Genomic DNA, 82,541 nt, shown 5'->3' on the forward strand with positions numbered 1-82,541 from the left:
AACCCGCGCTCACCGCACAGCGCTTCACCCCCGACCCCTATGGCCCACCCGGCTCACGCATGTACCGCACCGGCGACCTCGCCCGCATGGACACCGACGGCGACCTGATCTACCTCGGCCGCACCGACCACCAGGTCAAGATCCGGGGCCACCGCATCGAGCCGGCGGAGATCGAGCGCGCTCTCGCCGAACACCCGCAGGTCCGCCAGGCCGTCGTCCTCGCCCGGCACCGCCCGACCGGCGGTCCCGAACGGGCCGGCCACCCCGGACAGGCCGACGACCAGCGGCTCGTCGCCTATGTCGTGCCCGAGGGGCGGGAGGCCGGGCCGGAGGAGACGGCGACGGACGAGCAGGTGGCGGAGTGGCGGCAGGTCTACGACCAGGCGTATGCCGCGTCCGCGGAGGTGGAGTGGGGCGAGGACTTCGGGATCTGGAAGTCCACGTACACGGGCGAGCCGATCCCGTTGGCGGAGATGCGCGCCTGGCGGGACGCGGCGGTGGACCGGGTGCGCGGCCTCGCGCCTCGCCGGGTGCTGGAACTGGGCGTCGGTACCGGGCTGTTGCTGGCCCACCTCGCCGGTGAGGCGGAGGAGTACTGGGGGACGGACTTCTCCCCCTCGGTGATCGACCGGCTGCGCCGCCAGGTCGCGGACGCGGGTCTGGCCGACCGGGTACGGCTCCGCTGCCAGGCCGCCGACGTCACCGACGGGCTGCCGCGCGGCCACTTCGACGCCGTGGTGCTGAACTCGGTGGTGCAGTACTTCCCGCACGCCCGCTATCTGGCGCAGGTGCTCGACGCGGCCTGGGAGGCGCTGGCGCCGGGCGGGGCGATCGTGGTCGGTGACGTACGGCGGGCCGGTACGCTGCGGCTGCTCCAGGGTGCCGTGCAGCGGGCCCGGCAGCCCCAGGCGCCGCCCTCCGTACTGCGGGCGGCGGTGGAGCAGGCGGTCCTGCTGGAGAAGGAACTGGTGGTCGAGCCGGAGTGGTTCGCCCGCTGGGCCGCCGAGCGGGGTGTGGGTGAGGTGGACGTACGGCTGAAGTCCGGCCGCGCCCACAATGAACTCACCCGGCATCGCTACGAGGTGGTCCTCCGCAAGGCGCCCCCCGCAACCACGTGGGAAGCTCCGGTGGAGCTCGTCTGGGGGCGGGACTTCGCCCCGGCCGGGGACACCGCCGCCGGAACGACCGTCCCGGCCAGGCTGGCCGGTCCGCTGCGCGCCCATGGCGACGGTCCGCTGCGGCTCTCCGGCATCCCCAACGCGCGGCTGGCCGGTGAGACCGCCCTCGCGGTGGAGTTGGGCTTTCTGGCCGGTGACCCGGCCGCGGCGGTGGACCCGGAGGAGCTGCGGGAGTGGGCCGCCGGGCAGGGCAGGACGGCGGTGCTGAGCTGGTCGTCGTACGGGGTCGACCGGTTCGACGCGCTGCTCCTCCCGGCCGGCTCCGAACCGGGCCGGTTCGTCCCCTGGTCACCCGCCTCGGTCCGTACCGGAGGCCATGTCCCGGAGCGCGCCGGAGGCTCGGCCCCCGCCCGTACCGGAACACGTACCGGCACACCGGACGGGCTCTCGCCGCTGGTGAACGACCCGGCCGCCGCCCGCCGGGTGGCCGCCCTGCCCGCCGCGCTGCGGGAGCATCTGCGCGAGCGGCTGCCCGAGTACATGCTGCCGTCCGCCGTGGTGCCCCTCGGGGAGGTGCCGCTGACCCCGAACGGCAAGCTGGACCGCCGGGCGCTGCCCGCCCCGGACACCGCCGCCACCAGTGGTACCGGGCGCGCCCCGGCGACACCGCGCGAAAAGGCGCTCTGCGAGCTGTTCGCCGAGGTACTGGGCGTGGACCGGGTCGGTGCCGACGACGGCTTCTTCGCGCTCGGCGGGCACTCGCTGCTGGCCACCCGGCTGGTGAGCCGGATCAGGACCGTGCTCGGCGCGGAGCTGCCGCTGCGGCTCGTCTTCCAGGCGCCCACCCCCGCCGCGCTCGCCGCCCGGCTGACGGCCGCCGCCGACGGGCGTCCCGCGCTGGAGCCCGCCGAGCGGCCGGAGACGGTGCCGCTCTCCTTCGCCCAGCGCCGGATGTGGTTCTCGTACCAGCTGGAGGGCCCGTCGGCCACCTACAACTGGCCGCTGGCGCTGCGGCTTTCCGGGCGGCTCGACGCCCCGGCGCTGCGCCGGGCGCTGGCGGACGTGGTCGCCCGGCACGAGTCGCTGCGCACCGTCTTCGAGGAGCGGGACGGGCAGCCGTGCCAGCGGGTGCTGCCGCCCGGGGCGGCCCCGGTACCGTGGGAGGACCGGCGGCTGAGCGAGGCGGAGCTGCCGGAGGCGATGCGCCGGGCCGCCCGGCACACCTTCGATCTGTCGGCCGAACCTCCCCTGCGGGTCTGGCTGTTCGTCACCGGACCGGAAGAACACGTCCTGCTGGTGCTGCTGCACCACATCGCCGGTGACGGCTGGTCGCTGGAGCCGTTCGCCCGCGATCTGGTCACCGCCTACGCGGCCCGGTGCGCGGGCGGGGCGCCCGACTGGCCGCCGCTGCCGGTGCAGTACGTGGACTACACCCTGTGGCAGCGGCGGTTGCTCGGCGACCGGGACGACCCCGGGAGCGCGTACAGCCGCCAACTCGCCTACTGGCGCGAGCAGCTGGCCGGCGCCCCGGAGGTGCTGCGGCTGCCCGCCGCCCGGCCCCGGCCGCCGGTCACCAGCCACGCCGGCGACCTGGCGGGCTTCCACTTGGCCGCCGGACTGGTGGGCAGACTCGCTCGGTTGGCGAGCGCGGCCGGGGCGACCATGGCGATGGTGCTGCAAGCCGGTCTGGCCGCGCTGCTGACCCGGCTGGGCGCGGGCGAGGACATCCCCGTCGGTTCACCGATCGCCGGGCGCACCGACGAGGCACTGCACGAGCTGGTCGGCTTCTTCGTCAACACCTGGGTGCTGCGCGCCGACACCTCCGGCGATCCGTCCTTCACCGAGCTGCTGCGGCGGGTCCGGGAGACCAGCCTGGCCGCCTACGAGCACCAGGATCTCCCCTTCGACCTGCTGGTGGAGGCGCTTAACCCGGCGCGCTCGACCGCCCACCACTCGTTGTTCCAGGTGGCGTTGGCGCTCCAGAACAACGCCCGGCCGGACTTCGGGTTGCCGGGCCTGCGGGTGCGGCCCGAGTCCGCGCCGACCGGTACGGCACGCTTCGACCTGTTCCTCAGCCTGACCGAGCGGTACGACGCCGAGGGGCGCCCGGCCGGGATCGAGGGGGTGGCCGAGTACGCCACCGACCTGTTCGACCGGGCCGGTGTCGAGGCGCTGCTCGACCGCTGGCGGCGGCTGCTCGAACAGGTCGCCGCCGATCCCGGGGCGCCCGTCGGCCGGGCGGATCTGCTCACCGCCGAGGAGCGGGACCGGCTGCTGCGCTGGGCCGGGGCCGGGCGGGAGCCGGTACGAGCCGGGGTGCCCGAGCTGTTCGCCCGGCGGGTCGCGGAGACCCCCGGCGCGCCCGCGCTCGTCCAGGGCGGGCGGCACTGGTCGTACGCCGGACTCGACGCCTGGGCCAACCGGTTCGCCCACCGGCTCATCGCGCTCGGCGCCGGCCCGGAGCGCCGGGTCGCCCTGCGGATGCGGCGCTCCCCGGCCCTGGTCGCGGCGGTCCTCGGGGTGCTCAAGGCGGGCGCCGCCTATGTCCCGGTGGACCCGGACCACCCGGCGGAGCGTGTCGCCTGGCTGCTGGAGGACAGCGCGCCGGTCGCCGTCGTCGACGACACCTGGGCCGAGGAGGACGCGGCGGAGCTGCGCGGTGTGCCGTCGACCGACCCCGGGGTGCGGGTGACCGGCGACCACGCCGCGTACCTCCTCTACACCTCCGGTTCCACCGGCCGCCCCAAGGGTGTGATCACCACCCACCGCAATGTGACCGACCTGGCGACCGATCCCTGCTTCGGCGGCGACGCCCACCGCGGCACGCTGCTGCACTCGCCGCACACCTTCGACGCGTCCACCTACGAGCTGTGGGTGCCGCTCCTCGCCGGCGGCACGGTGGTGGTGGCGCCGCCGGGGCGGCTCACCCCGGCCTCCCTCGCCCGGGCCGTCACCGAGGACGGGGTGACCGCGCTGTGGCTGACGGCGGGCCTGTTCGCGGTGATCGCGGACGAGCACCCGGAGTGCCTGGCCGGGGCGCGCGAGGTGTGGGCGGGCGGGGACGTACTGCCGCCGGACGCCGTGCGCCGGGTGCTGCGCGCCAACCCCGGGCTGACCGTCGTCAACGGCTACGGCCCGACCGAGACCACCACCTTCGCCACCTGCCACGCCGTCCGGACGCCGGGCGACCTGGGCCCGGAGTCGGTGCCGATCGGCACCCCGCTGCACGGTGGTCGCGCCTTCGTCCTCGACCGGTGGCTCGCCCCGGTGCCGCCGGGGGTGGCGGGTGAGCTGTACGTGGCGGGCGAGGGTCTGGCGCGCGGCTACGCGGGACGGCCCGCGCTCACCGCCGAGCGGTTCGTGCCCTGCCCGTACGGGCCGCCCGGGACCCGGATGTACCGCACCGGGGACCTGGTGCGCTGGGACACCGAGGGACGGCTGGTCTTCCTGGGGCGGGCCGACGAGCAGCTGAAGCTGCGCGGCTTCCGGGTCGAGCCGGGCGAGATCGAGGCCGTCCTGCGCGAGCAGCCCGGGGTCGCCCGGGCGGTGGTGGTGGCCCGCGAGGACCGGCTGCGCGACCGGAGCCTGATCGCCTATGTGGTGCCCGACGGGCGCGCCGCATCCGCCGCCGAGGCCGCCGAACAGGTCGGGGAGTGGCGGGAGATCTACGACGAGATGTACGGCACCGGGCCGGGCGGCGACGGCGGTACGGGCGCCGATCAGGCCGGACCGAGTGCCGGTACGGGCGACGGCGCGAGTGGCGGCCCGGGTGGTGATCCGGGTGCCCGCACGGGCAGTGGCGCGGAAAGTGGTCCGGGCGCCGGAGCGGCGGGCGGCCCGGGCGGCGAACCGGCAAGCGGTACGGGTGCCGGCCGGGGCAGCGGTACGGGCGGCGCCGGGCGCCTGGGCGAGGACTTCACCGGCTGGAACAGCTCGTACACCGGGCGGCCGATCCCGGTGGCGGAGATGCGCGCCTGGCGGGACGCGGCGGTGGCCCGGGTCTCCGAGGGGCGGCCGCGCCGGGTGCTGGAGCTCGGCGTCGGCTCCGGTCTGCTGCTGGGCCCGCTGGCGCCCGCCACCGAGGCGTACTGGGGCACCGACTTCTCGGCCCCGGTGATCGACCGGCTCCGCCGTCAGGTCGCCGCCGACCCGGAGCTGCGCGACCGGGTGACCCTGCGCTGCCAGGCCGCCGAGGACACCGAGGGTCTGCCGCGCGCCTTCTTCGACACCGTGGTCCTCAACTCGGTCGTGCAGTACTTCCCGGACGCGGACTATCTGCGCCGGGTGCTCGACCGGGCCATGGAGCTGCTGGTGCCGGGCGGGCGGATCGTCGTCGGAGACGTACGCAATCTCGGCACCCTGCGGGCCTTCCACACCGCCGTCCACCGCGCCCAGCGGCCGGGTGATCCGGCCGCCGCCGTGCACGCCGCCGTGGAGCGCGCGGTGCTGGGCGAGAAGGAACTCGTCCTGGATTCGGGCTTCTTCACCGCCTGGGCGGCCGAACGCCCCGAGGCGGGTGCGGTGGACATCCGGCTCAAGTGTGGCGCCCCGCACAATGAACTGACCCGGCACCGCTATGAAGTCGTGCTGCGCAAGCACCCCGTGGAGCCCGTCCCGCTCGGCCGGGCGCCGGAGCTGGCCTGGGACCGGGAGTTCGGCGGAACCGGCGGCCGGTCCGGCGCGTTGCTCGACGCCCTGTCCGGTGCGGTGGCCGCCGCCGGTGGCCCGCTCCGGGTCACCGGCATCCCCAACGCCCGGCTGACCGGCGAGGCGGCGGAGGCCCGCCCGGACGCGGTGGACCCCGAGGAACTGCGGGCCCGGTGCGCCGAGCGGGGCCTGACGGCGCTGTGCACCTGGTCGCCGGAGGCGCCGGACCGGTTCGAGGCGGTGGTGACGGCGACCGGCCGGGCGGCCGTACCGACCACGCGGCCCGCCACCGGACCGGAGGGCGTACCGGCAGTGGGGCCCGCCACCGGACCGGAGGGCATACCCGGGGCCGTACCGACCACGCGGCCCGCCACCGGACCGGAGGGCGTACCGACAGCGGGGCCCGCCGCCGGACCGGAGGGCGCGGGCGGGGTGTGCTGGGACGGGGTGTACCGCGCGGACCCGGCGCGGACCCGGCTGTCCAACGCGCCGGCCGTCTCCCGCAGCGTCGCCCGGCTGCCGTCGTTGCTCCGGGAGCGGCTCGCCGAGCGGCTGCCGGAATTCATGGTGCCGGCCGCCGTCGTGGTGCTGGACCGGCTGCCGCTGACCGTCAACGGCAAGCTGGACCGGGCCGCCCTGCCGGAACCCGGCCGCGCCGGCACCGCCGCCCACCGGCCCCCGCGCACCGAACCCGAGCGGGTGCTCGCGGCGCTCTTCGCGGAGGTGCTGGGCGTCGACCGGGTCGGTCTGGACGACGACTTCTTCGACCTCGGCGGCCACTCGCTGCGCGTCATCCGGCTGATCTGGCGCATCCGGGAGCGGCTCGGCGCCGAGATCCCGATCCGGGTGGTCTTCCAGTCGCCCACGGTCGCCGGGCTCGTCCCGCACCTCACCCCGGACGAGGGCCGGGAGGTGATGCCCTCCGATCCGTACGCCGTGCTGCTCCCGATCCGCACCGAGGGCGAGCGGCTCCCGCTGTGGTGGGTCCATCCCGGCGGCGGGCTCTGCTGGCCCTATCTGGGCTTCGCGCCCCATCTGGCGCCCGGCCGGCCGGTGTACGGAGTGCAGGCGCGCGGCTTCCACCGGGGCTCGGCCCGCCCCGAGTCGATCGAGGAGATGGTGGACGACTACCTCGCTCAGGTACGGGCGGTCCAGCCCGAGGGGCCGTACCACCTGCTGGGCTGGTCCTTCGGCGGCACCGTGGCACACGCCATGGCGGCCGAACTCCAGTCCCGGGGTGAGGAAGTGGCGCTGCTGGCCCTCCTCGACTGCGTGCCCGCGAGCCACTTCACCCGCTTCGACGCCCCGGACGAGGCCCAGGTCCGGGAGTTCCTCGGCCACTACATGGGCCATCTGGACGGCATGGAGGAGTATCCGTTCCTGGTGGAGACCGCGGCCTCGATCCTGGTCGAACACACGGTGCTGATGCAGAAGTTCGGCCAGCCCGTCTTCCGCGGCGACGCGCACTTCTTCAACGCCCTGCTGGATCCGGACGGCCGGGGCGAGCGGCGGCTGGAGACGCCGTTCCACGCGTTGTGGCGGCCCCATGTGGCGGGTGCCGTCCGGACGTACGACATCGCCTGCACCCACCAGGAGATGTACTGGCCCGAGAACGCCGCCGAGATCGGCGCGATCATCAACCGGCTGGCCGGACCCGGACCCGGACTCGGACCGGGGCCCCATCCCGGTCCCGGATCCGGTCTCGCATCCGCATACGCCCACGAACCCGAGAACACGCCCGAGAACAAGCCCGCGAGCACGCGCGGACACAACGGGAGGAACGCATGAGCACCAACCCCTTCGACGACGAGGACGGCAGCTTCCGGGTGGTCGTCAACGACGAGGAACAGTACGCGCTGTGGCCGGCCTTCGCGGACGTACCGGCCGGCTGGCGGGTGGTGTTCGGCGAGGACAGCCGCGCCGCCTGTCTGCGCCATATCGAGGAGAACTGGACCGACATGCGGCCGCGCAGCCTCCGCGAGGCGATGGCCGCCGACCAGCCCTGACGACCCGTCCGGGCGAACACCGGGCGGTCACCGGCCAACCGTACGGACAGCGACACGGAGAGGACCGGGCGGCGGGGGCACGCGGACGGCGCGCGCCCCCGCCGTCCGCCGTGCGCCCCGGAACACGCCGGTCCACGCCCGATTCCGCACCTTGTAGTGCACCTAGGACCATCTGTAGCATCGGTACTACATCCCAGCCGCGTCCGTCGCCCGTGGTGTCCGCGATGACGGGCCGTCACCAAGACTTGTGGACCCTGTGAAAGGGGAAGGATGGTCCTGAACGCAGCATCGGGCGACGCCCCGTCGGGCAGCGCCGTGCCGCACACCGTCTCCCGTGGCGCCATCGAGCCGCCGGGTCCTGAAGCCGCCATCTCCATCAGCGACTTGAGGATGCGCTACGGCTCCAGGGACGTGCTCAAGGGCGTGAACCTGACCGTGCGACGGGGCGAGGTGCTGGCTCTGCTGGGCCCCAATGGGGCCGGGAAGACCACCACCATCGAGATCCTCGAAGGGTTCCGCCGGCGCTCCGCCGGTGAGGTGCGGGTCCTGGGCACCGACCCGGACCACGGCGACGAGGCGTGGCGGGCCCGGCTGGGCATCGTGCTGCAGTCCTGGCGCGACCACGGCAAGTGGCGGGTCCGGGAGCTCCTGGACCACCTGGGCCGCTACTACGCCCCCTACGCCACCGCCGACCGCCCGCGCCCCTACGACGCCGACGAGGTGGTCTCGCTGGTGGGTCTCACCGAGCAGGCCAACCTCCGGGTGGGCACCCTCTCCGGCGGCCAGCGGCGCCGGCTGGACGTGGCCGTCGGCATCGTCGGCCGTCCCGATCTGCTCTTCCTGGACGAGCCGACCGCCGGTTTCGACCCGCAGGCCCGGCAGGAGTTCCACGACCTGGTGCACCGGCTCTCCGATCTGGAGGAGACCACCATCCTGCTCACCACCCACGATCTGGACGAGGCCGAGAAGCTCGCGGACCGCATCGTGATGCTGGCCGGCGGCCGGATCGTGGCCGACGGCAGCGCCGCCGAGCTCGCCCGCGAGGTCGCCGGCAAGGCCGAGGTGCGCTACAGCCGGGACGGCGAGTCGTTCGTCCACGCCACCGAGGACGCCACCGCCTATGTGCGCCGGCTCTTCGAGCAGTACGGCGACGCCGTGGGCGATCTGGAGGTGCGCCGGGCCAGTCTGGAGGACGTCTACATGGCGCTGGTGCTGGAGTACGAGTCCGGACAGCGCACGGGGCTGCGGACCACGCTGACGGAGGTGGCCTCATGAGCGCCCAGACGGTCGCCCTCGGTGCCGGGGTGCACCGCGGCTGGATCGAGTTCCGGCAGAGCGTCGCCAACGCCCAGGACGTCTGGGGCGCGATCTTCCCGCCGGCCGTCTCGCTGGTCGTGATGTACCTGCTCAGGGACAACACCGTGCCCGGCACCGACGCCTCCCTCGGCTCCCAGGCGGTCCCCGGCATCCTCGCCATGAACGCCGTGCTCACCGGGCTGATGGGGCTGGCCGTGACCCTCACCATGGACCGGGAGGACGGCACCCTGCTGCGGGCCAAGGCCACCCCCAACGGCATGCTGGGCTATCTCACCGGCAAGGTGATCAGCCGGGCCGCGGTCACCGTGGCGAGCCTGCTCATCGTGCTGGTCCCGGCCGCGTTCCTGTTCGGCGGCATGGAGCTGGGCCGGGTCACGACCTGGGCCACCCTGGTCTGGGTGCTGGTGCTCGGACTGTTCGCCACCCTGCCGATCGGGGCGGTCCTCGGCTCGCTCTTCAGCAGCGCGCAGAGCATGAGCTTCACCACCCTGCCGCTGATGGGGCTGGTGGCGGTCTCCGGGATCTTCTATCCGATCAACGGTTATCCCGAGTGGCTACAGTGGATCGCACAAGTCTTCCCCGTCTACTGGCTCGCCCTGGGGCTGCGTTCGGCGCTGCTGCCGGACCAGCTGGCGGCGGCGGAGCTGACCGAGTCCTGGCGGCACCTGGAAACGGTGCTCGTCCTGGGCGTCTGGGCGGTCGCCGGCTTCCTGGTGGCACCGGTCGTGCTGCGCCGGATGGCCCGGCGCGAGTCCGGCTCCAGTGTGGCGGCCCGGCGGGAGAAGGCGCTCCAGCGACCGATGTGAAGCGATGGTGAAAATGAGCGAGACGATCCACAACCGGATCGCCATGCTGCGGAGCGAGCGGCGCATCTCCCGCCGCGAACTCGCGGACGCTCTCGGAGTCCACTACCAGACGATCGGCTACCTCGAACGGGGCGAGTACAGCCCGAGCCTGCACCTCGCGCTGCGCATCGCCGAATACTTCGAGGTACCCGTCGAGGCCGTCTTCTCCATCACACCGTTTCCCCGGCTGGGCAGCCGCGCGGTGTGACCCGCCCGGCCGGGTCCGGCCGAACCCGGCCCGCACCGGCCTCGTACCGGCTCCGGCTCCGCACCGGGCTCGTGCCGGCCGCGCCCCGGCCTCCCGGCGGCCCGGCACCGCCCTCGTACCGGGCGCGCACCGACCTCGCACCGACCTCGTACCGACCTCCTACCGACCCCTGGGGAACGAACCGGAATGTCGCTGGACAAGCAGGATCACACCAGGCTCACCCTGTGGGCCGTCGACTGCGCCGAGCACGTACTGGCGCACTTCGAGGCCGCCCGCCCCGACGACGACCGGCCGCGCAAGGCGCTGGCCGCGGGGCGGGCGTGGGCGCGCGGCGAGATCACCATGAGCGAGGCGCGTACCGCCGCCTTCGCCTCGCACGCCGCCGCCCGCGAGGCCGGCCAGGCGGCCGCCCGGGCCGCCGCCCGCGCCGCCGGACACGCGGCCGCCACCGCCCATGTGCCCAGCCACGCCCAGCACGCGGCCGGGTACGCGGTGACCGCCGCGACCCACGCCGGTTCCATCGCGTCCGCGCCCGCCGGGAAGGCCGCCGTGTACGCCGTCGAGCACACCGACGCCGGGGCCGCCGAGCGCGCCTGGCAGCGCGAGCACCTGCCGGAGCACCTGCGGACGGTGGCGTTCCCCGAGAAGCCCGAGAAAACCGAGAAGCCCGGGAAGGGCGAGAACGGCACCCCCCGGGGCTAGGGCGCCGAGGTCCGGGGCAGCGGGCCCGGTGCCGTACCGCTCACCGCCGTACGGCGCCGGGACCGACCGCTCAGGCCGGGTCCCCCGGGACCTCGGTCTCCCCCGGCCCCTCGGCCTCCCCCGGTACCCCGGGCTCCCCGGGCCGCGGGGGCCGCGCGGCCTGCGCGGTCTCCCCGTGTGCGGGCTCCCCGGTCTCCAGGTGCAGCCGTCCGCGCGCCTCGCGCAGCTCCGGGAACGGCAGGGTGATTCGGGAGGCGAGGTACGGCGCTCCGCTGGTGCCACCCGTGCCGGGCCGGCTGCCCAGGACCCGGGTCATCAGCGCCAGATGGCCCACCTTCCAGCGCCAGTAGGCGTTCGCCACGTCCAGCAGCGCCTCCGCGACCCGGTGGTACGCCCCCGCTCCCGGGCCGCGCCGGCACAGTTCGGCCGCCGGCAGCTCCGCCCGGTCCAGCGCCGTGGTGAACGCCTCGTAGAGCCGGCCGGCCCGCCGCTCGTCGCCCAGCAGCTTGTCCAGCTGCCGGAACTGGGCCGAATCGGCGCCACTGGCACTGCCCAGGTACGGGCGGAACGCCGCGAAGTGCCGCAGCGGCAGCTTCTCCAGGGCGGTCAGCTGGTGGTAGAGCACCACCAGCAGCTCGGCCGCCCGCGCCAGATACTCGGCACCGAGCTCCACCGCCTCCGGCCCGGCCCGGGTGCCCAGGGTGTCGGCGGCGGCCTCCAGGTCGCTGATGATCTGCTTCAGCCACAGTTCGCAGGACTGGTGGGCGACGATGAAGAACTGCTCCGACAGCAGTACCGCGCGCTCCGCCGAGTCGGGGCTGCGCGGCGTCTGGAGCGACAGCAGGGTGTTCAGCTCCAGATAGTCGGTGTACGTCGGACCGCCCATGACCTCACCCCACCGCCCGCCCGCCGCCGGCCCGGGCCCCGGCGGACCGCTCGGCCCCCGAGGGCGCCCCGGCACCGGCACCCGAGAATCCCCCGTCCCCGGCGGCCTCCCCGTACTCCTCCGGCTTCCCGTACTCCCCCGACTCCACGAACTCGACCAGCCGCCGCACCCCGGTCCGCAGCGCCTCCGGGGCGACGCAGAACGCGATCCGCACCAGGTGGCGCGACCAGGGCGCGAACGCGGTGGAGCGGATCCGGCCGGCCTCGTCCAGCCGGGGCTGGGTCGCGAATCCGGTACCGGCCACCACCGCGACCGAACGGCTCGCCAACAGCCGGGCGGTGAACTCCTCCGCGTCGAGACCGGTCCTGGAGATGTCCGCCATGGCGTACCAGCCGCCGGCCGGCAGCTCGCTCAGCAGCCCCGCCGCCACCAGCGGCGCCAGCGCGGTGTCCCGGTTCCGCCGGACCAGCTCGCGGTGCGCGTCCGTGGCGCCGGCCAGCCGCAACGCGGCGATCCCGGCGTACTGCACCGGGGTGGACGGGCCGATGATGCTCGCCTCCTGCACGACCCGCAGCGCGTGCGCGGTGCGGTCGTCGGCGGCGGCCACGTACCCCAGCCGGTAGCCGGTCATGGCCAGGCTCTTGGAGAAGCTGAAGGTGCTGTGCACGATCCGCTCGGCGACCGGCACGTCCCGCTCCAGCGAGGCGAAGGAGACGTGACCGCCGTCGTACACGTAGTGCTCGTACGCCTCGTCGCTGATGATCCCCCAGCCGTGTTCCCTGGCCAGCTCCAGCAGTTCGGTGAGCTGCCCGGCGTCCAGCACCGCCCCGGTCGGATTGGCCGGGGAGTTGACCAGCAGCACCCGGGTACGCGGCCCCGCCTTCGCCCGGATTCCCTCGGGGTCGGGGCGGAAGCCCGCGTCCAGCGGGTAGAACACCGGCCGGAACCCGGCCAGCAGGGCCTGCTGGAGATGGACCGGCCAGTGCAGCTCGGGCAGCAGGATCTCGGCGCCCGGCTCCGCCAGGGTGTGCAACAGCGCGGACAATCCCTGGCAGGAGCCGGGAGTGATGACCACCCGGGACGGGTCGCTGTCCACACCGTTGGCCGTGGCGAGCTTCTCCACCACCGCCTCACGCAGTTCCAGCAGCCCCTCCACCTCGGAGTAGGCGGTACGACCCTGCCGCACGGCCGCCGCCAGCGCCTCCGCGACCTCCTCGGGTGGCCCGAAGTAGGGCTCACCGACGTGGAGTTTGACCACCTCGCCGCCGAGCCGCTCCTTGCGGTCCGCCGCGCGGAAGATGTCGTGCAGGCACGACGAGGGGATCGTCGCGGCGACGGACATGAGGCCCGGCTCGCCGGTACCTCGGATGTGCGTGGTCATGCCACCTCCAGTCACGGGGTTCAACACGGGTCACGGGGTCAGCACGGGCTGCGGGGTCAGCACGGGTCACGGGGTCGGCACGGACCGTGGGGCCGACACGGGTCACGGGGTCGGCACGGGTCGCCGGATCAGCGCGGGTCACGGGGCCGGTCCGGCCTGTGGGATCGACACAGGTCACGGGCTGCGGGGTCGACATGGATCACGGACCTCGGGGTCGACACAGGTCACGGGCCCGGCACGGGCCGCAGGAGTCCACCCGGATCACGGACCGCGGGATCGACACGGACCGCGGGCCGGTCATGCGGTCCGGCCGCCGTCGACCGGCAGCAGCGCGCCGGTGATCCAGCCCGACCGCTCCGGATCCAGCAGGAAACACACCGACCGCGCCACCTCGTCGCCGGTGCCGAACCGGCCCATCGGGGTCGCGGCCAGCAGAGTCGTACGCAGGTTCTCGATCTGGTCCCCGGTGAGGCCGGCGTCCTGCCACATCGGGGTGTCCACCGGGCCGGGCAGTACGGCGTTCACCCGTACCTCCGGGGCCAGTTCACGGGCGAGCGACCGGGTGAGGCTGTTCAGCGCCGCCTTGCTCGCTCCGTAGTACGCCCGTCCCGGCATGGCCAGCGTCCCGCCCACCGAGGAGACGTTCACCACCGAGCCCCGCCGCTCGCGCAGGTGCGGCAGCGCGCGGCGCACCAGCTCGGCCGGGGCCCGGACATGGACCGCGACCATGGCGTCCAGGTCGGCGGGCTCGGCGTCCTCCAGGGGCGCGAAGCGGGCGAGCCCCGCGTTGTTCACCAGGGCGTCCAGCCGTCCGTACCGCTCCACGGCCGCGTCGACGATCCGCCGTGCGGCCCCCGGTGCCGTGACGTCCACGGCGACCACCCGCACCGGCCCTTCCAGCCGGTCCGCCAGCTCCTTGAGCGGGGCTTCCCGGCGCCCGGCCACCGTGAGCAGGGCGCCCTCCCGGGAGAGCCGCTCGGCGATGCCCCGCCCGATGCCCGACCCGGCACCCGTCACTGTCACCGACCTGCCGACCAGACTCACCGCGGCTCCTCCCGAAGCTGTCGGACCGGCCCGTTCACCGCGCCCGCCCCCACGCCCGTCACTTCCGCTCAGCGCGCCCGTACCCGGCCGGCCGTCTCCGGCAGCACGCCCGCCGGTCCGTCCGCCACCCACCCCGTGAGGTCCGCGGTGCCGTCCCGGTAGAAGTGGCCGCCGGGCCGGGCGGTCACCGCGCAGCCGCCGGTGGTGACCGCCGCCCAGCCGGCCATCGCCGCCCCGTCGACCAGGGGGTCGTCGGCGCCGTGGAAGCAGCGGACCGGGCAGTCCAGCGGAGCCGTCCCCGGCCGGGGGCGGTAGGTCTCATGGGCGGTGATGTCGGCCCGCAGGGCGGGCAGCAGCAGCTCCCGCAACTCGGCGTCCTCGATCACCTCACGATCCAGTCCGCCGAGCCCGGCCACCGCCGACCAGAGCGCGTCGTCCGGGGCGCGGTGGGTCAGACCGCCGGCCACCTGCCCGGGCGCGGCGCACCCGGACACATCGAGGCGGCGCACGGGCCGGCCGGCGTCCCGCAGGGCCAGCGCCGTCTCGTACGCCGCCAGTGCCCCCAGGCTGTGGCCGAACAGCGTGTACGGCAGCTCCGGTTCGGGTGCGACGGCGAGCAACTCCGCCGCCACTGCGGCCCCGATGGCGGCCACATCCGTGACCGGCTCCTCCGCGACGCGGTCGGCGCGGCCGGGATACTGCACGGCCAGCAGCCGTACTCCGTCAGGCAGATGGGCCACCCATGGCCGGAATCCGGACGCCGATCCCCCGGAGTGCGGGAAGCAGACCAGCCGGCCGGCCGGCTCACCGGCGGTCCCGGTCAGCGCCCTGAGCCACGTGCTCCGAGGCATGGTCGCAGTCCCCCATCTCCACCGTCTCCACCGTCTCAGCCGTCTCTTCGGCCCTCGGCCCTCGGCCGGCGCGGCCGACGCGGTGGGCCGGTCCGAGCCTGGCACGGCCCGTCCGGACGGCGCGGCCAATCTTTCGGGTGTCAGTCAGCGCCCCCGCCGCGCCGGAGCGCGTCCCCGTCCCCGCGCCCGCGCCCGGCCGTCCACGAAAGACCTCGGCCACCCGCGCAAGTCCCCGGCCACCCATGAGAGTCCCCGGCCACCCGTGAAAAGCCCCCGGTTCACCCGTGAAAGACCCTGGCAAGGATCGGCGTCCGGACCGGGTCCGGCTGTGACCATCCGGAGGAAAGGCCCGCGAGGGCCACCGGCGCCAAGGACGGTCAGGAGACGCGCACATGGGCCTGCCACTGTCGCTCGTCCGCTCGCTCGACCTCACCGACCCGGCCACCTTCGCCGCCCACGACCCGCGCGACATCTGGCCGGAGGCGCGCCGGCACGAGCCCGTCTTCTGGCACGAGGCCAGGGACGGCAAACCGGGCTTCTGGGTGGTCACCCGCCACGCCGATGTGCTGGCCGCCTACCAGGACGCCGACCGGCTCGGGTCCGCGCGCGGCACCGTACTGGACGTGCTGCTGCGCGGCGACGACCCGGCCGGCGGCAAGATGCTGGCCGTCACCGACCGGCCCCGCCACCGGCAGCTGCGGCAACTGCTGCTGCGCGCCTTCTCGCCCCGGGTGCTCGGGCCGGTGACCGAGCGGATCGCCGCGCGCACCCTCGATCTGGTGCGCTCCGTGACCGGGCGGGGCTCCTTCGACTTCGCCACCGAGGTCGCGGACGAGCTCCCCATGAACACCATCTGCGACCTGCTGTCCGTCCCGGACGGGGACCGCAAGGAACTGCTCCGCTGGAACAAGATGGCGCTCTCCTCCGAGGACCCCGACAGCGGCGAACTCGACGCGCTGGGCGCCCGCAACGAGATCGTGCTCTACTTCATGGACCTCGCCCTGGAGCGCCGGGCCTCCCCCGGCGACGATGTGATCAGCATGATCGCGACCGCCGAGGTGGGCGGGGCCCGGCTCACCCCCGAGGAGGTCGCGCTCAACTGCTACAGCCTGATCCTCGGCGGCGACGAGTCCTCCCGGATGTCCGCCCTGGTCGCGGTGTACGAGCTGGCCCGCCACCCGGAGCAGTGGGACGCCCTGCGGGCCGGCGAGGTGGCGCTCGACACCGCCGTGGAGGAGGTGCTGCGCTGGGCCACCCCGGCGATGCACTTCGCCCGTACCGCCACCCAGGAGCTGGAGATCGCCGGCCGGCGGATCCGCGCCGGGGACATCGTCACCCTGTGGAACACGTCCGCCAACGACGACGAGACGGTCTTCGCCTCACCGCGCGCCTTCGACCTGGCCCGGACGCCGAACAAGCACCTCAGCTTCGGCCACGGCCCGCACTTCTGCGTCGGCGCCCACCTCGGCCGGGCGGGGTTGCGCTCGCTGCTCTCGGCGCTCGTGGCGACGGTCGGGCGGATCGAACCCCACGGTGAGCCCGAACGCGTCCACTCCACCTTCCTCTTCGGCTACCGCAGCCTCCGCGTGGGCTTCCGGCCCCGCTGAACGACCCGCTGCGGTACGGGCGTCCCGCTCAACGGCCCCGCAACGGTACGGGCGCCCCCGCCGAACGACCTGCTGCGGTACGGCCCTCCCGCCCAACGACCCGCTACGGTACGGCCCTCCCGCCCAACGACCCGCTACGGTACGGGCGCCCCCGCCGACCCGGCCCGCTCGCCATCCGCACCGGTGCCGGCGCTCGCTCCCACCCGGTCCGCCAGCTCGCCCAGGGTCTCCGCCTCCAGGATCGTCCGCATCGGCACCGTGATGTCGAACTCCTTGCGGATGCGCCGCGCCAGGTGGGCCGCCAGCACCGAATGGCCGCCCAGGTCGAAGAAGTTGTCGCTCGGCCGGGCCGCCGGCACGTCCAGGATCTCGGCCACCAGCGCGCACAGGGTGCCCTCCACCCCGTTCGCGGCGGGCGGTGCCTCCGGTGCGGGTGATACGGGCGGGGACACCGGCCGCGCCCCGGCCAGCGCGGCCCGGTCGATCTTGCCGTTGACGTTCGTGGGCAGCCGGTCGAGCGGCACCACCGAGGACGGGACCATGTGCTCCGGCAGGGTGCCGGCGACGTACCGGCGCAGTTCGCCGGGATCCACCGTGGCCCCGTCGTCGCCTCCGGTGAGCGAGACATACGCCACGATCCGGGCGTCGCCGAGGCCGCCCGCCACCACCACCGCCGCCAGGTCCACGGCCGGGTGGGTGGTCAAGCACGCCTCGATCTCGCCCAGTTCGATCCGGAAGCCGCGCACCTTCACCTGCCCGTCGGCGCGCCCCCGGAAGAACAGCTCGCCGTCCGCCCGGCGCAGCCCCCGGTCACCGGAGCGGTACATCAGGCTCCCGGGCGGCCCGTACGGATCCGGTACGAACCTGCCGGCGGTGGCACCGGGACGGCCGAGGTAGCCGCGCGCCAGTCCGCTGCCGGCCAGGTACAACTCGCCCTCCTCGCCGTCCGGTACCCGGCGCAGCCGCTCGTCCAGCACATGGACCCGGTTGCCGATCCAGGGGGTGCCGATGCCGACCTCGCCGTCCCCGGTGACCGGGCCGGCGACGGTCGCGCCGACGGTCACCTCGGTGGGGCCGTAGCCGTTGAACATCCGCCGGCCCCGGGACCACTGGCGTACCAGGGCCTCGGTGCACGCGTCACCGGTGGACATCACCGTGCCGCCCACCAGTACCTCGTCGCTGTCCGTCACACTCAGCGCCACCGGTGGCAGCACCGCGTGGGTGACGGCGTGCCTCAGCAGGGTGGCCTTCAGCGGGTCGCCGGGCAGCAGGTCCTCCGCCCGGGCCAGCACCAGGGTGGCACCCGAGAGCAGCCCCAGGGTCAGGTCCCAGAAGGCCGCGTCAAAGCTGATCGACGCCCACTGGAGCACCCGGTCACCGGGACCGGCGCCGACCGTCGCGGCCTGGGTGGCCACCATGTCGGCCACTCCGGCGTGCGGCACGGCGACGCCCTTCGGCGTACCGGACGAGCCGGAGGTGTAGATCACGTACATCAGATGCTCCGGCCGCAGCGGGGCGAGCCGCTCGGCATCACCGACATCGTCCGCCCCCGGCCCGGGACCGGCGGAGTCCGCCTCCCCCAGCACGAGTTCGGCCACCTCATGGGGCGGCAGCCGTACGTCCCCGGTGCGCAGCACCAGCAACGGCCGGGCGTCCCGCACCATATGGCCGAGCCGCTCCTCCGGATAGGCGGGATCCAACGGCAGATAGGCGCCCCCGGCCTTCAGTACGGCGAGTACGGCGGTGACCAGCTCCACCGACCTCGGCACGGCGACGGCCACCAGCACATCGGGGCCCACGCCCCGGGCGATCAGCCGGCGCGCCAGCCTGTTGGCGCGCGCGTTCAACTCCGCGTAACCGACGGTGGTGTGCTCGAAGACGACGGCCGGGGCATCGCCCGATCGTGCGACGACGGACTCGAAAAGCCGGGGAACCGTGGACAACGCTCTTCACGTCCCTTCTGCTCCGCGCGCACCGGTCCCGTCCGGCGCGGAGCGATCGAAGCGCGGGTCGAAGTCACGGTCGGGACCGAGCGCGGGCAGACCGGTCGGCCGGGACCGGTGCCGGGACCGGGCAGGCCGGTTGGTCGGTCGGTCGGGACCGGTTCAGGCGGCTCCGGAGGGTGCGCCGGCCCCACCGTAGGACCGCCGATGTCCCCCCGGCGGCCCCCTGAAAGACCGCCGAAAGCAGCAGCCGACAGCAGGCCCGGCACCACGCTTCTCCGACGGCCACCCACCCCCGTCCACCGACGGCCACCCACCGGCGAAAGAGGAGCGAAAGGACGGCCGGACAACTCCCTTCCCCCACCGACAATCACCGTGGCGGCCCTCCCGGCCCGGCACCCGCCCACCTCCTGCCTCCCGGCCCGGCGCCCATCCACCCCCTGCCTCGCGCCCCGATCGCCCCTCAACCGACCTGAACGGGAGTGAGTCATGCTCGAAGGCTGTGTCCCCTGGCCCGACGACCTGGCGGAGCGGTACCGGCGCGCCGGCTACTGGCTCGGGCGGCCGCTCGGTGAGCTGCTCGCGGAGTCCTGCGCCGCCCACGCCGACCGGGTGGCCCTCGTCCACGGCAGCACCCGGCTGACCTACCGGCAGGTCGAGCAGGAGGCCCGGCGGCTGGCCGGCGGGCTGCTCGGGCTCGGTGTGCGCCCGCTCGACCGGGTGGTGGTGCAGCTGCCCAACACACCGGAGTTCGTCGTCATGGTGTTCGCGCTGTTCCTCGTCGGGGCCGTCCCCGTCCTGGCGCTGCCGGGGCACCGCAAGCACGAGATCGTCCATCTCTGCGCCCACTCCGGAGCGGTCGCCTATGTGGTGCGGGACGAGCACCGGGGTTACGACTACCGCGAATTGGCCCGCGAGGTCACCGCCGAGGTGCCCGGTGTGCGGCAGGTGCTGGTCGCCGGGGACGCGGCCGAGTTCACGTCCCTGGACGCGGTACGGGCCGGGGGCACCGAGCACACGGGCCTGCCCCGGGTGGACCCCGCCGAGCCGGCCCTGTTCCTGCTGTCCGGCGGCACCACCGGGCTGCCCAAGCTCATACCGAGGACGCACGACGACTACGCCTACAACATGCGCGCCTGCGCCGAGGCCCTCGGTGTCGACGGGACCGGAGTGTATCTGGCCGTCAACCCGGTGGCGCACAACGCGGCGCTCGGCTGCCCCGGTGTGCTCGGCACCCTGCTCGTCGGCGGCAGGGCCGTACTGGCCGGCGGGGTCCGGCCCGACGAGGCGTTCGAGCTGATCCGGCGGGAGGGGGTCACTCTCACCACACTGGTCCCACCACTGGTCCGGATGTGGGTGGAGGCGGCGCTCAGGGCGGGCACGGAACTTCCCGGCCTCCTCCTCCAGGTCGGCAGTTCCAAGTTCAACCCCTCGGAGGCCGAGCGGGCCCGCAAGGCCCTGGGCTGCCGGCTCAGCCAGTGGTTCGGGGTGGGCGAGGGACTGCTGACGTACACCCGGCTCACCGACCCCGACGAGGTGGTACTGAACACCGAGGGGCGCCCGCTGGCCGACGAGGACGAGATCCGGATCGCGGACGAGTCGGGGGCGGCCCTGCCGGACGGCCGGGAGGGCGAACTGCTGGTGCGGGGCCCGTACACGATCCGCGGCTACTACCGGGCGCCCGGGCAGAACGCCGGTTCCTTCACCGGGAACGGTTTCTTCCGCACGGGCGATCTGGCCGTACGGCGCCCTGACGGCAACCTGGTGATCACCGGCAGGCTCAAGGACGTCATCAACCGGGTCGGTGACAAGGTGCCGGCCGAGGAGGTCGAGCGGGCTCTGCTGGCCCACCCGGAGGTGCGGGACGCGGCCGTGGTCGGGGTGGCCGATCCCGTACTCGGCGAGCGCTGCCACGCGTTCGTCGTGGTCCGCGAGAACGGCCCCCAGGCGCCCGCGCTCAAGGCGTTCCTGCGCGCAGGCGGGCTGGCCACCTACAAGATCCCGGACCGGATCGTGCTCGTGGACGCCCTGCCGCAGACGGCGGTGGGCAAGGTCGACAAGGGCGCGCTGCGCGCCTCCGTGGCACCGAGATGATCGCTGCGCACTGGCTGCTGGAGAACCCCGGGCGCGGCCCCCGCCCACCCGGTACGGCTCCTCGATCCGCCGCTCGGTCCGCCGCCGGCGCTCAGCCCAGCGAGGTCGCCGGCCCCGGAGTCCGCGCCGGGGACCGGGCCGGCACCGGCGGGCGCGGCGGGCACGCCTCGCCCTCCGCCGGGAACCGCTCCGGCTGCGGCGCCGGCTCCAGCGGCTCCAGCACATAACCCCGGCCCCAGGCCGTACGGATGGCCAGACCGGCCGGGGAGAGCCGGCGGCGCAGCCGCATGATGTGCAGGTCGAGCGCGTTCCTGGACGGGTTGGGCACCGCCGACCTGGTCAGCCGCTGCCGCAGTTCATGGCGGTGGACGACTCCCTCGAAGCGCTCGACGAAGAGTTCCATCAGCTCGGTCTGGGTGGTGGAGATGCTCACGGACCGGCCGTCGTAGTGCAGCATCCCCGACACGTCCAGCACCGGTGTCTTCCGGCTGTCCGCCCGGTGCCGCAGCGCGGCCACCCGGGCTTCCAGATCCACCCGGGACATGGGGGCACGCACCCAGTCCTCCCGGGGATCACTGCACAACGGGGGCTCCGCGCCGCCCTCCACCACGAGCAGGCAGGGAATTCCCTCTCGCCTGCAATACTCACGCACATTGGCCTGAGCGGGCCATCGCACGAACCGGACACCACTATTGGAGTTCCTGTACACATGCGCTCCCGGGCTTCATTGCCGACAAAGCACCGGGCACCCTAGCAAGCGCCCAAACCCCTCACAACAACGGTGAATTGCCGCTACCGGCCGCCCTGACCGTCCCGGCTGCCCCGGCTGCCCTGACCGTCCCGGCCGTCCTGTTGACGGGACAACGCGGGACGCGCGGCATAACGCGCCCGCATGGCCTCCCCGGCCGCCGGTCCCGGGACGAAGACATGGTCGGAGGTGTCCACCCGGCGCCCCGTCGCCCGGTCCACCAGGACCGGCTCCACCTCCGCACCGGTCCGCGCGTCCACCAGGATCAGACTCCGGCGCTCCGGCGCCAGCCGCTCATTGCTCCAGGCCGCCATGGTGAGCAGCAGTGGCCGCAGCGAACGCCCCAGCGCGGTGAGCGCGTACGCGTCCCCGGTCCGCTCCATGATTCCGTTCCGCACCAGCACGTCGAGCCGTTCGGCCAGCACCCCGGAATCCAGGCGCAGATTCTCCCGGAAATCCTCGAACCGTTCCCACCCGTCGAACGCGTCGTGCAGCAACTCCAGTGTCCACCACCCCCCGATGTGCTCGACAACCGCGGCCAGCGGACAGTCCTCGATACGCGCCACCAGTCCGTTTCCCTTCAAAGAAAGAAAGCCTCCGGTACACCCGCGAAAGAATCCCCACCCTCCCGCCCCGAAAAACCCCGTCCACCCCTCGCCCGCCCCCCTTTCCCCTCCCCCCTCCCGGCATCGCTCGCCCTGCATCCACCCCGAGGCGGGTCCACCATGACCCCTATACCCCATTCCTCCGATTAATCGGCTTTACCGAGATGGTCCAGGAGGGACACGCCCGTGCGCTACGCCTGTGTCCTGCTGACGGAAAGCAGCTTCCACGCCAGCTGTCTGATCTCCCAGTGGCTCGCCGCGTTCCCCGGCTCGACCGCCTCCGGCTCCGGCTCCGACGCCGAAGAGGTGTGCCTGCGGGACACACCGGACCGCCTCCCCCTCTACCGGAAGCGCTTCGCCTTCCACCGCCAGCACGGCGGGCTGCGCCGGCTCTCCGCCGCCCAGTGGGCCGAACTCGACGCCCTCTACGGCGGCCTGAGCGACACCGAGCGGGCCATGGTCCGGGCCTTCGGGGTAACTCCGCTGCCCGAAGTCCCCGAGAGCCGCGTACGGTTGACCGGCCGACGGCTCAACTCACCGGAGGCCAGGCAGTGGCTGGAGGTACGCTGTCACCGCGCTCCCCCGCCGTTCCTCTGCGTCTTCCTGGACCGGCTCCTCGCCCCCTGGTGGATCGACCTCACCGGCGGGCGCATCGTCAACGCGCACTCGGCCGTCCTTCCGTACGCCCGCGGCATGTACGCCACCGAGCAGGTCGCGGCCGAGCAGGACCGGGACCGCTTCCGGCAGTGCGCGGGAGCGACCGTCCACTACATCGACAACGGGGTGGACACCGGCCCGGTCATCCGCGCCCAGCACCTCCGCGACCCCTTCGCCTTCGACTCCCTGTGGGAGTGCAAGGCCCACTGCTTCGACGCCGCCTTTCACCTGCTGGTCACCACCGCCCGCGAGGTGCACGACCGACCCGGGCGCCGAGCAGCGGCAGCGCGCCTTCCGCGTTGAGCCGGTTCCGGATGCGTTCGAGCGCGTCCCACAAGCGGCGGGGACCGCCCTGGTGTACCTCGGGCGGGTCGGTCCACTCGGCGGTCGCGCGGGCCCATGAACCGTCCGGGTGGACGAGACAGGCGGTGCGGGTCCGGCCGCTGGTCTCGTACGCGAGCTCCACACCCGGGGTCGTGACCTCCAGCATGGAACGGAGTTCCCACGCGTTCGCCACGTCCACCAACGGACAGGGCACTTCACGGGGAGGTGCGATCACCCAGGAATGCTCGGTGGCGCTGGTACAGAGTGCCGCCCGCGAAGGCCGCGTAACCGGGCGCGGGAGCCGCCTGGTCGATCACGTCCTGCGCCCGGGCCTTCAACACCGCACCCCACGCCAGCACATGCTGCTGAGCGGACCGCCCGCACTCCTGGGGCTCGCCCGGAAGACAGAGCGGAAGCGCCGGACCCAGCTTGTTCGCCGCGTGGCGTACGTACCCCGCGACAGTGGCCCACTCCTCTTCGCCGCGCCGCACGGCGGCGGCACTGCCGATGTCGCCGCACCAGGCGTCGAAGTCGTCACCGTGATCGAGGTCGGTCATGAGTTCTCCCGTGCTGTCGGACGGTCCGCATGCGGGTGCGCCGATGCTACGGGGTCGCCGGCGGCGCGTCCGCCTCCTTCGGATCACAGTGCCCGATGGTGGGAACGCACGGCTGGCATGGCCCGCACATGGGGAGGAATTGCGGCGGGGTGCACGACTGGACACCTCCTCCATGCACCGCCGCGATGTCCGTGGCGACCGCCGCCGCCCGGGCGCTGTACCAGCAGTCGGCAACCGGTTCGGCCCGTACATTGCCCATGGTGAGGAACCGCCCGAGGACACACGGCCACATGTCACCCGTGGGGCCGATGGCGCACTTTTCGTGCGCGCAGTGCCCACAGAGGTCCGCGATGACCGGAACGGCTCCGTCGCTCCCCCGCCCGAAGGCCCGAGCACGGTCGCCTCCAACCTGTGGCACACCGAGCGACAGCAGGTCTCGGGCCGCCTCCCCCACCCGCTGGCCGCTGTGCACCGCGACGACGCCGCCCCGAAGGGGGATGCCGAGGCCCCGGGCCTTCCGAATGTTCGCTCGGGTCTTCCTGTGCGAGCCCCGGAGCCGGGTCACCTGGTCGTGCTCCTCGGCGGTATCGGAGTAGTACGACGTGGCGAGCCTGACGCCGTGATTCCGGAACGAGTCCCACAGTTCGTCCCGTACGTGGGTCAGGTTCGAGAACACCTCAATGCCGAGACCCCGCTCATGAGCGCGCTGGATCAGCTCGGACAGATGCGGGTAGAGCGTCGGTTCACCGCCGATGAACTGAACGTCCAGCGTGCCCATGTCCGCGAGCTGGTCGATCACACTCGCCCAGTCCTGCACAGTCATGGTGCCGTGGTCGCCCTTGGGCCCGCTGTCCGCGTAGCAGTGATCACAGAACTCGTTACAGAGCCCCGTCACCTCCAGCCAAGCGAACTTGAGTAACGTGGATGCTGCCATTGGTGACACTTCCTGGCTGTAGGGGTTTCCGATGGACCGGCGGGGAAGGTGCTGACTTCCCCGCCGGACAGTGGGTTGGGCCGATGAGCGCTACGCGTCGATCAGCGCGTCCTCCGAGTCGAGCGGCTCGGCGGCGTCCTCGTCACCCTCGTTCTCGCTCGCCTCCTCGTTCTGGTGCTCGACGGTGTCGGGCTCGGTGTCGCCGGGGAGGCCGGTCGGCCGCTCCTCGGTGGTTTCCGGCTCGATGGGCTCGGTCACGGCGGTTGTCCCTTCTCTCGGTGATCCCCGGGCCCGGCGTGGGCACGGGGGTGGTGCCCCCTCCGGGCGGCGGGATCCGTTGTCGCTGCCCGGAGGGGTGTCAGTGGGGCCGTCGCTGCCACCAGTGGCGCCGGCCGGGGGCGGGGGCGGGGAGGTGGAGGGGGCGGATGGTGAGGGTGTAGCGGCAGTCGGTGTCGGGGACCGTGACGGTCAGGGGTACGCCGGCCTTGAGGTGGGCGCGGGCGGCGCGCTGGTCGGCCGGGTCGGCGGCCCAGACGCGGAGTTCGGCGGGGCAGTCGGGGACCGGGGTGACCGGTTGGCGCATGGCCTCGGTGATCCAGCGGGAGGTGGCGGGGTCGGGGTCGAGGCGGTCGGCTATGCGGCGGGCCTCGCCTCGGAGCCAGCGCAGGGCCAGGACCGGGGAGAGGGTCTGCCAGGTGCCGAGGACGTACCGGACGACCCGGCCCGTGCTGTACACCGGGCCCTCGGCGGCCACCTCGCACCAGTAGACCGCCGGCTCCGCACTCGTCGTGTCCGTGTCCGGGCTCATGTGAGTGGCAGCCGGGACAGCATCGCCGCCGCCGCGCGCTCGATCTCCCGCCGTCTGGCGGGCGGGGTGCACCACCAGCGGACCGCCATCCGCAACCGCGCCCGGTAGTAATGGAGGTGGCTGCGAAGATCGTCCGCCCGGAACCGCAGGGTCTCCCAACGGCCGGGCGGGGGACCGGAGTCCGGGTCCGCGAAGATCCGCGCCAGGAGATCGATGTCGTTCTCCTGGCAGTACGCGGCGAGGTTCGCGGCCAGCACGGCGCGGACGCGCGCCCGGCCCAGTAGCGGCCGCGAACGAATGCGGAGCCGCCTCACAGCCGGTACGCCGAGCGGGTGCGGTTCTCCTCCACCACCAGGGCGCGGACATGCTCCATAGTGCCGGCGGGCCGGACACGGGACGGGTCCGCCTCCCACTCCGTGCCGCCACCGACCGGACGGAGGTACCACCTGCCTCCCTGGGCACCCTCGAAGGTGCCCACCCTCTCCGTGGCGGTGTCGAGTAACACCGCCCCCACAACGGGCTGGGCCGGTACCAGTACATCACGCAGCCTGTGACACCGCTCGGGTTCGGCCGCCGCTGTCCCAGCGGGATCGCCGCCCCTCTCAATACCTGAGTTCACCGCTCCTCCTCAGCGCGCTCTGTGCACGCTTAGACAACCGGTCGACTACGCACAGCGCTACGCTGGTTACAGCGGCGGGACTTAAAAGCCCTTAAACGAACTCACACCGTGGGAAGTTGAGGATTGATGGCCGAACGAAAACCGAACATCAGGCTCGAACTACTGTTTAGGGAAAGCGGCTGGACACAACGGCAGTTCGCGCAAGCGGTCAACCGGCTCGGTACCGAGCGAGGCACGCCCCTCAAGTACCGCGAACCATCCGTACATCAGTGGCTCAAGGGGTACATGCCGAAGGAGGGTGTGCGTCCACTGATCCTGGAAGCGCTCGCGCGCAGGTTGCTGCGCCCGGTGACCTACAGCGAAGCCGGGTTCCCTCCGCCCTCCGCAGACCAACGGCGCGAAGAGTCAAGCATGGTCGAAGGGCTACTAGATCTGGGGAGGCAGGACATGGATCCGTCCCGTCGCAGGATACTCGGAGCCGGGCTGTTCTCGGTCGCGGTGACCATTCCTGGGTGGCAGGATGTTGTTGACCGGATGGAAGCATTCACTGAAAACCCACACCAGCGAATCGGGCATGCGGAAGTTGAAGCGGTCTCCGCGATGACGGATCGCCTGAGCGACCTGGATGACGAGTTCGGTGGGCGCCATACCCGGCCGATGGCGGCGGCATTTCTTGTGAACACCGTAGTCCCGTACCTTCGGGCCAGCTCTTCAGAGGGGACGAAGAAGTCTTTGCTGTCCGCCTCCGCGTTTCTCTGCTACGCCATCGGATGGATGGCAGTGGATGAGACGTCGCATGGCCTGGCCCAGCAGTACTACGTCAAGGCCCTTGAGCTCGCCGGTGGGGGTACGGACCACCTTGCCTACTGTCATGTACTCCGGGGCATGTCGGTCCAGGCCGCCGGCCTGGGGCACGGCGTGGCCGCTGTGCGGCTCGCGGACGCCGCTGCGGCGGTGACCCCGGACTCCAGTCCTCGAATGCGCGCATTCATCGCCGGGCAGCAGGCTCACGCGTATGCATTGGCGGGCGAGAAGCACAACGCGCTGACGAGCCTCCGGGTGGCAGAACGCGCGGTCAATCAGGCAGAGAGTCCGCTCGGGAATTTCGGAGGGTTCAGCTCTGCGACGCTGGCTTACGCCACCGCGGAGGTGCGACACGCACTCGGTGACACCGAAGGCAGTATCGAATCTCTCCACGACCACTTCCGTCTGCGCGATTCGACCGACTCGCAACGGAGCAAGCTGCGCTTCACCTCCATGATCGCCGAGAGGAGTCTTCAAGTCGGCCACTTGGAGGCCGCCTGCGCGGCCTGGAACTCGGTTCTCGACGAGTACCCGGCCATGCACTCCGGCCGAGTGGACCAGCAAGTGGCCAGGATTCCCAGGCTGCTTGGGCCCCACCGGTCCAACGCGGCGGCACGGTACACGGCCGAGCGCAGCCGCGCCCTGCTCACCCGGTGAAGACCTCTGCCCGCCTCACCGCCGCGCTTGTTCCCGGAGCGGTGGCGGCTTCTTCCCCGGGGTTGTCAGTGCGGGGGCGTAGAAAGGGGGTGTGACGACGATGCACTGGAAGCTTGTGATCGACTGCGCCGAGCCGCATGCCCTGGCGGGGTTCTGGGCCGAGGCGCTGGGTTATGTGGTGGAGGACAACAGCGCCTTCATCGAGGGGCTGCTCGCGGCCGAGCGGGCGCCGGCCGAGCTGACCGTGGAGGTGGGCGGGAAGCGGGCGTGGCGGCATCTGGTGGGGGTGCGGCACCCGGAGGATCCGTACGAGGAGGAGACCGGGATCGGGAAGGGGCGGCGGCTGCTGTTCATTCAGGTGCCCGAGCCCAAGACGGTGAAGAACCGGCTCCACATGGACCTGCACCCGGGGGCGGGGAAGCGGGAGGCGGAGGTGGCGCGGCTGGTGGCGCTGGGGGCGAGCGTGCTGCGGGAGGTGGACGAGCCGGGCGGGCGGTGGACCGTCCTGTCGGACATTGAGCGGAATGAATTCTGTGTTTCGTGAGGGGGTGCGGTAGGGGGGTGATTGCGGGGGAATTCCGGGTTCGTGTCCGGATCGGACCCTTGACGGCGGGTCGAACTCTCGCTGAACATTCAGCACGCACAGCGCACGAGTAGCTCCACGCTCCATGCTTCATGCCCCGCGCCCGACGGCGCGGGGTTTCCCGCACGTTCCGTCCCATCCCCCACACGGAATCCCGGAGCCCCCCACATGAGCCAGACCGACCGTCGCATACGCATACCCAGACGCACCGCCGCCGTCGCCGCGCTCGCCCTGGCGGGCCTGGTCGCCACCGCGGCGCCCGCCGCCACCGCCGCCCCGGCCACCGGCACCGCCGCCTCCGCCGCGGCGCCCGACATACCCGTCGCCAACGTCAAGGCGCACCTCAACCAGCTCCAGTCGATCGCCACCGCCAATGGCGGCAACCGGGCCCACGGGCGCGCCGGTTACAAGGCGTCCATCGACTATGTGAAGGGCAAGCTGGACGCGGCCGGATTCACCACCACCGTCCAGCAGTTCACCTCCAGCGGCGCCACCGGCTACAACCTGATAGCCGACTGGCCCGGCGGCGACCCCAACCAGGTGCTGTTCGCCGGCGCCCACCTCGACTCGGTGACCTCCGGTCCCGGGATCAATGACAACGGCTCCGGCTCGGCCGGCATCCTGGAGACCGCGCTCGCCGTCTCCCGGGCCCAGTTCAAGCCGACCAAGCACCTGCGCTTCGGCTGGTGGGGCGCGGAGGAGCTGGGCATCGTCGGCTCCAAGTACTACGTCAACAACCTGCCGGCGGCCGAGCGTTCGAAGATCTCCGGCTATCTGAACTTCGACATGATCGGGTCGCCCAACCCGGGCTACTTCGTCTACGACGACGACCCGGCCCTGGAGAAGGTCTTCAAGGACTACTTCGCGGGCCTCAATGTGCCCACCGAGATCGAGACCGAGGGCGACGGCCGCTCCGACCACGCCTCGTTCAAGAACGTGGGCATCAAGGTCGGCGGCCTCTTCACCGGCGCGGGCCGGACCAAGACCGCCGCCCAGGTCCAGAAGTGGGGCGGCACCTCCGGCCAGGCCTTCGACCGGTGCTACCACTCGTCCTGCGACACCACGGCGAACATCAACGACACCGCGCTGGACCGGAACAGCGACGCCATCGCGCACGCCATCTGGACGCTGGGCGCGGGCGGTTCGACCGAGCCGCCGTCGGGTGACACGTACGAGAACACCGCCGACGTCACCATCCCGGACAACGGCACCGCCGTCACCTCGACGGTCAATGTCACCGGCCGCACCGGCAACGCCCCGGCCGCGCTCAAGGTCGGCGTGGACATCGTCCACACCTACCGGGGCGACCTGGTCGTCGACCTGCTGGCGCCGGACGGCACGGCGTACCGGCTGAAGAGCGCCAGCAGCGGCGACTCGGCCGACAATGTGCAGACGACGTACACCGTGGACGCGTCCAGCGAGGCGGCGAACGGGGCCTGGAAGCTGCGGGTGCAGGACACCGCCGCCCAGGACACGGGGTACATCAACGCCTTCCGGCTGACCTTCTGAGAGCCTGACCCCTCTTGCTGAGGCGGACGGCCCCGCGGCCGAGCCGCCGATATGCAGAGATGTCAGAGACACTCGCGGTACGCGAAAGGGTGCCCTCCCGAAGCCGGGAGGGCACCCTTTCGTATGAGCCGTGAGGCAGCCGGTCAGCGGGTGGCGCCGTTGGCGACGGCGACCAGGCGGTCCTGGGTGACGGCGCCGACGTAGATCTTGCCGTCGTCGGTCAGCAGGGCGTTGACCAGACGGGTCTTGAAGATCGTGCCGGAGCCGAACTTCCCGGTCACCTTGTCGCCCAGCGAGTCCAGCAGGCCGCCGAGCTCGGCGGGGGCGTCCTTGGGCGCGCCGGTCCCGGCGGGGCCGCCGCCGAACCGGGCCACGGAGGTCCAGCCCGCACCGACGACGTTCAGGTCGTCACCGAAGGGTGAGTCCGAAGCGCCGGACGACTGCGGGGACTTGGGGACCTTGAGGCCGTGCGGGGGCTCGGACGCCTTCGGGGCGTCCTTCGCCGCGTCCTCCTCGGTGACCTCGGTGCCCTTCGGCGGGGTGAAGGCGAACTCCGAGGCGTCCGGCGCCCCGAAGTCGACCTTGGTGAAGCCCGCGTCCACCGCCGCCTTGCCGCCCGAGCTCGGGGTGAGGGTGAACTTCAGCGGGACACCCTGCTCGGCGTCGACCGCGATGGTGACGGAGCCGATCGTGGAGCCGGCCTGCTTGGGCCTGATGACCAGCTGATAGGCGTCCCGCCCGGCGATCCGCGCGGTGCCGTCCACGGTCACCGAGGTGGTGTCGTCCACCGCCTTCAGCGCCTCGGCCGCGAAGCCCTTCGGCGTGGTGAACCGCTGCTCCTCGCCCTTCTCACCGGCCGGGACGCGGGAGTGGACGGCCTCCCCGGCCGCGCTGTCGTACGCCCAGGCGTCGGTGCCGTTGTGGATGACGCTGTACTCCTCGGCGCCGTCCTGGTAGGTGAGACGCTGCTTCTCGGGGCCGTCCGCCGCTATCCGGAAGGTGTGGGTGCCGGAGGCCAGCTCCATGAGCTTGGCGACCGGGTCGGCGGAACCGCCCTTTGCGGAGCCGCCCTTGCCGGCGTCCGGCTCGCCCGTGAGCTTGCCGAGGTCCAGGCCGGCGAGGGACGGCAGGCCGAGGTCGGTGGTGACCTTGACCGTGCCGGAGACGCGCTGGGTGTCGGAGGCGGCGATCTTCTCGATCAGCTGCTCGGCGGTGATGGCCGGCAGATCCGGGTCACCGGCGGCCGCGAGCGCCGGGACCAGCCCGATGGTGGCGGCGGCCACGCCGATGACGGCCGCCGGGACCGCGTACCGGGCGGCCTTACGGGCCCTCCCCGGCTCGGCGGCCTCGACGTGCTCGGGGTGCTGGGCCGGCTGCTCGGGGAAGTGGTCGGTGTCCGTGGGCGCCATCGCTGCCTACCTCCGTGGTCGGTGCCGGTGGCCTCGTCTCCACCGTCCCCTCCATAGTGGCCCGGCGCGGCGCCCCCGGCGTCAGCCGACGGACGCAACTCGGCGTACTGCTGCGGTATGACACCGCCCCCGAGAACCCTGGTCCGGGGGGCCGGGAAAAGCCTCCCGGAACGGCCCCGGAGTCCGCGGAGGTGACCCTCAGCCGGCCCGGTGCACCACCAGGTCGCAGAGCTCCTCCAGGGCGGTGCGGGCGTACCCCTCGGGCAGCGGGGTCAGCATGGCGCGGGCCTCCTGGGCGTACCGCACGGTGTCCCGCCGGGCCTGCTCCAGCGCGGGGTGGGCGCGCAGCAGGCGGAGGGCCTCGGCGTGCCGGGCGTCGTCGCTGAGGTCGCCGTCCAGCAGCTCGACCAGGGCCCGGTCCTCGGCCAGCCCGGAGGCGGCGGCCCGCTCCCGGAGCCGGAGCACCGGAAGCGTCGGGATGCCCTCGCGGAGGTCGGTCCCGGGGGTCTTGCCCGACTCGTGGGAGTCCGAGGCCACGTCCAGCACGTCGTCGGCCAGCTGGAAGGCGACGCCCAGCCGCTCGCCGTACTGGGTCAGGATCTCCACGGTCCGCTCGTCGGCGCCGGACATCAGCGCGCCGAACCGGGCCGAGACGGCGACCAGCGAGCCGGTCTTCCCGGAGAGCACCTCCAGGTAGTGGGCGACCGGGTCGCGGCCGTCGCCGGGGCCGGCGGTCTCCAGGATCTGGCCGGTGACCAGCCGCTCGAACGCCTCGGCCTGGACGCGTACGGCCTCCGGACCCAGATCGGCCAGGATGTGCGAGGCGCGGGCGAAGAGGAAGTCACCCGTGAGGACGGCGACGGAGTTGCCCCAGCGGCTGTTGGCGCTGTCCACCCCCCGGCGCACTTCCGCCTCGTCCATGACGTCGTCGTGGTACAGGGTCGCCAGGTGGGTGAGCTCCACGACCACCGCGGCGGGCACGATGCCGGGCGCGTACGGGTCCCCGAACCGGGCGGCGAGCATCACCAGCAGCGGGCGGAACCGCTTGCCCCCGGCTTTGACCAGGTGCTGCGCGGCATCGGTGATGAACGGCACGTCGCTCTTGGTGGCCGCGAGCAGTCCTGCCTCGACGGCCGCCAATCCGGTCTGGACATCGGCTTCCAGAGCCTGGTCCCGCACGCTCAGCCCGAACGGCCCGACGACGGTCACGAGGGGATCTCCTGTCTGCTGACGATCACACGGATTGTCGATGTGTCGCTGGATTCACTCAAGTCAGCGTATCCGGTCGCCTTTCGATCACCATGGGCGCCTTCCCGCCTCCCCCGGTATGTTCATGAACAGCTGATACGACCAGGAGTGAGGCCTTTGTCCGGAACGGCCGCGCGTACCGAGGAGACCGGCGACACGGGGCGGCCGGGCGCCGCCCCGGGACGATCATGCCTCCTCCGGGACGGCCGGCGGTCCCGCCCCCGCAGCACCCGCCACATCGCCCCCGGCACCGCTCCCCCACCGCCCCGACCGCACGTCCCCGAGGTCGCCGTCATGCGCATCCGCACCACCTTCCCGTACGAGACCCGCCACGAGGACATCCGCATCCCGCTCCCCGACGGCACCCTTCTCTACGCCCGGGTCTGGCGCCCGCTCGGCGGCGAGCCGGTACCGGTGCTGCTGGAGTACCTGCCGTACCGGCTCACCGACTGGACCGCGCCCCGCGACTGGCAGCGCCACCCCTGGTACGCCGGGCACGGCTACGCCTCGGTACGGGTGGACGTACGGGGACACGGCAACAGCGAGGGGCTGCCCGGCGGCGAGGACTCCCCCGCCGGAGCGACCACCACACCCGCCACCGGACCCGCCGCCGGACCGGCCGCCGGGGGCTCCGGGGCCGCCACCGGACCGGGCGCCGGACCGGCCGGCGGCACGACCACCCGACCGGCCGACCGGAGGACCACCGGCGCGGACACCGAGGTCGCCGACGGGGTCGCCGTGGTGGAGTGGCTGGCCGCCCAGCCCTGGTGCGACGGCCGGGTCGGCATGTTCGGGCTCGCCTGGGGCGGCTTCACCGCGCTCCGGATCGCCGCCCTCGCCCCCGAGGCGCTCAAGGCCGTCGTCACCGTCTGCTCCACCGACGACCGCTACGACAACGACGTCCACTATCTCGGCGGCTCCGTCCTCGCCGTGGACATGCACGCCTGGGCCGCCACCACGCTGGCCTTCGTCTGCCGCCCGCCCGACCCCCTCTACGCGGGCGAGCAGTGGCGCGAGCTCTGGCTGCGGCGGCTGGAGGCGGTCGAACCGGCCATCCACACCTGGCTCGCCCACCAGACCCGGGACGCCTACTGGGAGCGCGGCAGCCTGCGGGCGGCGTACGGCGCGATCGACGCGGCCGTCCTCGCGGTGGGCGGCTGGCACGACCCGTACCGGGACACCGTCCTCCGGCTGGTCGAGCACCTGCCGCCGGACCGGGTGCGCGGGATCATCGGCCCCTGGTCGCACCAGTACCCCGACCGGGGGCAGCCGCCCGGACCGGCGATCGGCTTCCTCCAGGAGACGCTGCGCTGGTGGGACCACCACCTCAAGGGCGTCGACACCGGGATCATGGCCGAGCCGCCGCTGCGCTGCTGGATCAGCGAGTCGCACCGGCCCGCCACCGTCTACCCGGAGCTGCCCGGACGCTGGGTGGGCGAGCCCGGCTGGCCGTCCCCGCACGTGACCCCGGTGGCGTACGCCCTCCAGGGCGAGCCGGTGCTGGTCCGCTCGCCGCAGTCGACCGGGCTGGACGCCGGGCGCTTCTTCCCCGCCGGCGACGACGCCGACCTGCCGCCGGACCAGCGCGCCGAGGACGCCCACTCGGCCTGCTTCGACTTCCCGGTGCCGGCGGGCGCCGACCCGATCGAGATCCTGGGCCGCCCCTCGGTGGAACTGGCGCTCCGCCCGGACGCCCCGACCGGCCAGGTGATCGCCCGGCTCTGTGACGTGGCCCCGGACGGCTCCTCCACCCTGGTCACCCGGGGCGCCCTCAACCTGGGTGCCCGGGAGGGGCGGGACCGGTCGGTGCCGTGCCGGATCGGGGAGACCGAGCGGTACGCCTTCCCGCTGGGCGGCATCGGCCACACCTTCCCGCCCGGCCACCGGGTCCGGCTCGCCGTCTCCTCCTCCTACTGGCCCTGGATCTGGCCGCGCCCGGACGGGGCCGGGTTCACCCTGGCGCCCGAGGGCAGCGCGCTGACCCTCCCGGTCCGTACCGCGCCCGCCACCGAGCCCCCGGCACCGGTACGCGGCGGGGCGTACGGCTCCGGGGACCCGGCCGACCCCGCCGGGACCGCGCCCGCGCCCGACCCCGCCACCGCCCGGGCGGCCGGGGCGGCGGCGACCTCCGGGGCCGACCCCCGGATCACCTTCGCCGAGCCCGAGCAGGCCGAGCCGCTCGGCGTCAGCGTGCCCGCCACCCTCGACGAGGAGCGGCCCGAGCGGCTGGTGGTACGGGACGTGGCGGCGGGGCTCTGGCGCCTTGAGGTGGCCCCCCGGCACGGCGACCCGGCGGGCACCCGGGTCTACCCGGACGGCCTGGAGCTCACCGAGGAGGTCCTGGACACGTACACCGTCCAGGAGGACGACCCGCTCTCCGCCCGCACCTGCTCCGAGTGGACCATCCGGCTGCACCGGCCGGACCTGTTCTGGAGCGCCACGGTACGCACCCGCTCGGAGATCGGCTGCGACGCCGAGTCCTTCCTCACCACCGACGAGGTGATCTGCGAGGACGGCGACGAGATCCTCTTCCACCGCACCTGGGAGAAACGCATCCCCCGCACGGCGGGCTGACCCCGGACGCCACCGGGCGCCACCGGCCGGACGCCACCGGCCGCCCCCGGGTACGGGCCGGGGGCTGCCCCGGATCCAGATCCAGATCCGGATCCGGCCCGGACCGCACGGTCCCGCGCGACGGGCCGCGCCCCGGCCCCGGCACGCGCGTACGGCGGCGCGGCACACCGGCCCGTGGCGCCGATGCGGCGTACCGCCGTCCGGCCGCCGGAGCCCCGTCGTAACGTGTCCCCCACACACGTGGAAAGCGAGGCAAGCACCGATGTCCGAGCAGAGCCCGCTCGACCTGGCCGAGGGGCACCCCTTCGGCCCGCACAACCTCCCGTACGGCGTCTTCTCCACCGCCGACGAGCCCGGACGCCGCCGGGTCGGCGTCCGCGTCGGTGACCATGTGCTCGACGCGGGCGCGGCGGCCCACGCCCTGGGCTCGCCGTACGCGGCGCTGCTGAGCCTGCCCAGCCTCAACGCCCTCCTCGCGGCGGGCCGCACCACCTGGCGTGATGTGCGCCGGGCGATCACCTCCTGGGTGACCGTCCCCGCCCACCGGCCCGACATAGAGCCGCTGTTCCACCCGCTGAGCGCGGTCACCCTGCATCTGCCGTACGACGTCGCGGACTACGTGGACTTCTACGCCTCCGAGCACCACGCCACCAACGTGGGCCGGATCTTCCGCCCGGACGGCGAGCCGCTCACCCCCAACTGGAAGCATCTGCCCATCGGTTACCACGGCCGCTCCGGCACCGTCGTGGTCTCCGGTACGGACATCACGCGCCCGTCCGGCCAGCGCAAGGCCCCGGCCGACCCGGCGCCGGTCTTCGGGCCCTCGGTGAAGCTGGACATCGAGGCGGAGGTCGGCTTCGTCGTCGGCACCCCCTCGCGGCTGGGCCACCCGGTCGGGATTGCCGGCTTCCGCGACCATGTCTTCGGGCTCTCGCTGCTCAACGACTGGTCGGCGCGGGACATCCAGGCGTGGGAGTACGTGCCGCTGGGCCCGTTCCTCGGCAAGTCGTTCGCGACCTCGGTGTCGGCCTGGGTGACCCCGCTGGAGGCGCTGGACCAGGCCCGGGTCGCCCCGCCCGCCCGGGACTTCCCGCTCCTGCCGTACCTGGACGACGGCGCGGCCGACGAGCCGGGCGGCTTCGACCTGCGGATCACCGTGCGGATCAACGGCGAGGTGGTCGCGGAGCCGCCGTTCTCCTCCATGTACTGGACGGCCGCCCAGCAGCTCGCGCACATGACGGTCAACGGCGCCTCGCTGCGCACCGGTGACCTGTACGGCTCCGGCACGGTGAGCGGACCCGAGGCCCACCAGCGCGGCTCGCTCCTCGAACTGACCTGGAACGGCCAGGAGCCGGTCGGGGCCGGCGGCGGGAAGCGCACCTTCCTGGAGGACGGCGACGAGGTCACCCTGACCGCCTGGGCACCCGGCCCGGACGGCCTCAGGGTCGGCCTGGGCGAGGTCACCGGCCGCATCCTCCCGGCGGACGCCCGCTAGCCGCCCGGCCCGACGCCCCGGCCCGGCCGGCCGGCCGGGAAGACGGGTGCCCGGACCGGGCGCGTACCGGTCCGGGCACCGAGCCCCGCGCGGCGGGCTCAGCCGCGCGTCACCATGGCCGTACGGCGGTCAGGCGCCGGCCGGTCACGCCGCCCGCCAGAGCGTCGGCGTCCTCGGCGGCTCCCAGCCGGTGATCGCGGTGTGGGTGATCAGGCAGACATAGGCACGGCCCGCGTAGGTGACCCGGGCCCCGGCCTGGTAGCGGGTGCCGGCCTTCCAGGTGGTGGTGGGCGGGTCGGTGGGGCCCGGTCCGCCCCGGACGTCCAGCACGAAGTCGAACGCCGCCTCCTTGGCGCTGCCCACGTCCCGGATCGTCATCAGCAGCCGGGCGTCGAAGATCGGGTCGGTGTTGTTGCGCGGCTCGCCCGGGAAGTACAACTGGCTGGTCAGGATCGGCTGGTTGGGCGCCTGTGCCTTGACGTGGATGTGCCGGGTGCGGCCCGGGTAGAGCCCCGGCACGATGGTGGTGAGGGTGTACGCGCCGTTGGCGTCGGTGAACTGGTGGCCCCGGAAGCGGAATCCGGTGTTGTCGTAGGCGCCGTTGTTGTCGGCCTGCCAGAAGTCCAGCAGCACATGGGCGAGCGGCCGGCAGTCGAGCCCGAAGACATAGCCGGTCACGGTGAGCCGGGTACCGACCGTGTTCGGCTCCAGCAGCGAGGCGCGCTCCGGCGAGTTGGGCTTGAAGTACGGCCCCTCGGTCTGCGGCGGCGTCGGCTCGTCGCCGTCGTCGCAGGAGGGGGTGGGCTCCAGCGTCCCGCCGGTCGCGGTGACCGCGCGGGCCAGCGCCGGTACGCCCATCAGCGCGGCGGGCGCGGCCAGTCCCGCCGCCACGGCCGCGCGCAGCACGGACTTGCGGCTGGGGTGCCGGGCCGGGGGCGGCTCCGGGGTGGTGGGGGAGTCGTACGGGTGGTCCGAGGTGCCCGGGGTGCTGGGGGTGTCGGGGATGTCACCGGCCATGCCTGCTCCTCGTGAGATGCGTCGGGGTCGGCAACGAACCTACGGTCGGCGCCAGTTGGCGGCGATGGACGGGATCCGGTGGTCGTGGTGGATTTCTCCGCCGCGCCGGAAGTCGCCGGGACTCACCCCGGTCTCGCGCCGGAAGAAGCGGCAGAAGTACGCCGGATCGGCCAGACCGACCCGTACCGCCACCTGTCGTACGGTGAGGTCGGTACGGGCCAGCAGCCGCTTGGCCTCGGCGGTGCGGGCCTCCCGGATCAGCCGGCCCGGGGTGCGGCCGGTGGCCGTCTTGACCGCCTCGGTGAGATGGCCGGGGCTCACCCCGATCCGCTCGGCGCAGGCCGCCACCGACCAGAGCGCCGGATCGGCGTCCGCGATCAGCCGGGCGAACTCCACCGCCACCACGTCGGCCCGGGTGCGGACAGGGGCCGGCAGCGGGGACCCGGAGAGCCGCGCGGCCCGGGCGGCCCGGACGACCAGCACATGGAGCAGCGACCGCAGCACGGTGTCGAAGCCGTCGGCGCCCCGCCGGTACTCCTCGTGGAGGTCGTCCATGAGCCGGGTGGTGGAGCTCTGGGCGACCGGGTCCAGGCTCAGCCAGGGCCGCCCGCCGAGCCGCCGCAGCAGCTCCCGGTCCTCCGGGTGGTCCACCAGGAAGTGGTCGGTGAAGAGCAGCAGGCTCCCCTCAAGGTCCCGGGCGTCCTCCCAGTGGTGCACCTGCCCCGGGACGATGACACAGAGGTGCGGCGGGCGCAGCGGCCAGCGGGCCAGATCCACCACATGGCTGCCGGTGCCGCCGGTGACATGGACGATCTCGTAGAAGGTGTGCCGGTGCGGGAAGTCGGCACGCGCCTCCGGCCCGAAGGTGTCGAAGGTGCCGACCGCCAGCGGCAGCAGATTGGGTGTCGGCACGTGCAGCCGGTGCATGGGCGGCGCTTCGGCCACCTCCGCGCGCGCCGGCCGGGTCAGTACCGTGGCTCCTCGCACCGCCATTGCCGCCACATCCTTCTCAAGGTCCAGACCATGAGCGGAGTTCCACCATGGCATCCGGGCGGCCCGCTTGACCGCGCCTTGACCCCACACGGCGAAAACCGGCCCCTCCCCCGGCGCCCGGACCCGTCCTGGACAACGGCGAACCTGCGGCCCTCCGCAGTGCCCCCGGCGCCCGGGCCCGCACACGCGAAAGGCGTCCGGCCCGGCACCTCCCGCCTGCGAGCACGGGAAGTACCGGCCGGACGCCTCCGCTCGGCGGACGGACAGGCGACAGGCGGCGGGCCCGGAGGCCCGCCGCCTCACCGCCTCACCCCCTCACCCCCTCACCGCACGAACACCCCCGCCTGCCCCGCCAGATCGAGGAAGTACTGCGGCGCCAGCCCCAGCACCAGGGTCACCGCCACCCCCACCCCGATCGTGGTCATGGTGAGCGGCGAGGGCACCGCCACGGTCGGGCCGTCGGCCTGCGGCTCGCTGAAGAACATCAGCACGATGACCCGGATGTAGAAGAAGGCGGCGATCGCGGAGGAGATCACACCGACCACCACCAGCACCCCGGCGCCACCCTCCGCCGCCGCCTTGAAGACCGCGAACTTCCCGGTGAAGCCCGAGGTCAGCGGGATGCCCGCGAAGGCCAGCAGAAAGACCCCGAAGACCGCCGCCACCAGCGGCGAACGGCGGCCCAGACCGGCCCACTTGGCGAGATGGGTCGCCTCGCCGCCCGCGTCCCGGACCAGGGTGACCACGGCGAAGGCGCCGATGGTCACGAAGGAGTAGGCCGCCAGATAGAAGAGGACCGAGGAGACCCCGGACGGGGTGGCCGCCACCACACCGGCCAGGATGAAGCCGGCGTGGGCGATCGAGGAGTAGGCCAGCAGCCGCTTGATGTCGGTCTGGGTGATGGCCACGACCGCGCCCGCCAGCATGGTCACGATGGCCACGCCCCACATCACCGGCCGCCAGTCCCAGCGCAGCCCCGGCAGCACCACGTACAGCAGCCGCAGCAGCGCGCCGAAGGCGGCCACCTTGGTCGCGGCGGCCATGAAGCCGGTGACCGGGGTCGGCGCGCCCTGGTAGACGTCCGGGGTCCACATGTGGAACGGCACCGCGCCCACCTTGAAGAGCAGCCCCATCAGCACCAGCGCGAAGCCGATGAGCAGCAGGGCGTCATTGCCCATGGTGGAGGCGAGCGCCGGATCGACCGGGGCGGCCGAGCCGTCCACCACGTCCGCGATCCGGCCGTACGAGACGGAGCCCGCGTAGCCGTAGAGCAGGGCGATCCCGAAGAGCAGGAAGGCCGAGGAGAAGGCGCCCAGCAGGAAGTACTTGACCGCCGCCTCCTGGGACATCAGCCGCTTCCGCCGGGCCACCGCGCAGAGCAGATAGAGGGGCAGCGAGAAGACCTCCAGCGCGATGAAGAGCGTCAGCAGGTCATTGGCGGCCGGGAAGACCAGCATCCCGGCGACCGCGAAGAGGGCCAGCGGGAAGACCTCGGTGGTGGTGAATCCGGCCCGGACCGCGGCCTTCTCCTGCTCGCTGCCGGGCACGGCCGCCGCCTCGGCGGCGAAGGAGTCCACCCGGTGGCCGTGGTCGGCCGGGTCGAGCCGGCGCTCGGCGAAGGTGAACACCGCCACCAGCGAGGCGAGCAGAATCGTCCCCTGGAGGAAGAGCGCCGGACCGTCCACGGCGACGGCCCCCATGGCGGCGATCCCCGCCCGGGTGGTGGCGTGCCCCCCGGCGGCCAGCCCGACCACCGCCGCGAAGGCGGCGGCGAGCGCGACCACGGTGAGGAAGAGCTGCGCGTAGTGGCGGAACCGGCGCGGCACGAACGCCTCCAGCAGGACGGCGATCACCGCCGCGCCCAGCACGATCAGCACCGGCGCCAGCTGGGCGTACTCGATCTTCGGCGTGGGGATCCGCTCGACCGGCCGGGCGGCGGCCAGCGTCATCCTCGCCACCGCGTGCGCCGCCTCGTGCGCCGCGCCGGACGCCGCCCCGTGCGCCGCGGCATCCGCCGTGCCGCCCGGCGCCGACTCCGTCCACAGGCTGTGGACACCTGGAGCGCTCAGGGCGCTCCCACTCCATGCGCTCACTTGGCCGCCTCCACCTCGGGCCGGGGGTCCTGCTGCTTGACGTCGGACATGGTGTGCCGGACGGCCGGGTCGACGATCTCGGTCAGCGGCTTGGGAAAGACGCCGAGGAAGAACAGCAGCGCGATCAGCGGCGCGACCACCAGCAGCTCACGCGGCCGGAGGTCCTTCACCGCCCGGACGTCCTCCTTCACCGGGCCGGTCATGGTCCGCTGGTAGAGCACCAGCGTGTAGAGCGCGGCGAGCACGATGCCGGTGGTGGCGACGATCCCGGCCGCCGGATAGCGGGCGAAGGTGCCCACCAGCACCAGGAACTCGCTGACGAACGGGGCGAGTCCGGGGAGCGAGAGGGTGGCCAGGGAGCCGATCAGGAAGGTGCCGGCGAGCACCGGCGCCACCTTCTGCACCCCGCCGTAGTCCGCGATCAGCCGGGAACCGCGCCGGGAGATCAGGAAACCGGCCACCAGCATCAGCACGGCCGTCGAGATCCCGTGGTTGACCATGTAGAGCGTGGCCCCGCTCTGGCCCTGGCTGGTCATCGCGAAGATGCCCAGCACGATGAAGCCGAAGTGCGAGATCGAGGCGTACGCCACCAGCCGCTTGATGTCCCGCTGGCCGACCGCGAGCAGCGCCCCGTAGACGATGCTGACCAGGGCCAGCACCACGATCACCGGGGTGGCCCACCGGGACGCCTCCGGGAAGAGCTGGAGGCAGAACCGCAGCATGGCGAAGGTGCCGACCTTGTCCACCACGGCGGTGATCAGCACCGCGACCGGGGCGGTGGCCTCGCCCATGGCGTTGGGCAGCCAGGTGTGCAGCGGCCAGAGCGGCGCCTTCACCGCGAAGGCGAAGAAGAAGCCGAGGAACAGCAGCCGTTCGGTGCTGGTCGCCATGGTCAGGTCACCGCTCGCCCGGGCTTCCACGATCCCGGGGAGCGAGAAGTTCCCCGCCACCGCGTAGAGCCCGACGACGGCGGCCAGCATGATCAGCCCGCCGATCAGGTTGTAGAGGAGGAACTTCACCGCCGCGTACGACCGCTGGGCGGCGGCGTGCTCGTCGCTCCCGGCGTGCGCCCGGTCCCCGAAGCCGCCGATGAGGAAGTACATCGGGATGAGCATGGCCTCGAAGAGCAGATAGAAGAGGAAGACGTCGGTGGCCTCGAAGGAGAGGATCACCATCGCCTCGACCATCAGGATCAGCGCGAAGAACCCCTGGGTCGGCCGCCACCGCCTGGTCGCGGTCGCCGCGGGTTCGTCGGCGTCGTTCCACCCCGCCGCCACGATGAACGGGATCAGCAGCGCGGTGAGCGCGATCAGCGCCACCCCGATGCCGTCCACGCCCAGTTCGTAGCGGACGCCGAAGTCCGCGATCCAGGCGTGCGACTCGGTGAGCTGGTAGCGGGCGCCGCCGGGCTCGAAGCGGACGGTCACCACGGCGGCGAGCACCAGGGTGCCGAGCGAGACCAGCAGCGCCAGCCACTTGGCGGCGGTGCGCCGGCCGGCCGGGACGGCGGCGGTGAGCACCGCGCCGGCGGCGGGCAGGACCGCGGTGGCGGTCAGCAGCGGAAAGGACATCCCGTCACACCGCCCTCATCAGCAGGGTCGCGGCGATCAGCACCGCCGTACCTCCGAACATCGAGACCGCGTAGGAGCGGGCGTAGCCGTTCTGGAGCTTGCGCAGCCGGCCGGAGAGTCCGCCGACCGAGGCGGCGGTGCCGTTGACCACGCCGTCGACCAGGGTGTGGTCCACATAGACCAGCGAGCGGGTGAGGTGCTCGCCACCCCGGACCAGCACCACATGGTTGAAGTCGTCCTGGAGCAGATCGCGGCGGGCGGCCCGGGTGAGCAGCGAGCCGCGCGGGGCGGTGACCGGTACCGGCCGGCGGCCGTACTGCGCGTACGCCAGCCCGGCTCCCGCCAGCAGCACCACCAGGGTGGCGGTGGTGATCACGGCGGCGGACACCGGTGGATGGCCGTGCTCGAACCGGGTCACCGGCTCCAGCCAGTGGACGAAGGCGCTGTTGATCGAGAAGAGCCCGCCCGCGAAGACCGAGCCGAAGGCCAGCACGATCATCGGCACGGTCATCGACCTCGGGGACTCGTGCGGGTCCGGCAGCTCGCCGGCCGGGTGGCCCGCCGGGCCCTCCGCCGCCGGACTTCCCACCGGTCCGGCTGCCAGGTGCCTCCCGTCGTCTGCGGCGGCCGGTTCCACGTCGGGGGCCCGGTGCGGGTCCGGCGCCGGCTGCCAGCGCTTCTCGCCGAAGAAGGTCATGATCATCACCCGGGTCATGTAGTACGCGGTGATGCCCGCGCCCAGCAGGGTGACCGCGCCCAGGATCCAGCCCTCGGTGCCGCCCTTGGCGAAGGCCGCCTCGATGATCTTGTCCTTGGACCAGAAGCCGGAGAGCCCCGGGAAGCCGATGATCGCCAGATAGCCGAGCCCGAAGGTGACGAAGGTGACCGGCATGTACGCGCGCAGGCCGCCGTACTTGCGCATGTCGACCTCGTCGTTCATCCCGTGCATCACCGAGCCGGCGCCGAGGAAGAGCCCGGCCTTGAAGAAGCCGTGAGTGACCAGGTGCATGATGGCGAAGGCGTACCCGATCGGGCCGAGCCCGGCGGCCAGCACCATGTAGCCGATCTGCGACATGGTCGAACCGGCCAGCGCCTTCTTGATGTCGTCCTTGGCGCAACCGACGATCGCACCGAAGAGCAGCGTCACCGCGCCGACCGTCACCACCGCCGTCTGCGCGGTGGGCGCCGCGTCGAAGATCGCCCCGGACCGGGTGATCAGATAGACGCCCGCGGTGACCATGGTGGCCGCGTGGATCAGCGCGGAGACCGGGGTCGGGCCCTCCATCGCGTCCCCCAGCCAGGACTGGAGCGGCACCTGTGCCGACTTGCCGCAGGCGGCGAGGAGCAGCATCAGCCCGATGGCGGTGAGCGTCCCCTCGGACGCCTTGTCCGCCGTCGCCAGCACCGGTCCGAAGGCGAAGGTCCCGAAGGTGGTGAACATCAGCATGATGGCGATCGACAGGCCGATGTCCCCGACCCGGTTGACCAGGAACGCCTTCTTCGCCGCCGTCGCCGCGCTCGGCTTGTGCTGCCAGAAGCCGATCAGCAGATACGAGGCGAGGCCGACGCCCTCCCAGCCGAAGTACAGCAGCAGGTAGTTGTCGGCCAGCACCAGCAGCAGCATCGCCGCCAGGAACAGATTGAGGTAGCCGAAGAAGCGGCGCCGGCGCTCGTCGTGCTCCATGTAGCCGATCGAGTAGACATGGATGAGCGTGCCGACGCCGGTGATCAGCAGGACGAAGGTCATCGACAACTGGTCGAGCTGGAAGGCGAGATCGGCCCGGAAGCTCTCCACCGGCACCCAGGTGTACAGGGTCTGGTGCAGCGCCCGGTCCTCGGCGCCCCGGCCCAGCATGCCGAAGAAGAGCACCGCGGCGACGACGAACGAGGCCGCCGCGAGCAGGGTGCCGAGCCAGTGGCCGGCCGCGTCGAGCCGGCGGCCGCCGCAGAGCAGCACCGCCGCTCCCAGCAGGGGCGCCGCGACGAGCAGCGCGATCAGGTTCTCCACGGATTCAGCCCCTCACAGCTTCATCAGGCTGGCGTCGTCGACCGAGGCCGAGTGGCGGGAACGGAACAGCGACACGATGATCGCCAGCCCGACCACGACCTCCGCTGCGGCGACGACCATCGTGAAGAACGCGATGATCTGGCCGTCGAGGTTGCCGTGCAGCCGGGAGAAGGCGACGAACGCGAGGTTGCAGGCGTTGAGCATCAGCTCCACGCACATGAAGACCACGATCGCGTTCCGCCGGATCAGCACCCCGGCCGCGCCGATGGTGAACAACAGGGCGGCGAGATAGAGGTAGTTGACGGGATTCACTGGGCGTTCTCCTCCTCACGCCGGTTCGCGGGCCGGTCACCGGGACGGTCGCCGGGAGGATCATCGGCACGGTCGCCGGCCCGGGGGTCCCCGGAGTCGCGGGGCCGGGGCGGCTCGTACGGCCGGCGGCCGAGCCGCTCCTCGGAGCGCCGCTCCAGCGCCCGCAGGTCGGCCATCGCCTCGGGGGACACATCGCGGATCTGGCCGCGCGCCCGCAGGGTGCGGCTCACGGTCAGCTCCGAGGGGGTGCCGTCGGGCAGCAGCCCGGCGACGTCCACCGCGTTGTGCCGGGCGTAGACCCCGGGCGCGGGCAGCGGCGGCAGCTGCCTGCCCTCCCGGACCCGCTGCTCGGCCAGCTCCCGCTGGGTGCGGGCGCGTTCGGTGCGCTCCCGGTGGGTGAGGACCATGGCACCGACGGCCGCGGTGATCAGCAGGGCGCCGGTGATCTCGAAGGCGAAGACGTACCGGGTGAAGATCAGAGCCGCCAGACCCTCCACATTGCCGCCGGAGTTGGCCGCGCCCAGACCGGTGAAGGTGTCCAGCGAGGCATGGCCGATCCCGGCGGCGAGCAGCACCCCGAAGCCGAGACCGCAGGCCACCGCCCACCAGCGCTGGCCCTTGATGGTCTCCTTCAGCGAGTCGGCGGCGGTGACCCCGACCAGCATCACCACGAAGAGGAAGAGCATCATGATCGCGCCGGTGTAGACGACGATCTGGACGATGCCCAGGAAGTACGCCCCGTTGGCGAGGTAGAAGACGGCCAGGATGATCATCGTCCCGGCCAGGCAGAGGGCGCTGTGCACCGCCTTGCGCATCAGAATGGTGCAGAGCGCCCCGGCGACGGCGACCGTGCCGAGGATCCAGAACTGCACGGCCTCACCGGTGGAGGTGAGCGAGGCGGCGGTGGTCACCCCGTGGAGTGCGGCGCTCATGCCCCCGCCTCCTTCCCCGGCGTCCCGGACGAGGCCGGCCCGGCCGTCGGTCCGGGGCCCGGAGCCGGCCGGGCCGCCGGTCCGGCGGACGGCGCGGCCCCGGCCCCGGCGGCCGGAGCGGACCCGGTTCCGGCGGCCGATGCCGGCCCGGCCGCCAGGCCGGAGGCCGAGGGCGCGGCCGGCTCCTCCTCGCCGAAGACCGACTCGCCCTCCTGCGGCTTCTGGTCGCCGCCCGCCCCCTTGCTCCGGGCCGGCTGCGGGACCGTGCCGGGGGCGGCCCCGGTGACCCGGCCCCGGTAGTAGTCGCCCTCGTCCATACCGGGGTAGATGGCGTGCGGCGAGTCGACCATGCCCTCGTCCAGACCGGCGAGGAGCTGCTCCTTGGTGTAGATCAGGTTCTCCCGGGAGCTGTCCGCGAGCTCGAACTCATTGGTCATGGTGAGGGCGCGGGTGGGGCACGCCTCGATGCAGAGCCCGCAGAGAATGCAGCGGGCGTAGTTGATCTGGTAGACCCGGCCGTACCGCTCACCGGGCGAGTACCGCTCCTCGTCGGTGTTGTCCGCGCCCTCCACATAGATGGCGTCGGCCGGGCAGGCCCAGGCGCACAGCTCGCAGCCCACGCACTTCTCCAGCCCGTCCGGATGGCGGTTGAGCTGGTGCCGGCCGTGGAAGCGCGGCGCCGTGGTCTTCGGCTGCTCCGGATACTGCTCGGTCAGGCGCTTCTTGAACATGGCCTTGAAGGTCACGCCGAAGCCCGCGACCGGGTTCTGGAAGTCAGACACCGCCGGTCTCCTTTCCATCACTCTCGGTAGCAGTATCGGGGCCGCCACTGACAATCAGCTCCCGCTCGTGGCGGGGCCGCCTGCGGGGCACCGGGGGCAGGGTCTGGCCGGGCAGCGGCGGCACCGGGAATCCGCCGGCCATCGGGTCGAACTCCCCGCCCGGCGGCGCGGCCTCGGCCTCCTCCCCGGCCCGCCGGTCCCGGAAGGCGTCGGCGGCGAAGGAGAGCAGCAGCACCACCAGCACCGCGCCCGCGACGTACAGCACGATCTGCTGGAAGTCGTAGTTCTCGTTGCGCAGCGCCCGGACGGTGGCCACCAGCATCAGCCAGACCACCGAGACCGGGATCAGCACCTTCCAGCCCAACTTCATCAGCTGGTCGTACCGGACCCGGGGCAGGGTGCCGCGCAGCCAGATGAAGAAGAACAGCAGCAGCTGCACCTTGACGGTGAACCAGAGCAGCGGCCACCAGCCGTGGTTGGCGCCCTCCCAGAACGCCGAGACGGGGTACGGCACCCGCCAGCCGCCCAGGAAGAGCGTCGCCGACACCGCCGAGACGGTGACCATGTTGACGTACTCGGCCAGCATGAACATCGCGAACTTGATGGAGCTGTACTCGGTGTTGAAGCCGCCCACCAGGTCGCCCTCGGACTCCGGCATGTCGAACGGCGCCCGGTTGGTCTCGCCCACCATGGTGATCACATAGATCACGAAGGACACCGGCAGCAGCACGATGTACCAGCGGTCCGCCTGCGCCTCCACGATCGCGGAGGTGGACATCGAGCCGGAGTAGAGGAAGACCGAGGCGAACGCGGCACCCATGGCGATCTCGTAACTGATCATCTGGGCGCACGAGCGGAGCCCGCCGAGCAGCGGATAGGTCGAGCCGGACGACCAGCCCGCCAGCACGATGCCGTAGATCCCGACCGAGGCCACCGCGAGGATGTAGAGCATCGCGATCGGCAGATCGGTGAGCTGCATGGTGGTGCGGTGCCCGAAGACCGACACCTCGTTGCCGGCCGGTCCGAAGGGGATGACCGCGATCGCCATGAAGGCGGGGATGGCGGCGACCACCGGCGCGAGGACGTACACCACCTTGTCGGCCCGCTTGACGATCACGTCCTCCTTGAGCATCAGCTTGACGCCGTCCGCGAGGGACTGGAGGAGACCCCAGGGGCCGTGCCGGTTGGGCCCGATGCGCAGCTGCATCCAGGCCACCACCTTGCGCTCCCACACGATGGAGAAGAGCACGGTGACCATGAGGAAGGCGAAGCAGAACACCGCCTTGACCACCACCAGCCACCACGGGTCGCGGCCGAACAGCGAGAGGTCCTCGGCCGCGAGGAGACTTCCCGGCTGCGCCGCGAGCGGTACGAGCGCGGTCATGCGCACACCTCCGGTACGGAAGCGGGGACGGGAGCGGTCCGGCCCGGGCGGGGCCGTACGGGGAAGGGCGAGACGGCGTACGGGAGGTACGAGCCGGACGGCGGTCCGGACGGTCCGTACGGGTATGCGGCCAAGCGCTTGGAAGGCGCCTGCTCCGTGCCCCGGGTATCCGCCGGCCGCCCGGGGGCCCGGGTCCGGTTCGTCACGGCCGCACCTCCGGTCCCCGGTCGCCGGGAGCGGACGCCGGGCCGCCGGAAACCGGACCCGGACGTGAGGACGCCGGGCCGCCGGAGACCGAGCCCGGACCCGGGGCCGCCGGGCCGCCAGGAGCGGCGCCCGAACCCGCCGGCCCACCGGAAGCGGAGCCCGCGCCCGGACCGGGACCCGGCCCCGCCACCGGCGCTCCGCCCCCCGGGCCGCCCGGCCCGATCCGCACCGGTCGGCCCGGCGCGGCGCCCGTGTCGGAGAGGACGCCGCCGCCCGTGGAGTTGAGCGGCAGCCACACCACCCGGTCGGGCATCTCGGTGACCCGCAGCGGCAGCCGCACCGTCCCGGCGGGCCCGGTGACGGCCAGCGGCTCGCCGTCCCGGACCCCGGCACCCGCCGCCGTGGCCGCCGACAGCCGGGCGACCGGGGCGTGCCGGGTGCCGGCCAGCGCCTCGTCGCCCTGCTGCAACAGCCCCTGGTCCAGCAGCAGCCGGTGACCGGCCAGCACCGCCTCGCCCGCACCGGGGCGGGGCAGCGGCCGGGTGGGTTCGGCCGGGTCGGCGGCGCGCGGCCCGTCCCAGGCGTCCAGCCGGTGCAGCTCGCGGCGGGCCGCGCTCACGTCCGGCAGCGCGAAGTGCACGTCCATGGCGTCGGCCAGCATGTGCAGCACCCGGCCGTCGGAGGGTGCCAGCCGCCGGGTCATCTGCTCCGGCTTCAGCGCGGCCTCGAACGGGCGGAGCCGGCCCTCCCAGTTGAGGAAGGCCCCGGACTTCTCGGCGACCGCCGCCACCGGCAGCACCACGTCGGCCCGCTCGGTCACCTCGCCCGGCCGCAGCTCCAGCGAGACCACGAAGGCCGCGTCCAGCGCCTCCCGGGCCCGGGCCGGGTCCGGCAGGTCGGCCACCTCCACGCCGCCGACCAGCAGCGCGCCCAGCTCACCGGTGGCCGCGGCCGCCAGCATCTGTCCGGTGTCCCGGCCGTACCGGTGCGGCAGCTCCCGGACGCCCCAGACGGTCGCCGTCTCCGCGCGGGCCCGGGGATCGGTGGCGGGCCGGCCGCCGGGCAGCAGCGAGGGCAGGGCGCCCACCTCGACGGCGCCCCGCTCCCCCGCCCGGCGCGGGATCCAGACCAGCCGGGCGCCGGTCGCGGTGGCGGTGCGCACGGCGGCGGTCAGCCCGCCCGCCACGGCCGCCAGCCGTTCGCCGACCACCAGCACGGCGCCCGGTTCGCGCAGCGCCCGTACCGCCTCGGCGCCGTCGCCCTCCAGGGTGCCGCCGGCCCCGATCCCGGTGGCCAGCGCGTCCAGCCACTCGGGCTCGGTACCGGGCGCGGCCGGCAGCAGGGTGCCGCCCGCCCTGGTGAGCCCCCGGGTGGCGTACGGGGCCAGGGCGAAGAGCCGCAGGCCGCGCTTGCGCCAGCCCTTGCGCAGCCGCAGGAAGACCCCGGGGGCCTCCTCCTCCGCCTCGAACCCGGCCAGCAGCACCACCGGGGCGGCCTCCAGGGCGGAGTGGTCGACACCGGCCCCGTCCAGATCGCGGCCGTGCCCCGCCACCCGGGCGGCCAGGAAGTCGGCCTCCTCGCCGCTGTGCGGCCGGGCGCGGAAGTCCACGTCGTTGGTGTCAAGCGCCACCCGGGCGAACTTCGCGTAGGCGTAGGCGTCCTCGACGGTCAGCCGGCCGCCGGTGAGCACTCCGGTGCGCCCCCGGATCAGTCCGCGCGCCGCCGCCTCCAGCGCCTCCGGCCAGGAGGCGGGCTCCAGCGCACCGGTGGCCGGGTCGCGGACCAGCGGGGTGGTGAGCCGGTCGCGCTGCTGGGCGTACCGGAACGCGAACCGCCCCTTGTCGCACATCCACTCCTCGTTGACCTCCGGGTCCTCGGCCGCCATCCGGCGCATCACCTTGCCGCGCCGGTGGTCGGTCCGGGAGGCGCAGCCGCCCGCGCAGTGCTCGCAGACGCTGGGCGAGGAGACCAGGTCGAAGGGGCGGGAGCGGAACCGGTACGCCGCCGAGGTGAGCGCGCCGACCGGGCAGATCTGGATGGTGTTGCCGGAGAAGTAGGACTGGAAGGGGTCGCCCTCGCCGGTGCCGACCTGCTGGAGGGCGCCCCGCTCGACCAGTTCGATCATCGGGTCGCCGGCGATCTGGTTGGAGAACCGGGTGCAGCGGGCGCAGAGCACGCACCGCTCCCGGTCCAGCAGCACCTGGGTGGAGATCGGCACCGGCTTCTCGTAGGTCCGCTTCCGGCCCTCGAAGCGGGAGTCCGCCCGGCCGTGCGACATCGCCTGGTTCTGGAGCGGGCACTCGCCGCCCTTGTCGCAGACCGGGCAGTCCAGCGGGTGGTTGATGAGCAGCAGCTCCATCACCCCGACCTGCGCCTTCTCCGCGACCGGCGAGGAGAGCTGGGACTTCACCACCATCCCGTCGGTGCAGGTGATGGTGCAGGAGGCCATCGGCTTGCGCTGGCCCTCCACCTCCACGATGCACTGGCGGCAGGCGCCCGCCGGGTCGAGCAGCGGGTGGTCGCAGAAGCGCGGGATCTCGATGCCGAGCTGTTCGGCGGCGCGGATCACCAGGGTGCCCTTGGGCACCGAGATCTCGATGCCGTCGATGGTCAGGGTGACCAGGTCCTCCGGCGGGGTCGCCGCGGCCCCGCCGGGGGGGTTGGCCGTGGTGACGGTCATGCCCGCACCTCCAGATGAGTGTCCGCCCAGGCGGTCGACCTGGCCGGGTCGAAGGGGCAGCCGCGGCCGGTGATGTGCTCCTCGTACTCGGCCCGGAAGTACTTCAGCGAGGAGAAGATCGGTGAGGCGGCGCCGTCCCCGAGCGCGCAGAACGACTTGCCGTTGATGTTGTCCGCGATGTCCGCGAGCTTCTCCAGGTCGGCCGTCGCGCCCTTGCCGGCCTCGATGTCCCGGAGCAGCTGGACGAGCCAGTAGGTGCCCTCCCGGCAGGGGGTGCACTTGCCGCAGGACTCATGGGCGTAGAACTCGGTCCACCGGGTGACCGCCCGCACCACGCAGGTGGTCTCGTCGAAGCACTGGAGCGCCTTGGTGCCGAGCATCGACCCGGCGGCGCCCACGCCCTCGTAGTCCAGCGGCACGTCCAGGTGCTCGTCGGTGAACATCGGCGTGGACGAGCCGCCCGGGGTCCAGAACTTCAGCCGGTGGCCCGGCCGCATCCCGCCGCTCAGATCGAGCAGCTGGCGCAGGGTGATGCCGAGCGGCGCCTCGTACTGGCCGGGCGCGGCGACATGGCCGCTGAGCGAGTAGAGGGTGAAGCCGGGCGACTTCTCGGTGCCCAGCGAGGTGAACCACTCCTTGCCCCGGTGCAGGATCGCCGGGACCGAGGCGATGGACTCGACGTTGTTCACCACCGTGGGACAGGCGTAGAGGCCGGCGACCGCCGGGAACGGGGGCCGCAGCCGGGGCTGGCCGCGCCGGCCCTCCAGCGAGTCCAGCAGCGCGGTCTCCTCGCCGCAGATGTACGCGCCGGCCCCGGCGTGCACGGTGAGTTCGAGGTCCAGGCCGCTGCCGAGGATGTCGCGGCCGAGGTAGCCGGCCTCGTACGCCTCGCGCACCGCCTCGTGCAGCCGGCGCAGCACCGGGACGACCTCGCCGCGCAGATAGACGAAGGCGTGCGAGGAGCGGATCGCGTAGCAGGCGATCACGATGCCCTCGATCAGCGAGTGCGGGTTGGCGAAGAGCAGCGGGATGTCCTTGCAGGTGCCCGGCTCGGACTCGTCGGCGTTGACCACGAGGTAGTGCGGCTTGCCGTCGCCCTGCGGGATGAACTGCCACTTCATCCCGGTGGGGAAGCCGGCGCCGCCGCGTCCGCGCAGCCCGGCGTCCTTGACGTACGCGATCAGGTCGTCGGGGGTCATGGCGAGGGCCTTCTTCAGCCCCTCGTACCCCTCGTGGCGCTTGTAGGTCTCCAGCGTCCAGGACTCGGGCTGGTCCCAGAACGCCGACAGCACGGGTGCGAGCAGCTTGTCCGGACTGCGGTCCTGGCCGGTGGTCGCGGCTGCCACGGTCATCACTCCCCCTCCTCGGCGGTGGGTCCGGCCGGGTGGTGCGGGTCGGAGGCCGAGGTGTCCTGCGGTGCGTCGTGCGAGCTGAGGTGCTCGGAGTTGGGCGAGGTCTTCTCGGGGTCCGGGGCCTTGCCCGCGCCCCGGGCCTTCCCGGCGCCCGGGGTCTTCCGGGGTCCCCCGGTGCCCGGGGTCTTCCCAGCGCCGGCGGCCTTACGGGCCTCCCCGGCCTCCGGGGCGCCCGGCCGGGAGTCCGGAGCCTCCGGTACGTCCCCGGGTGCGGCCCCGGCCTCGTCGGCGTCACGCGGGTGGACGATCCGGGCGGGTGCGATCTCGCCCTTGGCGAGCCGGAGTCCGGCGAGCGAGGCGGGTCCCGCGCCGCCGGTCGCCGCCACCGCGCCCGGCCGCGGGTCCGGGAAGCCGGCCAGGATGCGGGCGGTCTCCTTGTACGTGCAGAGCGGGGCGCCCCGGGTGGGGGCGACCGGGCGGCCGGCCCGGAGGTCGTCCACCAGCCGCTTGGCGGAGTCCGGCGTCTGGTTGTCGAAGAACTCCCAGTTGACCATCACCACCGGGGCGAAGTCGCAGGCCGCGTTGCACTCGATGTGCTCCAGCGTGACCGCGCCGTCCCCGGTCGTCTCGCCGTTGCCGACGCCCAGGTGCTCCTGGAGCTCGGCGAAGATGGCGTCGCCGCCCAGGACCGCGCAGAGCGTGTTGGTGCAGACGCCGACCTGGTAGTCGCCGGAGGGCTTGCGCCGGTACATGGAGTAGAAGGTGGCGACGGCCGTCACCTCGGCGGTGGTCAGCCCGAGCGTCTCGGCGCAGAACCGCATTCCGGTCGGGGTGACGTACCCCTCCTCGGACTGCACCAGGTGCAGCAGCGGCAGCAGCGCGGACCGGGAGTCCGGGTAGCGGGCGACGATCTCCTCGGCGTCCGCCGCCAGCCGGGCGCGTACCTCGGCCGGGTAGTCGGGGGCGGGGAGCTGGGGCATCCCCAGTGATACGTCCGTCATTACCGGTCGACGCCTCCCATCACGGGGTCGATGGACGCGACGGCGACGATGACGTCGGCCACCTGGCCGCCCTCGCACATCGCCGCCATGGCCTGGAGGTTGGTGAACGAGGGGTCGCGGAAGTGCACCCGGAAGGGGCGGGTGCCGCCGTCCGACACCACGTGCACGCCCAGCTCGCCCTTGGGCGACTCGACCGCCGTGTACGCCTGTCCCGGCGGCACCCGGAAGCCCTCGGTGACCAGCTTGAAGTGGTGGATCAGGGCCTCCATCGAGGTGCCCATGATCTTCTTGATGTGGTCCAGCGAGTTGCCCAGGCCGTCCGGGCCGAGGGCGAGCTGCGCGGGCCAGGCGATCTTCTTGTCGTCCACCATCACCGGGCCCGGCTCCAGCCGCTCCAGGCACTGTTCGACGATCCGCAGCGACTGCCGCATCTCTTCGAGGCGGACCAGGAAGCGCCCGTACGCGTCGCAGCTGTCGGCGGTCGGGACGTCGAACTCGTACGTCTCGTAGCCGCAGTACGGGTCGGTCTTGCGCAGGTCGTGCGGGAGCCCGGCGGAGCGCAGGATCGGCCCGGTGGCACCCAGCGCCACGCAGCCGGTGAGGTCCAGGTGGCCGATGCCCCGCATCCGGCCCTTGAAGATCGGGTTGCCGGTGGCGAGCTTGTCGTACTCCGGCAGGTTCCGCTTCATGGTGCGGACGAACTCGCGCAGCCGCTCCACCGCGCCGGGCGGCAGGTCCTGGGCGAGCCCGCCGGGCCGGATGTAGGCGTGGTTCATCCGCAGCCCGGTGATCAGCTCGTACAGGTCCAGGATCAGTTCCCGGTCCCGGAAGCCGTAGATCATGATGGTGGTGGCGCCCAGCTCCATGCCGCCGGTGGCGATGCACACCAGGTGCGAGGAGAGCCGGTTGAGCTCCATCAGCAGCACCCGGATCACCGACGCCCGGTCGGGGATGCGGTCCTCGATGCCGAGCAGCTTCTCCACGCCCAGGCAGTACGCCGTCTCGTTGAAGAACGAGGTCAGGTAGTCCATGCGCGTGACGAAGGTGGTGCCCTGCGTCCAGTTGCGGAATTCGAGGTTCTTCTCGATGCCGGTGTGGAGGTAGCCGATGCCGCAGCGGGCCTCGGTGACGGTCTCGCCGTCGATCTCCAGGATCAGCCGGAGCACTCCGTGGGTGGAGGGGTGCTGGGGCCCCATGTTGACGACGATCCGCTCGTCGTCGGCCCGGGCGGCGGACTGGACGACCTCGTCCCAGTCGCCGCCGGTGACCGTGTAGACGGTGCCCTCGGTGGTCTCCCGGGAGCCGGCGCCCGCGGCCCCGTACTCCTCGGCCGCCCGGGGCGCGTGCGACGTGCTCATGAGTAGGACCTCCGCTGGTCCGGGGCCGGGATCCGGGCGCCCTTGTACTCGACCGCGATGCCGCCGAGGGGGTAGTCCTTGCGCTGCGGGAAGCCCTGCCAGTCGTCCGGCATCATGATCCGGGTGAGGGCCGGATGGCCGTCGAAGACCAGACCGAAGAAGTCGTAGGTCTCCCGCTCGTGCCAGTCGTTGGTCGGATAGACGCCGACCAGTGAGGGGACGTGCGGATCGCTGTCCGGGGCGGAGACCTCCAGCCGGATCAGCCGGCCGTGGGTGAGCGAGCGCAGATGGTGGACCGCGTGCAGCTCCCGCCCCTTGTCACCGGGGTAGTGGACGCCGCTGACGCCGGTGCACAGCTCGAACCGGAGCGCCGGGTCGTCCCGGAGCGTCCGGGCCACCCGCACCAGGTGCTCGCGGGCGATGTGGAAGGTCAGCTCGCCGCGGTCGACCACGGTCTTCTCGATCGCGTTCGCCGGGAGCAGGTCCTGCTCCTCCAGGGCCCCTTCCAGCTCGTCCGCGACCTCGTCGAACCAGCCGCCGTACGGTCGGACGGCTGGTCCCGGAAGTCGCACCGAGCGGACGAGGCCGCCGTATCCGGAGGTGTCGCCGCCGTTGTCGGCGCCGAACATCCCGCGCTGGACGCGGACCTCCTCGCCCCGGTCGCCGCGCTGCCCGGGCAGGTTCTGCGCGGACAGGTCCTTCTCGGGGTTGGGCCGGTCCGCCCCGGGCCGGTCCGGGGCGGGAGCGGGCCCCTTCGCCGGGTCCCCGGCGGGCGCCGTGGCCGGGTCCTTCTCCGGGGTGCCGGCCGGGCCCTTCTCCGGGCCTTGCCCCGGGGCGCTCCCCGGGACATTCGCCGGGCCCTTCCCCGGGTCCTCTCCGGCAGCCTCCGCCGGAGCGGGCCCCTTCGCCGGGCTCTCCGAGCTCTTCGGGTTCTCCGGGCTCTTCGGGTTCTCCGGATGCGCCGGACTCGCCGGCTTCTCCGGGCCGGTTCGGTCACTCACGGACCCCACCCCCTCACGGAACGCGCCCGACAACGGGCGTACGCCGTCGCCGTCATCGCAGCAACCCCTTCATCTCGATCACCGGCAGCGCCTTCAGCGCCGCCTCCTCCGCCTCGCGGGCCGCCTCGCGCGCGTTGACGCCGAGCTTGGAGCCCTGGATCTTCTGGTGGAGCTTGAGAATCGCGTCCATCAGCATCTCGGGCCGGGGCGGGCAGCCCGGCAGATAGATGTCGACCGGGACGACATGGTCGACGCCCTGCACGATCGCGTAGTTGTTGAACATCCCGCCCGACGAGGCGCAGACGCCCATGGAGATCACCCACTTGGGGCTGGGCATCTGGTCGTAGACCTGGCGCAGGACGGGCGCCATCTTCTGGCTCACCCGGCCCGCCACGATCATCAGGTCGGCCTGGCGCGGCGAGCCGCGGAAGACCTCCATGCCGAACCGCGCCAGGTCGTACCGGCCGGCGCCGGTGGTCATCATCTCGATGGCGCAGCAGGCGAGCCCGAAGGTCGCGGGGAAGACCGACGCCTTGCGCACCCAGCCCGCCGCCTGCTCGACCGTCGTCAGCAGAAACCCGCTGGGCAGTTTCTCTTCGAGTCCCATTGGTGGCCCCTCAGCCCCTCAGTCCCATTCCAGGCCGCCGCGCCGCCAGACGTACGCGTAGGCGACGAAGACGGTGAGCACGAAGAGCAACATCTCCACGAGCCCGAAAAGCCCCAGGGCGTCGAAGCTGACCGCCCAGGGGTAGAGGAAGACGATCTCGATGTCGAAGACGATGAAGAGCATCGCCGTCAGGTAGTACTTGATGGGGAAGCGGCCGCCGCCGCGCGGCGTGGGAGTGGGCTCGATGCCGCACTCGTACGCCTCAAGCTTCGCCCGGTTGTACCGTTTTGGGCCGATCAATGTGGCCATGACCACGGAGAAGATCGCGAACCCTGCCCCGAGGGCGCCGAGCACGAGGATGGGCGCGTAGGCATTCACGCTCCTCGCTCCTTCCAGTCGTCCTTGACCGTTGGACCGCGCCGGGCCGCCGGCTCACCGCCCACGAAGATCGCGCTCATGTGAGGCAGTTCACAAGCCCCGGCTGCTGGCATCCTAAGCCCGTCACTCTGTGATCTGCGACACGGGGTACGGCAACGAGTTTGTGATCTCCACCACCAGACGAAGGATCATGAACACCCCGGAAAGGCGATCTTCGTACGGCACGTGGTCAAGTGGCCACCAGAGGTGACATTCGACCACCCCGGCGCAGGTCAGGGCCGCCGTCCACTATCAAGTGCTGCCCATGACAAGCAAATTCGCCATGGACTCGACCGGGTGATAAAGGGCCGATTTCTCACCCTGCCGCCTGAACCGGTGGGAGCGAAGTGGACACGTGCACGCGTTCACGAACTACCGGACAGGGCTGCGGCTTGGCCCTCTGTGAGCTGCGACACCTTTCCACGCACCGTCAAAAACCGGGCTTGGCCAATGGTGTGAAGGGATGGTAAGCGCATGGCAATTCGGACGTTTCGCGGAAAAGCCGTGATCATGGGCCTGATCGCCCACGTCCGCATTGTCCGGTGTGGCGTCAATAAGGGGCCACGCGAAGCGGATTCACAGGTTCCGCCCGCAACTGTGGCGCACCCCACGTTTCTTGAAGGGAACCGCCCGCCCCTGATAGCGGTTGTCCCATGTCCCACTCCGCTCACATACCCAGCCACCGGAAGCCCCGCCGCAGCGCTTCCAAGCTCGCGCTTCGCGCCGGAGTTGCCGGTGGCGTCCTCAGCACCATCGCGGTGGCCGGTGCCGCCGGCCCGGCGAGCGCCGAGCCGGTGACCGAGACCATCGAGATGCCCACGCTCAACGCGGACCTGGTCCAGGACGTGTCGAGCGCCGTCGCCGCCTCCGCCGAGGCCACCCAGCGCGCCGCCCTCGACTCCGAGCTCCAGGCCCAGGAGAACGCGGCGGCCACCAAGGCGTTCGCCGAGGCCAAGAAGGCCAAGGCGGAGGCCGACCGCAAGGCCGAGGCCGAGCGCAAGGCCAAGGAGGCCGAGGAGAAGGCACGGGCCGAGGCCAAGGAGCGCGCCAACCGCTCCACCGAGCGCACCACCCTCAGCGCCTCGTCGGGCTCCTCCGACTCCGGCTCGGGCTCCTCCGCCTCGGACGACGGCGGCTCCTCCAGCTCCTCGCACGCGACCGGTTCGGCCGCCTCCATCGTGGACTTCGTGCGCGCCCAGGTCGGCGACGCCTACATCTCCGGTGGCACCGGCCCGAGCTCGTGGGACTGCTCGGGTCTCGTGCAGGCCGCGTACCGGCAGATCGGAGTGGACCTGCCGCGCGTCTCCCAGGACCAGTCGACCGCCGGCACCCAGGTCTCCCTGGACAACCTCCAGCCCGGCGACATCCTCTACTGGGGCGGCGCGGGCAGCGCGTACCACGTGGGCGTCTACGTCGGCGGCGGCAAGTTCGTCGGCGCGCAGAACCCGAGCACGGGTGTGGTGGAGCGGTCGCTCGACTACGACATGCCGTCCGGCGCGGTCCGGGTGCTCTGACCCCGGCCGTGGTCCGAAGGTCCTGAAGACGGCGAAGGGCCGTCGCTCCCCCGCTCGGGGCGGGAGCGACGGCCCTTCGCCGTACGGGCGCCGCACCAGCCCGTGGTGGGCCCTTCGCCGCACCGGCCTGTCGTGGAACCCCTCGCCGTACTGCCTTTCCCGGGCTGGGCCACGCCTTCAGCGCCACCCCGGTTCCACCGGGGCAAGCATCGGACGAGAAATTTCCTACCGGCGCGGCGCTACGTTTCAGGTATGAGCAGCCACGCAGCGCCCCACGCCGCCGAGCGGGCCGGCAAAAGATCCGTGTCGCTCGCCCAGTCGTTGATCAAAGAAGTCGAGGAGCGCACCGGTAGGAACGGGTTCTCCTCCGTTGTGGCCGAGGCCCTGGAGGAATGGCTCGCCGCACAGAAGCTGCGCGAAATCGTGGCCGCCGACCGCGAGGCGTTCGGCCCCGTCTCCGCCGAAGCCCGGCGGCAGGCGGAACAGGAGTGGTGAGCAAGCGCCTCAAGACCAAGGCCAAGCACGAGGGCACGCTCGTCCTGGACGCCCCGGGGCTTTCGCTGCACGTCGACGGCGACGAGGGGATGCGCGCCCGCATCGAGGTCGCCCAGCGGAGCGGCCGTCGCGTGGCGCTGTCCGCGCTGACACCTCTGGAAGTACGCCGCACCGGGGACGCCGCCAAGCGGCTCCAGTTCCATCTGCCCCGGTTCGACGTCAAGCCTGTCAGCGATGCCGTGATGGACGCCGCCGCGAAGCTGTTGGACGTGTCCGGCCTCGACGGACACGAATGCCTCGTGGACGCACTCGTGGTGGCCACCGCCGCGCTCTGTACGCCCCCGGTGCTGCTCGTCACCTCCGACACGTCGCACATTCCGGCGTTGTGCGAGGCGGCTGAGGAGCTTCCCGGTTCACCAAGGGTGAGGATCATCAGCGTCTGAGAGCCCGACCGTCGTACGCCGGGCCGCTCGGCCTCTTCCTCGCGACCCGGCGTCGCACTGTCAGGCCCGGGGGGCCACCTTCGACAGCCCGTTGATGATCCGGTCCATCGCGTCCCCGCCGGTCGGGTCGGTGAGGTTGGCGAGCATCTTCAGCGTGAACCGCATCAGCATCGGATGGGTCAGCCCGCGCTGGGCGGCGACCTTCATGACCTTCGGGTTGCCGATCAGCTTCACGAACGCCCGGCCCAGCGTGTAGTAGCCGCCGTAGGTGTCCTTGAGGATCCGGGGGTAGGCCAGCAGGGCGCGCTCCCGCTGCTCCGGGGTGGCCCGGGCGTGCGCCTGCACGATCACGTCGGCGGCCAGCTGGCCGGACTCCATGGCGTACGCGATGCCCTCGCCGTTGAACGGGTTGACCAGCCCGCCCGCGTCGCCCACCAGCAACAGCCCCCGGGTGTAGTGCGGCTGCCGGTTGAAGGCCATCGGCAGCGCGGCGCCCCGGATCGGGCCCGTCATGTTCTCCTCGGTGTAGCCCCAGTCCTCCGGCATCGAGGCGCACCACGCCTTGAGCACCTCGCGCCAGTCCAGCTCCCGGAAGGCGGAGGAGGAGTTGAGGATGCCGAGGCCCACGTTGGAGGTGCCGTCGCCCATGCCGAAGATCCAGCCGTAGCCGGGCAGCAGCCGGTCCTCGGGGCCGCGCCGGTCCCAGAGCTCCAGCCAGGACTCCAGGTAGTCGTCGTCGTGCCGGGGGCTGGTGAAGTACGTCCGGACGGCCACGCCCATCGGCCGGTCCTCGCGCCGGTGCAGGCCCATCCCCAGGGAGAGCCGGGAGGAGTTGCCGTCGGCGGCCACCACCAGCGGCGCCGAGAAGGTCGCCGGTGTCCGCTCCTCGCCCAGCTTCGCCGTGACGCCGGTGATCCGGCCGGTACGGTCGTCCACGACCGGCGCCTGGACGCTGCAGCGCTCGTACAGCCGGGCGCCCGCCTTCTGCGCCTGCCGGGCGAGCTGCTCGTCGAAGTCGTCGCGCTTGCGGACCAGTCCGTAGTCCGGGAAGCTCGCCAGCTCGGGCCAGTCGAGCTGGAGCCGGACGCCGCCGCCGATGATCCGCAGGCCCTTGTTCCGCAGCCAGCCCGCCTCCTCGGAGATGTCGATGCCCATGGCGACCAGCTGCTTGGTGGCGCGCGGGGTCAGCCCGTCGCCGCACACCTTCTCGCGCGGAAAAGCGGTCTTCTCCAGGAGCAGGACGTCCAGCCCGGCCTTGGCGAGGTAGTACGCGGTCGTGGCGCCGGCCGGGCCGGCCCCGACGACGATCACATCAGCGGTGTGCTCGGACAGCGGCTCGGTCACGGCGGAATCTCCCGAAGACTCGAAATTGCTCGGAATTTGCGTACCCGAAGGCACCGGTCAAGGGCAGTCTATGGGGGTAGGCCGCCGCCGATCCGAAGGGCCACCGATGACCCAGCTGCTCCCCGACGCCGCGCCGCCCGTGTCCGGGCCGTCCGACGCCTCCGCGTCCGCGTCCGCGCCGCCCGAGCCGGTGGTACGGCTCCGGGTGCCCACCGAGGAGGACGCCTACGCCTGGCACCAGCTCTTCGACGACCCGGACGTCATGGAGTTCATCGGCGGCCGGCGCGCCGAGCTCTCCGCGTACCACGAGATCACCGCCCGCCAGCGCCGCCACGACGCCGAGCACGGCTTCTGCCTCTGGACCCTGCTGGACGACCAGGACCGGGTGCTGGGCTTCACCGGCGCCCAGCCCTGGCCGCGCCCCTGGGGGCCGACCGGTGAGATCGAGATCGGCTGGCGGCTGGCCCGCTCCGCCTGGGGCAAGGGGTACGCCACCGCCGCCGCCCGCGCCACCCTGGACCGGCTGCGGGAGCGGGGTGTCCCCCGGGTCGTCGCCATGGTCCAGACCGCCAACCTCCGCTCGGTGGCCGTCACCCGGCGCCTGGGCATGACCCTGGCCGAGACGTACGAGGTCCCCGGCCCCGGCGACCGCCGGGCCCACTGCTTCCGGCTGGAGCTGTAGGGGCCGGTCCCGGAGCCGCGCCGGGGCGTCCGGGACGGGCCGGCCCGGTGCCGCGCCGGGGCGTCCCCGGCCTCAGGCCGCCTTGACGCCCCGGTGCAGGGCGACGATCCCACCGGTGAGATTGCGCCACGCCACCTTCGACCAGCCCGCCCCCTGGAGCCGGGCGGCCAGGGCGGGCTGGTCGGGCCAGCTCTGGATGGACTCGGCCAGATACACGTACGCGTCCGGGTTGGACGACACCGCCCGCGCCACCGGCGGCAGCGCCCGCATCAGGTACTCCTCGTACACGGTGCGGAACGGTGCCCAGGTGGGGTGCGAGAACTCCGCGATCACCACCCGGCCCCCGGGGCGCGTCACCCGGTACAGCTCCCGCAGCGCCGCGTCGGTGTCCTGGACGTTGCGCAGCCCGAAGGAGATCGTCACCGCGTCGAACACCCCGTCACGGAACGGCAGCCGGGTGGCGTCGCCCGCCGTCAGCGGCAGCCAGGCGTTCCGCTTCTTGCCCTCCCGGAGCATCCCGAGCGAGAAGTCGCAGGGCACCACATAGGCGCCGGCCCGCACGAACGGCAGGGACGAGGTGCCCGTACCTGCGGCCAGGTCCAGCACCTTCTGCCCCGGCCGGGCCTCCACCGCCCTGGCGACCTCCCTGCGCCACCGCCGGTCCTGGCCGAGCGAGAGGACATCGTTGGTGAGGTCGTAGTTGGCCGCCACGCCGTCGAACATGGAGGCGACTTCGTGCGGCTGCTTGTCCAGGGATGCGCGGGTCATCCCGTCATTGTGCAGCAGGCCCCGCGCCCGCCCGGCGCGCACCCCGCGCGGCGGCGGGCACGGGATCGGACGGGCGCCGGGGGCGGGATCGCAGGACCGATGGGCCGCCGGACCGGACGGGCGGCGGGCTCGGGATCGCCCGGGCGGTGGAGACGGGACCGCCCGGCGGCGGGCGAGGCCGGCCGGCGGCGGGCGAGGCCGGCCGGCGGCGGGCGCCGGACCGGACGGGCGGCGGGCGCCGGATTCAGGCCCTCCGGTACACCAGCCGCCCGCCGACGACCGTCACCAGGCAACTGCCGTCCCCGGCAAGGACGGTGAAGTCCGCGCGCCCGCCCACGACCGGCGGCGGCGCAACGGCGCCGACCAGGACGCCCGAGCGCTGGACGGCGGTCCGGACCGGGGCCCGGGTGAACGGCCCGGCGACCGCCGTCACCCCGCGGCCCAGCATCCGCTGCAGCCCGCGCCGGGCGCTGCCGCCCCAGCGGGTGTCGGTCATCGCCGTGCGCCCGGCCGGGAACGGCTCCGTACCGAGCTCGTCCGCCTCGCGCGGGTCCGGCCAGTACAGGGTCTCCAGCAGCCGTACCGCGTCCGGCTCGTACCGCCCCGGGGCCAGGCTCCCGGCCCACTCCCGGGTACGGGCACCGGCCCCCCGGGCGGCGGCCAGCTCCTCGTACGGGCCCACGGCCACGATCCGGTCCCCGTCGACCAGCAGGGAGTCACCCGACGGCGGCCGGTGAATCGTCAGCACGGCACCACCCGGCACCCGACTCGGTTCACCCGGCCCTCAGTTGGCGTCGATCAGCTTCAGCTCGGGGTGGGCCGTGCCGCCCTCGATCGCGGTGGAGGAGATGTGCGAGGCCACCCGGTCGTCCACCGGGTCATTGGCCGGGTCGTCGTGCACCACCAGGTGCTCATAGGTGGTGGCGCGCTGCGCCGGGACCCGGCCGGCCTTGCGGATCAGGTCGATGATCTCCAGCCGGTTGGACCGGTGCTTGGCGCCGGCCGAGGAGACGACGTTCTCCTCCAGCATGATCGAGCCCAGGTCGTCGGCGCCGTAGTGCAGCGAGAGCTGGCCGACCTCCTTGCCGGTGGTCAGCCAGGAGCCCTGGATGTGGGCCACGTTGTCGAGGAAGATCCGCGCGATGGCGATCATGCGCAGGTACTCGAACAGGGTCGCCTGGGTGCGGCCCTTCAGATGGTTGTTCTCGGGCTGGTAGGTGTACGGGATGAACGCCCGGAAGCCGCCCGTGCGGTCCTGGGTGTCCCGGATCATGCTCAGGTGCTCGATCCGCTCGGCGTTGGTCTCGCCGGTGCCCATCAGCATGGTGGAGGTGGACTCCACGCCCAGCTTGTGCGCCGCCTCCATGATCTCCAGCCACCGCTCGCCGGACTCCTTGAGCGGCGCGATCGCCTTGCGCGGCCGGGCGGGCAGCAGCTCGGCGCCGGCGCCCGCGAAGGAGTCGAGACCGGCCGCGTGGATGCGGCTGATCGCCTCCTCCACCGAGACCTTGGAGATCCGGGCCATGTGCTCGATCTCGGAGGCGCCGAGGGAGTGGATGACCAGCTGGGGGAAGGCCTGCTTGATGGCCGAGAAGTGCTTCTCGTAGTACTCCACGCCGTAGTCCGGGTGGTGTCCGCCCTGGAACATGATCTGGGTGCCGCCCAGCTCCACGGTCTCCGCGCAGCGGCGCAGAATGTCGTCGAGGTCGCGGGTCCAGCCCTTCTCCGTGTTCTTGGGGGCCGCGTAGAAGGCGCAGAACCGGCAGGCGGTGACGCAGACGTTGGTGTAGTTGATGTTCCGCTCGATGATGTACGTCGCGATGTGCTCCGTACCGGCGTACCGCCGCCGCCGCACCGCGTCCGCCGCCGCGCCCAGCGCGTGCAGCGGGGCCGACCGGTAGAGGTCGAGCGCTTCCTCGGGTGTGATCCGCCCGCCCTCGGCGGCGCGGTCGAGAACGGACTGAAGGTCGGCCTTCTCGGTCACCGGAGTGTCACCTTTCGGCGGTGGGCGGGGCATACAGCGCGGACCGGACCAGCCTACGCCAGCCCTCCCGCCCCTCGTTTCCGCCCCCGTCGCACCAGTTCACCGGGACCGCGGAAGCGGACCCGGCGGCGGCCCGGGACCACCCGCCGCCGGGCCAGTGGCCGGAGCCGGGGAGCCGGGGAGCGTGCCGGATCCTCCTCCGGAAGGCGCCCGTCAAACGACATCGCGCCAGAAAGAATGAGTTACGGCCATTCCCGGACGGGCAAAGCAACTCCTGCATCATCGAGGCGGCTCATTTTATTCGGACTGGGCGGTCCGGAAATCGCCGCCCCTGATTCCCGGAACAGCTTCCATCGACTATTTCTCGCCAGCTTGACCGATTAACCGTGCCGCACACGCCGACAACCCGACGCGGACCGTCCGCTTCCGGCCCCCGCGCACGTCAACGCGCCTACACGCAAGGGTTTCAGAGGCGTGTTGCCCATGATCTCATTCACCATTGGGCCGGTTGATCAATTAGCGAACAGGGAGTTACATTCCCTCTCGCACACCCCGGCAGAACAATCGGTTCGGCACGGGGAAAAATTACGGGGAAGAAGACCGCAGGGCGCGGGTTCTGCCTGGAAAACATCGCCTGCGCTGCCGCATGCCTTCTTCCCCGGCTCACGCACTGAGGAGTGTACGTGAAGCGCAACGCTCTGCGGGTGGCCGGTGTCTCGGCAATCGCCGCTCTTGCCTTCGGGATCGCCGCACCCATGGCGAACGCGACCAACGCGGCGCCGGTGCAGCCGGTCGCGGCGGTTCGGTCGGCCGTCGCTCAGCACACCGGCTCCGTCTCACTGCCCTCTTCCGACACGGCCACCGCTTCGGCCCCAGGTGTGCCCTCGGACGCCCAGCCCGCTCCGGCCGGCGCCGGCAAGGCGGTCAAGGCCGCGTGGGAAGCCATCAAGAAGTCCGGCCTGGCGAAGAAGGCGTACGAGGCCGCGAAGAAGGGCCAGACCGGCTTCATCGACTGGGTCGACAGCCTGTCCAGCTGGAACCCCGTGAAGTGGGCCGTCAAGGCACTGCCGGGCTACATGATCCAGGAACTCATCTCCTACATCATCACCCACTACATGCCCTGATCCATCCGCCTGTCGCCGGGACTCCCCGTCTCGGCGACAGGCGCCCGCTCTTCGAAAGGCGTACGTGTGGCTCTGACCCGTGAGACCGTGATGCGCAACCTGTGGGCGTCACCCGCGCTCTTCGTCACCGCGTCCCTCACGGCCTTCGTCGTCGTGCGTTCGGACGCGGCGATCCGCGCGGGCTGGCTGTTCTACTTCGCCGGCTGGGTACCCCCGCTGATCGCGCTGGCCGCCTGCGCCGGCCGCGGGGAACGCCCGGGTGTCGGGGGGGTGTTCGCGCTGGCCGTCCTGGCCCTCTTCGGAATCCTCTTCTGGCTCAACCATGGCTGAACCGACCGCTGCCGCAGCGGGCTCGGCGCCCGGGGCGGCGGTCCGGGCCGAGGACCTGACCTGGCTGCGCCGAGGCAAGCGGATCGTCGACGGCGTGACCCTGGACGTGCCGGCAGGTGTGGTGACCGGATTCCTCGGGGCGAACGGGGCCGGCAAGACGACGACCTTGCGTCTGATGCTCGGGTTGATCACAGGACAGGGCCGCACCACCTACTTCGGTTCCCCCCTGGAACACTGGCGGGATCCCGCCCGGGTCGTGGGCGTCGTCATGGGAGGCGTGGCGGGCCATCCGCGGCACACCGTCGCCGCGCACCTGCGCATGGTGGCAGCCGGAGCGGGAGTCGCGGACAACCGCGTGGAGGAGGTCCTCGAAAGAGTGGGTCTGACCGCCACCACCGGCAAACGACTCGAAGAACTGTCCCTGGGCATGGCCCAACGTGCGGGAATCGCTCAGGCGCTCCTGGGCGATCCGGCCGCGCTTTTCCTCGACGAACCAGCGAACGGCTTGGATCCCCACTCGATCCGCTGGCTGCGCGACACCCTCAGGCAACTCGCCGAGGAGGGGAAGGCGGTCCTCGTCTCCAGCCACCTTCTTGCCGAGATGCAGCACCTTGCCGACCGGGTCGTCGTACTGGCCCGCGGACGCGTCGTGGCCCAGACGGCAGTCGGGGACCTCGCCCGTATGGGAGCCGAAGTCACCGTCCAGAGCCCTCGTGTCGCCGACCTGGCGGAGGCCGTGCGGACGCTCGGCGGCACCTTCCGGCTGCTCGGCGACGGCCGGGCGAGCATCCGGGGCATCTCACGCTTCCAGACCGGAGACCTCGCCGCCGAACGAGGGATCCCCCTCCACTGGCTCGATGAAAAGGCACTCTCCCTGGAGGACTACTACCTCTCGGTGGCGGAGGAGGAATTTCGCATCCCGTGATCCCGACGAGACACCACCCGACCTCACACTGCCCAGCAGCACACTTGACCCCAATAACCCGTGCGACAGCACTGCGTCGCGCCATGCGGTACGAGATCCGCCACCTCGCGGGGCTGCGCTCCACCTGGATCCTCCTCACAGCCATCGGCGTCCTGAGCCTGGTCGCCGGTCTCACGGCCCCACTCGGCGCGCAGGCGGGCAAGGCACCGTCCGTCTGGACGATGGTGACCGCCTTCCAGATGGACGCCGTCTCGCTGCAACTGCCACTCAGCGCGCTGCTTCTTCTGCCTGTGGCAACCGGACCGGTCGCCACGGAGCTCCTGCGGGGAACGGCCCGCACCACGTGGCTCACCGTGGCCGGCCGCCGTATGTCGTTCGCAGCCAAACTGCTGGTCGGCGGCGCCCTGGGCGCCCTGATCGCCCTGGGCGGAGCCGCACTGGTCACCGTGGCCGCGGCGACGGCCCTGGCCGTCACCGGACGTGCCCAGCCCGACTGGGCAGCCACTCTCCCGGGCCTTCTCGGCTACGTCGCCTTCATGACCTGCTGGCCGATCGTCGCGACGGCGGTCATCGCGCTCATACGCAACCGAGCCGCGTCCGTACTGCTGCTGGTGCTGTGGCCGCTGCTCGGTGAACGTCTGGCGCAGCTTCTGTTCGGGCTCGTCCCAGGGCTGCGCGGATTCGGTGACGCTCTTCCCTTCGCGGCCGGCAGGGCAGCGATGGCGGCGGGGTCCGACACGCTTCCCGAAGCCGACCGGGCCCTGGTGGAGGGCTTCGTCGGCAGCGACCTGACAGCTGCTTCGGGCGTCTCGGTCTTCATCGCCTTCACGGTGGCGATGGCTGCTTTGGGAGCGTGGTCGTACATCAAGAGAGACGCTCGCTGACACCCGGGCCGACGGCTGAACCGGACACCGGCCCGACGAGCCGTGGGCCGGGCTGTGATGGAACCGGCCGGCGCGGTGCCGGCCGGCCGTCTCGGTAGGGTTGCGGACCGTGGAGCAGAGCGGACGGGTGACACCGGATCCGGGAGCAGCGGGCCGGTACGCCGCGCGGCCCGGCTCGCTGATTGCCTGGAGGGATGCCGTCGAAGCAGCGCCGGCCGGAGTGGGAGGTCCCGATGAGCAGCCGTGCACACGAAGAGAACACGGTGACGCCGTTCCTGCGCCGGATCCGGATCAGCGACTACCGCTCCATCGCCTCCTGCGACGTACGACTGGGCCCGCTGACCGTCCTGGCCGGCCCCAACGCGGCCGGGAAGTCCAACTTCCTCGACGCGATCCGGTTCGTCAGGGACGCGCTGCGCACCTCGCCGGGGCAGGCCCTGGAGGCCCGGGGCGGTCTCGAAGAGGTGCTGCACCGGGACTCCACGGGCCGGCGGGCGGACACCTTCTGCATCCGCCTGGAGGTGCGGGTCCCGGTGGTGGAGGACGGGAAACCCACGGCCTTGGACGCCACGTACCTCTGGAGGGTGGGTGCCAACCCGAACCGCGGCGAACCGCCGGCTGTAGTGCTCCGGGAAGAGCTTTCCTTCGACGGGCTGGACGGGGGGTTCCGTTTTCCGCCGAGGTCTTTGTCGGATCACCAGGTCGTGTGGCATGACGGGACCCTCCTGGCCGACAGTGCTCGGGGAACCACCCACACGTCCGCCGTGTACTTCCGGCTGCTCTCCATGCACTTCTACGAACTGCTCACCCCGGTGTTGCGTGACATCGACAGCTCTCCGGGGCAACGCCGGAGGTTGTGGACCCTCGGAGAGCGGGGCGCACACCTGGCCCGGGTGCTCGACGTCCTCGCCCAGCGACAGCCCTGGGCGAAGGAGACCATCGACGGCTACCTCGCCGCCATGATCGAAAATGCCGTCGGGCTGGACGGTGTGGAGGTCCCGGAAGCCGATCTCGCCTACCTGGTGGGCCGATTCGCCGGCGAGGGCGGCACGGTCGCGAAAGTCGACCGCCGTTCGCTCTCCGACGGCACCCTCCGGCTCGGAGGCGTCCTCGCCGCACTCTTCCAACCACTGGCGCTCCAGGGACAGATCCCCTTCGTCGGCATCGAGGAGCCCGAGATCTCCCTGCACCCCCCCGTGCTGGGCGCCCTGTACGACGCCCTGGTCGCCGCCTCCCGCAACACCCAGGTGCTGGTCACCACCCAGAGCGCCGACCTACTGGACAACGCGGCGGCCGACCCGGCGCATCTGCTGGTCGTCCGGGACGACGGGAACGGCACCCGGATCGGCCCGATCGACAGGGCGGGCCGGGGTCTGCTCGCGGACGGCGTACTGTCCCTGCCCGATCTGTTGCGCAGCGGCGAAATGCGCCCCGAACCACTTCCCGCCGAGGAGACCGACGAGGGCGAAGGCGAGGACGCCCGGTGAGCACCGGCTTTCCCGTGATCGCGTCGATCGTGGAGGGACACGGCGAGCAGAAGGCGCTGCGCGGCCTCCTCCAGCGGCTGATCCCCCATCTGCTGCCCGGGTCGTATGCCGAGGTCCAGAGCCCGCACCGGGTGCCCCGCGACCGGATGCTCAAGCGGGATCCGCTCGCCCAGGCGCTGACCGTCGTCATGGCGCGCAGTCCGCGCCCGACCGGGGTCCTGGTGCTCCTGGACGCGGACGACGACTGCGCCGTCGGCCTGGCGCGGCAACTGCGACAGCACGCCCGGGAGACTCACGCCCATGTGCCGCTGGTGGCCGTCGCGGCGGTCCGGGAGTTCGAGGCGTGGTTCCTGGCCGGCGCCACCGGGCTGGCGGGCGTGGCCGGTCTTCCGGACGGGCTCGTGCCGCCGCCCGCTCCCGAGACGATCCGCGGCGCCAAGGAGTGGCTCACCCGGCAGATGCCCCGGGGCGCCAGCTACCAGGAGACCGCGCACCAGCCGTCCTTCGTCCAGCGGTTCGACCTCGACGCGGCGCGGTCCGGCGCGCCCTCGTTCGACAAGCTCTGCCGGGACGTCGAGTTCCTGATCACCGGCAAGACCCCCGGGCGGGACACCCAGCACTGAGGCCGGCCGGGGCCGGAAGCCGGGGAACGGAAGTCGAGGAACGGCGGGAAGGTGTTCGCGGGTTCTTCATCCCCGCGCCACTTCCGCCGAATTCCCCGGCCGCCGGTCTGCCGGAACCTCAGTAATTCTCCGGGGTGCCGGGCTTCAGCAGTTCGACCTCCACATCGGCCGGGAATCCGGTCGAGGGCCCGGTCAGCCGAGCGAATTCACGCACTCCGGCCAGTTGTTCGGCACCGAAACGGAAGTCCAGGGTCGTGAAGTACTTCTCCAGCAGCTCGGCGTCGAAAGACTCCCAGCGTGCGGCCTGTTCCGCGACTTTCCCGACCTCTTCCAGCGACAGGTCGCGCGAGGCCAGAAATGCCCGGTGCGCCTGGCGGACCATGTGCGGCTGCTCGGCCAGGTACTCCTTGCGCACCGCCCACACCGCGAAGACGAACGGCAGCCCCGTCCACTCCTTCCACATGGCGCCCAGGTCGTGCACCTGGAGGCCGAGCCGGGGCGCGTCGTGCAGCGAGGCCCGGAGCGCGGCGTCGCCGATCAGCACGGCTGCCTCCGCCTCCTGCATCATCACGCCCAGGTCCGGCGGGCAGGTGTAGTAGTCCGGCGCCACCCCGTACTGCTCGGCCAGCAGCAGCTGCGCCAGGCGCACGGAGGTGCGGGAGGTGGAGCCGAGTGCCACGCGCGCCCCGTCGAGCTCCTTCAGCGGCCGCTGCGAGACGATCACACAGGACATGACCGGCCCGTCGCAGCCCACCGCCAGATCCGGGAAGGCGACGAGCCGGTCGGCGTGCCGGAGGTACTCCACGAGGGTCACCGGGCCGATGTCCAGGTCGCCCCGGACGAGCTGCTCGCTCAGCTTCTCGGGGGTGTCCTTGGTCAGCTCCAGGTCGAGCAGCGTCCCGGTGCGGGCCAGGCCCCAGTAGAGCGGCAGGCAGTTCAGGAACTGGATGTGCCCCACCCGGGGCCGGCTCGGACCCCGGTCCGCCGCCGCACCAGGACCGGGCGTCCCGGCCGCCCCGGTCGTCGTCCGATCACTCGCCGTACCGCTCGCCGTACCGCCGCCGGGGAGGTCCGGCCGGTCCCCGGCGGTCTCGAAAGATGTGTCCACATCGCGAGGCTAGACCCGGTCCGTCCCGGAGATGCCGCCGGGTCCGCCGTCCGCCGCCGTCCCCGTTCCGTCCGCCGCCGTCCCGGCTCCGTCCGCCCCGCCGTCCCGCCCCGTCCGGCCACCAGACAGGCCGGCCGCGAGATCAACACGGAGCGGGGTCAAACATATGAGTGACGTGATCTTTCCCTCTACCCATGCACACACTCTGCGTGCTACGCTCGACGCAAGTTGCAGTTTGGTTTCCCTTGCAGTACAGAGCCTGCGGAGCATGTAACCCGCAGGCTTTTGTAGTTTTCAGACTTGTTTGCAGGTTCTGGAGCAGGGCAACCCTTTGGCCCAAGGAGGGCTTATGGCTACCGGAACCGTCAAGTGGTTCAACGCTGAAAAGGGCTTCGGCTTCATCGCCCAGGACGGCGGCGGCCCGGATGTCTTCGTCCACTACTCCGCGATCAACGCGAACGGCTTCCGCTCCCTCGAGGAGAACCAGGTCGTTCAGTTCGACGTCACCCAGGGCCCGAAGGGTCCGCAGGCGGAGAACGTCACCCCGGCCTAAGTTGCCCGGTCCGGCGATCGCGCACGGCTAGAGCAGTACCCAAGGAGCCCCTTCCCGTACCTCGTGTACGGAACGGGGCTCCTGCCCTTTTCCGGACCCCCACGATTCCGCCCTTTCCGCAGCTCACCCGCCCCGCTACCGTCCCCGGCATGACCACGGACGACCGGACCGTCGCCGTCCACCGGGTACGGGCGCTGCTGCGCGGGGCGCGGCGGCACGGCGTCGATCCCGTTCCGCTCCTCCTGGCCGCCGGGGTCCCGTCACGCCTGCTGGGCGACGAGCGGGCCCGGCTCACCCCGGCGCAGTTCGCCCGGCTCCACCGGGAGCTGTACCGGGCGACCGGCGACGAGTTCCTGGGGCTCGGCGCGGTGCCCAGCCGCCCGGGGACCTTCGCCATGATGTGCCACGCCGTCCTGGGCTGCCGGGACCTGGGCACCGCCATCGAGCGGGGCGCCGCCTTCTACGGGCTCTTCCCGGGCAGCCCGGAGCTGGCGCTGCGCCGGGACGGCGACGAGGCGGCCTTCACCGCCCGCGCCCGGCCGGCCGGGGCTGACCGGGCCGGTGTGGTCTGGGCCGGCGCCCGGGACGGGGCGGACGGCGAGACCGACCGGTTCGCCACCGAGTGCCTGGTGATCATTTGGCACCGGCTGTGCAGCTGGGCGGTGGGCCACCGGATACCGCTGCTGCGGGCCGAGTTCGCCCATCCGGCGCCCGCCCGCCGGGACGACGACTACGCCCTGCTGCTCGGCTGCCCGGTGCGGTTCCGTGCCCGCGAGAGCCGGGCGGTGTTCCCCGGCACGTGGCTGGCCGCGCCGCTCGTCCGGGACGAGGACGAGCTGGCGCGGCTGCTCCGCGGCTCCCCGGACGAGCTGCTGAGCCGGCGCGCGTACGGCACCTCGGTGGCCGAGCGGGTGCGGCGGACGCTCACCCGGGCGCTGCGCGAGGGGCCCCGGCTGCCCGCGCCGGACGAGGTGGCCGCCCGGCTGGCGATGAGCCCGGCCACGCTGCGGCGGCGGCTCGGCGAGGAGGGCACCTCGTACCGGCGGCTGGCGGACGCGGTACGGCTGGACGCGGCGCTCGCCTCGCTGGCCGGCGGCCGGGAACCGGTGGCGGAGCTGGCCGCCCGGCTGGGTTTCGCGGAGGACACCTCGTTCCACCGGGCCTTCCGGCGCTGGACCGGGACGACACCGGGCGCGTACCGCCGGACGTACGGCTCCGGGGCCGGGCCCGGCTCCGGCTCCGGGCCCGGCTCCGGCTCCAGCTCCGGCTCCGGCTCCGGGCAGGGCCTCCCGGAGCAGCCGGGCCACCTTCCGGAGCAGCCGGGCCGCCTCACGCGCGGCTCCCGGCCCGGGTTGCCGGAGCAGCCGGGTCAACAAAGCTGAGCGTCCCGGCCAGGCCCTTACTGACTGGTCAGTAGCTACCGTTCCCCCAACCCCGTACCGGACGTTGGGAGAGCCGCCATGCGTAGCCGTACGAGGGTCGTGTCATGTCTGCTGACCGCCCTCGCCCTCGCCGCCCCCGCCACCCCCGCCCTCGCGCAGCCGGCGCAGCCCGGCGCCGCGGCCGCCACCACAGCCGCGACAGCCGGCCCCGCGATATCCGGCGCCGGTGACTCCCCCGGCGACCTGGTGAGCGTCGAGCCGTCCGCCTTCCACCCGCTTCCCGGCCAGCCGACGGCCACCAGGGCATGGAAGATCCACTACCGCTCCACCTCCGCCACCGACGAGCCGAACGTCGTCTCCGGCACCGTCATCGTCCCCCAGGACGGCCGCACCGGCCCGCGCCCGCTGGTCAGCTACGCCGTCGGCACGGTCGGCATGGCGGACTCCTGCGCGCCGAGCGCCGGCTTCCCCCACGGCACGACCGTCGAGGCCAATCTCATCCAGGCGCTCACCTGGCGCGGCTGGGCGGTCGTCGTCACCGACTACGAGGGCCTCGGCACCCCCGGTGACCACACCTACACCGTCGGCCGCTCCGCCGGGCACTCCGTGCTGGACGCCGCCCGTGCCGCCCTCCGGCTCCCCGAGGCCGGCCTCGACGCCCACTCTCCCGTGGGCCTGATGGGGTACTCGCAGGGCGGCCAGGCGTCCAGCTGGGCCGCCGAGCTCAAGGACAGCTACGCCCCCGAGCTCGACGTGCGCGGCACGGTCAGCGGGGGCGTACCGGCCCGGCTGGCCGAGATGCCCGCCGTGCACGACGGCTCCTTCGGCGCCGGTCTGATGTTCATGTCGGCGCTCGGCCAGGACACCGCCTACCCCGAGCTGAAGCTGGACGACTACCTCAACGACCGGGGCCGGAAGCTGGTCAGCACGCTGCGCAACTCCTGCGTGGCGCTCGGGGCGCTCGCCGGGGCCTTCACCAAGATCTCGGACATCACCACCGAGAACCCGCTGGTCACCGCCGCCTGGCAGAACCGGCTGCACGCCTCCGACCTCGGCACCCGCGATCCCGGTCACCCGGTGTACCTGTACCACGCGCTGCCGGACGAGATCGTCCCGTACGCCCAGGGCAGCGGACTGCGCCGCGCCTGGTGCACCCAGGGCGCCGACGTCGAGTGGCACACCACCCTGATCGGTGAGCATGTGTCGACCGTCGTCACCGAGTCGCTGCGGGCCGCCAACTGGCTCGGCGACCGCTTCAACGGCCGCGCCACGCACAGCAACTGCTGACCCACCCCACCCCTCCACCGCGGGCCCGGCCCACCCCGGGCCCGCACCCGCGCGCCCGGGACCGATCTCTACCCCTGCCCCACTCTCGCCAGCAGTTCACCGGCCAGCTCCGCCGGGGACCGCTCCCCGTCCAGCAGTACGGTCCCGGCCGGCAGCACGCCGACCGCCGCCGCACAGCGTTCAATCTGTGCCAGCCCCCACCGCCGGGCCGCCTCGTCCCGCTCCGGATCGTCCGGCACCAGGACCCGCGCCCCGATCCGCCGGGCCAGCACCTCGGCGGACACGTCCAGGAAGAAGTGGTGCACGGCCACCCCGGCCGCCGCCAGCTCCCCGAAGATCTCGGCCGCGTACCCCGGATCGACCAGCGTCATCGGCACCAGCACCGGCCGCCCGTACTCCTCCACCAGCCCCACCGCCAGCGAGACGACCTGCCGCCGCCACAACCGCAGGTCCTGGAAGTCCCCCGTCGGCACCGCCACGATCCGGCGCAGCACGAAGCCGATCATCTCCGGGTCGTAGACCAGCGCCTCAGGCCATCGCCCCCGCACCTCCTCCACCAGCGTGGTCTTCCCGGCCCCGAACGCCCCGTTCACCCAGACGATCACGCATGTCCCCCCGACTCGTCCCGCCGACGGCGCCCCTGCTCCCACGCCCTCGCGCCCCACCTCAGGCTGCCGACCCTAGCCGGGCAGCCCCCGGAGCCTCGGATTCCGGGGATCCGGGGGTCGTTCGTGTCACTCCAACGAGTGGTTTGGATTCGTTCCGGGCGGTGGCGAACCGTCGCCGTCGCCAGGGTGAGCCTGATCCGCCTCGACCGGGTCCACCGCGCTGCCGGCCGGCAGCCCTCACGAGAAGAGAGTCACCATGCCCGCTGTGTTCACTGCCGCTCTGATCGCCCGGCACAGTGACAAGGCCGTCTCCGTCAACGGCGAGAAGAAGGACGACGGCACCGCCGCCGTCCAGTGGAGCTATCAGGGCGGGGACCACCAGAAGTGGAACCTGGAGGCGACCAGCGGCGGTTACTACGTCGTGCGGGCCGTCCACAGCCAGAAGGCGCTGTCGGTCGACGGCGAGAGCACGACCGAGGGTGCGAAGGTCCTCCAGTGGGGCGAGGTGACCGGCCCGCACCAGGAATGGCGCCTGGTGCAGAAGGACGACGGCTACTTCGCCCTCCAGAACCGCCACAGCGGCCAGTACCTCTCCGTCACCGGGGAGGGCAACGACAACGGCACCGCCCTCGTGCAGTGGCCCGGCGGCGACGCTCCGCACCAGCAGTTCCGCCTGGGCTGACCGCCCCGCCCGCCCTCACCGGGGCCGGTGCGGCCGGCCGACCTGCTCGCCCCGGCGGAGACGGGTGACCACCTCGGCGTCCTCCGCGACGGCCTCGGTGGTGGACAGCGCCCAGCGCATGAGCGTCAGGGACAGGTCCTCCGCCGGGATCTCACCGATCTCCGCGTCGAACGCCGCGCGGCGCCCGGCGGGAAGCGCCGCGCGAATGGCGTTGATCGTGCTGGGCAGTTCGGTCCGTTCGCCACGCACATAGGTGGTCCACGCCGACTGTCCGGTGTCGTCCATCCGTCTCTCCTCGCTCGTCGCCGGAGATCACGGTAGGCGCCTCCCCCGGCCGACAAGAAGGAGAACGGAAACCGAACAGGACCCGCCGGCCGGTCCGTTCAGCCCCACACCCCCTCCGCCAGCGCCACCCCCACCCAGACCGCGCCCAGTCCGGCGATCACGCTGGCCACGACATTGGCGGCGGCGAAGAACCTCGCGCCGGACTCCGCCAGCCGCATCGTCTCGTAGGAGAACGTCGAGTACGTGGTCAGTGCCCCGCACAGCCCGGTGCCGAGCAGCAGTCGCACCGAGCCGGAGGCGGCCCCGGAGGTGATGGCGCCGGTCAGCACGCCGAGGATCAGGCAGCCCGCCACATTCACGGTGAACGTGCCCCAGGGGAAGAGGGTGTCGTGCCGCTTCTGCACCGCCAGGTCGGTCAGGTACCGCAGCGGCGCGCCCACGGCGGCGCCCGCGATCACCAGCAGCCAGTTCACTCCGCGGGCTCCCCGCCCCGGCCGACGTACCGGATGACCTCGCAGTCATCCAGGATCACCAGACCCTCCGCGACCAGCTCGTCCAGCTGCGGCAGAAAGGCGCGGACGCGCTGCTCGTCGTCGACGATCACCACCGCCACGGGCAGGTCCTCGCTGAGCGACAGCAGCCGCTGGGTGTGGATCAGCGACGAGGCGCCGAAGCCCTCGATCCCCCGGAACACCGAGGCGCCGGCCAGCCCGGCCCGGTGGGCCCGGTGCACGATCTCGCTGTACAGCGGCCGGTGGTGCCAGACGTCGTTCTCCCCGATGAAGATCGTCACGCGCAGCGCGCGTCCGGTCAGTCTCGTCATCCCTGCCTCCACGCCCGCCACGCCACGGCCCGGCGGGTCAGCCACGCCGCACTCCACACCGCCGCCAGCGCGATCACCGGCGTCAGTCCCAGATAGAGCAGCCCCGTCCGGGCCCGCCCGCCGTCCACCAGCCGCTCGACGTCGACCGCGTAGGTCGAGAACGTGGTGAACCCGCCCAGCACCCCGGTGCCGAAGAACGGCCGCACCAGCCGGTGCGCCGCCCACGCGTCGCTGATGACGACCATGAACACACCGATGACCGCGCAGCCGGCCCCGTTCACCCAGAGGGTGGTCCACGGAAAGCCGCCCTCCGCCACCGGCCACGCCAGGGACGCCCCGTACCGCACCGAGGCCCCGATCGCCCCGCCCAGCGCCACCACCCCGACCACGGGCACCTGGGCCCGCCACGGGGCGGCCCGCTGAGCGGGTACGCGAAGGTCGACGTCCGGGTCGGTGGGCTCGGCGGGTGCGGCGGGCCCGGTGGGTTCACCCACTCCCGGGGGCTGCGAGGACCGCTTCATCAGGGCGCACACTCCTACTCGCCGGGCACCCCGCAGGCTCGGGGCACGCATGATCGCAAGTAGGGACCGTTGGCGGCGCCGGTGCCGCGGTTCGGGTACGGCGGGCCCCACCGCCGCGCGGCCGCCCCGTCCGGGACCGCCGCCGGCCACCAGCGTACGTCACGGCGCGTATCGGGGCAGGTCGGCGGTGGGGATGGTCCAGCCCGCGATGGTGACCTCCTCGCCGTACAGGAAGTCCTTGCGCGTGGCGTACCGGGGCCCCTCCGGGGTCGGGTGGATGTCCGTGAAGACCGCCCCGCTCCCGGTACGGGGGTCGAAGACCGCGTACACCGGGATGCCCAGCGAGGGGTGGTCCCAGGTCTTGCCCACCCAGTCGTTGTCCGGGTTCGACCGGGAGACGATCTCGATCGCCGCGACGACGGTGCGGGGGTCGGAGGAACCCTCGCCCTCCATGTCCTCCAGCGCGATGACCATGATGTCGGGGTGGCGCAGCAGGCCCTCGGGCTCGTGCTCCACGTCGGGCGTGCCGGTGTGGGCCGCCACCTCCTCGGGCAGCACGCGCTCCAGCCGCCCGCGCACCCGCAGAGCGGTCAGCTCGTGGGGACGACCGGGCGCCTGGAGGTCGTGGACGATGCCGGTACCGGAGATCTCCAGCTTGCCGGGAACCCCCCGGTACCGCGTCCGCTTCACCGCCGCCCGCATCTCCCGGTAGCGGCACACCGTCATGGCGCAGGGGTCCCCGCCGGGCGGCAGGTGCCGCAGCGGCCCGGTTCGGTGGCGCGGAAGGCGCGGTCGCAGGCGTCGCAGGTCTGGAAGGGCAAGGGGGCCGGGGGCGCGGCGGGCAGGGGTGGCGGGAGCAGGGAGGTGAGGCGGTGGGCCAGCAGGCCGGCCGGGTGGTGCAGCTCGGGCGGCAGACAGGCGGTGAGGGTTCGGCGTACGGCTCCGGGCTCGGCGTCCCGCTCCAGCCAGGCCACCACCGCCGGGGCCAGGCGCGTCACCTCCCGCTCGGAGAGCAGCAGCCGGGGGTCCGTCCGGCGCAGCCCCACCAGCAGTTCCGCCGCCTCCCCCAGCCGCCCGGCCGCCTCCGGCACGGGCAGCGGCTCGGCGGCCGGACGCACAGGCTCCGGCGCGGGACGCACGGGTTCGGGCTCCCGCTCCGGCTCGGCGGCGGGCGGCTCCACCACCGGTGCGGACGGCTCCACCACGGGCGCGGGCGGCTCCGCCACCGGTGCGGACGGCTCCACCACGGGCGCGGGCGGCTCAAGGACCGGCGCGGGCTCGTGGCGTACCGGCTCGCGCAACGGCGGCGCGGGCTCGTGGCGTACCGGCTCGGGCAGGGAGTGCGGGCGGTTGTACGAGACGGTCCTCGGCAGCAGCCGGCCGCTGGGCAGCCGCTCCACGGAACGCTCCAGGTACCCGGCCTCCTCCAGCTCCCGCATGTACCCGGCCACCCGCTGCTCGCCCTCCGGAAAGCGCTGGGCCAGGCACCGGATGGAGATCCGCGTCCCGGGGCGGAGCGACTGGATGTGCACGGCGAGGCCGATGGCGCCGAGGCTCAGCTCGCGGTGCTGGGCGAGGTGGTTGCCGACGACCGTGTAGCTGTGGCGGTGCGGGGAGTTGACGTGTACGACACCGGTCCGGTGGGTCCTCGTGGCAACGGAGGACGCGGCGCGCGAGGGCGCGCTAGGGTGCTGCTCAGCCATCGGGAAGCGTCTTCTTCCTCGTTGGTCAGGCCCTCGATCGGGATGCCAGTCCCGGCCGGGGGCCGTCGTGTGTCCGGGGTTGTCGCGGCGAGCATATGCCAGCCAACCCGACCGAAATCCAGCCCAGTTGCCGCAATACACCCGACCGAGTGACGGGGAGGCGGGTGGGGTGGGGAAGGTATTTCCCTCCGTACTTTCTTCTTCATGCGCCGTGTCGCACCGCGACGCGGTTCGCCGCGACGCGGGTTCCCACGACGCGGTGACACCGACGACGACCGGAGGATTCCATGAGCCCGCAGCCCGAACCCCTGATCCCTTCGCAGGCCCCGCCCATGCGGACCCTGGCCGAACTCCGCGACGCCCTGCACCGGCACGGCTTCCCCGGCGATCCGGCGGCCTTCGAGCGGGAACTGGCAGACGCGGACCTGGACGAGCCGGACCGGATCCAGGAGATCGTCCAGGCGTACCGCCACCGGGTACTGCTCCACATCGACCCCGAGGCCATGGCCGCTCTCCGCCGCTCGGCCGAGGACATCGACGGGGAACTGCGCCGCAGGATGGCCGGGAAGGCCCTCCCCAGGGTGCGCCGGCGCCTCGGTGTACTCATCGAGCCCGCTGAAGAGAGAGGCGGCACTTGGGGCCCATCAGATGAGGGAGAGACCGCCCCCTCTGAGCCGGTCAGCCCTTGCGGCCCAGGTGGATCACGGTGACCCGTACCTTCCCGGCATCGATCTCGTACACCACGCGGTACAAGCCGATGTGGATGCGCAGCAGATTGGCGCTGCCGAAGGCACCTCTGGGCCTGGGATCGTCGGCGAGGTGGTCCACCCTGGTGAAAACCTGACGAACGCCATGAGGGTCGCTTTTGGCGAACCGCTCCGCCTGGGAAAGCGCCTCGGGCTCCCAAATGACCTGGTACCTCATGACTCGTCACCGCCGAACACCCGGCGCAGCGCTTCATCGTGCGGTACGCCTGCGGCCTCGCCCGTCTCCTGGCGCTCCCGGTAGGCGGCCACGGCTCGCAACTCCTGGAGTTCCAAGGCGCCTTCCGGACTGATCAGCACGGCAACGGTGCGCCCCTGGTCAGTGATGAGGACCGGTTCGTTGGTGGCTTCGACGTCTTGGACCAAGGCGTGGAGGCGCTCGCGGGCCTCCTCGATCGAGTAGCTGGTTTCCGTCATGCCCGGCACGCTATCGAGGCGCCTGCGGGGCTGTGAGCGCTTTCCCCGGACGAGTCGCGGGCTCAGGGCACGGCAGGAAACGCGTGACCACCGCGTTCGGGCCTTCGCCTCTCGGGCGCGCCGGGCCCGACGACCCGAGACGCCCCGGCACCTTGACAGGGGGAGACGTGGATCACACGCGTCCATGTCACTGGGAAGCGGGCTGTCTCGTCCCAGGGGTGTCGCCACTGACGAGCACGGAGGAGCACACCATGGACGCGCGGCTGAACTATGTCACCGGTCCGACCACCGGCAAGACCTTCAAGCACCTGATGGCGGCGGGCCGGGCGCTCAAGGAGTCGCCGCTGCCGGCCGTGACGCAGGAGCTGGTGGCGCTGCGCGTCAGCCAGATCAACGGCTGCGCCGCCTGCATCGACATGCACACCAAGGAGGCCGCCGCCGCCGGGGAGACCCCGGTGCGGCTGAACCTGGTGGCGGCGTGGCGGGAGGCGACGGTCTTCACCGAGGCCGAGCGTGCCGCGCTGGAGGTGGCGGAGCAGGGCACCCGGGTCGCGGACGCGGGCGAGGGGGTCAGTGACGAGGTCTGGGCGCGGGCCGCCGGGCACTACGACGAGGGGCAGCTCACCGCCCTGACCGTCCTGGTGTCCTTCATGAACATGGTGAACCGGCTGAACATCATCGCCCGGCGGCCGGCCGGCGACTACGAGGTCGGACAGGCCCACTGAACGGCCGGCGCCGGACGCCGCTGCTGATGCCGGGGAACCCTGCCCGCACCGCCGGCGGACCGGTTGGTCAACGGGAGACGTCCGCGCCGACGCGTACGGCCGGGCGGGAGGTCCTCGGGAAATCGGGAAATCGGGAAAACAGCGAGCACGGGAGCAAGGGAGCAGGGGAGTCGGTGTGAGCAAGGTCGAGGAGTTCGAGGAGCTGCGGCCACTGCTGTTCTCGATCGCCTACCGGATCCTGGGCAGTGTGAGCGAGGCCGAGGACGCGGTGCAGGAGTCCTGGTTGCGCTTCGACGGCTCGGCCACCCGGCCCGTGTCGGCGAAGGCATTCCTCTCCACCACGGTGACGCGGATCGCGATCGACGTGCTGCGCTCCGCACGGGCGCGGCGGGAGGAGTACGCCGGGCCGTGGTTTCCCGAGCCGCTGCTCACCGATCCGTATCAGGATCCGGCACGCTCGGCGGAGCTGGCCGAGTCGGTGTCGATGACGGCCCTGCTGCTTCTGGAGCGGCTCAGCCCGCTGGAGCGGTCGGTGTTCGTGCTGCGCGAGGTGTTCGGCTTCGGCTTCGACGAGGTGGCCTCGGCGGTGGGGCGTTCGGAGCCGGCGTGCCGGCAGTTGCTCGTACGGGCGCGGCAGCACATGCGGGCCGGGCGGCCGCGGTTCGCGGCGGACCGTCAGGAGCGGCAGGAACTGGCGACACGGTTCTTCGACGCCCTCCGCGAAGGCGACGTCACCGGTCTGCGGGACCTGCTCGCCGCCGATGTGTCGATGGTCGGGGACGGCGGCGGCAAGGCCCCGCAGCTCGCCAGGGCCGTGACCGGCGCCGAGAACGTGGCCCGGCTGCTCGCCTCGGTCTTCCCCCGACTGGCCGTGATCGACGTGACCTTCGAGCCGCGCGAGGTCAACGGCCAGCCGGGAGCGATCTTCCGCGACCGGGACGGCAGGGTGCTCCACACCTTGGCCCTCGATGTGCTCGACGGGCAGATCCGGACCATCCGCTCGGTACTCAACCCCGACAAGCTCGGCCACCTGGGGCCGGTCGCGGACGCCTGGGCCGTCAGCCGGGAAGTGAAGCGGGCCCGCCGGCAGCCGAGGTGACCTCCGGACCGGGGTTCCGGGTCCCGTACCGGGTGGCGGGCGCCGAGGCGGCCGGCCGGGTGGCGGTCAAGGGCGGGGCTTCCCGTACAGGGACTCGATCTCGGGGGCGAAGTCGCGGGAGATGGCGGCGCGTTTGAGCTTGAGGGAGGGGGTCAAGTGACCGGAGTCCTCGGTGAAGTCGGTGGTCAGGACGCGGAAGGCGCGGATCGACTCGGCGCGGGAGACCAGGCGGTTGGCCTCGTCCACGGCGCGCTGGAGGGCGGCGAGCAGTTCCTCGTCCTCGACCAGGGCGGAGAGGGGAAGGGCCTCCTTCTTGCGCATCCGGCGCCAGTGGGCGATGCCGTCGGGCTCCAGGGTGATGAGGGCGGTGATGAAGGGCCGGTTGTCACCGACGACCATGCACTGGCCGACCAGCGGGTGGGCGCGGAGCCAGTCCTCCAGCGGGGCGGGGGTCACGTTCTTGCCGCCCGAGGTGATGATCAGGTCCTTCTTGCGGCCGGTGATCGTGAGGTAGCCGTCCTCGTCCAGGGTGCCCACGTCGCCGGTGGGCAGCCAGCCGTCCGGGCCGGTGAGCGGGACGGTCTCGGCGCGTGAACCGTCCCAGTGGCCCGCGCAGACATGGGCGCCGCGCAGCAGGACCTCGCCGTCCTCCGCTATGCGCACCGCCGTCCCGGGGAGCGGGCGGCCGACGGTGCCGAAGCGGGGGCGGAGCGGCGGGGTGACGGTGGAGGCGGCGGTCGTCTCCGTCAGGCCGTACCCCTCGAAGACATGGATGCCGGCGCCCGTGTAGAAGGCGGTGAGCCGGCGCCCGAGCGGGGAGCCGCCGCAGATGACGTAGCGGACCTTGCCGCCGAGGGCCGCCCGGATGCGGCGGTAGACCAGCGGGTCGTAGAGCGCGCGGGCCGCCCGGAGGACGTGGGACGGGCCGGGCCCGGTGCCGTGCCGGGCGGCCTCCACCGCCTCGCCGTACCGCCGCGCGATCCCGGCCGCCCGGTCGAAGGAGGCGGCGCGGCCCAGCTTCTCGGCGGTGGCCCGGCCGGTGTTGAAGACCTTCTCCAGGACGTACGGGATGGCCAGCAGAAAGGTCGGGCGGAAGCCGGCCAGGTCGGTGAGGAGGTCCTCCGTCCTGATCGAGGGCGCGTGGCCCAGCCGGACCCGGGCCCGCAGACAGCCGACGGCCACCATCCTTCCGAAGACATGGGAGAGGGGAAGGAAGAGAAGAGTGGCCGCCGGGTCCTTGCTGACCGACTTGAAGACCGGGTGCAGCAGCTCGATCGCGTTGTCGACCTCGGCGAAGAAGTTGCCGTGGGTGAGCACACAGCCCTTGGGGCGGCCGGTGGTGCCCGAGGTGTAGACGAGGGTGGCGATCGAGGCGGGCCGGACCCCGGCCCGGCGGGCGGCGATCACCTCGTCGGGCACCTCGAGCCCGGCCGCCCGGAGGGTGTCGATGCCGCCGGTGTCGAAGGCCCAGAGGTGGAGGAGGGCGGGGAGTTGCTTGCGCTCCGTGCTGACCAGCCGCGCCTGGGCCGGATCCTCCACGGCGCAGGCGACCGCGCCCGAGTCCTCAAGGATCCAGCGGACCTGGAAGGCGGAGGAGGTGGGGTAGATCGGTACGGTGACCAGCCCGGCGGCCCAGGCGGCGAAGTCCAGCAGGGTCCACTCGTAGGTCGTACGGGCCATGATGGCCAGCCGGTCACCCGGCCGCAGCCCCTCCGCCACCAGTCCCCTGGCGACGGCCAGCACATCGGCGGCGAAGGCGGCCGCGGTGAGGTCCGTCCAGACGCCGTCGGAGTTCTTGCGGCTGATGACGGTGGCACCGGGGGCCTCGCGGGCGTTGATGAAGGGGATGTCCCCCAGGGAGCCGGTCGGGGGCGGGGCGACGAGGGGCGGTTCGCTGACCTCGCGGGGCGGGGGGGGGGCGGGGGGGGGGGCGGGGGGGGCGGGGGGGGGGGGGGGGTGGGGGGGGGGGGTGGGGGGGGGGGGGGGGGGGGGGGGGTGGGGGGGGGGGGGGGGGGGGGGGAGGGGGGGGGGGGGGGGGGGGGGGGGGGAGGGGGGGGGGGTGGGGGGGGGGGGGGGGGGGCGGCCG

Annotated in this window: 76 protein-coding genes and 2 pseudogenes; 32 read left to right on the top strand and 46 right to left on the bottom strand. The window is 72.6% G+C overall.

Annotated features, from left to right (window positions below; translation table 11 throughout):
- The 6 genes from NX801_RS26065 to NX801_RS26105 form a co-directional block, all read left to right on the top strand.
- Nucleotides 1-7,553 (top strand): non-ribosomal peptide synthetase (locus tag NX801_RS26065; protein WP_309505904.1); only part of this gene is annotated, 7,553 nt, incomplete at its 5' end.
- Nucleotides 7,550-7,771, top strand: a complete 222-nt coding sequence (locus NX801_RS26085) for an MbtH family protein (protein ID WP_258790364.1) — start codon at nucleotides 7,550-7,552, stop codon at nucleotides 7,769-7,771. The genes NX801_RS26065 and NX801_RS26085, both read left to right, overlap by 4 nt.
- Before the next feature lie 390 nt (nucleotides 7,772-8,161).
- Nucleotides 8,162-9,046: an ABC transporter ATP-binding protein gene (locus NX801_RS26090; protein ID WP_258790443.1), complete on the top strand. Its 885-nt coding sequence runs from the start codon at nucleotides 8,162-8,164 to the stop codon at nucleotides 9,044-9,046.
- Nucleotides 9,043-9,894 (top strand): ABC transporter permease, encoded by an 852-nt coding sequence (locus NX801_RS26095; protein ID WP_258790365.1) that lies wholly within the window; start codon nucleotides 9,043-9,045, stop codon nucleotides 9,892-9,894. Before NX801_RS26090 ends, NX801_RS26095 begins: the two co-directional genes overlap by 4 nt.
- A gap of 13 nt (nucleotides 9,895-9,907) precedes the next feature.
- Nucleotides 9,908-10,141, top strand: coding sequence for a helix-turn-helix transcriptional regulator (locus NX801_RS26100; protein ID WP_258790366.1), 234 nt, complete (start codon nucleotides 9,908-9,910; stop codon nucleotides 10,139-10,141).
- A gap of 186 nt (nucleotides 10,142-10,327) precedes the next feature.
- Nucleotides 10,328-10,843 carry a putative immunity protein gene (locus NX801_RS26105; protein ID WP_258790367.1) on the top strand — a complete coding sequence of 172 codons (516 nt, stop codon included), beginning with the start codon at nucleotides 10,328-10,330 and terminating at the stop codon, nucleotides 10,841-10,843.
- A 70-nt stretch (nucleotides 10,844-10,913) separates the two neighbouring features.
- Here the strand turns inward: NX801_RS26105 and NX801_RS26110 are convergent, their stop codons facing one another.
- From NX801_RS26110 to NX801_RS26125, 4 genes are all read right to left on the bottom strand, one after another.
- Nucleotides 10,914-11,729, bottom strand: a complete 816-nt coding sequence (locus NX801_RS26110) for a tryptophan 2,3-dioxygenase family protein (RefSeq protein ID WP_258790368.1) — start codon at nucleotides 11,727-11,729, stop codon at nucleotides 10,914-10,916.
- Between the two features lie 4 nt (nucleotides 11,730-11,733).
- Nucleotides 11,734-13,110 (bottom strand): pyridoxal phosphate-dependent aminotransferase, encoded by a 1,377-nt coding sequence (locus NX801_RS26115; protein WP_258790369.1) that lies wholly within the window; start codon nucleotides 13,108-13,110, stop codon nucleotides 11,734-11,736.
- A 297-nt stretch (nucleotides 13,111-13,407) separates the two neighbouring features.
- Entirely contained in the window at nucleotides 13,408-14,154 is a 747-nt protein-coding gene (locus NX801_RS26120) for an SDR family NAD(P)-dependent oxidoreductase (RefSeq protein WP_258790370.1), read from the bottom strand.
- Between the two features lie 68 nt (nucleotides 14,155-14,222).
- Complete coding sequence (locus NX801_RS26125; protein ID WP_258790371.1) at nucleotides 14,223-15,005, bottom strand: thioesterase II family protein; 783 nt, start codon at nucleotides 15,003-15,005, stop codon at nucleotides 14,223-14,225.
- A 392-nt stretch (nucleotides 15,006-15,397) separates the two neighbouring features.
- Between NX801_RS26125 and NX801_RS26130 the strand changes: the two genes are divergently transcribed.
- Nucleotides 15,398-16,612, top strand: coding sequence for a cytochrome P450 (locus NX801_RS26130; protein ID WP_258790372.1), 1,215 nt, complete (start codon nucleotides 15,398-15,400; stop codon nucleotides 16,610-16,612).
- Nucleotides 16,613-16,746: 134 nt separating this feature from the next.
- Here NX801_RS26130 and NX801_RS26135 read toward each other — a convergent pair whose 3' ends face one another.
- Nucleotides 16,747-18,555, bottom strand: a complete 1,809-nt coding sequence (locus NX801_RS26135; RefSeq protein WP_258790373.1) for a non-ribosomal peptide synthetase — start codon at nucleotides 18,553-18,555, stop codon at nucleotides 16,747-16,749.
- 489 nt (nucleotides 18,556-19,044) lie between these two features.
- Between NX801_RS26135 and NX801_RS26140 the strand changes: the two genes are divergently transcribed.
- Complete coding sequence (locus NX801_RS26140; protein WP_258790374.1) at nucleotides 19,045-20,649, top strand: (2,3-dihydroxybenzoyl)adenylate synthase; 1,605 nt, start codon at nucleotides 19,045-19,047, stop codon at nucleotides 20,647-20,649.
- A gap of 91 nt (nucleotides 20,650-20,740) precedes the next feature.
- Here NX801_RS26140 and NX801_RS26145 read toward each other — a convergent pair whose 3' ends face one another.
- Both NX801_RS26145 and NX801_RS26150 read right to left on the bottom strand, forming a co-directional pair.
- Nucleotides 20,741-21,205: a helix-turn-helix domain-containing protein gene (locus tag NX801_RS26145; protein ID WP_258790375.1), complete on the bottom strand. Its 465-nt coding sequence runs from the start codon at nucleotides 21,203-21,205 to the stop codon at nucleotides 20,741-20,743.
- Nucleotides 21,206-21,441: 236 nt separating this feature from the next.
- Nucleotides 21,442-21,963, bottom strand: a complete 522-nt coding sequence (locus NX801_RS26150; RefSeq protein ID WP_258790376.1) for a winged helix-turn-helix transcriptional regulator — start codon at nucleotides 21,961-21,963, stop codon at nucleotides 21,442-21,444.
- A 225-nt stretch (nucleotides 21,964-22,188) separates the two neighbouring features.
- On the opposite strand from NX801_RS26150, the gene NX801_RS26155 reads away from it, so the two are divergent.
- Nucleotides 22,189-22,962 (top strand): formyltransferase family protein, encoded by a 774-nt coding sequence (locus tag NX801_RS26155; protein WP_258790377.1) that lies wholly within the window; start codon nucleotides 22,189-22,191, stop codon nucleotides 22,960-22,962.
- 236 nt (nucleotides 22,963-23,198) lie between these two features.
- On the opposite strand, the gene NX801_RS26165 is transcribed toward NX801_RS26155, so the two are convergent.
- The 6 genes from NX801_RS26165 to NX801_RS26190 form a co-directional block, all read right to left on the bottom strand.
- On the bottom strand, nucleotides 23,199-23,540 hold the full coding sequence (locus tag NX801_RS26165; RefSeq protein WP_258790378.1) for a hypothetical protein: 342 nt from the start codon (nucleotides 23,538-23,540) through the stop codon (nucleotides 23,199-23,201).
- 46 nt (nucleotides 23,541-23,586) lie between these two features.
- Nucleotides 23,587-24,474, bottom strand: coding sequence for a radical SAM protein (locus NX801_RS26170; RefSeq protein ID WP_258790379.1), 888 nt, complete (start codon nucleotides 24,472-24,474; stop codon nucleotides 23,587-23,589).
- Between the two features lie 90 nt (nucleotides 24,475-24,564).
- Nucleotides 24,565-24,732, bottom strand: a complete 168-nt coding sequence (locus NX801_RS26175) for a hypothetical protein (RefSeq protein ID WP_258790380.1) — start codon at nucleotides 24,730-24,732, stop codon at nucleotides 24,565-24,567.
- Between the two features lie 100 nt (nucleotides 24,733-24,832).
- Nucleotides 24,833-25,282 (bottom strand): hypothetical protein, encoded by a 450-nt coding sequence (locus NX801_RS26180; protein WP_258790381.1) that lies wholly within the window; start codon nucleotides 25,280-25,282, stop codon nucleotides 24,833-24,835.
- On the bottom strand, nucleotides 25,279-25,539 hold the full coding sequence (locus tag NX801_RS26185; protein ID WP_258790382.1) for a hypothetical protein: 261 nt from the start codon (nucleotides 25,537-25,539) through the stop codon (nucleotides 25,279-25,281). The genes NX801_RS26180 and NX801_RS26185 overlap by 4 nt, the downstream gene beginning before the upstream one ends.
- A 53-nt stretch (nucleotides 25,540-25,592) precedes the next feature.
- Nucleotides 25,593-25,787 carry a hypothetical protein gene (locus tag NX801_RS26190; protein ID WP_428986240.1) on the bottom strand — a complete coding sequence of 65 codons (195 nt, stop codon included), beginning with the start codon at nucleotides 25,785-25,787 and terminating at the stop codon, nucleotides 25,593-25,595.
- Nucleotides 25,788-26,027: 240 nt separating this feature from the next.
- On the opposite strand from NX801_RS26190, the gene NX801_RS26195 reads away from it, so the two are divergent.
- From NX801_RS26195 to NX801_RS26205, 3 genes are all read left to right on the top strand, one after another.
- The gene (locus tag NX801_RS26195; RefSeq protein ID WP_258790384.1) at nucleotides 26,028-27,362 is read left to right on the top strand and encodes an NsdA family TPR-like regulatory protein; all 1,335 of its coding nucleotides are present in this window, start codon (nucleotides 26,028-26,030) and stop codon (nucleotides 27,360-27,362) included.
- Between the two features lie 100 nt (nucleotides 27,363-27,462).
- Complete coding sequence (locus NX801_RS26200; protein ID WP_258790385.1) at nucleotides 27,463-27,906, top strand: VOC family protein; 444 nt, start codon at nucleotides 27,463-27,465, stop codon at nucleotides 27,904-27,906.
- 207 nt (nucleotides 27,907-28,113) lie between these two features.
- A complete protein-coding gene (locus NX801_RS26205) occupies nucleotides 28,114-29,454 on the top strand; it encodes a M28 family metallopeptidase (protein ID WP_258790386.1) in 1,341 nt (446 codons plus the stop codon).
- Nucleotides 29,455-29,597: 143 nt separating this feature from the next.
- Here the strand turns inward: NX801_RS26205 and NX801_RS26210 are convergent, their stop codons facing one another.
- Both NX801_RS26210 and NX801_RS26215 read right to left on the bottom strand, forming a co-directional pair.
- Nucleotides 29,598-30,863 (bottom strand): LolA family protein, encoded by a 1,266-nt coding sequence (locus NX801_RS26210; protein ID WP_258790387.1) that lies wholly within the window; start codon nucleotides 30,861-30,863, stop codon nucleotides 29,598-29,600.
- A 198-nt stretch (nucleotides 30,864-31,061) separates the two neighbouring features.
- On the bottom strand, nucleotides 31,062-32,072 hold the full coding sequence (locus NX801_RS26215; protein WP_258790388.1) for a polyprenyl synthetase family protein: 1,011 nt from the start codon (nucleotides 32,070-32,072) through the stop codon (nucleotides 31,062-31,064).
- 333 nt (nucleotides 32,073-32,405) lie between these two features.
- On the opposite strand from NX801_RS26215, the pseudogene NX801_RS26220 reads away from it, so the two are divergent.
- From NX801_RS26220 to fahA, 3 genes and pseudogenes are all read left to right on the top strand, one after another.
- A pseudogene (locus NX801_RS26220) lies at nucleotides 32,406-34,106 on the top strand (CocE/NonD family hydrolase); the annotation flags it as partial.
- A 141-nt stretch (nucleotides 34,107-34,247) separates the two neighbouring features.
- Nucleotides 34,248-34,685: pseudogene (locus tag NX801_RS31060) on the top strand (CocE/NonD family hydrolase); the annotation flags it as partial.
- 262 nt (nucleotides 34,686-34,947) lie between these two features.
- On the top strand, nucleotides 34,948-36,180 hold the full coding sequence (gene fahA, locus NX801_RS26225; RefSeq protein ID WP_258790390.1) for a fumarylacetoacetase: 1,233 nt from the start codon (nucleotides 34,948-34,950) through the stop codon (nucleotides 36,178-36,180).
- A gap of 144 nt (nucleotides 36,181-36,324) precedes the next feature.
- Here fahA and NX801_RS26230 read toward each other — a convergent pair whose 3' ends face one another.
- The 16 genes from NX801_RS26230 to NX801_RS26305 all read right to left on the bottom strand — a co-directional run bounded on the left by NX801_RS26230 (nucleotide 36,325) and on the right by NX801_RS26305 (nucleotide 55,856).
- Nucleotides 36,325-37,197, bottom strand: coding sequence for a dioxygenase family protein (locus NX801_RS26230; RefSeq protein WP_258790392.1), 873 nt, complete (start codon nucleotides 37,195-37,197; stop codon nucleotides 36,325-36,327).
- Between the two features lie 39 nt (nucleotides 37,198-37,236).
- On the bottom strand, nucleotides 37,237-38,184 hold the full coding sequence (locus tag NX801_RS26235; protein ID WP_428986242.1) for a helix-turn-helix transcriptional regulator: 948 nt from the start codon (nucleotides 38,182-38,184) through the stop codon (nucleotides 37,237-37,239).
- A 329-nt stretch (nucleotides 38,185-38,513) separates the two neighbouring features.
- Nucleotides 38,514-40,259, bottom strand: a complete 1,746-nt coding sequence (gene nuoN, locus NX801_RS26240; protein ID WP_428986243.1) for an NADH-quinone oxidoreductase subunit NuoN — start codon at nucleotides 40,257-40,259, stop codon at nucleotides 38,514-38,516.
- Between the two features lie 20 nt (nucleotides 40,260-40,279).
- A complete protein-coding gene (locus NX801_RS26245; RefSeq protein WP_258790395.1) occupies nucleotides 40,280-41,854 on the bottom strand; it encodes an NADH-quinone oxidoreductase subunit M in 1,575 nt (524 codons plus the stop codon).
- A gap of 4 nt (nucleotides 41,855-41,858) precedes the next feature.
- Nucleotides 41,859-43,862: an NADH-quinone oxidoreductase subunit L gene (nuoL, locus tag NX801_RS26250; protein ID WP_258790396.1), complete on the bottom strand. Its 2,004-nt coding sequence runs from the start codon at nucleotides 43,860-43,862 to the stop codon at nucleotides 41,859-41,861.
- Nucleotides 43,863-43,874: 12 nt separating this feature from the next.
- Complete coding sequence (gene nuoK, locus NX801_RS26255) at nucleotides 43,875-44,174, bottom strand: NADH-quinone oxidoreductase subunit NuoK (protein WP_031077103.1); 300 nt, start codon at nucleotides 44,172-44,174, stop codon at nucleotides 43,875-43,877.
- A complete protein-coding gene (locus tag NX801_RS26260; protein WP_258790399.1) occupies nucleotides 44,171-45,106 on the bottom strand; it encodes an NADH-quinone oxidoreductase subunit J in 936 nt (311 codons plus the stop codon). The genes nuoK and NX801_RS26260 overlap by 4 nt, the downstream gene beginning before the upstream one ends.
- On the bottom strand, nucleotides 45,103-45,837 hold the full coding sequence (gene nuoI / locus NX801_RS26265; protein WP_309505905.1) for an NADH-quinone oxidoreductase subunit NuoI: 735 nt from the start codon (nucleotides 45,835-45,837) through the stop codon (nucleotides 45,103-45,105). Before nuoI ends, NX801_RS26260 begins: the two co-directional genes overlap by 4 nt.
- Before the next feature lie 43 nt (nucleotides 45,838-45,880).
- A complete protein-coding gene (nuoH, locus tag NX801_RS26270; RefSeq protein ID WP_258790400.1) occupies nucleotides 45,881-47,272 on the bottom strand; it encodes an NADH-quinone oxidoreductase subunit NuoH in 1,392 nt (463 codons plus the stop codon).
- 202 nt (nucleotides 47,273-47,474) lie between these two features.
- Nucleotides 47,475-50,159: an NADH-quinone oxidoreductase subunit G gene (locus tag NX801_RS26275; RefSeq protein ID WP_258790401.1), complete on the bottom strand. Its 2,685-nt coding sequence runs from the start codon at nucleotides 50,157-50,159 to the stop codon at nucleotides 47,475-47,477.
- Entirely contained in the window at nucleotides 50,156-51,511 is a 1,356-nt protein-coding gene (nuoF, locus tag NX801_RS26280; protein ID WP_258790402.1) for an NADH-quinone oxidoreductase subunit NuoF, read from the bottom strand. The genes NX801_RS26275 and nuoF overlap by 4 nt, the downstream gene beginning before the upstream one ends.
- Nucleotides 51,511-52,512, bottom strand: coding sequence for an NADH-quinone oxidoreductase subunit NuoE (gene nuoE / locus NX801_RS26285; protein ID WP_258790404.1), 1,002 nt, complete (start codon nucleotides 52,510-52,512; stop codon nucleotides 51,511-51,513). The genes nuoF and nuoE overlap by 1 nt, the downstream gene beginning before the upstream one ends.
- Entirely contained in the window at nucleotides 52,512-53,870 is a 1,359-nt protein-coding gene (locus tag NX801_RS26290; RefSeq protein ID WP_258790405.1) for an NADH-quinone oxidoreductase subunit D, read from the bottom strand. Before NX801_RS26290 ends, nuoE begins: the two co-directional genes overlap by 1 nt.
- A complete protein-coding gene (locus tag NX801_RS26295; protein ID WP_258790447.1) occupies nucleotides 53,867-54,565 on the bottom strand; it encodes an NADH-quinone oxidoreductase subunit C in 699 nt (232 codons plus the stop codon). The genes NX801_RS26290 and NX801_RS26295 overlap by 4 nt, the downstream gene beginning before the upstream one ends.
- Before the next feature lie 358 nt (nucleotides 54,566-54,923).
- A complete protein-coding gene (locus tag NX801_RS26300; RefSeq protein ID WP_258790406.1) occupies nucleotides 54,924-55,478 on the bottom strand; it encodes a NuoB/complex I 20 kDa subunit family protein in 555 nt (184 codons plus the stop codon).
- Nucleotides 55,479-55,496: 18 nt separating this feature from the next.
- A complete protein-coding gene (locus NX801_RS26305) occupies nucleotides 55,497-55,856 on the bottom strand; it encodes an NADH-quinone oxidoreductase subunit A (protein WP_258790407.1) in 360 nt (119 codons plus the stop codon).
- 692 nt (nucleotides 55,857-56,548) lie between these two features.
- On the opposite strand from NX801_RS26305, the gene NX801_RS26310 reads away from it, so the two are divergent.
- The 3 genes from NX801_RS26310 (at nucleotide 56,549) to NX801_RS26320 (ending at nucleotide 58,347) form a co-directional block, all read left to right on the top strand.
- Nucleotides 56,549-57,409 (top strand): C40 family peptidase, encoded by an 861-nt coding sequence (locus NX801_RS26310; RefSeq protein WP_258790408.1) that lies wholly within the window; start codon nucleotides 56,549-56,551, stop codon nucleotides 57,407-57,409.
- Nucleotides 57,410-57,661: 252 nt separating this feature from the next.
- Entirely contained in the window at nucleotides 57,662-57,904 is a 243-nt protein-coding gene (locus tag NX801_RS26315) for a hypothetical protein (protein WP_258790410.1), read from the top strand.
- A complete protein-coding gene (locus NX801_RS26320; protein WP_258790412.1) occupies nucleotides 57,901-58,347 on the top strand; it encodes a PIN domain-containing protein in 447 nt (148 codons plus the stop codon). The genes NX801_RS26315 and NX801_RS26320 overlap by 4 nt, the downstream gene beginning before the upstream one ends.
- Before the next feature lie 60 nt (nucleotides 58,348-58,407).
- Here the strand turns inward: NX801_RS26320 and NX801_RS26325 are convergent, their stop codons facing one another.
- Nucleotides 58,408-59,691 carry a geranylgeranyl reductase family protein gene (locus NX801_RS26325; protein ID WP_258790413.1) on the bottom strand — a complete coding sequence of 428 codons (1,284 nt, stop codon included), beginning with the start codon at nucleotides 59,689-59,691 and terminating at the stop codon, nucleotides 58,408-58,410.
- Between the two features lie 106 nt (nucleotides 59,692-59,797).
- On the opposite strand from NX801_RS26325, the gene NX801_RS26330 reads away from it, so the two are divergent.
- Nucleotides 59,798-60,373 carry a GNAT family N-acetyltransferase gene (locus tag NX801_RS26330; protein ID WP_258790415.1) on the top strand — a complete coding sequence of 192 codons (576 nt, stop codon included), beginning with the start codon at nucleotides 59,798-59,800 and terminating at the stop codon, nucleotides 60,371-60,373.
- A 72-nt stretch (nucleotides 60,374-60,445) separates the two neighbouring features.
- On the opposite strand, the gene NX801_RS26335 is transcribed toward NX801_RS26330, so the two are convergent.
- The 3 genes from NX801_RS26335 to mqnC form a co-directional block, all read right to left on the bottom strand.
- Entirely contained in the window at nucleotides 60,446-61,141 is a 696-nt protein-coding gene (locus tag NX801_RS26335; protein ID WP_258790416.1) for a demethylmenaquinone methyltransferase, read from the bottom strand.
- Nucleotides 61,142-61,385: 244 nt separating this feature from the next.
- Entirely contained in the window at nucleotides 61,386-61,889 is a 504-nt protein-coding gene (locus NX801_RS26340) for an imidazolonepropionase-like domain-containing protein (protein ID WP_258790417.1), read from the bottom strand.
- A gap of 36 nt (nucleotides 61,890-61,925) precedes the next feature.
- Nucleotides 61,926-63,125: a cyclic dehypoxanthinyl futalosine synthase gene (gene mqnC, locus NX801_RS26345; protein WP_258790418.1), complete on the bottom strand. Its 1,200-nt coding sequence runs from the start codon at nucleotides 63,123-63,125 to the stop codon at nucleotides 61,926-61,928.
- A gap of 683 nt (nucleotides 63,126-63,808) precedes the next feature.
- Here mqnC and NX801_RS26350 point away from each other — a divergent pair.
- The 6 genes from NX801_RS26350 to NX801_RS26375 all read left to right on the top strand — a co-directional run bounded on the left by NX801_RS26350 (nucleotide 63,809) and on the right by NX801_RS26375 (nucleotide 68,498).
- Nucleotides 63,809-64,249, top strand: coding sequence for a hypothetical protein (locus NX801_RS26350; protein WP_258790419.1), 441 nt, complete (start codon nucleotides 63,809-63,811; stop codon nucleotides 64,247-64,249).
- Nucleotides 64,250-64,315: 66 nt separating this feature from the next.
- On the top strand, nucleotides 64,316-64,579 hold the full coding sequence (locus NX801_RS26355) for a hypothetical protein (RefSeq protein ID WP_258790420.1): 264 nt from the start codon (nucleotides 64,316-64,318) through the stop codon (nucleotides 64,577-64,579).
- Nucleotides 64,572-65,504, top strand: a complete 933-nt coding sequence (locus NX801_RS26360) for an ABC transporter ATP-binding protein (RefSeq protein WP_258790421.1) — start codon at nucleotides 64,572-64,574, stop codon at nucleotides 65,502-65,504. Before NX801_RS26355 ends, NX801_RS26360 begins: the two co-directional genes overlap by 8 nt.
- A gap of 83 nt (nucleotides 65,505-65,587) precedes the next feature.
- A complete protein-coding gene (locus tag NX801_RS26365; protein ID WP_258790422.1) occupies nucleotides 65,588-66,388 on the top strand; it encodes a hypothetical protein in 801 nt (266 codons plus the stop codon).
- 233 nt (nucleotides 66,389-66,621) lie between these two features.
- Complete coding sequence (locus NX801_RS26370) at nucleotides 66,622-67,875, top strand: AAA family ATPase (RefSeq protein WP_258790423.1); 1,254 nt, start codon at nucleotides 66,622-66,624, stop codon at nucleotides 67,873-67,875.
- A complete protein-coding gene (locus NX801_RS26375) occupies nucleotides 67,872-68,498 on the top strand; it encodes a DUF4276 family protein (RefSeq protein ID WP_258790424.1) in 627 nt (208 codons plus the stop codon). Before NX801_RS26370 ends, NX801_RS26375 begins: the two co-directional genes overlap by 4 nt.
- A gap of 118 nt (nucleotides 68,499-68,616) precedes the next feature.
- Here the strand turns inward: NX801_RS26375 and NX801_RS26380 are convergent, their stop codons facing one another.
- On the bottom strand, nucleotides 68,617-69,456 hold the full coding sequence (locus NX801_RS26380) for a menaquinone biosynthetic enzyme MqnA/MqnD family protein (protein WP_258790448.1): 840 nt from the start codon (nucleotides 69,454-69,456) through the stop codon (nucleotides 68,617-68,619).
- Between the two features lie 499 nt (nucleotides 69,457-69,955).
- Here NX801_RS26380 and NX801_RS26385 point away from each other — a divergent pair, with 499 nt between their 5' ends.
- From NX801_RS26385 to NX801_RS26395, 3 genes are all read left to right on the top strand, one after another.
- Nucleotides 69,956-70,159, top strand: a complete 204-nt coding sequence (locus NX801_RS26385; RefSeq protein ID WP_125658861.1) for a cold-shock protein — start codon at nucleotides 69,956-69,958, stop codon at nucleotides 70,157-70,159.
- A gap of 149 nt (nucleotides 70,160-70,308) precedes the next feature.
- Nucleotides 70,309-71,541 carry an AraC family transcriptional regulator gene (locus NX801_RS26390; RefSeq protein ID WP_258790425.1) on the top strand — a complete coding sequence of 411 codons (1,233 nt, stop codon included), beginning with the start codon at nucleotides 70,309-70,311 and terminating at the stop codon, nucleotides 71,539-71,541.
- Between the two features lie 78 nt (nucleotides 71,542-71,619).
- Nucleotides 71,620-72,828 carry a lipase family protein gene (locus NX801_RS26395; protein WP_258790426.1) on the top strand — a complete coding sequence of 403 codons (1,209 nt, stop codon included), beginning with the start codon at nucleotides 71,620-71,622 and terminating at the stop codon, nucleotides 72,826-72,828.
- Between the two features lie 68 nt (nucleotides 72,829-72,896).
- Here the strand turns inward: NX801_RS26395 and NX801_RS26400 are convergent, their stop codons facing one another.
- Nucleotides 72,897-73,433 (bottom strand): P-loop nucleotide/nucleoside kinase family protein, encoded by a 537-nt coding sequence (locus tag NX801_RS26400; protein ID WP_258790427.1) that lies wholly within the window; start codon nucleotides 73,431-73,433, stop codon nucleotides 72,897-72,899.
- Between the two features lie 259 nt (nucleotides 73,434-73,692).
- Here NX801_RS26400 and NX801_RS26405 point away from each other — a divergent pair, with 259 nt between their 5' ends.
- Nucleotides 73,693-74,118 carry an RICIN domain-containing protein gene (locus tag NX801_RS26405; protein WP_258790428.1) on the top strand — a complete coding sequence of 142 codons (426 nt, stop codon included), beginning with the start codon at nucleotides 73,693-73,695 and terminating at the stop codon, nucleotides 74,116-74,118.
- A gap of 15 nt (nucleotides 74,119-74,133) precedes the next feature.
- Here NX801_RS26405 and NX801_RS26410 read toward each other — a convergent pair whose 3' ends face one another.
- The 6 genes from NX801_RS26410 to NX801_RS26435 form a co-directional block, all read right to left on the bottom strand.
- The gene (locus tag NX801_RS26410; RefSeq protein ID WP_258790429.1) at nucleotides 74,134-74,403 is read right to left on the bottom strand and encodes a hypothetical protein; all 270 of its coding nucleotides are present in this window, start codon (nucleotides 74,401-74,403) and stop codon (nucleotides 74,134-74,136) included.
- Nucleotides 74,404-74,501: 98 nt separating this feature from the next.
- On the bottom strand, nucleotides 74,502-74,876 hold the full coding sequence (gene crcB, locus NX801_RS26415; protein ID WP_258790430.1) for a fluoride efflux transporter CrcB: 375 nt from the start codon (nucleotides 74,874-74,876) through the stop codon (nucleotides 74,502-74,504).
- Nucleotides 74,873-75,226 carry a DUF190 domain-containing protein gene (locus tag NX801_RS26420; protein ID WP_258790431.1) on the bottom strand — a complete coding sequence of 118 codons (354 nt, stop codon included), beginning with the start codon at nucleotides 75,224-75,226 and terminating at the stop codon, nucleotides 74,873-74,875. Before NX801_RS26420 ends, crcB (NX801_RS26415) begins: the two co-directional genes overlap by 4 nt.
- Entirely contained in the window at nucleotides 75,223-75,747 is a 525-nt protein-coding gene (gene crcB / locus NX801_RS26425; RefSeq protein ID WP_258790432.1) for a fluoride efflux transporter CrcB, read from the bottom strand. The genes NX801_RS26420 and crcB (NX801_RS26425) overlap by 4 nt, the downstream gene beginning before the upstream one ends.
- Before the next feature lie 159 nt (nucleotides 75,748-75,906).
- Nucleotides 75,907-76,473 (bottom strand): Uma2 family endonuclease, encoded by a 567-nt coding sequence (locus tag NX801_RS26430; protein WP_258790434.1) that lies wholly within the window; start codon nucleotides 76,471-76,473, stop codon nucleotides 75,907-75,909.
- Nucleotides 76,470-77,450: a helix-turn-helix domain-containing protein gene (locus NX801_RS26435; protein ID WP_258790435.1), complete on the bottom strand. Its 981-nt coding sequence runs from the start codon at nucleotides 77,448-77,450 to the stop codon at nucleotides 76,470-76,472. Before NX801_RS26435 ends, NX801_RS26430 begins: the two co-directional genes overlap by 4 nt.
- 287 nt (nucleotides 77,451-77,737) lie before the next feature.
- On the opposite strand from NX801_RS26435, the gene NX801_RS26440 reads away from it, so the two are divergent.
- Nucleotides 77,738-78,160, top strand: a complete 423-nt coding sequence (locus NX801_RS26440) for a hypothetical protein (protein ID WP_258790436.1) — start codon at nucleotides 77,738-77,740, stop codon at nucleotides 78,158-78,160.
- On the opposite strand, the gene NX801_RS26445 is transcribed toward NX801_RS26440, so the two are convergent.
- Entirely contained in the window at nucleotides 78,129-78,374 is a 246-nt protein-coding gene (locus tag NX801_RS26445; RefSeq protein WP_258790437.1) for a type II toxin-antitoxin system RelE family toxin, read from the bottom strand. The two genes, NX801_RS26440 and NX801_RS26445, sit on opposite strands and share 32 nt — an antisense overlap.
- Nucleotides 78,371-78,631, bottom strand: coding sequence for a type II toxin-antitoxin system Phd/YefM family antitoxin (locus NX801_RS26450; RefSeq protein ID WP_258790439.1), 261 nt, complete (start codon nucleotides 78,629-78,631; stop codon nucleotides 78,371-78,373). The genes NX801_RS26445 and NX801_RS26450 overlap by 4 nt, the downstream gene beginning before the upstream one ends.
- 251 nt (nucleotides 78,632-78,882) lie before the next feature.
- Between NX801_RS26450 and NX801_RS26455 the strand changes: the two genes are divergently transcribed.
- Both NX801_RS26455 and NX801_RS26460 read left to right on the top strand, forming a co-directional pair.
- Nucleotides 78,883-79,356: a carboxymuconolactone decarboxylase family protein gene (locus tag NX801_RS26455; protein WP_258790441.1), complete on the top strand. Its 474-nt coding sequence runs from the start codon at nucleotides 78,883-78,885 to the stop codon at nucleotides 79,354-79,356.
- 175 nt (nucleotides 79,357-79,531) lie between these two features.
- Nucleotides 79,532-80,455, top strand: coding sequence for an RNA polymerase sigma-70 factor (locus NX801_RS26460; protein ID WP_258790442.1), 924 nt, complete (start codon nucleotides 79,532-79,534; stop codon nucleotides 80,453-80,455).
- Nucleotides 80,456-80,521: 66 nt separating this feature from the next.
- Here the strand turns inward: NX801_RS26460 and NX801_RS26465 are convergent.
- Nucleotides 80,522-82,541: AMP-dependent synthetase/ligase (locus NX801_RS26465; protein WP_428986241.1), on the bottom strand; the 2,020-nt coding region annotated here is incomplete at its 5' end.

It is taken from the genome of Streptomyces pyxinae (assembly GCF_024756275.1).
GTDB classification, from domain to species: Bacteria; Actinomycetota; Actinomycetes; order Streptomycetales; family Streptomycetaceae; genus Streptomyces; species Streptomyces pyxinae.

What these genes read in the sequence shown, in the direction of transcription:
- NX801_RS26085 (WP_258790364.1), top strand. Translation starts at nt 7,550, where the DNA reads ATGAGCACCAACCCCTTCGACGACGAGGACGGCAGCTTCCGGGTGGTC.
- NX801_RS26090 (WP_258790443.1), top strand. Translation starts at nt 8,162, where the DNA reads ATGCGCTACGGCTCCAGGGACGTGCTCAAGGGCGTGAACCTGACCGTG.
- NX801_RS26095 (WP_258790365.1), top strand. Translation starts at nt 9,043, where the DNA reads ATGAGCGCCCAGACGGTCGCCCTCGGTGCCGGGGTGCACCGCGGCTGG.
- NX801_RS26100 (WP_258790366.1), top strand. Translation starts at nt 9,908, where the DNA reads ATGAGCGAGACGATCCACAACCGGATCGCCATGCTGCGGAGCGAGCGG.
- NX801_RS26105 (WP_258790367.1), top strand. Translation starts at nt 10,328, where the DNA reads ATGTCGCTGGACAAGCAGGATCACACCAGGCTCACCCTGTGGGCCGTC.
- NX801_RS26110 (WP_258790368.1), bottom strand. Translation starts at nt 11,729, where the DNA reads ATGGGCGGTCCGACGTACACCGACTATCTGGAGCTGAACACCCTGCTG.
- NX801_RS26115 (WP_258790369.1), bottom strand. Translation starts at nt 13,110, where the DNA reads ATGACCACGCACATCCGAGGTACCGGCGAGCCGGGCCTCATGTCCGTC.
- NX801_RS26125 (WP_258790371.1), bottom strand. Translation starts at nt 15,005, where the DNA reads ATGCCTCGGAGCACGTGGCTCAGGGCGCTGACCGGGACCGCCGGTGAG.
- NX801_RS26130 (WP_258790372.1), top strand. Translation starts at nt 15,398, where the DNA reads ATGGGCCTGCCACTGTCGCTCGTCCGCTCGCTCGACCTCACCGACCCG.
- NX801_RS26140 (WP_258790374.1), top strand. Translation starts at nt 19,045, where the DNA reads ATGCTCGAAGGCTGTGTCCCCTGGCCCGACGACCTGGCGGAGCGGTAC.
- NX801_RS26165 (WP_258790378.1), bottom strand. Translation starts at nt 23,540, where the DNA reads ATGACCGACCTCGATCACGGTGACGACTTCGACGCCTGGTGCGGCGAC.
- NX801_RS26170 (WP_258790379.1), bottom strand. Translation starts at nt 24,474, where the DNA reads ATGGCAGCATCCACGTTACTCAAGTTCGCTTGGCTGGAGGTGACGGGG.
- NX801_RS26180 (WP_258790381.1), bottom strand. Translation starts at nt 25,282, where the DNA reads ATGAGCCCGGACACGGACACGACGAGTGCGGAGCCGGCGGTCTACTGG.
- NX801_RS26195 (WP_258790384.1), top strand. Translation starts at nt 26,028, where the DNA reads ATGGCCGAACGAAAACCGAACATCAGGCTCGAACTACTGTTTAGGGAA.
- NX801_RS26200 (WP_258790385.1), top strand. Translation starts at nt 27,463, where the DNA reads ATGCACTGGAAGCTTGTGATCGACTGCGCCGAGCCGCATGCCCTGGCG.
- NX801_RS26205 (WP_258790386.1), top strand. Translation starts at nt 28,114, where the DNA reads ATGAGCCAGACCGACCGTCGCATACGCATACCCAGACGCACCGCCGCC.
- NX801_RS26210 (WP_258790387.1), bottom strand. Translation starts at nt 30,863, where the DNA reads ATGGCGCCCACGGACACCGACCACTTCCCCGAGCAGCCGGCCCAGCAC.
- fahA (WP_258790390.1), top strand. Translation starts at nt 34,948, where the DNA reads ATGTCCGAGCAGAGCCCGCTCGACCTGGCCGAGGGGCACCCCTTCGGC.
- NX801_RS26230 (WP_258790392.1), bottom strand. Translation starts at nt 37,197, where the DNA reads ATGGCCGGTGACATCCCCGACACCCCCAGCACCCCGGGCACCTCGGAC.
- NX801_RS26245 (WP_258790395.1), bottom strand. Translation starts at nt 41,854, where the DNA reads ATGTCCTTTCCGCTGCTGACCGCCACCGCGGTCCTGCCCGCCGCCGGC.
- NX801_RS26260 (WP_258790399.1), bottom strand. Translation starts at nt 45,106, where the DNA reads ATGAGCGCCGCACTCCACGGGGTGACCACCGCCGCCTCGCTCACCTCC.
- nuoI (WP_309505905.1), bottom strand. Translation starts at nt 45,837, where the DNA reads ATGTTCAAGAAGCGCCTGACCGAGCAGTATCCGGAGCAGCCGAAGACC.
- nuoH (WP_258790400.1), bottom strand. Translation starts at nt 47,272, where the DNA reads ATGACCGCGCTCGTACCGCTCGCGGCGCAGCCGGGAAGTCTCCTCGCG.
- NX801_RS26275 (WP_258790401.1), bottom strand. Translation starts at nt 50,159, where the DNA reads ATGACCGTCACCACGGCCAACCCCCCCGGCGGGGCCGCGGCGACCCCG.
- nuoF (WP_258790402.1), bottom strand. Translation starts at nt 51,511, where the DNA reads ATGACCGTGGCAGCCGCGACCACCGGCCAGGACCGCAGTCCGGACAAG.
- nuoE (WP_258790404.1), bottom strand. Translation starts at nt 52,512, where the DNA reads ATGACGGACGTATCACTGGGGATGCCCCAGCTCCCCGCCCCCGACTAC.
- NX801_RS26290 (WP_258790405.1), bottom strand. Translation starts at nt 53,870, where the DNA reads ATGAGCACGTCGCACGCGCCCCGGGCGGCCGAGGAGTACGGGGCCGCG.
- NX801_RS26300 (WP_258790406.1), bottom strand. Translation starts at nt 55,478, where the DNA reads ATGGGACTCGAAGAGAAACTGCCCAGCGGGTTTCTGCTGACGACGGTC.
- NX801_RS26310 (WP_258790408.1), top strand. Translation starts at nt 56,549, where the DNA reads ATGTCCCACTCCGCTCACATACCCAGCCACCGGAAGCCCCGCCGCAGC.
- NX801_RS26315 (WP_258790410.1), top strand. Translation starts at nt 57,662, where the DNA reads ATGAGCAGCCACGCAGCGCCCCACGCCGCCGAGCGGGCCGGCAAAAGA.
- NX801_RS26330 (WP_258790415.1), top strand. Translation starts at nt 59,798, where the DNA reads ATGACCCAGCTGCTCCCCGACGCCGCGCCGCCCGTGTCCGGGCCGTCC.
- NX801_RS26335 (WP_258790416.1), bottom strand. Translation starts at nt 61,141, where the DNA reads ATGACCCGCGCATCCCTGGACAAGCAGCCGCACGAAGTCGCCTCCATG.
- NX801_RS26360 (WP_258790421.1), top strand. Translation starts at nt 64,572, where the DNA reads ATGGCTGAACCGACCGCTGCCGCAGCGGGCTCGGCGCCCGGGGCGGCG.
- NX801_RS26365 (WP_258790422.1), top strand. Translation starts at nt 65,588, where the DNA reads ATGCGGTACGAGATCCGCCACCTCGCGGGGCTGCGCTCCACCTGGATC.
- NX801_RS26370 (WP_258790423.1), top strand. Translation starts at nt 66,622, where the DNA reads ATGAGCAGCCGTGCACACGAAGAGAACACGGTGACGCCGTTCCTGCGC.
- NX801_RS26385 (WP_125658861.1), top strand. Translation starts at nt 69,956, where the DNA reads ATGGCTACCGGAACCGTCAAGTGGTTCAACGCTGAAAAGGGCTTCGGC.
- NX801_RS26390 (WP_258790425.1), top strand. Translation starts at nt 70,309, where the DNA reads ATGACCACGGACGACCGGACCGTCGCCGTCCACCGGGTACGGGCGCTG.
- NX801_RS26395 (WP_258790426.1), top strand. Translation starts at nt 71,620, where the DNA reads ATGCGTAGCCGTACGAGGGTCGTGTCATGTCTGCTGACCGCCCTCGCC.
- NX801_RS26405 (WP_258790428.1), top strand. Translation starts at nt 73,693, where the DNA reads ATGCCCGCTGTGTTCACTGCCGCTCTGATCGCCCGGCACAGTGACAAG.
- NX801_RS26410 (WP_258790429.1), bottom strand. Translation starts at nt 74,403, where the DNA reads ATGGACGACACCGGACAGTCGGCGTGGACCACCTATGTGCGTGGCGAA.
- NX801_RS26420 (WP_258790431.1), bottom strand. Translation starts at nt 75,226, where the DNA reads ATGACGAGACTGACCGGACGCGCGCTGCGCGTGACGATCTTCATCGGG.
- crcB (WP_258790432.1), bottom strand. Translation starts at nt 75,747, where the DNA reads ATGAAGCGGTCCTCGCAGCCCCCGGGAGTGGGTGAACCCACCGGGCCC.
- NX801_RS26430 (WP_258790434.1), bottom strand. Translation starts at nt 76,473, where the DNA reads ATGACGGTGTGCCGCTACCGGGAGATGCGGGCGGCGGTGAAGCGGACG.
- NX801_RS26435 (WP_258790435.1), bottom strand. Translation starts at nt 77,450, where the DNA reads ATGGCTGAGCAGCACCCTAGCGCGCCCTCGCGCGCCGCGTCCTCCGTT.
- NX801_RS26440 (WP_258790436.1), top strand. Translation starts at nt 77,738, where the DNA reads ATGAGCCCGCAGCCCGAACCCCTGATCCCTTCGCAGGCCCCGCCCATG.
- NX801_RS26445 (WP_258790437.1), bottom strand. Translation starts at nt 78,374, where the DNA reads ATGAGGTACCAGGTCATTTGGGAGCCCGAGGCGCTTTCCCAGGCGGAG.
- NX801_RS26450 (WP_258790439.1), bottom strand. Translation starts at nt 78,631, where the DNA reads ATGACGGAAACCAGCTACTCGATCGAGGAGGCCCGCGAGCGCCTCCAC.
- NX801_RS26455 (WP_258790441.1), top strand. Translation starts at nt 78,883, where the DNA reads ATGGACGCGCGGCTGAACTATGTCACCGGTCCGACCACCGGCAAGACC.